The sequence below is a fragment of the Marinobacter salexigens genome (genome assembly GCF_018860765.1).
Lineage (GTDB): Bacteria > Pseudomonadota > Gammaproteobacteria > Pseudomonadales > Oleiphilaceae > Marinobacter > Marinobacter salexigens_A.
Map to the genome: position 1 here is coordinate 230,686 of NZ_JAHKPV010000019.1, position 85,211 is coordinate 315,896.

An 85,211-nucleotide genomic window follows, 5' to 3' on the forward strand; every position below is an offset into this window, starting at 1 on the left:
GAGCGGCTAGCGCATTCTCCGGTTCGTGCTCACCCTGAGCCGGTGACTTCCCAGCTTAAACCCTTTCTGTTCGAACCGGCTCAGGTGGAAGACATCCTGACGTTGGCGTCACAGCTTCCGGACAATTCCCGGGCACCCTGTCGTGGCATAGTCTACCGAACAATCTTCAGGCTGATGTACGGTCTGGGCCTGCGTGTCGGCGAGATTGTGCATCTTCGGTATCGCGACGTCGATTGCCAGCGCAGCCTTCTGGCGATCGACAAGAGCAAGTTTGGCAAGACGCGTTTGGTCCCCTTCGGCCCGCGCATGGCGCAACAGATCGCTGTCTATCTACAGTTTGGCGTTGATCGGTATGCGCCATGGCAGCCGGATAATCCGGTATTTTCTTTTAGCTTATTCCCAGAGCGCAAGCCAATGCGTACTGAGACGGTCAGTCGGACATTTCACCACTTGATACTGAAGATGGATCCGTACGTGCCATCTGGCGTACGCCAACCTCATCTGCACTGCCTGCGCCATTCCTTCGCGGTCGCAACTCTGCTCCGCTGGTATCGCACCGGCGTGGATCCCAATCAACGACCCTTTCATCTATCAACCTTCATGGGCCATGCCGACCCGGCATCGACTGCCTGGTATCTGACCATCACCGAAGCACTGCTCCGGGAGGCGAGCCAACGGTTCGATCAGTTCGCCGATCCCCGCAAAGAGGAGGAACTATCATGACTGATCAATTGGAGCCTCTCGTCTTTGCCTTCTTAGAAGATCACCTTAAATGCCAACGGGGGCTGCGCCCGGCCAGCATCCGAAGTTATAAGGAGAGCCTGCGCCTGTTCTTGCAATTCGCTACAAAGGATAAGCATTGCCGGATCACCTGCTTGAAACTGGCCGATCTCACTGGTGAGCGAGTGCGCCATTTTCTGCAAAACCTTGAACAGGAACGTGGTAATGGGGTTAGAACCCGAAACCAGCGCCTGGCGGCGCTGCATACCTTTTTCGAGTATCTTGCCGGCGTGAGCCCTGCGTGCTCGGGGAAGCACAGCAAATGGCCTCCATTCCCGTCAAACGCCGGCAACCGGGCGAGACTCTGTATCTCGAACGCAACGAGATTAATGCTCTGTTCGCTGCCTTGCCCACCCTCAGGCTCTGCGCGACCAAGCCTTGCTTCGCTTCCTTTATAACACCGGAGCACGCGTACAGGAGGTAGCGGATCTGCACGCAATGCATTTGGAACTTGGTTCTGAGCCTCGAGTACTGCTGCATGGTAAAGGTGACAAATGGCGTACCTGTCCTTTGTGGATGCGAACGGCGGGTCTGATGCAGGACTTACTGGAGAAAAATCGGCAACGACGCCACTCCAATGACGCCGTCTTCCTGGTCCACAACAGTACGCCGCTGACCAGATTTGGTATCTACAAGATCGTGCGGCGTCATACCGTCAAGGTGGTGAAGAAAAGCGCAGATGGCACAGTGCGGCACATCTCACCCCATGTCTTACGCCACACGACGGCCGTGCATTTGCTTGAAGCAGGTGTCGAGGTCAACGTCATCCGCGCCTGGCTTGGACGCGTCAGTTTGGAGACCACCAACCGATACGCCGAGATCACCCTCCGAGTGAAAGTGGACGCGCTACGCACCTGTGAGTCTGTGAGTCTGTGAGTCTGTGAGTCTGTGAGTCTGTGAGTCTGTTCGGGATTCTCCGGCGGAGTCCCACCGAAAGCTAGTATGGCGATCCAATTCTGAGCTGCTGCAATGGTTAGAATCCCTGTGATCGTCATGTGCCTCAGTGCAAGGGGACCTCCCTATGTTTTCAAGGTCTTCCAAAGTCAACGGAACATAATGGGATTGGGAACATAAGCCGGATAACCTGCGCAGTGGTGTCAGCATGGCCTGTCGGTATGATCCGGAGCTGAATCCCAGCTACCAACAACTGGCCAAGCATTATCAGGTAGCCATCCTCCCGGCCAGCCCCTACAAGCCCAAGGATAAATCCAAGGCAGAAGTGGGCGTACAGATCGTTGAAGGCTGGAACCTGGCACGATTGTGCCACCACACCTTCTTCACCCTCGCCGAAGCCAATCAATGCTCTCGACCGTTGCTTGAAGAACTCAATAGCCGCCCGTTCCGGCGGCTGCCGGGTAACCGGCAGATAGCCTTCGAGACATTAGATTAGCCAGCTCTGCGCCCCTTGCCGAAACAACCTTATGAGTACGTCGAGATCCGGCGTTGCCGGGTCAATATCGATTACCACATCGAGTTCGACCAGCACCATTACTCGGTACCGCACCAGTACGAGGGCGAGCAGGTAGAAGTCCAGACCAGCGATCACTTTGCAGATCCACTTCCGGCAACGCCAGGTGGCGAGTCATCCACGGCGTTACCGGCCGGGCACCACCACCGAAGCTGATCACATGCCTGCCCGGCATCGCAAACATCAACAATGGACCCCGGGGCGTCTCAAAAACTGGGCCCGGGAGTACCCCAGCCAACGTCTGAACGTCGGCTGCCGCATCGCCAATCGAGAAGGCCTGAACCGCCTAAAGCACATCAAGGCCATTCTCCAGAGCAACCGGGACAAGCTGTCGGAACAGCTTCCCCTGAACGCCGAACTCCCCCAGTACCACGAGAACATCCGTGGCCCGAAGAGCTTCCACTAGGACATCACCCATAAGCACAACACAGACCCTGGCACGACTGAAAGACCTGAAGCTGGGCGGCATGGCTGCCGCCCTGAAACACCAACAAAACCAGCCGAGCACTTACGACGAGCTGCCGTTCGCCGAGCGTCTGGAACTGCTGCTGGACTGGGAGTTCCAGGCCCGCTTCAAACTCCGGGCCTCGATCCAGGACATCGACTACCAGCACCCCCGCAATCTGAAGAAAGCTCAGGTGGCCCAGCTGGCTCAGACCGACTGGCTGGAGCGTGGCCAGAACCTGTTGATCACCGGCCCCTGCGGCAGCGGGAAAACCTACCTGGGCTGCGCACTGGGATATCAGGCCTGCCTGAACGGCCTCAGCACCCGGTACTACCGGATCTCCCGGTTACTGCTGGAACTGACCCAGACCAAAGCAGATGGCACCTACCAGAAGACGCTGAACCAACTGGTCAAAGTGAAACTGCTGATTCTGGATGACTGGGGGCTGGAAGCCCTGAAACCGGCACACCGGAACGACCTGATGGAGATCATGGATGACCGCCACGGCACACACTCAACCATGATCATCAGCCAACTGCCTACCGATCAGTGGTATGCCACCATCGGCGATAACACTCTGGCTGACGCCATCTTGGACCGGCTCATGCACAACGCCCATCGCTGGGCGCTGAAAGGAGAATCAATGAGAAAACGACTTTAGGAAATTGACTGAACGTGAACACCCGGAGTAAAACCTCCGGTGGGTGATGCGTTAAGAAATGAGGTGTTCACGTTCGCCGGAATACGCAATTTACTTTATTCAATAATCGAAAAAAACCCGACCCTGTGGGTCGGGTGAAGCACAATACGGGCTTCTCAGATACAACAAACCAATTCGAACACCAGCACCACTAGAAGCTGTACATCAGCTGGGCTTGCAGGCGCACCGCGTCACCCTTTTCTCCAGCCTGAGTCTCACGGCTATGCAGTCCAGTTTCAATGCCATAACGGATACCCTGCACTGGCGACCACATATAGTTAAGATAAATACTTTCAAAGGTATCGTTTGCATCTCCAACCAGAGCACCCGCCCTTACAGCGTCATCCAAGTCGGCCGTTGAAAGACCATAACCAAGGTTAAGAGTGCCCACACCAGCCTTCGCAGATAACCCCAGGGTTCCACCAATCGACTCAATAGTCTCTACATCACCGGATAAGTCCACATAAGCTGGAGAGGCAGGATTAAGATACTGATACCCACCCATTCCATCACCAGCGGTCAGCGAACCTCGCACGGTGAGAATGTCTGTGACTGGAGCTGATGCCTCTAGATTAACACCCCACCCGAAAGCACTTTCCTCTTCATTAGTTACTTGGTCAAAGTACTCTAATTGACGAACTACAGCAGACGCACCAATCTGGGCACCGCTGAGAACTGCCTGATAGCGCAGCGTGAGATCTGGGAGGCTCTCTTTTGCAACTGGCTGAATTGCAACATTGGCACTCCCAGCAACACCTCCTCGCCATGCACCTCCCTGCTCCAAAGCCACGGACAAGCCACCAGTGGTGTACCTCAGTTGTGGCTGGCGTAACATAGCGCCCTGACCCGGCTGCCCCAGATGATCCAAAGTAGGAGTATTACCTACAAATGTACCAAAATTAGTCCAATTTTGGCCTGCCATAATACCGTTGAATTGTAGATAAGCATGGCGGAGGCGAAATGGACCAGCCCCGCCAGGCGTATTGAAGTCACCCTCTATAACAGACGTAACATTGCCATGCTTAGTTTCCGTGTCAGTCCGCACGCCAAGACGGCTGTGAGAAGCATCAAACTGAGTATGACCGGTCACACTATCGACGCTATCTAAATCAATAGCACCCAGGGTCGCATAAGTGCCCAAACGATTATCAACGTCGTGAATCATGTTGAGCTTGGCAAAGCCATAAATATTGACCTTGGAATCTCCCGCACTGAAGCCGACAGCCGGCACTTGGGATGCACTCAAAGCACTGATGGCGAATACCAACGCAGCCCTGCAGAATTTTTTATTAGACATGAACTCCCCCTGAAATATCACTTTTTGTTATAAAATGTGTTTAGTTTCTCTAAACTGATAGTGACTTACTGCTATCCAGCCCCTCTTAGTTAACGCAACCCTCTATCCCTGACAGATCTGAAATGATCATCTCCTGCGAAAATCATTCTGTTGCAGGAGATTGACGTCCCCCGAGCGCCTCGCATCCTAAAACGCTGAGACCCCTGAGGCTATCTGTCGGTCCAGCGATTCGACTGAAGGCGAACTCAGTACATCACACGGTTTAATGTGTGTCAATTATTTCTAGGACAACCAATCTTCCTCACGGAGAGTATCGCTGCGATACAAGAAGAAGTTTTTTCTGAGGTATAATATTCCCTTTTGTTATATTGAATAATGAAAATCGCACCATAGAATTACAAGTTACGCTGTTTTTATTAGTTTTTTTAAGGCTACTCCGAGGCCATATATTCCTTTTTGGCATGCATTGGTATTTTCTGAGGAATGCTTTTAGTCTTTCTTTCACCCCCTCCAGCTCCACAGACTTTGCACTTAAATCAATCAAATTTTTATCCGAAATAATGAATTTTCATGGAATTCAATTATTGTTTGCAGAGAAGACTTAGCCCAAAAAGCATGCCTAGACCCACTGAAGAGCGGATTCCCGTCGTCTTGAAGCCGTCGCGGAGGAAAGCCAGAGACTGAAGCGAGTGGTGGATATCCCCAAGCCAGGACAAATCAGGCTCCAAGACGTGCTGTTTGCTCGCCTAGCAATCGTCATTTTATCGGTGGTCTCCGAAAGCGATTCGAGGGAGGAGAAGTTGGTTTTATTTTACGAATCCGTTGCTCCGAATTCATCGTCTTTGCACATGCTATACCGGGAAGAGGGCCTGTCACTGAAGCTCAAACGGGCCAAGGAAGATGAATGCAAAGAGTCGCAGCGAGTTTGTCAATCACAGCTGGGAGATGGACTTCCTATCGAATGCGCTGTTTGACGGCAATCGACTTCGATTTGCTGACAACCATTGATCCGTTCACGCCGGAGAGCCTTGGCTTCATCGCAGAACGGAGCTTGAAAGGTACAGACGTCGAAGAAGCATTAACGGGAGCGATTATCTTAGAAACCATCCTCAAATGTTGAGGTCGCGGTAGGAATGCTGATGACTCCGCACCCCTCGCACGGATCCCAGCAAGCACAGGGCTCCTCCCTCGGGTTCTAGCGTCAAAACGATGCAACGGCTGTGGAGTAAGCGCCAATAAACCAGCACCTACATTCAGCTCTTAAGATTGCCCACACTGATTTCCTCGTCAACCTCAGGAGGAATCAGCATGACGCAGGCCGAACGAAAACGCGCTTGGCAGCGGCATATCACGGACTGGCAGGCGTCTGGCTTGTCCGGAATGGCGTACTGCAAGCAGCAGTCACTGACCTATTGCCAGTTTGTCTATTGGCGCAAGAAACTGATCAATCCGGAGCCGGTTTCGGATGAGCCAGCGATGTCCGGGTTTGCCAGAGCTGCCCCCATTCCGGGCGCGGACTCACCAGAAGGGTTAACCGTTTCATTGCCGGGCGGTGTCTCGATCACCGGCCTGCACGCTGGTAATGTCGAATTGCTGAGCGCCGTTCTGAGGCAACTGTGATGCGCCATCGGTATCTTCGTCCCTCTTGGGATTTGCCGGAGATTTACCTGTATCGAAAACCCGTCGACTTCCGGAAGCAGGCCAACGGTCTGGCTCTGATTGTGGAACAGGAGTTGGGGCACAGTCCCTTCTCCGGAGCGCTTTATGCCTTCACCAACCGGCAACGCAACAAGATCAAGTGTCTGATGTGGGAAGACAACGGCTTCGTGCTTTACTACAAAGCTCTGGCGGAAGAACGATTCAAGTGGCCGGGCCCGTCCGATGAGCTGATGTCGCTGACTGGCGAGCAGATCAACTGGTTGCTGGACGGCTACGACATCACGCTGTTACGAGGCCATAAAACCCTGCATTATGACAGTGTTGGGTAGCACTTTTAGTGGCACTTTTTCTGTGATTTAGGGCGTTGTTTTTGCTATAATTTCGCCATGAAAACAATGCCTGATAACGCCTCCGGAACACCCGATCTCAGCGGTCTCTCCAGCGCTGAAATGATGGCCGTTATCCGTGATATGCAAGGCCAGCTGGCTGCAAAAGAAGCCGAACTTCAGCAGCGTGATCAAGCGGTCAAAGTGCGCGAAAACTACATCGCCATTCTCGAAGAGTTACTACGCTACAAAAAAATCCAGCAGTTCGCTGCCAGCAGCGAAAAGCAGCCCAACCAGATCACCCTGTTCGATGAGGCTGAACTGGAAGTCGGGATTGACGAGTTGCGCGATGAGTTGCCTGAGGGGATCGAAGAGGCTGATGCACCTCCTCGTTCACGCAAGCGCCGTCAACGTGGCTTCTCCGATAAGCTGCTACGTGAGCGCATCGAACTAACGCTTAGCGAGGAAGAGAAAGCCGGGGCCAGCAAGACCTTCCTCACCAAGGTGAAAGAAGAGCTGGAATACATCCCGGCCCAACTGAAAGTGCTGGAATACTGGCAGGAAAAAGCCGTCTTCGAACAGAATGGCGAAGAACGCATTGTGGTAGCGTCTCGTTCAGTCCATCCGCTGGGCAAGTGCATTGCCACACCGTCACTGCTAGCCTACCTCATCACCTCCAAATACGCCGACGGCTTACCGCTGTACCGGCAGGAGCAGATGCTCAAGCGTCTGGGTCACGAAGTCAGTCGTACCAGTATGGCGCATTGGATTATCCGTCTGAACGATGTATTCAAACCGTTGATCAACCTGATGCGGGAAACCCAGAACAGCAGTAATTATCTTCAAGCTGATGAGAGCCGGATTCAGGTGCTCAAGGAAGACGGTAAATCGGTTCACTCCGATAAATGGATGTGGGTCACCCGGGGTGGCCCACCCGGCAAGCCCACGGTTCTGTTCGAATACGACCCCTCTCGTGGCGGCAAAGTACCCGTGCGCCTGCTGGATGACTTCCGGGGCATCCTGCAAGCCGATGGCTATTCCGGCTATGGGCAGGTGTGCCGCGAAAATAAGCTGACCCGGATAGGCTGTTGGGATCAGGCTCGGCGTAAGTTCGTGGAAGCGTCCCGTGCTGCGCTGGCCAAAGGCAAACCCTCGAAAGCCGATGTGGCCTTGAGCCACATCCGGAAACTGTACGCGGTTGAAAAAGCCGCTCAGGATCTGAGCGATGCCGAGCGTTACCGGGTTCGTCAGGAAAAGAGCCTGCCTCTGCTGAAAGCCTTCAAAGTCTGGCTGGAGAAACATGCGCCAAAGGTGATGAAAGGCATGCTCACCCGTAAGGCAATGGACTATACCCTGAACCAGTGGGACACCCTGACAGGCTATTGTGAACGTGGCGACCTACAGATCAGTAACGTGCTGGCTGAAAATGCCATCCGGCCCTTCGCCGTTGGCCGCAAGGCCTGGCTGTTTGCCGATACCACACAAGGCGCGAACGCCAGTGCCACCTGCTATTCTCTGATCGAAACGGCCAAGGCAAACAATCTGGAGCCCTCCGCTTACATCCACCATGTGCTGAAGCACATTGCCGAAGCGGATACCCTTGAAAAACTGGAAACACTGTTGCCCTGGAATGCTGAGTTGGCGGGTTCAAAAAAAGTGGCTCAGTACGATTAGGGCAAGTGGGTCGATTTAACGGCGCTTACGCTACAACGAGCAGCGGCAACGGCTTTGTGCGCCATCTCGCGACGGAGAGATGGCTTTACCACTTTCCCTCAAGAGCTTCCTTGCGCAACTCAGACTTGAGCCGTTCTTCGGCATACATCTTCTTCAGCCGCCGGTTCTCATCCTCAAGCTCTTTCATACGCTTGATCATGGAGGTATCCATGCCGCCAAATTTGGCTCGCCATTTATAAAAGCTGGCACTGCTCATGCCGTGCTCGCGGCATAACTCAGGAACGGGCACGCCGTTTTCAGCTTGCTTCAAGATCGCCATGATTTGGCTATCGGAAAAACGTGACTTCTTTTGAGCACCTCGGTTTTGCGGGGGGATTACCCCCGGCACTAACTTCAGTCTCCTAACAGTCAATCAACGCGCTCAGGCAGAGGAGGATAGTACTCACCGTTTATGAAAGATTGTTCCGGGAAGTAGCCCCTAAGAAAAATAGCAAAATGGCCATTTGGGGCAGGCAACCAATTATTAAGACGATTTTCACCGGGTTCATCATGCGAGATCCAAATGTCTAGCGAACCATCGTCGTTCCAGATGAGACCCTGTGTCCTGTCACCTATCGAGTGTCTATTGAGTTTATTTTTCGTGAAGAAATAGCGCCCTTCTCCATCAGGCTCATACAGGCTGATTGACCAGAAGGATTTAACAGGAGGAAGCTGGTCAGCCGGGAAGTGCAGACGCCATAGGTGGGTGCCGTCTAACACCAAGTTGTCTTGCCCTTCCATAAAGCGCGCATAGATAGCTTCATCAATGGTCAATGCGCCAAGACCACTCATAGAAACCCTCGCACGATAATGGAAATGCTGCCCAAAATTACCAATGTAAGGCTTTGGAAATACCCACCTACTCGCTTTGCCATTAGGTAATTTAGTTGAAGCTAGATGATCATGAGCCTCCCTAATTCCCTCAGAAATTGCCTGAAGCATACGCTCATCCTGGCTATTACTCGCCCGATCCAGCCCCATCCGCCGGAAGTTATCAATAAACACCTCATCCTGCTTCGATGGTGGATTTTCTTCAATCAGCTTCCAAATAGTTTCGAGCCATTCCAAGGGCTTGTCTGGCGACTCCGGAGGCATAACAGGAGGGCCTGCAGGTGCTGGCGCATCAATCTGAATATTGTCTTGAACGGCATGAGCCTGCGGGAGATCCTCCTCACCATTCACCAGCGTTCTCCCGAGCACCCATAACCACGGTGTAGATGCCCTAGTAACCCCTTGCGTTTCAACTTCGTCAGAATCAGGGGCAATAAATTTCCTGGTCTCGGATTTACCGTCAGTCTGGCTGGTCCCCATGTACACAATGTTATTGGTGTACATGTCCAGGAAGGCCAGCGAAAAATACCGATCTCCGGTATCAGGAGTTGTAATTATGATTGGCCCGTTTCTCAAATCAAGCCACGCCATTGAATACAGTGTGTCGTTATTCGGAGTTGTCACAACTCGCTCTCCATGACTGAATAGCGCCCTGGAGTGGTGAAATTCATTTACATCGGTTTGACTTAGCTCTTTTTTTCTCGACAGGGCCATTTCAATAAGTGGACATGAAAAAGCATAGAGATCTTTGACAGACTCCTTAATATCATCATAATTATTTTTATCTAAATTGAAGTCAAAAAGCGGATACCAGACTGTCATTGAAAACTCCTTAAAGATAACATTAGATATATAAAATAAAACTATAGGGCTTATTACCGTTGTACTTTTTCGATACGTGGAAGAAAATAAACCCCAGATATCATCTCTGGTTTAGCCAGATAGGCACGAAATAAAAGGACAAACGGGCCCGAAGGTCCCGGCAACCAATTAGATCTTTTGGATACGCCAGGATCCTGATTCCCGATATAAAGATCGAGAGAACCATCCTGGTTATAACTCAACTCCTTCGTTCGATCCCCGATTGCATAACGATTTTCACTGTTCTCATAGAAAAAAAACAAACCTTCCCCGGTTGGCTCGTAGAGTGTCAGTGACCAGAATGCTTCTACCGGAGGTAATTTATCTGCTGAAAAATGAAGCCTCCAGTTTTGCCTACCATCCAGATATTCTCCACCTTGCTCATTGTATGAACGCATATAAGTTGCTTCTTCTGGAACAAGAGCAGCAAGAGAGTGAATAGCTACAGCAGCCCGCAACGAATATTTATTTCGGAAATCTCCAATGGCTCCTGAAAAATAACTCCAACCATCTGACCTCATTTCGTATTGAGCCTGAATGGAGTCGAGAGCATCTCTTGCTTTCTTGACGCCCTTGGCAATAGCCTCCCTTTCCTCGTCACCGAAAGACAATGGATCAAACCCACTACCATCACCCAGCCCCGCAACGGCAAGACGACTAATGATTCCGCGATCTGACGCCCTCGGATAATTGCACCTAATCAATAAGTTTGAAGCTTCAAAATACTCGTTCCACTCTGATAATCTGTTGCTTTCAATCGACTCGGGGTGGTGCCCCGTTTCTTTTGCCGAAATTTCAAATTGGTCCTGTAATGCTCGAACCTCATCCAGATCCTCATCCCCATCAATGAGGATCCTTACAAGCGCCCATACATAAGGTGTTGGAGATCGAATAGCGCTATTATCACCATCAGGTATATCGCTTAACGGTGGATAGATATTAAACTCCCCACCAAGAGCACCAATAGTTCGCGAACTGATAATTTCAAAATTGTTCGTGTAATAGTCCATTAGCGCAAGCGAATAATATCGATCTATGATAGCCGGAACCTTAATAGTCACCGGCCCTGATGTGAGATCAAGCCATGCGTCCGAATACAAGGTATCGTTGTTCGGCATGGTCACAACCCGACTATTGGCATTAAGCAGCTTTTTGGAATGCAGCCACTCATTCATACCTTTCTTTTTTATTCGCTTTTGACGTATATCCTCCATCACCACCAGAGGAAGACTAAAAAGGTAGCCATCGCGGGCCGTGTCCTCCAAAAACTTCAACCAATCCTTTCTGCGTCTATTAGCAAGAGAGCTATGAGCGGTCATAATCTTGCCCTCATTACCGGCCAATCATTAAGGCATCAATCGCTACAACACCTTTCCCTTTTTCTTTAACAAGGAGAGGATTAATATCAAGCGAGTCAAGAGTTTCACCGGCGCTTATCGAGAAATTGGAAACCCTGACTATGGTTTTAGCCAATGCATCAACATCTACAGTGGGACGCCCGCGCACTCCATCAAACAGAGCTGCGGCACGAAGCTCGAAAATCATTTTTTTTGCATCGACAAAGGTAACAGGAGCGGTCCGAAAACTGACATCTTTAAGTACTTCAACGAAGATACCGCCGACACCAAGCATTACGACTGGTCCAAACACGAGATCCCGGTTGACCCCAATAATACATTCAAGTTCGCCTGACTCCATTGGTGCTAGCATCACGCCATGGATATCAGCATCTGGTTGATTAGACGAGACTGACGATAGTATCTCATTAAAGGCTTGGCGCACTTCTTCCTGATTGGCCAAATTGAGTTTAACCCCTCCAATATCGGACTTATGTAAGATATCTGGGGAAACAACCTTGGCTACACATGTCACGCCTTCTAAAGAATTGAATGCTTTTACTGCTTCATCGGCGGACTTGGCAAGAATTGCCTTACTTGTCGGGACACCTGCTCTGGCAAGCAAGCTGAACGCCTCAGGTTCGGTATATATCTTGCTTTCAAGCTTGAAAACGTCCATCGGACTCTCTAGCTCTGAGTCGATTGAAGTAGAACAATCTCCGCTCAAATTGGCTAACTGTGCCAGCGCCGCTAATGCTCGTATAGCCCTTGTCGGATCTTCAAACACCAGGCATCCATGTTGCTCCAGTATGCTTCTGGTTTCGGCCGAACATACGGTCACGACTGTAAGTGGATAGTTTTTGAACTCCTGTTTCACTTCAATAATCTGATCAACCATTCCTTTGGCGAGAGGCCCCATGCCTCCTGCTGCAAGAAAACAGATCAATGAATCGTATTGACCTGAATCCAACATCAGCTTCATCGTTTTGCTCATCAGTGCCAAGTCGTTAGTAATCTGACCGGTGATGTCGACTGGGTTACGTGGGGCTGAGAAAGGAACAAGCTCCAGTATTTTTTCCTGTTCCGGCTTCGGTAACTCTGGCAGCGCCAAGCCATACTCATCGGCTGCATCCGCCATCAGGACGCCAGCGCCTCCAGATACCGTAAATATGCCTGTTCTGTTACTTTGCGGAAGTCCCGCGACCGAAAAGGCATAAGCAACATCGAAAAACTCTTCAATAGAATGAGCCCTATAAGCACCATGCTTTCTGAATACAGCATCAAAAATCGCGTCCTCGCCTGCCAGCGCCGCTGTATGAGAAGCCACAGCCTGAGCCCCAAGCTCGGTTTTTCCAACTTTAGTAACGATGACAGGTTTACCAGCCTTTCGAGCAGCTTCTAAAGCACGCTCAAGCTTACGACCGTCTTTGCAGCCTTCCATATAACCCAAAATCACATCCGTATCAGGATCATTAGCTAACCATTCAACACATTCAGAAAAGTCGACCCCGCCTTCATTCCCGGTAGCAACCCAATAGCTCAGCCCCATATCCCGCTCCCGGGCAAGCGCAAAGACATACGCGCCGTATGCACCACTCTGGCTAACCACTCCAATACGTCCCGGTTTGGTAATTCCCTGACGGATGACCGGTGTAAAAGTTGAGAAGACTTTGTTCTGGAGGTTCATGAAGCCCAGACAATTGGGACCGAGTACCTTGATACCAGCTTCCTCCAGACGGGCAACGAACTTCTCCTGGACTCTGGCACCCTCTTCGCCGATTTCGGAAAATCCAGACGAGAATACGACTACGCCCTTTACTTTTGCGGCAATAACGTCGTCGACTACTTCCAGAATATACTTACCAGGAGCTGCTATAATCGCAAGATCAATGGATCCTTTAATATCCCGAATTGATTTGTAAGCCTTTAGTCCCTGAATCTCTTCTGACTTAGAGTTAACCGGATAAATCTGACCTTCATAACCATGCTCTTTTAAAGAGGCTATTGGCAAGCCACCAATTTTAGCCGGTGAGGAAGATGCACCGATAACAGCTATAGATTCAGGTTTAAACAGCGCATCGAGAGTATTCATTGTCATAATTGTTTCCTTATGCATCGTCACTAAAGAGCGAAAGCGTTATGTGCTAGATGTTTTTGCCGCTGAAGCCAACAAGAGGTCACATTCCGTAGTGATATACTGTTTTTTGCCAGAAGAGGCCCGCACACAACACCTCCCGCTGGGTGAACCATCTCGTTACTGAACAGCAGAGCTGCTGCGATCAATAACCTTTTCGGAACGCCAAAATTCCTGGTCGATCAGCTGCAAAGTCAACCAAAGTTGTTAGCAGCAGCCACATGCAGCCACTAAATCACAAACAATTAATTGATGTCAATTAGTTTTGGGAAAAGGCACCGATGTAGCTTTTCCTTGACCACCAAGAGAGACAGCGCCCCCCCTGCCATGGAGGTATCGTTCCACCCCACAACTAGACCAACCTTGAACGACCAAGATTTATTCAACATATTGTTTTTTATGAATTATTATAATATTTTATGGAGAGCCTGCCGCTCAGAACTCCTGAATGACACCCCTCTCGATCACGATAAACTCAAACAAAAAGACACTTAGGGGATTTTGGCAGAGCAAGGACCATAAAGCCCAAATAATGTAGGTACATTACTTGCTTGTCGCCGGCCAGTCCGGGCTTATTCCTTGAATCCCAGGCGACTCGGTTTGAAGATGTAAGTGGGTCGATCTAGGGGCGCGGTAATGCCCCCGAAAAACCGAGGTGCTCAAAAGTAGAATTTTCCGTAAGCTAAACGCAGGGAGATTCTGCATGAAGAAATCACGTTTTTCCGATAGCCAAATCATGGCGATCTTGAAGCAAGCTGAAAACGGCGTGCCCGTTCCTGAGTTATGCCGCGAGCACGGCATGAGCAGTGCCAGCTTTTATAAATGGCGAGCCAAATTTGGCGGCATGGATACCTCCATGATCAAGCGTATGAAAGAGCTTGAGGATGAGAACCGGCGGCTGAAGAAGATGTATGCCGAAGAACGGCTCAAGTCTGAGTTGCGCAAGGAAGCTCTTGAGGGAAAGTGGTAAAGCCATCTCTCCGTCGCGAGATGGCGCACAAAGCCGTTGCCGCTGCTCGTTGTAGCATTCGCCAAGCCTGCGAGGTCTTCAGTGTCAGTGAGTTCTGCTATCGCTACCGGGCTAAGCTCAGTAGTGAAAATGTCGAGATCGCGGATCTGTTGGTGCGCTTAACCTATAACCAGAGAAACTGGGGGTTCGGTCTGTGTTTTCTGTACCTGCGCAACGTGAAGGGGTATCACTGGAACCACAAACGCGTTTACCGAATCTATCGGGAACTGGAGCTGAACCTGCGTATCAAGCCTCGTAAGCGGCTGGTACGTGAGAAACCCGAGCCATTGTCGGTGCCCACGACCATCAACACCAACTGGTCCATGGACTTCATGCACGACCAGTTAGAGGATGGCCGAAGTTACCGGCTGTTCAATGTGATTGACGATTACAACCGGGAAGGTCTTGGGATTGAGGTAGACCTATCACTGCCCTCTGAGCGTGTGATCCGAGCTTTAGACCAGATTATCGAGTGGCGGGGAAAGCCCATGCAAATTCGCTGCGACAATGGTCCAGAATACATCAGTGCTACCTTGGCCGCGTGAGCTAAGAGGCACGATATTACACTGGTCTTTATCCACCCCGGCAACCCACAGCAGAATGCGTACATCGAGCGTTACAACCGCACTGTGCGTTATGGCTGGCTGGCCCAATACCTGTTCCACTCGGTTGAAGAGATTCAGGAATATGCAACACAGTGGCTATGGACCTACAATAATGAACGGCCCAACATGGCTCTCGGAGGTATTACCCCACAACAGAAATTGGCCATGGTGGCCTGAACTCTACTTTTGATGCCCTCTTAAAATGGGGGGATTACCGCGCTTACAAAGAGGATAGCCAGCGACCGAAGAAGCTTGTGCGCGAAGATTTTGGCAGCTCCAACTGTCTGAGCTGAGCAGTATTAATTACTGTGTGGATCCATTAACCATTACATAAGACCATCAGATCTTCCCCGAGCCGAGCAGATGCTGGCTCACTGCCATATCGATGGCCTCTTCTCTGGTTGTGACATTCAATTTTTTAAAAATGCTGTTAATGTGTGTTTTAACCGTACTCACTCCCACAAAGAGTGAGCCAGCAATCTCATGATTGCTCCGCCCGTCCGCAATCAGCCTGAGGACATCCAACTCTCTTTTGGTCAGCCCCTCTATCGAAGCACCACCAGGCTTTACGTTCGAAGCATAATGCCCAGACGGCGCTACCAGCAGGGATTCAACGAATTCCCTATAAGTCAGTAAAGCAACACCACGCTCGTCTGGCTGGGAGGAGGTTACCCCCTCACGGAAAAGCTCCAACAAATCACGCCCTTCCTGATGGAACAGCGTCAGCAAGTCATATTCAGCGGCCAGCCTGACCGCATCATCTATGGCCGTGATAGCACGATCAATACGGTCTCTGTCCCGATATAGAGCCGCCAGAAGGATGTGTGCCTCAATCAACAAAACACGATTACTTTGAGCACCACATTCCGAGATCAGGCGCTTGCAGGTGCGGAAGGATTCCCGCCAACCACCTGCCCGCATTTGCAACCAACCATAGGTCAGGCGCTCCTCAGGAAGGGTGTTGACTCCCATCTGTCCGTGAATACCATCCCACTCCAACTCCCAAGTTCGGACAGCGGGATCGTCCGTCGCTTTTCTCAGGCCAAGCCGAGCCCGGTGGGATGAGCACAGTCGGTATATACCGTTCAGTTCATATTTGTCAGCAATAGTTCTCGCATCGTCCCAGGTTCTCGCGGCGATTTCGATATCGTTTCGGGCGCAACACACTAACGCTATTCGGTGTAAGACCCAAGGAAGAGCCGCTGTTGGCGGATATTTCTGGGCGATTGCGAGCGCGGTTTCCAATAGCTTTTCTGCCTCCTCAAGTCTGTTCTGGACAGTGCGCAGCGCCCCCAACCCGAGAAAATAGAAAATATCGTAGAAGTTATAGCTGGCCGAAGGGGAAGTCTCCGAAGGTTTCAGCCCTAGGAATCGCTGCTCGGCCAGCTCCAGATTCCCCTTGGCGAGATCAATCTGCCCGAGAATGTAAGCAGGCGTGTTCGTGTATCCAACCAAACCAAATTGCTTTAACTCAGCCAATGCCTGCTCTGCATCTTCCCTTGCTTGTGGCAAGATACCCAATGCCAGATAGCAGTCGGCCCGGTGATGTCTCATAACAGCAGTTGCTGCGTTATCTGGACGGCCCTCATGCAGCACATCGTCGGCTAACCGTATACCCTCACAGAAATTACCTCTGAGATGAGCCAGATGTGCCGCAAGATAGGCGCGAGTTTGATAAAGCCTTTCCCTGCTCGCGTATGCCGGGGGGCTTTCGATCAACCGCTTAAGCCGATCCATACAGATTTGAATTCGATCCACATCATGTATGACATGCACAACGGCTGATTCCATGACCGTAACTGCAAAAAAATCGTCCCCAAGATCATCCGGCAAATTGTCCAACCCTTTTACGAGGTCACTGACATCTCCTTCCCGTATCAGGTCAAACGTATGTTTTTTCAGTATATTCAGAAAGGCTTCAACATCCCGGCTTCGACCATATTGGTGCAAGGCTTCAGCATAATGTTCATGTTTATGGAACCAATCCGCAGCCCTATGATGAAGGAACTGGGCCTCAGTAAGCGCAGTGCGGCTGTATCGTCGATATAGCGCCTGCTGCAATATGGGATGGAATCGATACCAACCTTTGGTACTGGATTTAACCTGGAGAAAACAATTTTCTCGGATCAAACGTTTGATGGGAACGCTTTGTGCGGGGAGTTTTGACAACAACTGCGCCAGCTCGATACCGAAACTTTCCACGACCGACATATGAAGCATAAATTGCTGAGCAGACACAGGCAGCTTTACCATCACCTCTTCATAGAAATAGTCATCAAGGTATTGCTCTGCCAGCGCACGCACACGTTTTATGTCGGGAAACGAATCATTTCGTCGGCGCATTTCGAGGTAGGCGACTGACCACAATTGAATACCAGTCGGCCACCCTTCCAGGATGTTGTTTAACTCATAAACATCCTCGGATGATATGTTCACCCCTGACATTTTGAACATGCTGACTGCTTCCTCGGCCCTGAAGGCGAGTTCCTCCTCAGTAATATCAAAAACCCGGCCCGACGCCCGCAATTTCGCCGTGGCAAACAGCGGTTGGCGCCGGGATCCCATGAGAAATTTGACGTTCGCAGGTGCGTGTTTAAGTATCTGTTCTATAACCCGGATTGCTTGGGGAGATTTAATGAAATGGCAATCATCCAACGCAAGCAGAACTGGACGTTTGTATCTCTGAATCAAATTTAACAGTCTAGATAATACGGCTTCGGAATCAGCTTCGTTGTTCAAACCAACTTTATTGGACTTATCCTTGGTGTCTGAAACCATTTCAGCTCGAGCGAGTGCCTCGGCCAGGTGCTCTACCAATCGAGTGGGGTCATTATCTTTCGCATCAAGGCTCAGCCACAGAGAGCGTCCTTCAAACTGGCGGCAATACTGGATCATGGATACGGTTTTCCCGTACCCCGCCGGGGCGCAGATGAGTGCCACTGCGGACCCACCCAGTTGCCGGTACTGATCTATTAACCTTTTGCGTTTTATTTCAGTGGACAGAAAACAGGGAGGCTGGAGTTTTCCATCAAAAACAGGAACGTTAGTCATATCCGACATACCTAAACCGAACGGCAATACTGGTAGTGTATCGTCCATGATGCACGGTGCGAATGGTACCTGAAGCTCTAAAGAAGTCTAATCCCCATAATTGGTCCCAGATGCTCACCTACTGAAATCTCAACCCGTCCACCCTAAATTCCAACCCGGTTTCCACCTTCAGGTGGAAGCCGATATCACGTTTGACTGCTAAAAATGAGAACCTTCCAATGACAAAATCAGGAACTTCCGATGATCGAACAACTACTGGATGAACGGGATATCACCTTTCAGCTTTATGAGGTGCTGGACTCAGAAAAGTTGTTGAAGCGTCCGCGATACAGCGAACACAACCTTGAAGCATTCAAGGCCACATTGGATACCGCGCAAAAAATTGCAAAGAAGTATTTTGCAAATCACAACCACAAAGGCGACGCAGAAGAGCCGGAGTTTGATGGTGAAAAGGTAAAACTCATTCCAGAGACCCTAGAGGCCTGGAATGCATTTGCGGAATCCGGCTTTCTGGCAGCACACCACGAGTTTGAGCTTGGCGGCATGCAACTGCCTGAAGTCATTCTTAGGGCCAGTATGGCCTATTTTAATGCTGCCAACATAGCCACAACGGGGTACCCATTCCTGAGCATTGGGGCCGCAAACCTAATCAAGTCATTTGCCAGCGAGTCTTTACGGGCACGCTTCCTGCCCCCAATGCTCGAAGGACGCTTCAGCGGCACCATGGCTCTGACAGAACCCAACCAAGGGTCTGCTCTTGCCGACATCAAAACCAAGGCCACGCCCCAAGCCGACGGCACCTACCTCATCCGTGGCCAAAAGATGTACATATCTGGTGGTGACCATGAGCTAACAGAAAACATCGTTCACATGGTACTGGCCAAAATTGAGGGCGCTCCTGCAGGAGTGAAGGGTATTTCATTGTTTATAGTACCCAAGTTCCAGGTTGACGATGATGGTCAGAAAGGCGTTCGGAACGATGTGGCGCTGGCCGGTTTGTTACACAAGATGGGCTATCGGAACACGACCTCAACCGTGCTGAATTTTGGTGAGAAGAAGGGTGCGTTGGGCTATCTGGTGGGAGAACCCCACAAGGGGCTTCAGTACATGTTCCAAATGATGAACGAGGCCCGTATTGGCGTAGCTCTCGGCGCTGCAGCATTAGGGTACCAAGGTTACATTACATCGCTGGCTTATGCCCGTCAGCGGCCACAGGGCCGACTCCCGTCAAACAAGAATCCCGAAAGTAAACAGGTAAACATCATTGACCATGCGGATGTCCGGCGCATGCTTCTTGCCCAGAAGAGCTATGCCGAGGGCGCTTTTTCCCTTTGTCTCTTCGCCAGCTCCCTGTTTGAGGATCAGCACACAGCCGAGACTGAAGAACAGCGGAATCGAGCTGCCGGACTTCTCGATCTTCTGACGCCAGTAGTGAAATCATGGCCATCAAAGTACTGCCTGCAAGCCAACGATCTGGCAATCCAGGTACTTGGAGGAGCCGGTTACACCCGGGAATACCCAGTCGAGCAGTACTACCGTGACAATCGTCTTAACCCCATACACGAAGGTACGGAAGCAATCCATGGCCTTGACCTGCTTGGCAGGAAAATCTGGCTCAATCAAATGGCTGCCTACAAGGATTTCAAGTCAGAAGTCAGGGCCTCTATTGCCGATGCATACAACGGTATCGATACGGTGGAAATGGCCAAGTGTCTCGACAGGGGGTTGCAGCTTCTCGACGAGGTGACAGACAGCCTTGGTAAACAGATCGGCGGGCAAGTCGACAGAGGTCTCGCCAATGCCACCGTATACCTGGATCTTTTTGGACGCGTAGTTGGAGCCTGGATTTGGCTACGTCAGGCTATCAAGGCTACCGAAGGACTACGGAAACCCGGTCTCACAGACAAAGACGCGGCTTTTTATCGAGGAAAGCTTCAGGCTGCCCGATACTACCTGACGTGGGAACTACCCATGATTAACCCACAGGCGGATCTCCTAAAACAAGGCAATAGCGTCTGCTTCGAGACCGAAGATCAGTGGTTCTGAGTCCGGGGCGCTCACCGGAAACGTTTCAATATTTCAGCTAAGGCAACTAAAAATGACGCAGAAAGTAGAGTACACAGCATACGGTCAGATCGCTGTAATTAAGCTTAACAACCCGCCAGTCAACGCACTTGACCACGAGACGCGCCTGAACCTGCAACAAGCATATCATCAGGCTCTGCAAGATGACGCGGTTAAGGCTATCGTCTTGGGATCCACCGGTAAGCTTTTTTGTGGTGGTGCCGATATCCGTGAATTTGGCACCAAGATCGCCTGGGCGGCACCATCACTGCCGGACCTGTGTAATGAACTGGAAGCTTCCAGCAAACCGCTGATTGTCGCGATTAACGGAACGGCAGTTGGGGGTGGTCTGGAGATCGCCTTGTCCTGTGACTACCGAGTAAGTACTAGGGATGCCAAGTTAGGCCTCCCAGAAGTCAATATTGGCCTCATTCCAGGTGCTGGCGGAACTCAACGCCTGCCGCGCCTGGCCAATGTAAAACTTTCCGTGGAAATGATTACCTCCGGGGGCCCAATAACCGCGACCAAAGCTCACGAAGCAGGCCTAGTTGACCAGATTGCTGAGGATGGCCTACTGGAAGCCGCCATCAACTTTGCGCATCAGGTTTTAAAACAGGAAGCACCGTTGCGCACTTGCGCAGAGATTGATGTCGAAACGACAGGCTTACCCCAGGGTTTTTTCTCCGAGTTTCGCGCATCGATTGCTCGAAAAACGCGCGGCTTTCTGGCCCCTGAGTACTGCATTCAGGCCGTTGAGGCCGCTTGTGAGTTACCTCTCGAAAAAGGTCTGGAGAAAGAACGCGAGTTGTTCAACCAGTGCCTGGAGTCCTCCGAGGCACGAGCACAACAACACCTCTTCTTTGCCGAACGGAATGCCACCAAAGTTCCCGACGTAGATCCCGCAACAAGCCCAAGGACTGTCAACAAGGTTGCCATTATTGGTGCGGGCACTATGGGCGGCGGAATCGCCATGAATTTTATCAATGCGGGTATTCCAGTTAGGTTGCTGGAGCTGAAGGAGGAAGCGCTGCAAAAAGGATTGGCAGTTATTCGCAAGAACTACGAAATATCTGCCCAAAAAGGACGCCTTTCGGCGGAGGATGTAGAACAAAGAATGTCACTGATCAGTGGCACCCTCGATTATAGCGACCTTGCGGATACAGACCTGGTGATTGAGGCCGCGTTCGAAAGCATGGAGGTGAAGCGCGCGGTATTTACACAGCTGGATACCTACTGCAAGTCGGGCGCCATTCTCGCCTCCAACACATCAACACTGGATATCGATCAAATCGCATCCTTTACATCCCGCCCCAGGGATGTCATCGGCTTACACTTCTTCAGTCCGGCCAACGTTATGCGTCTGCTTGAGATTGTTAGAGGTGCAAAAACCGCTGACGACGTTGTCGTAACGGCACTGAATATCGCAAAAAAGATCCGGAAAACGCCTGTCGTAGTCGGAGTCTGCTTCGGATTTGTCGGCAACCGAATGCTTGAACCTTACGCTCGTGAAGCTCATCGACTCGTACTTGAGGGCGCCAACCCCGCTCAAATTGATGGGGTACTCACCGACTTCGGAATGGCGATGGGCCCACTGTCTATGTACGATCTGGCAGGTATCGATATCGGCTATCTAGTCAGGGAATCCCGCCGTGACGCCATAAGTCATGACCCCAGCTATGCTCTCATTGGCGACCGTTTGTATGCACTGGGCCGATATGGCCAGAAAACCGGCCGAGGCTTTTATATCTATGAAGGTCGCGAAAAGCATGAGGATCCGGAGGTTCTGGAGTTGGCCAAAGAAATTGCCGATGAGTTGGGAATTCAACAGCGAGAAATTTCCGATCAGGAAATCCTGGAGCGCTGCATTTACATGTTGATTAATGAAGGTGCCGACATTGTTGAAGAAGGTATAGCTTCTCGCTCCAGCGACTGCGATATCGTCTGGATAAATGGCTACGGTTTTCCGGCATGGAGAGGGGGCCCCATGCAATACGCTGATGAGATCGGCCCCGAAACAGTCCTGAAGGCAATCCAGCATTACCGGCAATCGCTAGGTAGCTATGGTGACATGTGGTTCCAGCCATCTGAATTGCTGAAAAACACCGTTGAAAAAGGCCAGAATTTCAGCTTGATCAATAAGTAACCAAAACTTTCCAACACACTGATTCAGGAGAACCAAGTTATGAGAGAAGCAGTTATTGTATCTACTGCCCGCACACCTATAGGCAAAGCCTTCAAGGGCGCTCTGAACAACATCAAGTCACCGACGCTGGCAGCCTCAGCCATCAAAGCGGCGGTTGAGCGCTCCGGCGTTGATCCAGCTGAGATTGAAGATGTGGTGATGGGAAGTGCTCTGCAGGCCGGGACCTCCGGATGGAACCTCGGGCGCATGAGCGCACTGGCGGCCGGGTTGCCGTTAACAGTCAGCGGCCAGACATTGGATCGGCAGTGCGCCTCAGGCCTTATGGCCGTGGCAACGGCTGCGAAACAGGTTATGGTCGACGGCATGAACGTAGTTGTAGGTGGTGGCCAAGAGAACATCAGTGCCGTCCAGAAACAGGCTCTGAGCTGGGCGTTCGATTCAAAAGACGAAACAGTAATCAAGCATGCTGAACACGCTTACATGCCCATGCTGCAAACTGCTGAAATAGTTGTCCGCAAGTACGGCATAAGCCGCGAGGCTCAAGACGAATACTCCCTGTTATCTCAGCAGCGGACTCATGCCGCTCAGAGTGCCGGAAAATTTGATAATGAGATCATCCCGGTCACCGCAACCCAGGCTGTCGTAAACAAGGAGACCAAAGAGGTTTCCTACAAGGAAGTAACGCTGAGTCAGGACGAGGGGAATCGCCCCCAGACTACACTCGATAGCCTCGCCAGCCTCTCACCCGTTATTGAAGGCGGCACCATTACCGCAGGTAACGCCAGCCAACTATCAGATGGCGCCTCCGCCTGTGTAGTAATGGAGCGCAAACTTGCCGAAAAAAGAGGGCTCACACCGCTTGGCATCTACAGGGGCATGACCGTTGCCGGCCTGGAGCCTGAAGAAATGGGAATTGGCCCAGTATACGCTGTACCAAAGCTTCTGAAGCAGCATGGCCTGAGCATTAACGATATTGGCCTGTGGGAGCTAAACGAGGCCTTTGCATGTCAGGTTCTCTACTCGCGGGATAGTCTGGGCATCGATAATGATCTGCTTAACGTTAATGGTGGTAGCATCTCCATTGGCCATCCTTATGGTATGAGTGGTGCCCGGATGATTGGTCATGCATTGCTTGAGGGTAAACGACGTGGAGCCAGGTACGTAGTAGTGACTATGTGTGTTGGCGGAGGAATGGGAGCCGCAGGTCTATTTGAGATCTGCTAGGTTCTTGTCATAGTCTCGGAGAATCCAAAGCTCTCGAATACGAACTGAGGGCTTTGGACCGCTCGCTTCATCGGTCTATAGAGAGATCCCTTTTCGAATACTTCTATAAAATAATGTATGGAGATTCAAACTTTTCTTTGCTATCGCAAAACTCCCTGACTCGAATGTTCGCTTTTTTTTTAAGAGCAGACAGCGGGAACAAACCGCGGGTACCGTTCCACTCTGGCGTATTGCCCGATAAACGCACACGGATGTGAATATACGCCACTACCCCATCTTCCTCCCACATCATCGGGCATAAACATCACCCGTCATAGCGATTCACTTTAATCATCCAGCCATCACCCCTGTCAGGCCTAGCTGACTAAGACGAAGTGCCCCGTGGACAACCAGTCGAAACGGACCTTTCTATAACGCCCAAGAAACTGACAGCGTCCCAAAGCTGAAGTTGTCTTTATGACGCTCGTTTTCGCTGGTCGTGGCACGCAGTGTGACGGAGGCCAGCAGGTGATCCCACTGCCCGGTAGCGCCCAGACCGAGCTGACCAATCAGCGGCCCTTCGTCAAAACGATAAGCCCCGGCATTATCGTCAATATAGGAATAGCCTACATACTCCACGCCCAGCCCCACATACACAGACCAGCTACTGCCTGAATCTTTGAAAGAGCCCGGCAGGGCGATGGTTGAAGAGGTGCCTGCGTAATCCGGCACAAAATTTATTGGAAGGTGCCTACCAAGCTGCCAGACCAACCCGGTCTTTGCAGAAGTTCGAAAACTGGACAATAGCGCAGTTCCAATCACCGACACACGCTGTTCAATGTTGCCGCCTTGCCCTAGTTGCAGCAGCTTTCGGCCATGCGCACCCTGAATGCCACCCACCACATCGGTTCCAAGTTGGTTGCCCCATCCTTGCGGCTTATCGCTTCCAGTGGCTTTATGCACCCATTTCTGAACCGACTCGGCACCGCTTTCGGGCCCAATAACACCGATATGAGCGCCAAAACCGGTAATTGTATCGGCGTCCCAGCTCCAGAGCGTGCCACTGAGCGACAGGTGGCCGGCATAGGGAATGTCGTCGAATTGCGGATTTTCAACCGTGATATCTTCAGGCGTAACCATGAATTGCCGCAAACTCAGTGTGGCCGCATGCTCTGAATCGGAAGCACCTATACCGGGCAGAAAGCGCAGCCCATCACGCAGAGTTCGGACAAATCTTGCAGACTTTCCATCGTTCTCGTCAGCGGTGCCCGTCAGATACGACACGCGTACCCCGTTTGTATATCCGCGGTCGGTTCCAGTAAGCAGGTCGTTATCCCAGGACAGGTTCACGACTTCTGCCTTCAGGCTGGTTGGCAAAACACTAATAAAGAAAAACAGCAGGAGGGTACATTCGCAGCGATGACTCAAATCCAGTCCCTCCAGTTGGTATTAAAAGAGTAACGAGCATGGCCTAATGTTCGGTCTCAGAACAACACTGGTTCCGGCAACCAACCCGCCAGCCCCATGAAATGGAAAAAGATGGTCAGCCCGCCGAAAATCAGAACCAGCGCAATGCCCAACTGGCCGCCCGGGGCCATAAAGCCACGACGCCCACCCTTCAGTGTTCGGGATTTTCGGGCCAGCAGCGCCGGAACAATACAGGCCCAGACCGCCGCAGCCGCACCGGCATAGCCAATGGCAAGAACGAAGCCGAACGGAAAAAACAACGACAACAGCAGTGGCGGAATAAAAGTAATTGCCCAGGTTTTGGAGCGCCCTTTGCGGTCGTTATCGCAGCCCAACAGGTCGGCCATGTAATCAAAGGTGCCCAGACCAACGCCGACAAAAGACGACAAAATGGCTGCCGTTGAGAAAGCACTGATGGTGGTCGCCACCCGCTCGGAATTGATGGCAAAACCAAGGGCGGCGAGCAGAGCATCCACGTCACCGCCCTGAGCGACCACCGGGCCGAAATCCGCTCTCGGCAGATTGCCGAATATAGTGATCAGCCACACGAGATAGAACATCAAAGCCACCAGTGTACCGCCCAGAATGGCTTTCTGCGCCTTACCCTCCTCGCCATAATAGGCGCGCATTGATGCCACCGAATGATGATAGCCAAAAGATGTTAGCGCCACTGGTAACATTGCCATCGCATAGGGCGCGTATTGGCCGCTGGCATTCGCGGAATCAAGCAGTATAGCCGGGTCAATTCTTACCGCCAGGCCAGAGACCCCGAGTACAAAACTCACCAGCATGAAAATGATGAGCACCACCGAAAGTCGGTCCACTGCACGGGTTGAGTGCCACACTACCAGAGAGGACACCAGGACAAAAACAACCGAAGCCAGCTTACTGTCGACCCCGGTCATGCTCTGCAGGATCAGGCCAGATGACGTGATGTAGGCATACAGGAGAATGCCGCCAACAAAGTACACCGTCAGATTGCTGAATGCGTTCACCCGGGAGCCGAGCAGAGATTTGGTAACGGTATTGAACGATGCCCGCAAACCGAAGTGCTTGAAGGCTTCCAGCAGCATCCAGCCGGACAGTGTCATCACGACCATGGTAAGCACCAGAGCCAGACTGGACCAGATCGCCCAGGCACCAGCACCGGAACTGGGCAAGCCCAGCATGCCAGCACCGACGCAAACACTGGCAATAATACTCGCCCCGCCAATCAGGGAAGGCCTGAATCTGGATTCTGGGCGTTCGGTCAATGGGCCTCCGTCGTCGCGTATCAGCTTTTGGATTTAACAGCGGCTGCATGATACCGCTTTGAATTTGCCGACACTACGGGCAGAAACAAGGACAGAAAGAATGGATTTCCTGAGTTTAAGCCGGAAATGTTAGCTGATGCTTAATACTTTCCTCGACAGGGCACCTCAGATAATCGCCGCCTCTAAGCTGGCTGCTATCGACAATCCAAGCTCCTCACACTGGTCAACAAACTTCGCCTGAAACTCCCCCCGACAGATAAGAGGCTCTTGAACTAAGCGCCATTTTAAGCCGGTAGTAATGCTCTCTATTGCTCTGCGAGTCCCGGTGCCATCGTGGCCGGCGCGTATGTAGTAAGCAAATGGGAGAGCTTGGGTTTTCTCTAGGCATGGGTAGTAACTGCGATCAAAAAAATCCTTCAAAGCACCGCTCATATACCCTAGATTTTCGGTGGTGCCGAGGATAATGGCATCACAGGCAAGAACATCATCCGGGCCAGCATCTAATGGCGCCAGCACCGTTACTTCTACGTTTTCGATATCTTTGTGCCCTGCACCCTGCGCGACTGCATCGCGCAGGGTGCGAGTATTCGGGGAAGGAGCATGGGAAACGATAAGTAATTTCTTTTTTCGGCCCATATGCACCTCAAGCTGCCTTAGAGCAGTTCACCGTTCGCTTCAGCCGGAACTTCCGCGGCAGCGTCTTTGGCGACCGGCTTCGGCATCAAGCTCTCGCGCACTTTGGCTTCGATTTCCTTGGCGATCTCAATATTCTCTTCAAGGAACTTGCACGCATTGGCTTTGCCTTGACCGATTTTATCACCGTTATAGGCGTACCAAGCGCCAGACTTGTCCACAAAGCCTTCTTTAACACCCATATCAAGCACCTCAGCCATGTGGTAAATGCCCTTGCCATAAAGAATTTGGAACTCGGCCTGACGGAAAGGCGGGGCTACCTTGTTTTTGACCACTTTAACCCGAGTCTCGTTACCCACAACCTCATCGCCATCTTTCACAGCACCGATGCGGCGGATATCCAAACGCACAGATGAGTAGAACTTCAGGGCGTTACCACCGGTTGTGGTTTCCGGGCTACCAAACATCACACCAATCTTCATACGGATCTGGTTAATAAACACCATCAAGCAGTTGGCATGCTTAACGTTACCCGTGAGCTTCCGTAAAGCTTGCGACATTAGGCGAGCCTGCAGACCAACGTGGCTATCGCCCATCTCGCCTTCGATTTCCGCCTTTGGCGTAAGTGCAGCAACAGAGTCAACAATGATGACGTCAACTGCGTTGGAGCGCACCAGCATGTCTGCGATCTCTAGCGCCTGCTCACCGGTATCCGGCTGGGAAACCAACAGGTCGTCTACATTAACGCCGAGTTTTTCTGCGTAGATGGGGTCTAGCGCGTGCTCAGCATCGATGAACGCACAGGTTTTACCAGCTTTTTGTGCTTCGGCAATGACTTGAAGAGTCAGCGTGGTTTTACCGGAGCTTTCAGGGCCGTAAATCTCCACGATTCGACCATAAGGCAGGCCACCTATACCCAAAGCAACGTCCAAACCAAGGGACCCGGTAGAGACCGCAGGAATGGCTTCGCGGGGCTGATCACCCATTTTCATCACGGCGCCTTTACCAAACTGCCGTTCAATCTGGCCTAATGCTGCGCTCAATGCTTTTTTGCGGTTGTCTTCCATCAGTGTAAACCCTCTGTTGCCTTGGCCAACGGCACTATAGTCAAGCCGGTGGAGATATAGTTAAACGGGAAGCCGTACAGTGGTTACAGCATATTCCCTGTATATTTGAACAGTATTAAAACATACCCCGAAGAAGAGGCCAACCCCTGTTATTGTGAAAGCCTTCGGGTTTGTCTCAAAAACTGCCTGACACCTCGCAGGACATAGATAACCGCCTGTCGACGCACCTGATCACGGTCACCACTGAAATGCTGAACAACCGCTTCGGTACTCTCGGTACCCGTCCCCCATGCAAACCAAACCGTTCCGACCGGCTTTTCCTCGGAGCCACCACCCGGCCCTGCTACACCGCTAATCGCAACTGCAACATCCGCCCCGGTTGTTGCCAGTGCACCGGCAACCATTTCCCGAACCACCGCTTCGCTTACGGCTCCGTGGTTGTCCAGCGACCTACCGGTAACACTCAGAAGCTTTTGCTTCGCCTCATTGCTGTAGGTAACCAGACCACCTATCACGTAGGCGGAAGATCCCGCTTTATCGGTCAACACCTTAGCCACCCAGCCACCAGTGCAGCTTTCGGCAGTAACTACAGTGAGCCCGGCTTTTAGCAATTCATCAGCCAATTGGTTTCCTGCTTGTTCGAGTTCGTGGTCAGTGGCAGGCATAATGGTCTCCCTCGTTTCATCACGGGCGTTATTTTCTTACAATCCGTGGCTTCATCCAAAGCAAGATTATCCGGACTCGTCCATGTCAGCAGCTCAAAACAGCAAACCCCAGCACACACCTATGATGCAGCAATACCTCAAAATCAAGGGCCAGCACCCCGATGAGTTAGTGTTCTACCGCATGGGTGACTTTTACGAGCTGTTTTACGACGACGCCAAGAAAGCCGCAGAGCTAATGGATATTACCCTCACCGCAAGGGGACAATCCGGCGGTAACCCGATCCCCATGGCGGGTATACCGTTTCATTCATCTGAAGGCTACATTGCCCGTCTGGTCCGTGCCGGTCAATCCATTGCCATTGTTGAGCAAATTGGCGACCCGGCAACCAGCAAAGGCCCGGTAGATCGTCAGGTGGTCAGGATTGTTACGCCGGGCACTCTAAGCGACGACGCTTACTTGGAAGACCGCCGCGACAACTTGCTAGCTGCAATCTACCACCAGCGCGAGCATTTCGGTTTTGCCTCACTGGATATCTCCAGCGGTCGCTTTGTTGTTTCTGAACTGGATAGTCTGGAAGCCCTACAAGGCGAACTGCAACGGCTACGTCCAGCGGAAATTCTTATCAGCGAAGATTTCCCCTATCAGGACGTTGTCGCCGGGCTTACCGGCGTTCGGCGTCAAGGCCCTTGGCTTTTTGAATCGGATACTGCGCGCCGGGTGCTCACCCAGCAACTGCAAGTTCGCGACCTCACCGGCTTCGGCTGCGAAGATCTAAGCTTGGCTATTTGTGCAGCCGGTTGCCTGTTGCAATATGCGAAAGAAACTCAGCGCACGGCCCTACCCCACATTCGCAAACTCACCCGGGAACGCCGGGATGAAGCGGTGGTTCTCGATGCTACCAGCCGCCGCAACCTAGAAATCGACATTAATCTAATGGGCGGCCACCAGCACACACTGGCCTGGGTAATGGATAAAACCGCTACTTCTATGGGCGGCCGCGAGCTGCGGCGTTGGCTAAACCGCCCTCTTCGGGATGTAAACGTGGTTCAGCAACGCCAGCAAGCCGTATCAGCCCTGCTTGAAGGCTTCCATTACGAACCTGTACACGACCTACTCAAAACCGTAGGCGATATTGAACGCGTGCTCGCCCGTGTGGCCCTGCGTTCGGCCCGTCCGAGAGACCTTGCACGCCTGCGGGATGCATTTCATGCACTTCCAGAATTACAGGAAGCCCTAAAGCCGGTTACCTCCCACCACATTGTTAAGCTCGCGACGGTAATAGGCGAATACCCCGAGCTCGCCGATATGTTGGAGCGCGCGATTATCGACAACCCTCCCGTCGTAATTCGCGAAGGCGGGGTGATTCGAGAGGGCTTTGATGAAGAACTGGACGAGCTGCGTAACATCAGCGAGAACGCGGGTCAGTACCTGTTGGATGTCGAAACCCGTGAACGGCAGCGCACCGGTATAAGTACCTTGAAGGTTGGCTACAACCGGGTACACGGCTACTACATCGAAATCAGCCGGGCTCAGTCTGCTCAAGCTCCGGTGGATTACATCCGCCGTCAGACTCTGAAGAACGCAGAACGTTTTATTACACCGGAGCTGAAAGAGTTCGAAGACAAAGCTTTGAGTGCCAAGAGCCGTGCGTTGGCTAGAGAAAAAGCACTCTATGACGAAGTGTTAGAAACCGTTGCCGAACAACTCGCCCCCCTGCAGGATGCCGCACAGGCCCTGTCAGAGTTGGATGTAATCAGCAACTTCGCTGAACGCGCCACCACCTTACGCTTTGTTGCACCGGAGTTTCGTGATGCCCCGGGGTTTGATGTTGAGGATGGCCGCCACCCGGTGGTTGAACAGCTTCTGGATGAACCTTTCGTACCCAACAACCTGCTAATGGATACGCAGCGCCGCATGCTGGTTATTACCGGCCCCAACATGGGCGGTAAGTCCACCTACATGCGCCAAGCGGCGCTGATCGCTTTGTTGGCTTACACCGGGAGTTTTGTACCCGCCAATCGCGCCGTATTGGGGCCAGTTGATCGAATCTTTACTCGGATGGGGTCATCGGATGATATCGCTGGCGGACGTTCGACCTTTATGGTGGAAATGACCGAAACCGCGAACATTCTGCATAATGCCACTGAACTCAGCCTTGTACTGATGGACGAAGTCGGCCGGGGCACGAGCACCTTTGATGGTTTGTCTCTGGCTTGGGCGACTGCAGAACATTTGGCAAAAGAAATTCGCTGTTACACCCTGTTTGCTACGCACTACTTTGAACTTACACAGCTTGCAGACGATCTTGAGCTCGCAGTGAACGTGCACCTTACAGCAACAGAGCACGACGACAGCATCGTATTCCTGCACAATGTACACGAAGGCCCCGCCAGCCAGAGCTATGGCCTGCAAGTAGCGAAGCTGGCAGGCGTGCCCCAGAGCGTTATAGGCAACGCCAAGGCGCAGTTAAAATTGCTAGAGGGCAGCGCTGTACCTGCGGCCATTGCACCTAAATCCGTCGCAGAGTCACCCAAAAGACAGCCAGCAATACCCACCCAAACCGTATACCAAGGTGATATGTTTGCCAGTGCAGAGCCCAGCGCTGTTGAAGACGCTTTAAAAAGCCTTGATCTGGACGACTTATCCCCCAGAGAAGCCATGAACCGGCTCTATGAATTGAAAAAATTATTGAAAAACTGAGGGGAAATTGACCTGAGTAATAAGGTTATAGCAGCCAGACGCTTGCGGCAGTGCGGGCTGCTCCCTACAATATCGCCCATTAAATATAACCATGGAGCCTGACAACATGCTCCGGATGAGATTGACCACTGGACCAGGGATCTGATTATGGCGTTTATCGTTACCGATAACTGCATCAAGTGCAAATACACAGACTGTGTGGAAGTATGCCCGGTAGATTGCTTCTACGAGGGGCCAAACTTTCTGGTAATCGATCCCGACGAGTGCATCGACTGTGCGCTGTGTGAGCCTGAGTGCCCGGCCGAGGCGATATTCTCTGAGGACGAACTGCCAGCAGATCAGCAGCCGTTTGTGGAAATTAACGCCGATCTGGCAGGCAAATGGCCCAACATCACCGAGAAGAAAGATCCGCTGCCGGACGCCGAGGAGTGGGATGGCAAGCCCGACAAACTCCAATATCTGGAGAAGTAATTCCAGTGCGGTTTACTACAACCGCCTGAATCAAAAAAGGGAAGCCGGCTCCGGTTTCCCTTTTTTTATATACCCGGTCAATTGCTTGCCAGCTTTGCACCCATCAAAATGAAAAAGCTCCCTGTCAGCCCATTTAGCATCCGCTTTACCCCCTTACCAACACCCACACCCCGGAAACACACCACCATCCAGGCCAACCCGCACTGCCAGAACATCGCCAACAGAAAATGCACGCCCGCCAGCACCAGTGATTGTTGAAAGGCACTTCCCGAGGGATCTACAAATTGCGGCAACAGAGCCATATAAAACAGAGCGGTTTTCGGGTTGAGCACATTTGAAAGCAGGCCCTCACGAAACGACATCTGCAGCGGAAGATTGCGGCGGGTAACGGCGGGTGACTCTGCATCAGCAACAGGCTCGCCCTTTACTGCGTTCCTGAGCGAACCCAGGCCAAGCCAGATCAGATAGCATGCGCCGGCCCATTTAAGCGCAGAGAATGCCCAAGCCGTTTCCAGCAAAAGAAGGGAAATACCCAGTGCAGAGAGAGTGGCGTGAATAAACAAGCCACTGCAGATACCCACACTGGTTACGCAGCCATCCCGGAAGCCTCCGCGACCGGCATTTCGCATAACCAGCAGCGTATCCACACCCGGCGTTACGGTAAGCAGACTTATGGCAATCAGATAAGCCCAGAGCAACTCGGAAACCAGACACACCTCCACATCGCTTGTTGCGGAAGACTGAATGTGTCAGGCCTCCCGCTCTAGAATTTTGCGTGCCGCTGCAGAGCTATAGAACGCTGTCAGTCGCCGACGCACAAGGGACTCAACATAACCCTCTTCCCGGAGGACGTCTAAAACTGGAATGGCCCAGGCGTCCACCTCGGCCATAATCACCTCACGGGTAACCCCCAGATCGCCGAGCAGATCCGTCAGTGGGCGATCACCATACTTTACGAACAGGTGTGCAACCACAGCCCGGGCGCAGCCTTCGAAGTACTCAGTCTTGCGGAATTGTAACCAGAACTCATAGCCCAGCACCACAAATGCTTGAAGCTCAACGTCGCCAAGGCCTTCACGAAGCTCATCAACCGTGCGGTCCTCTACGGCAACCCAGGCTGCCATAACCGTATCCCGCACCTCATCATCGGATAATGCACGCTGCAGGAACTGCTCGCTGCGACTAATTAGTCCTGGCAAGCTATCGGAAAGCCAGGCTTTTAGCCTGCGTTCAAAGGTTTCATCCAATCCGGGCACGGCTTTGTTAGCCATGCGCTTGCCAAACTTCATCATGGAGCCAACACCGGGTACCGATTTTGTGATCAGGTTGTCTTCATAGAGATAGTTAACAATGCCCTGATAGACCACATTCGAAACTAGCTCCTGATAGACTGGGTGAGCCATGATTTCGCTGATTACCCGTTCGCGCTGCTGGCGCAACTCAAGCATTTCTTCTACAAAGCCCGTCGCTTGCTCACGGGTGATAATGTCACTCAATACCGTGCTTGCCTGAACGGGTGCATTGAGTACCTCGGTGGCCATCTCACCCGCCAGCTCAGGGATGCCAGCATCCAATTCCATGTCCACAACAACCCGTTGAATGGTCTCCATCACCTGCTCTTTCGAGGCTATGCGATTCAACGTTATAGCGCCTGCGTGGTCCAGAATCTCACTAACCTCCTGATTGAGAAATTTGCGGAGTTTAGCGCCTTTTAGTGAGGCAACTTCGTGCTTTACATGCAATTCCAGAAGTTGACTGGCTGGATCGATTTTGTCCTTGCTCATGGTATTCACGGCCCTGTTGTAATGATGAAACTCAGCTTAATTTGAACTGGGTACCGGGAGGCTAACACGAAGATCTTAAAGACGGGTTCGCCGTAAATACGGTCGAATTGCTGCGGCCGGGCCAGTACCTGTCGCAGTAGAGGCTATTATTGAAAATCGCTGAAATTATGCGGTTCTGCCGCCAAGGCCAAGCAAAGACTGCCGGGGCCAACATAAATACTGCTGGTGATGCCCATTTGTGAAAGCAACAACTCAACACCGTTTTTCTCACAAACATTTCTAAGCTGATTCAGGCCTGGCAAATCTTCGATCTCAGGCCAGGTTAAACCACAGGACAAGCTTACGTATGGTGTTAGCAACCCAGCCTCAACTCTGGCGGTGGCATAGTTCATAACCTTCTCCACAGCCATATCGAAACTTCGGGTTTTTGCAACTGGTTGGCCTTCAGGGCCCTGACCAAAGATAACCGGCGTAATGTTCAGAGCCTTACCTAAAAACGCCACGACACCCGATATACTTTTGTCACCGCGGCGCCTGGCACGGTCGCGGATATAATGGAGGTCACGGGGTATAACGCAGGTAAATATTTTGTCTGAGAACCGCTCTACCTCATTCCGCAGAGCGTTCTTGGAGAGCTTTTGATCAATCAGTTTGAGCGTATGGGCCGCCAGTAGTCCCTGCCCGGCAAAGATCTGCTTGCTATCGATTACCCGCATAGAGAATTTACCTTCACGGCCTGAAGCTGAGCGCGCCTGCTCGTAATTGGCCATTACGCCGTTCATGGCTTCGGAAGCATTTTGAAAAATAAGGCTTCTACTGCGAGCCACCGTCTCACAGATAGCCACATCAAACTGGGGCACAATCTTTTCCATGAATAAATCATGGATCTGCTCTGCCGAAAAAGCATGGGTTTCAGCATGATGGCCTTTTTGCAGCAGCCCGCTCTGATAAAACTCTTGGGTTCTTACGGGATCATGCTCGTCAATATATGTCTCACCATCGATAACGGCCGTCACAGGGAGAATAAATAAGTCATGCTTGCGGCTGAATTCGTAAGGCAAATCACAAGCGGAATCGATGATCAGTCCTACTTTCATGCCAAGCCTCCCGCATCCAACTCTTTCAGGTTTTTCTCCAAAAGCGCTCTGTTGTCCTGCTGCCAAGGATGGAAACCTTTGCGAAAGTAAGCCAGAAACTCAGGTAAACACTTGCGCAAAATACCAGGCTTCCCCCACAGAAAGTTAAATCCGCCAACCCAAGTACGAATGCTCCAAAACTTGCCGTCTGTTTTTAGCAAGCTGCAGGTATTCAAAAAGGTGTATTTAAAGAAATTCCAAGTCACAAATAGAAAAATAATCCGCCTTAAGTGCTCATTTCCTACACATTCGCAGTAAACATCAAACGCCACCGACTTATGCTCGGTTTCTTCGATCGCATGCCAGCGCCAAAGTTGCGCCATAGCCGGTGTTGCACCCTCTAGCCATTCAGGGTGGCTGAGAATGGCATTCGCCAGCACTGCCGTGTAATGCTCGGCACCGCAGGTGCCTGCTAGCTGCCGACTGGGTGGAAGCTTTCCAACCCATTCCATGTGCTTGCGAAAACGGCGGTCGAGCCTATCAACATCATAACCGCGCGCTTTCAAAGCCTCGTTGTATGCTTTGTGTTCCCGGCTATGCAAGGCTTCTTGACCAATAAACCCACGAATCTCGGCCCTGAGTTTCGGGTCCTCGATTTTGTCCCGATATAGCCTAACCGCATTAATAAACTGCTGCTCGCCATCGGGAAACTGGAGCGACAGGGCATTGAAGAACGCTGTACGGAACGCATCATCGCCATGCCAGTGGTTTTTTAGATCTTCGCTGACATCAAAGTGCAGGTGCCGTGGTTTAACGGACACGCCATCGGGGGTGGAGCTTATTGTCATGACTGCCTCCTTTTTATTATGTCTTTTGAGCAGTGGGCAAAAAATCATCAATATGGGCAGTTTAGTACCCGGAGCAAGGCAGAAGGAAGGGGCAAGCCAGAAAAACGGACAAGTTGTCACAAAATGACACATCGTCATTCAAAAGTTATAGGTAAAAAAAGGGGAGGCATTTCGCCTCCCAAAGACACACGGACTCTAAACTGCCTCCAACTGAAGCCGGAGGCCAAAACTTCAATCCTTGCTTGACTCTTCCACACCCGGCGCTTCGGGATCTGGAGTAAAGCCAATCAGTTTGGTTCGCTCTATCAGCAAGTAGAGCACCACTCCGGTCCCAAGGCCCCAGCCTGCTCCATAGACAGCCAATACCACGCCCATGGTGCCCGCAATACCCCGCTCGGTATTATTTTCCAACTGCTCCAAACCCACCATCAAACAGATGTAGCCGGTCAACAAGAGCGTCAGAGACAAGGCTATGGGCAATACCGGCTGGAAAAAGCTCACCAAAGGTAGGATAAACAGGGCAATAAAGCCGGTGATCCAGAAGGTGCCGCCGCCACTATAGATGGAGTCCATAGCGTTGCGTCCGTATTTGTAACGCTCGGCCATGGTGGCGGTTACGGCGGTCCAAATTGGGCCAGCCAGACCAGGATATGGCGCAAAGAACGCGTGACCGCCGTTACGGATGGCCGTTACCAAATGCACGCGATCTATGCTGTTGTCGATATCCTCGTCTTTACGCAGATGGTCCACACGGTTCATAAGGGATTGGCCCACTACAATATCCCCGAAGGCAATAATGTAAGCGATGACCGCGGTCGGAACGGCGTACAGGAAGACTTTGGGGTCGGGGAATCCGACAGTAAACGGCAGATAGTTCCACAACTCGTCAAAGGCGGGTTTGGTAATGCCCCACTCAACATTCGGTACATCGTATTCGCCTGTGGCAAAACCCACGAGAATAGCCACAACCATACCCGGCACCATGCCGTAGTTGGCGATTTTGCGGGCAAAGGAATTGCTCTCAACAAAGCCCTTGAACGACACAGAAAACATGAGGTACAAACAAACCAAGCCGCCAACAATCAGCGATATAGGCGTATTGGCCACGCGACCGCCTACTTCAATTTCGCCCATCAGAGCTGCGATGCCGGCGCCGATAATAATGCCGCCCTTCATGGACCGAGGAATAAGATCCACCAACTTGCTCCCCAACCGGGTGACACCCAGAAATAGGAAGATAATAAACACTAAAAACTGCAAGGCGAACATCGCCTGTATAGCCTCGGGGCCCGGCTCGAAATCACTCAGAAAAAGCAGCACAACGGGAATACCCGGCGTAATCCAGCCCGGAACCAGTGGTACCCCCAGCAAGGCCGGTAGCATAAAGCCAATACCGCAAATAACCGCATAGGCAAGTGCTACGTCATAAGGCACTCCAAGGTATTTTTGCAGCAGAGGGATCATGGCCAAGCTAACCACAAACATGATCAGTGCTTGGACCATTTCCGCAAATTCCCAGCGATAATGCACAAAAGGAAGGCGGATTTTGAAAGGGCCTGCAGGCCAGAACGGCTGCTCTTCCCCGTTTTTTCGATGGAACATTTGCATAGCAGAGTCTCCCGGCACAGTCGCTCAGAGCGTGCCTGATTAGGTTATTGTGATTTGGTATCCGGCAGCGCCAGAGTTGGCGCTGCCCTTTGGGAGGTCAGTGAAGCTCTTTGGCTTGATCCCTTAATACGAACTTCTGGATCTTGCCCGTGGACGTTTTGGGCAGTTCTGAGAAGATAATAGTTTTTGGCACTTTAAAGCGAGCCAAGTGTTCGCGGCAGAAGTTGATAATCTCTTCTTCGCTCACATCCCCGGCCTCCGGTTTTAAAGTCACAAAGGCGCAAGGCGTCTCGCCCCACTTCTCATCTGGACGCGCGACAACAGCGGCCTCCAGAACAGCAGGGTGTCGATATAACGTATCTTCAACCTCTATGGTGGATATGTTCTCACCGCCAGAAATGATGATGTCCTTCAAACGATCCTTGATTTCCATATAACCGTCTTCGTGCCATACAGCGAGGTCGCCGGTATGGAACCAGCCGCCACGGAAGGCTTCTTCAGTGGCTTTCGGGTTTTTCAGATAACCCTTCATAACACTATTACCGCGCAGGAATATCTCGCCAATGGTTTTGCCATCTTTGGGCACGGCTTCCATGGTATTCGGATCGCCCACCATGGTGCCCGCGAGGGTGTGATAGCGCACGCCTTGGCGGGCTTTTATCTTCGCTCTATCATGTAACGGCAGATCATCCCACTCAGACTTCCACGCGCACACAGTCACCGGGCCATAAACTTCCGTTAAACCGTAAACGTGAGTCACTTTGATGCCCATTTCCTCTACCGCACCGATCACTTGGGCAGGTGGCGCTGCGCCAGCTGTCATCGAACGCACTTCGTGATCAATGCCAGCTTTAGACTCTGCAGGTACATTCAGTAGAGCGTTCAGCACAATGGGTGCGCCGCACATGTGCGTAACCTGATGGTCGCGAATCAACTGTAGAATTTTTTCCGGATCAACCCTACGCAAGCAAACATGAGTTCCTGCCATAGCAGTGATCGTCCATGGAAAGCACCAGCCGTTGCAGTGGAACATTGGCAGGGTCCAGAGATATACCGGATGCATTCCCATCGACCACACAGCCTGATTACCCAAGGCGTTGATGTAAGCGCCACGGTGGTGATAAACCACCCCTTTCGGGTTGCCTGTGGTGCCGGAAGTATAGTTCAACGATATGGCGTCCCACTCGTTGTCCGGAAAGCTCCACTGGAAGTTTGGATCACCTTCCTGCAAAAACGCTTCGTAGTCCAAATCACTGACCTGAACACCCTCACCGTATTCAGGGTCGTCCACATCGATAACCAACGGTTTGTTTTCCAAGCGGCTGACGGCATCGCGCACCACATCACCAAACTCACGATCGGCAATAACAGCTTTTGCTTCGCCGTGCTCCAGCATAAATGCAATGGCCTCTGCATCCAGACGCACATTCAGAGTGTTTAAAACAGCGCCCATCATCGGCACACCGAAGTGGCACTCCACCATGGCTGGAATATTGGGCAACATGGCGGCCACAGTGTCTCCACGATCAATACCACGACCTTTCAGCGCCGAAGCAAGCCGCCGGGAGCGGTCGTAGGTTTGGGCCCAGTTATAGCGGATAGCCCCATGAATAATAGCGGGATAATCCGGGTAAACGCTGGCCGTGCGTTCGATAAAATCAATCGGCGATTGAACTGCGTAATTGGCATCAAGGGGCGTAAGGCCTTGATCGAAGATTGAGGTCATGGGGGTATTCCTCTCGGTAGGTCTGCCGTCTGTGAGGCTGTTGTTCTTGTGGCGTATTCCGCAAAATCGTTAGACTACTCATAGCCTTTTATGGCCGAAATAATATTAAACCAAACAAAAACTAGAAATTGCACCATTGTATTATAGTACAAACACTATATATTTCATTTTCGGAAAATGCGGTTATCACTATGAGTATTAGTTTGTCAGATGCAGACCCGCAACCCGGGCTGAGACTGGATAAGCTCGCCAGCGTCTTACAAAGCAATCTGGCAGCCAAGGAATTGGGGATAGAACATGACCTGACAAACGCCGCTGGTCTGCTGCCAACGAATGTTCAGGCTTTGGTAAAGGCCACATTGCAACAAACCCGGGCTATTGAAGATGTCGAAACCCGGATCAACAACACCATACTGAAATGGACGTTTATTCCCTGCGTGCAAACTGGCGAGGTGCTCGCCCGAGGTCGGGATGCCACAGCCGACGTTCTGACCCACGAGCAAGCCATCCGATCAAACCGTCTCTACCGAGTGATCACCGAAAACACTACCGATCTAATTTCACGGCATGCTCCGGATGGGCGCTTTATCGACGCAACTCAGGCGTCATGGCGCTTGCTTGGGTATTGGCCAGAAGAGCTTAGGGGCAAGTTACTAGAGGACATTTTTCAGAGTGACAGCGCCACCCGACAGCTAACGGAGACGCGCAACCGTTTGAGAGATGATGGCTATGCCACCATGACGTTGGACTTAACCCACCGTGATGGGAGTAAACGCTGGTTCGAAATCGCAAGCCGGGCTATTAGAGAAACCTATACCGGCGCTGTGGTTGAGGTCGTAAGCGTATCCCGGGACATCACGGCAAGGGTAGCGTCAGAAGACAACAACCGCCTTTTGGCCGACGAGCTTGCTCGCACCGCCCGGCTTGCTGCACTTGGGGAATTAGCGTCCAGCATTGCCCACGAGATGAACCAGCCTCTGGCAACCATCGTCAACTTTGCCAGCGCCAGTCAACGCTATCTGAAAAGTGCAGACACACATGCCGAACACCTTGAGCGTGTTAATGATGGGCTTGAGAAAATCATCCACCATGCCAATCGCGCTTCTGAAGTCATCAAACACTTACGCGCATTCCTGCGCAAAGGCCAGAAGCGCACAGCAGCTGTCCAGCTAAACGAAACCATCATGAATGTCGCCCGCCTTTGCCAATGGGAGGCTGACAAAAACAACGTCGATATTATCTGCACACCTGCTACCAGTGAACCGACGATTATCGCTGACCCGGTGTTGATGGAGCAGGTACTGATCAATTTGATCCGTAACGGTATGGAAGCAAATGCGGAGGCGCGCACCCATCGACGGGACAACGAAGGTTCCCACCTGATCATCTCAACATCTATAAACAGCGAAGGTGAAACACTGATCGATGTAACAGACGAAGGACCCGGCCTTGATGAACAGGGAATCAGGCAAATGTTCCAGCCCTTTTACACTAGTAAACCTCGGGGTCTTGGGCTAGGCCTTTCCATGAGCCGCTCGATTATTGAAGGCTTTGGCGGTTTTTTGGACGCCCAGACAGCTCCAACAGGCGGCCTTACTTTAACCTGTCGCTTCCCGGCTGCACCTGCAAACAAACGCATACAAAGCATGGAGACTGCTCCGAATGAGTAACCAACCTGCCCCGGCAACCCCCACTGTTTACGTTGTTGATGACGACGCTGGCATGCTGGAGTCAACCCAGTGGCTGCTAGAGTCTGTCGGTTTGAATGTAAGGGCTTATAGCGACGGGCGAAAGTTCCTTGATGCTCTTGACGATGAAAAAGGGGGCTGCGTAGTTCTGGATGTAAGAATGCCTGGCCTCGGAGGGCTCAACGTTCAAGAGGAGCTGCAAAAGCGTGGTATTAAGTTACCGATTATTTTTGTTTCTGGCCATGCCGATGTTCCCATAGTGGTCCGGGCCTTCAAGTCCGGCGCCTTCGATTTCATTGAAAAGCCATTCAATGAGCAGCTATTACTGGACAGCGTGCAACAGGCACTAGAGGCTCACCAGCACTCCAACAACCGCCAGTTGGGCGACGAGCAAACACACGCGCTCATCTCAACACTAACGCGCCGCGAACGGGATGTTTTTCTGCCTATGGCACAAGGCTATATCAGCAGGGAAATTGCCGAACAACTTGGGGTGAGTGTCAAAACGATTGATCTTTACCGGGCGCGCGTCATGAAGCGACTGGGCGTGGAACGACTGCCCGATGTTACAGGGGTAGCAGTGACCGCTGGATTGATTGACCCATTGCACCTGCGCCCTTAGCCTTTCAGCGCCTGCTCTTCATGGGTCAATGCACCAAGTCTCGCAATGGCTTGATCAATTCTCTCGCACCACGGATTACCACCGTTTAGCCGTAGGCATGATTCGAACTTGCCTGAAATCGAGAACATCAGGCCCGGTGCAACGTTGATATTCTCTGCACGCGCACGATGATAAACCCGTGTGCCGGAAACGCCTGCAGGCAATTGCACCCAGAGCACAAAGCCCCCCTGAGGCCTGCTGACTGCCGTACCCACTGGAAATGAGCGTGCCACAGCGGCTCTCATGCGCTCTATCGCCTCGCGGTAGTTCTGTCGGGCTGAGCGCAGATAGCGATCGTATCCGCCTTGTTCAAGAAAGTGCGCAACCGCCATTTGCGGAATAGACGATGTCGCCAGGTTGGAAAAGTATTTTTGCTGCCGGGCACCTGCCATGTGGCGACCGGGCAACATCCAACCCAGCCTAAGCCCGGGTGAAATGGTCTTTGAAAAAGAGTTGCAGTAGATGACGTTATCGGCGCGATCAAAGGCCTTGGCAGGTCTTGGCCGTTCTCCTGTGTGATAAAGGTCTCCGTAGATGTCGTCTTCAATCAAAGGCACATCAGCGGCGGCTAGCATGGACACAAGCTGCTTCTTGCGCTCGTCCGGCATTCTGGCTCCCATAGGGTTGCTGTGATTGCTCACCACCACACAGGCTTTCAGGGGCCACTGCTCCAAAGCGAGCTGCAAACCTTCAAGGCTAAGGCCATCGGATGGGTGAGTGGGTATTTCTATCGCTCGCAGCCCGACCACTTCAAGAGCCTGAAGAATACCCGGAAACGATGGCGACTCAACGGCGACAATGTCCCCGGGCTGGGTAACGGCACGCAAGCCCAGAATAATAGCTTCCTGAGCACCATTGGTGACAAGAACATCATCTGGCGTAACCGGAACACCCACAGAAGCCATACGCTGCGCAATCTGTCGGCGCAGTGACTCTTTGCCGGGGAACGCATAGTCCAGTGTCTCAAGGCCATGCCGTGCCGCCCACATCGTGCTCTGCTGAATCTGCCGCAACGGCAGAAAGTCAGCATGGGGAACGGCGGTCGCCAGCGGCACCATGCGCTTCTGCTCATCTGCACACAAGTCCAAAGTCATCTCGCGCGCACTAACAGGGACAGGCTTGCTCCGATGCTTACGCATAACCGGTTCTGGCACGTCAACGAGAGGTAAGCGCACAAAATACCCGCTGCGCTCCCGGGCTTGGAGGTAACCTCGGGCCTCTAGGGTTTGGTGCGCCTGCAGTACCGTTGAAATACTTACTTCCATCTGTTTGCTCAATATCCGTACACCCGGCAGGCGGTCGCCATCACGGTATACGCCGTCTTGTATCAGCGCCTGCAGCCTATCTGCTACTTGGTTATAGAGAACACCCATTCGATTTGCCTCGCTTAATCACTCATTCACTTGCCTGTAGCGGCACGCGAGCTGCCATTGCAGCAGATCGGCATCCAACGAGAAGAGTACAGATACCGGCAAAAATAACCGGTACAGATTGCGCAACAACCATTCTGTACCGGTTCAAAATCATACTATCTGAATCTGTTATGGCTGTATGCACAGGAGGACAATGACTTCATCGCAAACAGAAGAAGGAGTTTCATCGTGGGCATAGCAAATAATCACGCACAGGCGGCAACACGTAACAATCTTTTTGGGTTTCAGCCAAACGTTCCGTCATTATTTGAGGACGGAGGGAAAACTAGCCACCAATGGCTGGAACATTTAGGGTTTTCTGTTAATAAAGTGGATCAGGAACACTGGGTGGCAACACACCACACCGCCCTGCCCGAACTCCATTTTTACAGTGCCCGTGAACTTGCTCAGTTTGCCAGCTACAAAGCTCACCACTACGCTAAGCGTTTGCTTCCGGAGAATAGAACATGACTTACCCTATTTATCAGGTAGACGCGTTTACCAGCGACATTTTCAAGGGTAACCCCGCCGCCGTGATGCCTTTGGGAAGTTGGCTTCCGGACGAAACCTTGCAGGCACTGGCGGCCGAGAACAATCTGGCAGAAACGGCCTTTTTTGTGCCTGAGGCCAACCCTGAGGGCGCAAACTTTCAGATACGCTGGTTCACTCCGCGCGTAGAAGTACCGCTCTGCGGGCATGCCACTTTGGCCAGTGCTTGGGTCATTTTTAACAAACTGGGCTGGCCCGAAAACACCGTTCGCTTCCATTCCAAAAGCGGCCCTCTGGCGGTACACAAAAGATCTGGCGACTGGCTGGAGCTAGATTTCCCTAGCCTTTCGATAGAAGAGCGGCAGGCGCCCGCAATCGTCACCGAAGCCCTCGATCATGCGCCTGCGAGCGTTTTTCACGTGCCGGCAGATACAAATGACATGATCGTTCTGGAAAACGAAGCAGCGGTGAAAGCGGCGCAGCCGGACCTGAGAATATTAAAACAGCTGGGCAATATGGGCCTAATCATTACCGCACCCGGCGACGAGGTGGATTTTGTGAGCCGCTACTTCGCACCGGGCTCGGGCATTGATGAAGACCCAGTTACCGGCTCGATTCACAGCGCTTTAGTGCCCTACTGGGCCGAAAAGCTCGGCAAAACCAAACTGGAAGCTAGGCAATTGTCTGAAAGGGGCGGTGTACTGCGCTGCGAACTCAAGGGCGATCGAGTTGCAATCGCCGGGCAGGCTGCGTTTTATATGGAAGGCGCGGTTTATCTGGAATGAGCCGAATCGAGGCTTTGAGGCTGGTATACTGCGCGCCAAACAAACCAACCGGCGAGCAGCAATGGCGGCAAGTTCCAGCACCCAGTACGATGTGATCATTATCGGCGCAGGAGCCGCTGGCCTCATGTGCGCTGCCACAGCAGGTTATCGCGGGCGCAAGGTGTTGGTAATTGATCAAGCCAACAAGCCCGGGAAAAAAATCCTCATGTCTGGTGGTGGGCGCTGCAACTTCACCAACCTGAACAGTACACCCAGCAATTTTTTATCCGACAATCCGCACTTTTGTATTTCTGCCCTTAAGCGCTACACCCCACAGAATTTTCTGGACCTCGTTGAACGCCACGGCATTGAGCACGAAGAAAAGGCCGCTGGCCAACTGTTCTGCAAAGACAGCGCGAAAGAAATACTTGCCATGCTGCTGACGGAGTGCGAATGGGCCGGAGCTGAAATTCGCATGAAAACCAGCGTAAAGAGCATTACCCGGAGTGCTGGAGACTTCCGCGTTAACACCAGTTCAGGCACCCTCACCTGCGAATCTCTGGTTATCGCCTGTGGCGGTCTTTCCATCCCCACCATGGGCGCCACAGGTTTTGGCTACGAAGTCGCACGGCAATTCGGGCTTACTGTTCTGCCCACCCGAGCTGGGCTTGTGCCTTTCACTCTGCATCCCGAATTGAAACAACAACTGGCCCCGCTCTCTGGTGTTAGCTGCCCCGTGGAAGCGTCCTGCAACAACCACTATTTCCGAGAACCCATGCTGGTAACACATCGCGGGTTAAGCGGGCCATCAATGCTGCAAATCTCTAGTTTCTGGCAACCCGGTAACCCGCTAACCATCAATCTGCTGCCGGAGCGCAACATTCGGGAAGATTTAGAATCGCTGCGCAAACAAAAGCCGCAATCAACCATCGCACAATATCTTATCCAGCATTTGCCTAAGCGATTCGCACAGACCTTTAGCGAGCTACACCGCTGGGAAGGCCCTCTGCAGAACTATAAGAACAGCGATCTTGAAAGAGTCTCGGAAACGCTGGGCCAGTGGACGGTTAAGCCGGCAGGCACAGAGGGATACCGAACGGCCGAAGTTACCTTAGGCGGCGTAGATACCCGTCAGCTTTCGTCGAAAACGATGGCAGCACTGGAGCATCCGAACTTGTATTTTATCGGCGAGGTTGTGGATGTGACCGGGCACTTGGGTGGGCACAATTTTCAATGGGCTTGGGCTTCGGGGGTCGCGGCGGGGTTGGCAGTTTGACGACTGCACCATTGCCAGATCATCTATGTGCTGAATTGCGCCACCTGACTAGCCAGATTCTGAGCCAATTTCGACAAGCTCTGACTGGCCTGAGCAATCTGATTAGATGCAGCCGAGGTTTGATCAGCCACATCGGAGATTTGCTCCACATTCCTGCTCATTTCTTCTGAAACTGTCGATTGCTCTTCCGTTGCGCTGGCAATTTGAGCCCCCATATCGGAAATGCTATCGACACCCACCATAATTGCCTTAAGTGAAGCTTCCGTTTTATGAGACAGGTTAACGGATTCGGCGCTCGAATCATGGCATTTATTCATGCTCTGCATCGCAGTTTTTGCACCTTCCTGTAACCTGTAGATCGTGTCTCGAATCTGTTCAGTGGAGGACTGTGTTCGCCCGGCAAGCGACCTCACTTCATCAGCGACTACAGCAAAGCCTCGCCCACTATCACCCGCCCGAGCGGCCTCGATGGCCGCATTGAGCGCAAGTAGATTGGTTTGTTCGGCAATATCACTAATCACCTGCAAAACTGACCCGATTTCGTTGCTGTTGGCATTCAGTGCTACCACAACCTCAGTTGACTGGCTCAGGGCATTTGCCAGCCCAGAAATTTGCTCCGTCATCTGATGCAGTATAGCGTTTCCGTCCTTGGCTTGATCTTTAGCTGCCATCGCAGCATCAGCGGCGAGTTCAGCGTTTGCGGCGACTTCACGAACCGTAGTCGACATCTCGGTCATGGCAGAGGCAATCTGATCCGTCTCATGCTTTTGTTTATGGACGCTTTGGGCACTTTCTTCCGTTACTGCAGAGAGTTCTTCCGACGCCTGTGCCAGTTGCTCGGCAGATCCCGTAACCTGCTTGACGATATTCCGGAATTGATCTGCCATTACATTTAGCGACTCAGAGACTTCCGTTAACTCGTCATTTCCCAAGCGTTTCGCCTTGTAGGTAAGATCACCTTTTGCAAGCGCCTCCGTAGCCTGCATAAGATTGCTGATACTGGCGTTAACGCCGTTATAGAAAGAGGTAAACAGGTAACACATGGTCAGCAGGACCAGTGCCAGCAAACCAATAGTGGAGTGAAAGACGAAAGCCGCAGCAGCTTCTCTCTCTGCGAGAGCGCCATCAACCACAGGAATCATTCGGTCGAACTCGCTATAGACTTCATCGATCGCCTCAGTTGCTGTTTCACTGATCTGCACCGCAGACACGCTGATTTTTTCCGGCTTACGAAATTCTTTATGCAGCAATTCAATATACCGACTAACAACTCGCTGCATTTCTTGTTTAGCCTGATTCAGTTCCTTTTTGAGCTCAGGCTGGTGGTGCACAGATTGGGATAAATTAAACTGGATCAGCTTATAGTACTGGCTTATGCGATCCTGGCGATTGGCCAAAGCAATACGGCTATCACCCTGATGTGCACCTCTTGCCGCTATGCCCGAAGCTAAGCCGCGGGCCTGCCCCATGGCCTCAGCAATTTGTGGATAGGAAGTCGTTATGAGGGAAATGAGATAGTAAGTGTCAGCAGATGAATCGAGGCTAAGGCCGGATTTCTCACGAATGGTGTCGCCCATCGCAAACAGATCACTGATCAGATCCGTGTGCTGCCTGAAGCTTTTCCCCTGATCGAGATCTTTCAGGTTGTGCACCAGTTGCGCCCAAGTTGCAGGCAAATCCAGCCCCTTTTCGGTCAGAGTGAGTTGACTCAGGTGCTGCAAAGACTGCTGCACCCGCCCCTGAAGCGTCTTCATTCGTCCTACAAAATTCTCTGCACCGCCCAGATATGCGGCAGACAGCCCCCGATGCTCCTGCACCAACTCAATTGCAAATCGAACCTGCTTTATTTCTACTAAGCCAACCCTTTGATTAGCTGTAAAACTTACAACTCCAGCCTTCTCCTGCATCAGCAGGACACCAATGATCAGGAGAGGGAGAAGAAAGGCCACTCCGATCACCATAAACTTTTTCGAGTAGCGTAACTTTCCTAGAATATAAACACCGGGCTTAAAGAGCGACTTCAACATAAGATACAGATCCGTAAAGAGTTTTGTTTTTCTGATTAATTACCCTCAAGAGTCCAATGCCCTGACCAACACTATGTGTTCATTCCAGCGCTCCCAAGTGTAAAAATTCTTGAAGATCCGAGACGCTCATGGGTCTTCCGAAAAAATAGCCCTGCAATTGATCACAGCCACAATGATGTATAACACCTGCTTGAGCGGCTGTTTCCACCCCCTCACCAACAGCCGTTGCACCAAACGCATGCGCCATAGCTATGGTTGCCTTAACGATGGCCGCATCACCTTGGTCAGAAAGCATATCGCGTACAAACTCCCGATCGATTTTGACCTTGTCAAATCTGAACAGTTTTAAAAAGCTCAGACTCGAATACCCTGTACCAAAGTCATCCGCAACCAAACGCACCCCAAGCCCCTGAATTTCATCAAGTATCCGACGAGCTATGATCGTTCCCTGCAAAACACTCCCTTCAGTCAACTCCAACTCAAGCTTGTTTGGCAATAGGCCGCTAATCTCTAAAGCCTTCTGTACCGTCTGCGTCAATGCAGGCTCGCGCAACTGACGCGCAGACACATTAACAGCCACGAAACCAGTCATAAGCCCTAAGTCCTGCCACTTTCGCGCTTGCTGGCATGCTTGCTCCAGCACCCACTGCCCAATGTCGATAATGAGGTCACTTTCCTCGGCTATGGGAATAAACCGGTCTGGCTGCATAAAGCCATGCTTGGGATGCTGCCATCTCAACAGCGCCTCACAACCAACAATCATTTTGCTTTTAGCATCAACCACTGGCTGATAGTGCAACCTCAACTCATCGTGAGCTAGAGCATGTCGTAAGTCATTTTCAATATTCAGGCGCTCTGAAACCTCTATATTCATCTCAGGCACAAAGAAACAATGTCTGTTTCGCCCTGCTGATTTAGCCTGATACATTGCTGTATCGGCGTGCATCAGCAGCGTTTCAGGATCGTTACCATCAAAGGGATAAATGCTAACCCCAATGCTGGTAGTTACAGTAAACTCCCGCCCCATCAGTAAGATTGGCTGGCGCAGGGCTTCGCCTAGATTTCGCACAATTGTCATGGCATCTTCAGGTTTGGACAGGCGATCCAGAATAACTGTAAATTCATCTCCCCCCAGGCGTGCCTTTGTGTCATGTATGCGCAGGTGCGCCTCTAATCGGCGCCCAATCTCACGCAGCAAAATGTCACCAACTGCATGGCCCATCGTATCGTTAACCAGTTTGAAGTTATCGAGATCAATGAACACAACAGCGACCATCAGGTTATTCTGTTGCGACTGATGAATAGCTTGTTCAAGACGATCCTCAAACAGTGCTCGATTAGCCAGGCCGGTCAACTCATCATGGGTGGCTCGCTGTAACAGCTCCGCTTCAAACCGCTTACGCTCACTAATGTTTCTGGCAATTGCCGACAAGTGGCGCTCGTTTCCGTCACCGCTACTGTGGGCAATCAGTAGTAACAAAACAGGAATTTCTCCTGCCGACTCGCTCCATAGCTGAAGTTCCCCACTCCAAAGACCATCGGACAAAGCCTTGGGTAAAGCCTGTTCGCGTATCAGTCGCAGTGAGGCAGGGGTTAACAAATCATCCAGCTTTTGATTTGCGACGTCTTCGGTGTGAATTCCTCTAAGCAATCTTCGCCCTGCCGGGTTGAGGTATATCAGCTTACGATCTTTCGTAAACATGGCCGTGATGTCTGGCGTTGCATCAAGGATCGACAAAAGGCGCTGCCGGTCTGCCTCCATTTTCAACCGCTGGGTAGCATCCCGAACCACCGCGATCACTCGGTGCTGACTACTATCGCTTACCGGGCTGAGGCTAATCTCTACCGGTACCTCTTTGCCATCCTTGCGCAAAGCAGCAATGGTGCCCCCCATCGCTCGAGCTTTTGGCTGGCTGATATAGTGACTGTGATTGGCACGGTGAGCCTTTCGATAACGATGCGGAACCAGTTCATCAATATTTCGTCCCAACAGCTCTTCTCGCGGGTATCCGAAAATTCGCTCGGCCTCCCGATTCATTCGAACAATGTTTCCATCACCCGAACTGATGATTATCCCATCTGCAGCAGACTCCAAGATGCTGTCGGTTTCTATTTCAGCACACCGCGCAACCTCCGCTTCCTCCCGCAACTGATCGAGAAGATGCCGGGTTCGACGATTACTCTTGTTAAAGGCTTCAACCAGTTCGCCTATTTCATCACCAGCTTGATACTCAAGCTGCCACCCGTAATCGCCCAGTTCAAATTGGCGCGCTAGAAGCGCCAGATTACGCAAGGGGCGCACACCCTGCCGGTAACCTGTAAATGTAATCCCAATTAACAGAAGTAACCCTGAAAACTGCAATGCGTTTAATACCTTGTGCTGCAGACTCTGAGCACGACGCTGGCTTGCAACCAGCAGTTCGGTCAGAGTTTGAGCCCGGGCCAACAACCGCTCGTTATTTGATTCAAAATACTGCTTTTGATCAGAAAATCCGCCCGCGGGCAAGGGGTCGAGTACTAGCTCCGCAGCGGCGCGATACTTGACCCAAGCGGACTGTAACTCTTCAACGTTCGCTTTAATCTGCTGCCGGTCGCTTTTGAACAACACTGAGAAGGGGGCAGTCTTCAAGACTTGCAGGCTCGACTCATAGCCATCGATGCTCTGCTCGATAGCATCAACACAGGAAAGGCCAGAAGCACGCTCCCCTAAGTCACCACTCCCACAAATGATTGATAACAACGCAATACGCTGACTATGCATTCGCAGCTTACCGGCCTCGTTAACCAGCCCACTAAAAGAAGCGATCTGGCTCCTCCCAAAATAGCCAACACCGGCATGAGCACTCCATAGGACCAAAAAAGCCAGCGTTACCAGCGCCAGTTTGCGGACCAGAGTTAACCGAAACGCGCCTTGACTGCGCTGCTCAAAAGAAGGAGACGTAAAGGCTTGCCTCTTGAGTAGGTACTCTCGGTCCATTGCAAGCCCCGCTATCTGAATATTTTTATTCTTTATTTATTTATTTATGTACTTTTGATAGTCATATATACATATGGCTATCATTTTGACACACGTCAACTTTTTGAGGTTTTCCTAATATATCCTCCGCGTAGTACAGTCCGACCCGAACGCATCGTTTGCGTCGAATGGCACTCTCATGGCAAATGCGGCCTTTCCGAGTATTATTTGAGGGACTCTTAGGAGGGCGCTATTATTGCTCCATAATTTCGCGCGAGACACCCTATATGAGCACCGATTCTCCCTACGATAACCTGCCCGACGCAGAAGGCTTTTTTGGTGAATTTGGCGGGCAGTTTGTGCCGCCGGAAATGAAGCAGGTAATGGACGACATCAGTGCTGCCTATCAGGAAATCCGTCAACGTAAGGATTTTCAGGAAGAGTTGGCCTATCTGTTAGCAGATTACGTGGGCCGGCCGAGCCCGATTTTTTACGCACGGCGGCTATCCGAAAAACTCGGAGGCGCCCGCATCTATCTGAAACGTGAAGATCTGAACCACACTGGCGCCCATAAAATAAATCACTGTTTGGGTGAAGCCTTATTAGCGAAGTTCATGAACAAAACCAAGGTAATTGCAGAGACTGGCGCTGGCCAGCACGGCGTTGCCTTGGCAACTGCTTGCGCTCTAGTGGGCATTCCTTGTGAGATCCACATGGGCACAGTGGATATTGCCAAAGAACACCCCAACGTAACCAAGATGAAAATTCTTGGGGCAACGTTAATTCCTGTCACCCGTGGTACAGCGACCCTCAAAGACGCTGTCGATAGCGCATTTGATGAGTACCTTAAAGACCCACATAACTTTATTTATGCAATTGGCTCAGTCGTTGGGCCACACCCTTTCCCGGGTATGGTTCGTGATTTCCAATCCGTGGTGGGTCGCGAAGCCCGCGAGCAGTTTCTGGAGCGCTACAGCAAGCTACCGAATTACATAGCAGCCTGTGTAGGCGGCGGCTCTAACGCTATGGGCATTTTTACGGCTTTCTTGAACGATGAAAGCGTCAAACTGATAGGCGTCGAACCCGCCGGAGAAGGGCTCGACACAGAACGCCACGCAGCCACCATGACACTTGGTAAGCCGGGCCAAATACACGGCATGGCCTGTTATGTGCTCGAAGACGACGAAGGCAACCCGCTGCCAGTCCACTCCATCGCTTCCGGGCTAGACTACCCGGGGAGCGGTCCTCAACACAGCTACCTGAAAGATCTGGGCCGAGTGGAATACGCCAGCGCCGATGACACTGAGTGCTTGGACGCTTTCATGATGCTGTCACGAGTAGAAGGGATCATTCCTGCGTTGGAAAGCGCCCATGCTGTAGCTTGGGCTATACGTGAGGCGCCTAAACTGTCGCAGGAACAGTCGATACTGGTTAACCTTTCAGGCCGTGGGGACAAAGATGCCGACTACGTGGCGGAGAAGCTGGGGCTGAACTAAACCGGTCAACCGGGTAGTCCATCTGCACGCACACTAACTAAAAACCGTGCATAAGCGATCACGTACAGAAAGTACGCAATCAACCACAGCAAAAAAGGCAAGCCAACGCCAGCCAACAAATACATCTCTGGCCACCAGATCGGCACGAGGGTGCGCAGCAATGCGGTAAGAAAAAGCGCACCCAGTGCTGGCCAGATAAGCCTTGGCATAGTAAGCGAACGCCCCGTATGCCGTAGCCCGGCAATGCAGAATACAGCCAGAATAGCGGTGCCAGCCGCGCCAACAGAAAGTGCATGACGGCCAGCATAGCCCGGCAAGCTATCTACCAATGCGCTGATACCCACTAGAAACAAGCCAGCAATCATCCATAGGTAAGCCGTTGTCAGTAGTAACAAATATAATTTGCCCATGGCCTTACCCCATGGCCACTCGCTCAACCTGTCTGCCTGAGCGGCTGCGGCTGCCAGCGCAATCCAGCCGGTAACTGGGTGCCCCGGTGCAAGCATATCGGCCACTACGTAAACGATAAGGGCAACAATTGCTAGATACTCACGGGCAGGTGTCAGACGCACTGGGCCAGTTTCCCCGACCTCCGTTCTTGCGGCCATCGCGACCACCCGCACTATGCGTGACGCTGTCAGCGCGACCAAAACAAGCAATACATTTACCGCAGTGTTAAGAGCAGCTTGAGGCGATAACAACGCTAATTCTGGCCAAAGCCAGCCTAAATAGAACAGTCCCTGAATTAGGACAAATGCCAGCAATACAACACCTATACTTAGGTGTTTACGCCCTGTTGCAGATAGCAAAGCTAGCATTGCCCAGAAAATTACGGAAAGTGGAAAAGCAATATTTAATGCTGCAATCAAGACTCCCGGTAGGCTTGCTGACAACCAAAATGCCAGCCTGCCCAGAAGCCATAAAACAACCAGAGCAGCAAGCGCTTTACCTTGAACATGTGGTACGCTCGCCCAGGATGGAATAGAGGTTAATAAAAAGCCCACCAACGCAGCGCTGGCAAACCCGAACAGCATTTCATGGCCATGCCAAAGGATAGGCATCATCGCCATGGGCAAGGTAAATTGTTGAAGCAGCGTACCTACCCACGGAACCAATGCAAACGGAGCGTAAAGAGCCGCCAACAAAAAGAATGGCCGAAACCCATAGGCAAGCCAAGGGCTTTGAAAGCCTGCTATTCCAGTCTTCATGCTTTGCCTTCAGCTTTTGTAGCTGTCTCCGGAAGATAGAAATCATTGTCGGGCAGTTTGCCGCCGATAAATCCGCTGGAGAGGTCTGTAAGCGCAGAAAAGAACGACTCAAGCTGTGGTCGAGACTCTGCGGCAGAGGCCATCCTAATTTGAGTTCGAGGTATTGCTCCTTCAAACACCTTGGTAGATAAGGGAGAGTTTTGGCTCCCAACCACGGCCGCGTCATTAGGCTTAGCTGCCACCCAGTCCACTGCGCGTCTGATGGCACCTTGTATTACCGCAACCTGCTCAGGATATTGATCCAGAAGCTCTCGGCGACAAACAACTCCGGCTTGCGGCAGACCCTTTATTTCACCAGTAAGTCGCGCCCATTCTTCTTGTAAATCCAGCTCCGTCGGTAACTGGCCAAACTGTGCAGCTTGCAATCGAGTAGCTGTGCGCATGGGTTCAGGTAAAACGGCTGCATCGAGGCGTTGGGCAACAAACATTTGTACGGTTTCGAAAGGGCTCGACTGGTAGCTTACTTTAAGATCCCGACCTACTTCCAAACCCGCTTTCCCGAGAAGATACCGAAATACCAGATCTGGCATGTCGCCACGCCAAGGCACACCCACATGGCGACCGGCAAGATCCTTCACGGATTGCAAGGGGCCCTCCTCTTTCAACCCGAGCATACCGAGAGTACCCCATACATTTACATTCATTAGTACAAGGGGAACACCGCGGTTATAGAGGTTAGCGGCCACATTCGTGGGTGTCGCGGTAAGCATCACCTCTGCTCTGGCTAACCAGGCACGAAGTTGGTCGGGGTCCTTCCACGCCTTCAACTCCCGTTTTGGAATCAGCTCTTGCACGGAGGGGTCTTCCAGCGCTCTCGCCAGAATCACCTGTGGAATGCCGTAGGGTGTTGCTGCGACAAGCTGACCGGATGCCTGCGCAATGGCACGCTGGAAAGGCAAAGCCGTTAATAGCGTCGCGTTGGCTGCCAATTTCAGTAAATCACGACGACTTAACGGGTTCATGCTACCTCCGATTGGGGTTTATAAAGGAAACTCTCATTAACCACAGGCTGCCTCAACAAATGAGCTGCAGCTTCATAGAGCCAGGACTGAGTCCTGCTCGCAAATGGCTCATCTACCCGATGCTCGTAAACTATATGACCAGGGGAACCCGAAATAACGACAACACGGTGAGCCAATCGCAAGGCTTCGGTTAAATCATGCGTCACCAACAAACTGGCAATCCCACGATCAACCACAAGACGCTGTACCAACTCCTGAGCTTCATTTCGCAGCCCGACATCCAAAGCACTGAACGGCTCATCCAGCAGAAGCAGATCAGCCCCTACAGCCAGTGCCCGAGCTAAAGCCACCCTCTGCTGCATACCGCCGGAGAGTTCGTGAGGGAATAATGTGTATTTGTCTGCAAGGCCGACTGAATCTGCCAACTCCCGCGCTATCTCCAGACGCTCTTTTCGTGGGACGCTTCTGGCTTTCAGGCCCAGCGCGATATTGTCCAACATGCGCCGCCAGGGTAGCAGTCGCGGTTCCTGAAATACTGCCGCCGTGCAGGCAAAACGGTTTTCCACTGAGCCACCAGAAATATCGACTAGCCCGGCTGCCAGCCTTAATAAACTGGTTTTGCCGCACCCCGATGGGCCGACAAGACAAACTGACTCACCTGGCTGGACACTAAAGTTGATGGCCTCAAGGATTCTATTGGGCCCAAGCTGCAATGAAGCATTGCGAAGTTCCATCATGCTTTTGCCTGCGAGACGCTCTGGCGCCATGGTTCCATTTTCTTTTGTAGCGGTCGCAAAAAGCCATGCTCAGCAATCAACAAGAGTGCCACTACAACCAAAATCCAGCCCATGGCGCCAGCTGTATCGAGATTCACTCGGGCCATTGCCAGACCAGCGCCCACACCATTTTCTGTGGCAAACAATTCCGCCATGACTGTCACCTTCCAAGCCACACCCAGAGCCGTAATCAACGCCGGAAACACATACGAAACGATATGGGGCAGATAGAAATCCCACAAACGCATCCAAATCGAAGCACGGTAAACATCGCCCATTTCCTGCAGCCGTTTATCAAGCGTGCGCGCACCGATCTGTGCACCCGCAAACGTGACGGGTAAGGTTGTTGCGGCAACTGTGTAGATAGCCGCCATCGACCCACTCCCAAACCATAAAATAGCTAGCACAATCCAGGCGATCGGAGGAATGCCCAATAGAACGGTTGATACCGGCTCCAGCGCTCGCCCAAGCGTGTGAGACAGGCCGGCCAACAAGCCGAGTATCAAACCGGCCAAAGATGCCAAAGCAAACCCGGTCATTGCTCGCCAGGTTGTGGCCCAGACCGCAGTCAAAAGCTCTCCCTGTTGCCAAAAACCCTGTATGGAAAGAAGAGCATCTCTCGGCCCCGGCAGTAAAAAGCTACCGTAGTTCAAGCTCCCCCACTCCCATAAAGCCACAAACAACAACATACCGGTAAGGCTGCCACCCCAACTCAGACTGGTTCGGATCAGACGACTCATAGTTCAACGCTCTTTGATCAAGAGATTAGGGTAAACGTTACTTTCCCATGATTACTTGACAAAACTCAAATGATATTCATTTGCAATTAGATTATTATTGATAATGACTTTTATTTGCGTATCACACACATCATCCTCGGAGCTTTCATGACCCCCAGCCGATTGAGCATTGCTATTGCTTTAGTGTCTTCCACTACCACCTTCGCGGTACCAGCATTCTCGCAGCCAGCACAACTAAATGAACTCGTCGTCACGGCGAAAGGGTACGAGGCTGACACTCTCGAAACAGCCAGCGCTCTAGAAAAACTGGCAGCTGATCAAGTAGCCGCAGCGGAAACCGCTGGTGACTTGTTTAGAGGAAAGCCTGGCCTTGCCGTTCAGGGCGACGGTGGCGCCTGGGGCGGTAATCCGGTAATACGTGGGTTAAAAAAAGAAAGCGTTGTTATGCTAGTAGACGGCGTACGACTTAATTCAGCCCAACCTCAAGGTGCCATTGCGTCTCTTGCGGCCATGAGTCTGTTGGATAGTGTTGAGGTAGTTAAAGGGCCTGGCTCTGTTCAGCATGGTACAGGAGCCCTTGGTGGCGCTATAAACCTGCGTACTCCGGAAGCGACATTTTCAGAGACTGAAGAGGTTCACGGCCGACTCTCTGGTAGCACGGGAACGGTAGACAGCAGTCTTGCTGGCAGAGCCCTAGTTAAACTCTCAAGCAAAGATCATGGTCTGGTTCTCGGGGCAGCCGTTAAAGATGTAGACGACTACGAAACCCCGGCCGGTAATGTCGATAAAAGCGGTTACCGCTCGGAGTCCCTTCTCGCCAAGTACGCCTATAGGCTCAGCGATGATCAAAAGCTGACCCTGAACCTGCAAAAACATGAGGATCGCGATGTCTGGTACCCCGGCTCGGCAAAAACGGGTCCTGGCGGTAATGGCACACTCATAATTCACTCCCCCAAACAGACCAGAACCCTGACTGAGCTAGGCTACGAAGGCTCGATCGGGCCAGGAACACTGGAAGCCAGCATTTATCAACAGAATGTTGAACGGCAGATAAGAGCATTCTGGGACTTTAAAGATAGAAATCAGGTGTGGAACGACGTGAGCTTTGATACCGATGGTGCAAAAGCGCAATACAGAATGCCCCTTGGCAATGCCCATCTGGTTACTGTTGGGCTGGAGGCCTGGGAGATGACGGCAGACCCCGCACGTTTTACCTACAACCCACCGATGTCGAATACAGCCATGTCCAACTCTCCATTTCGAGATGGAGAAATACAAAGCCAAGGCGTGTTTGTTCAAGACGATATAGCAACAGGCAACTGGAATATTCAGTTCGGTGCCCGATATGACAAAGTTACAGGCGATGCCCGAGTAGTGGGCAACGGCCCGGGCGCGCGAACGACCGGCTTGGAAAGCAGTGCCGAAACCCTTTCCTGGTCAACCGGTGCTATCTACAACGTAAGCGCTATGGTCAACCCCTTCATCTCAGTAGGGACAGCCTACCGAGCCCCAGATATGCGGGAGCGTTTTGAAGATGCATCCCGTGGCGACGGCTATTTCCACAAAGGGAACCCTCAACTCGATCCGGAAAAATCCACCAGTGCAGAGATTGGCCTCAAGGGGCGCGGTCGCTTCGGTGAGTATCAGCTTGCGGCATTTTATACCCGAATTGATGACTACATCGCGGGCCGAGTAACGGGTGCCAACAACCCGGCCAACAACCTGCCGATAAAACAAACGGAAAACCTGGATGAAGTAACAATTTACGGGGCGGAAGTTGGTTTCATCACGCCTCTAGAAGCAATGAATGCCAAAGCTCCATCTATCGATATCGACGGCAGCCTCACCTGGCTTCGAGGTGAAAACAAACAGGACAATGAGCAGTTATACCAAATGCCAGCGCCAGAATTGACCCTTGGCGTAGGCCAGCAATCCCGTCCGGGATTCAATTGGCATGGTCAGGTTCGTGCGGTAGCAGAACAGGATAGAACTGCAGATACTTTCTCCAACAATACAGAAACCTCAACGCCCGGCTATGCGACCGTGGATATAACGCTAGGATGGAACTTTGACTCAATAGGCGATATGAACAAGCTGAAGGTCACCTTAGAAGGCAACAATCTGTTGGACAAGCAGTATCGAGCACACCTAACTGATGGCGAAGTCCTGTCACCGGGCAGGGGTCTTATTGCAAGGCTTGAGAGCAGTTTTTAACTCAAGCAAATTAAAGGGCTCCGAAAGTTGGAGCCCTGAATCACGCCCGCACGTCAAACCCCTCTGACTTAGCTGCCAACGAATTCCGGAGTTCTTCGATATCAGGTGTTGAGATATAACTTTCCCCTAACGTTGGATTTAGCATTTGTGCAGTACGGGCCACTTGTACTGAGAACCGCCTTACTCCCCTGTTTGCCAATTGTTCGCTGATTTCCAACACCTGCTCAAAACTGTGTAGAGCGCTGTGCCACGTCATTCGGCATTCAAAACTGACTCCTGAGCGCTTCAATTCATCAATGGCGGCCCAACTATCTTCACCCGAGCGGCTACAGGTAGTTACGGGTTGGTACCCTGAAGGCAACGCTTTGATATCCAGACCGACCCAATCTAGCCATGGTAATAACGGGCGGAGCGATTTTAGACTGGGCGCCCCCGTGTGAAGCCCGTTTCGAAACCCCATATCCCGGGTTTGCTGAAGAGCGGGTAACAGTGCTTTCTGAATCGTGGGCTCTCCCCCGCTGAATACCACGGCATCTAGCAACCCTTTGCGCCGCTTTAAGTGGCTACAAACCCTTTGCCATGTAGGTGCGCCATCCACCGGCTTTAACGGAATGAGGTGCGGGTTGTGGCAATAATGGCAACGCCAGGGACAACCCTGTAGAAACAGGGTTGTCGCCAGATGTTGCGGATAATCAACGGTAGAAAAGGCTGTCATACCGCCTATTACCAAGTTATCCGCAAGCATATCAACGCTCCCTAAAATGAATACGTTCGTGGTGCTCTGATTGCTTGCCTTTGTTAAAGGCAGAAACAGGGCGGTGGTAGCCCATAACCCGCGTCCATACTTCACAGCGTTGGCGTTGATTCTCGTTGGGTAGCTTCTGGTTTTCCATAACATCTCCTTTACATTTACTTCTCTGGGAAATTCGGTAGGTTGCTTTGCTCGTAGCGACCCACCGTCTATACCGGAGCGGTGCTCCGAAATTCAGGCAATAGCTGCAGCAGCCATTTGCGTATTCTGGCCCGCCATCAGCAACTCATCACATTTGGGACAGAACTCGTGCTCGCCGTTGAGATAGCCATGCACAGGGCAAATGGAGAATGTGGGCGTTACCGTGATATACGGCAGTCGATAATTTTCCAAGACACGCCGAACAAACCGGCCACAGGTGGCCGCATCACTGATACGTTCGCGCATATAGAGGTGTAAAACCGTGCCGCCGGTGTAGCGTGTTTGCAGCTCATCCTGCAGGTTCAGCGCTTCAAACGGGTCATCAGTAAAACCTACGGGCAGTTGACTGGAATTGGTGTAATAAGGTGCATCATGCGTTCCCGCCTGCAGAATGTTCGGAAAGCGTTTTTGGTCTTCCTTGGCAAAGCGATAGGTGGTGCCTTCTGCCGGGGTTGCTTCAAGGTTGTAAAGGTTGCCGGTCTGTTCTTGAAACTCCTTCATTCGATCCCGAACGTGATCCAACAATTCCAGCGCAAACTCTCTGCCCCACTCGGTAGCAATGTCCTCGCGGTCGCCTGAATAATTTCGAATCATTTCGTTTAGACCATTCACCCCAATGGTAGAAAAATGGTTTCGCAGGGTACCTAAATAACGTTGGCTATATGGCAGCAGTCCCTCGGACATGTGTTGGCTTATTGTCTCGCGCTTTGTTTCCAAACTCTCCCGAGCCAATGCCATCAGTTCATCTAGTCGGGCATATAACGCCTGCTTACGGCCTTTGTATAAATACCCCAGACGGGCACAATTAATCGTTACCACACCAAGAGAGCCGGTTTGTTCTGCAGAGCCGAACAAGCCATTGCCGCGTTTTAGCAGTTCTCTCAGGTCCAGTTGTAAACGGCAACACATGGATCGCACCATGCTGGGCTCCAGGTCTGAATTGAGGAAATTTTGAAAGTAAGGCAGGCCATACCGCGCTGTCATTTCAAACAGGCGCTGGGCATTTTCAGATTCCCAGTCAAATTCCCGGGTAATGTTGTAGGTAGGAATCGGGAAAGTGAATACCCGGTTTTTACTGTCTCCAGCAGCCATCACCTCAATGTAGGCTCGGTTGATCAGATCCATTTCTAACTGCAGATCACCGTAGCTAAAAGGCATCTCTTCACCGGCAATGACCGGTATCTGTTCTCGTAGATCCTCCGGGCAAACCCAATCAAAGGTGATGTTGGTAAAGGGCGTTTGGGTGCCCCAGCGTGAAGGCACGTTGAGGTTGTAAACAAACTCTTGGATGCACTGGCGTACTGTTTCGTAATCCAGATTATCCTTGCGGATAAAAGGTGCCAAGTAGGTATCGAAAGAGCTGAAGGCTTGAGCTCCGGCCCATTCGTTTTGCAGCGTACCCAAGAAGTTTACCATCTGGCCGATGGCGCTCGATAAGTGCTTCGGGGGTGCTGACTCCACCTTACCGGGCACGCCGTTAAGGCCTTCATGCAATAAGGTACGCAGCGACCAGCCAGCACAGTAGCCACTCAACATATCTAGATCGTGTATATGAAGGTCTGCCTCACGGTGCGCCTGTCCGATGGTTTGTGTATAGACATCATTAAGCCAATAGTTGGCGATGACTTTTCCGGCAGTGTTCAGAATCAGGCCACCCAGAGAGTAGCCCTGATTAGCATTGGCATTGACTCGCCAATCGCTTCGCTGAAGATATTCGCTGACGGTTGCCGAGATATCCAGTAACGAAGGTTCAACTGGCTCGGGAATTGCGGGGAAAGCTGGCATGTTACGACTCCTGGTATCGCGTCAGGTATATTCCCTTCGCATACACAGGAGGCCGTTCACATAGGGTTATCCAACGGATAGTTGCCCCGTGCAATTTGCCAACTGTTTACCCTGAGTCGCGAAGGTGCAGTGTTGAGTGTCTTGGCTGGTCTTCGGACTCAGGGGCGTGAACCTTTCGGCTCTGCCTTACGTGGCGACTTCCCGGTTCCCACCAGTGTCGTCATTGCTACGTTTGTTCCCCAATACCGCTGCGCGTCAGCTCCGGAGTCTCACCGGATTCCCCACTACAAAACACAACATATAGTGGAAAGCCAAGACAAAACCACTATATACGCCAAAACTATAAGTCGCAATAGAAATATATGATTAGCACCTTAAGATAGTTTTTGGGCTTGACCCAGCAACACAAATACACTGCCACAGGATCTCGCGAATTGAGGCTGTACAGGTAATGAATATTCTGATTTTGACGGTATTTTCGCTGATATCCTGCACGGCTTCCGCTGAAGTGGCCGACAAGATTCAGAGCTATCAAGGCATGTGGTTTTCGGCACTGCTTCTCGCAGCGCTTTTGGGCGGGCTTAGCTATCTTAGGCCACTGTTTCTAATACCAGCTGTCGCTACTTTCTTATTTTTCGCTTACGGCTATTACGACATAGCGTCGGATCATACTATTCGACAGCTGGTACTCGCTGAAATGGGGGCAAACTACTTCATTCTTGGTTATTTCTCTTCCTTCACCCTGTTGGCTACCGCAGTCTTTGGCGCTGTTTTTTCTAGACTCCGCAATAAGCACGCACCCAAAACGCAGAGTTCTAACGAAGAATAACCAGCGGCTTCTCCGCTGTTCTCAGCATGTTTGTAGTCGTGCTGCCAACAAAGAACTGGCGAATACGGGAGTGGCCGTAGGCACCCATAACGGTGATATCGATACCGTTCTTTTCCTGATAGCTGTGTAGAGCCTGCTCCACATCGCCGGCCAGAATGGTCAGGGTGATATCCGCATCAAGCGGCGCCAGCATCAGCTTAGCCTTCTCCAACTGGCCCCAATGCTCTTTCGTGTCTGATCCGACCATCACTAGGTGTAAGGGCATGCCTTTGAGTACTGGGCTGCCAGCCAACAGCTCTACGCCTCTAAACGCTGTGGCACTGCCATCGAACGCGAGCATGGCCGTGCGCGGTGTTGAAAACTCGTCTGGCACCAGCAGAATCGGCCTATGTACACTGCGGATTACGGTTTCGAGCTGGCTGCCAACGCGAGCCTCCCGATCCGAACTGCTTTCGCCGTGCAAGCCCATGACAACTAGCCGCGTTTCATCTTCAATGGCCAGCAAAGATTCGGTCAAGTCACCATGGCGTTGGCGCTTTTTGATCTCGCCAAGACCGGCACCCTGCAACCTGTGGACGGCTTCGTCCAACATGTGGTTACCGTGTTCCAACGCCAGTTTGGCCCGCTTACGATCCAGCTGCGCCAGCTCATCGAGCAGGTGCTCACGACTACCCAAGCCAATATTACCGGCAAGATCTGGCTCTGACGGATAACGCTCTTCGTCAAGTACATGCAGAAGCGTTAGCGGCGACCCCATATGCTTGCTGGCCCAAGCTGCATAGTCACATACGGCTGGCGCAGCGCGGGAACCGTCCACACAAGCCACAACCTGCAACGCATCCTGCTCGCTTGCTTGAGAATTTCCGTTTGTATCTTGCATATTAATGGCCCATCAGCTGATCAATGCCTTCCGGCTTATCGTGCACACCAAAACGGTCTACGATGGTAGCGCTGGCTTCGTTCATGCCAATCACTTCCACCTCGGCGCCGTCTCGACGGAACTTGATGACGACTTTGTCGAGCGCGCCCACAGAAGTAATGTCCCAGAAATGGGCCCGGCTCACATCAATGACCACTTTATCGACCACTTCGCGGAAATCAAAGGCTGCAAGAAATTTTTCCGATGAACTGAAAAATACCTGACCCATAACCTTATAGGTGCGAGTGCCCGATTCTTCATCCAGAGTGGACTGCACTTCCATAAAGTGCCCGATTTTGTTGGCGAAAAACAGAGCCGCGAGCAACACACCGGCAAACACGCCCAGCGCCAGATTGTGGGTGACAACCACTACGCACACGGTGACCAGCATGACAATATTTGTGGAGAGAGGGTGAGTCTTCAAGTTGCGAATGGACTCCCAGGAGAAGGTACCGATAGACACCATGATCATGACTGCAACCAAAGCAGCCATGGGAATTTGCACCAATATGTCGTCCAGCACCACAATCATCACCATCAGGAACACGCCCGCGGTAAACGTAGAAAGCCGACCTCGCCCCCCAGATTTTACGTTGATAACAGATTGCCCAATCATCGCGCAGCCAGCCATACCACCGAACAGACCGGAGCCTATGTTGGCAATGCCCTGCCCTCGGCATTCGCGGTTGCGGTCACTTTCCGTATCGGTTAGGTCATCCACAATGGTCGCAGTCATCATGGACTCCAGTAAGCCCACCACGGCCAGTGGAATAGAATACGGCAAGATAATCATCAGGGTTTCAAGGTTCAGCGGTACGTCAGGCCAGAGGAATATGGGCAGGGTATCGGGCAGCTCGCCCATGTCACCCACCGTGCGCACGTCTATATTGAACAACACCGCAACAATGGTCAGCGCCACAATGCAAATCAGTGGGGAGGGCAGCAGTTTTCCCAGCACCGGCACATAGGGAAACAGGTAAATAATACCCAGCCCTGCCGCTGTCATGGCGTACACATGCCAGGTTACATTTGTTAGTTCGGGCAACTGCGCCATAAAGATTAGGATAGCCAGAGCATTCACAAATCCGGTAACCACCGAGCGGGATACAAACCGCATTAGGCTGCCCAGCTTCAGCCAACCGGCCAGAATTTGGATTACACCGGTTAACAGGGTTGCCGCCATCAGGTATTCGAGGCCATGTTCCTTAACCAGCGTTACCATCAGCAACGCCATAGCACCGGTTGCCGCCGAGATCATGCCGGGGCGGCCACCCACAAAGGCAATGATCACGGCAATACAAAACGAGGCGTATAGCCCTACTTTGGGATCGACGCCTGCGATGATCGAAAAAGCAATTGCTTCCGGAATCAACGCAAGCGCAACCACGATCCCGGCGAGCAAATCGCCCTTAATATTGGAAAACCATTCGGTTTTCATTGTATTTAACATAGCTTTGAGTACCCGGGTGGCAGCGCTGTTTAATGAAGATAGGATTGCCGTTGCTTGAATTGCGGATTACGGCAAAATAAAGGGCGCGAATTCTATCAAAATACGGGTTCCGGCGTAAGGGCGCCTGTCCCCCAAGCCTTGCAGGCTGCTATTATCCCGGCAATACCTACACTCGGAAGGAGTTACATTCGTTCATGGACGATGTTGCATCCCAGTTTCTTATCGCAAACCAGACCACACTTAACCTTGCCGTAGCCCTTCTACTGGGCGCTATCATAGGTTTGGAACGAGGCTGGGGATCGCGCGAACAGAAATCCGGCGAGCGTATAGCTGGCATTCGCACGTTTTCCCTTATTGGTCTTTTGGGGGGCATTTCTGCAGTCCTTGCAGAGGAAATCACCGTCTGGGCGTTTCCAGTTCTTTTGCTGAGCGTTGTAGCAATGGCGATTGTGGCCTACAGCGAGCGGCTCGATCATATTCGTAACTTCAGCATCACCGGTATGGTAAGCATGGTGCTTACCTTCTGCTTTGGTGCCATTGCCGTCGCCGTCGACCCGGTGGTGGCAACCACCGCTGCAGTCATTACCGCTATTATTCTCGATAACAAACAGGAAATTCACGGCTGGGTGCAAAAGCTTCAAGCCCATGAACTGGACGCAGCGCTCAAGTTACTGGTGATTTCCGTGGTGATGCTGCCATTACTCCCCAACGAGCAAATGGGCCCCGGCGGCGTGCTAAACCCCCGAGAGATTTGGTGGATGGTGGTAATGATCGCATCCATATCCTTTGTGGGATATTTTGCCATGCGAATGGCAGGCACCAACAAAGGTATACTTTTTACCAGCCTGTTTGCGGGCTTGAGCTCATCCACCGCTCTCACTCTGCACTTTGCCCGTCAAGCTGACAGGCACCCAGAACTAAATGCCCAATTTGCTACAGGCATTCTGATTGCCTGCGGCACTATGTTCCCCCGCATTCTGGTTTACTGCTTCATTATCAACCGGGAATTGTTGTCAAGTCTGGTCGGGCCGGTATCGGTTATGACAATGCTGCTCTATATACCGGCAATTATTATATGGCGCAGGAACTCGGGCACAGCTCAGGTTAGCCAGCCCACGCTTAATCAGAACCCGTTAGATCTAAAATCCGCTTTGGTTTTCGGCATGTTGCTGACGGCTATCCTGTTACTTGGTAATTTCTTGCAAAACTGGCTTGGGGATACCGGTATCTATATGTTGGCGGCCACCTCCGGCATTGCAGATGTAGACGCCATCACCTTGTCGCTCACCCGCATGTCGAACAACGGTCTAGCCATGAATGCAGCTGTTTTCGGTATTGTTATTGCTGCGGCCACCAACAATCTGGTCAAGTCTGGCATGGCATGGGTGATTGGTAACCGAAAAATCGGGTTTTATGTGGCCGGGCCTATGCTGCTATCACTGGCCGCGGGGCTTTTGGTGGCAGGGTTTCAATGACCAAAGTTGCCAGAATCCCAAACGACTAACGGGCACAGCGGAACGTGAGATTGTATCGGCAAGAGCCGGTCAGCGGGTGCTCTCCGGCCTTGAGCGTAAGCACACCGTGATAACGTAACCGTGCCGGCCCACCCCAGACCACCACATCGCCGTGGTAGAGCGGAATATTTCTTGGCCGTTCGCCGCGCACCAACCCGCCAAATTGAAACACTTGAGACAAACCTAGCGACACAGACACAATCGGTTGGGTGAAATCCTGCTCGTTTTTGTCCTGATGCAGTCCCATTTTTGCACCGGCCTTATACCGATTGATAAGGCAGGAATCCGGGATAAAATCGGCGTAGCCCGCTGACTGAGCAGCTGACTGGGCCAAATCGGCAAAGGTAGTAGGCATTACAGGCCAAGGTTTGCCAGAACTGGGGTCTTCCCGCTGATAGCGATACCCTCGTGCATCGGTCACCCAACCATAGCGTCCACAACAAGTCATGGCCGCAGACATACTGTGCCCGCCGGGTGTTGTCATGTGCCGAAAAGGCGCTAAGGCGATTATCTGGCTAATTTCAGTAAGCAGATCATGCTCCTGTGTCGTGGCAAATTGCCTAAGCACAAGTGCGCCCTCCGAGACATGCTCAGTGAAGGCTTCAGTTGGCAGGTCTGCGAACAGGTCAAGTGTCATAAATGCTATGTTTATCACAAAAAATAGGCCCGCATACAAGCGCTAACAAAAACAGATGGCCTGAATGAAAGCCTGTTCATGAAGATCCTCAGAAAAACACGTATATTCTGTAGCCTTATCCATAATTCCTAAAGGACGCTTTAATGCTGTTTGCAATGATCATTGGTGGTTTGATTGGTTACGCCTTTGGCAAATTCCCCGGCTTTCTTGTGGGGGCAGCTCTTGGCGCATTTTTGCTTAGCCGGCTGAAAACCCGCCTTATTGGCAAACTCCAAAATATTCAATCCGGTTTTGTTGAATCTGTATTTGCGGTTATGGGCGCCCTGTGCAAGGCCGATGGCGTCGTCTCAAAAGACGAGATCCAGATGGCAGAAGCCATGTTCGTGCGCTTTCGCCTGAACGAAACCCAGCGGGCAACAGCGAAAGCCGCCTTCAGCCGTGGTAAAGCCGACGACTTTGATCTGGATGCCGAGCTGAGTCACTTTTTGAGCATCAGCGGAGGCCAGCCCGCCTTTCTCCAAATGTTCCTACAGGTACAAGTTTCCGCAGTTGCGGCCGACGGTGTTGTTCATCCAGCAGAGCACGAGATGCTTGTTCGTGTTGCTCGTGGCCTTGGTCTGCCTGAAAGCCAAGTAGATCAACTGGAGGCCATGTTACGCGGCGCCCACGCGGGGCAGGCCGGCGGCCAACGGTCTACCGCACAACAAACCGACGATGCCTATAAAGTGCTGGGGGTTTCTCCATCAATCAGCGATGCGGAGTTGAAAAAAGTGTACCGCAAGTTGATGAGCGAGAACCATCCGGACAAGCTTGCCGGGCGGGGTCTTCCGGAAAGCATGCGCGAAATGGCAGAAGAACGTACACAAGAAATCACCCATGCTTATGACGTTATTAAAGAATCCCGTGGAAGCCATACATGAGTCAATCTGTTGACGCGCCACGAACCGCACACACCTTCACCAACGATGCGCTAGGCAATGATGATGCAACAGCATTAGCAGAGCGCATTCGCAACCGCGAAGTATCCGTTACGGAAGTGACACAGGCTGCTATCAAAAGGCTTCAAAAGGCTGACCCCCTAGTGCACGGTGTTGTTGCGGAACGCTACGAACAGATGCTGGGAGCGGCAGCCACGCTGGACAAAGAAAAAAGTTTGTCAGATACGCCATTTTTCACAGGCGTGCCAACGTTTATAAAAGACAACACGAATGTGGCTGGAATGCCTACGCGCCATGGTTCGCAAGCTGTTCCTCCCGGGCACTGTGTAGAACACACTAGCCCTTTCGCGCAACAGATGCTGGCTCAGGGCTTTTTGTGTCTGGGCAAATCCACCATGCCTGAATTCGGATTTAACGCGTCTACCGAGCCGGTTCATGATGCACCTACCCGAAACCCATGGAATCTTGCGCACTCTAGTGGCGCTTCCTCAGGCGGTGCGGCCGCATTGGTGGCAAGTGGAGCGGTACCCATTGCCCATGCCAACGACGGGGGCGGCTCCATACGCATTCCTGCAGCTTGTTGTGGACTTGTGGGTTTGAAGCCGACACGCGGGCGCGTTATCGACAACGATGCCGCCAAATCTCTGCCTATCAACATTCTCAGCGACGGAGTGGTTACGCGGTCGGTGAGAGACACTGCCAATTTTATGTATCAGGCCGAACGGTATTTCCGAAACCCCAAACTACCAACCATTGGCAAAGTAGACGGCCCACCTACGAAGCAGTTAAGAATCGGCTTGGTTATCGATTCCATTAATGGTCACAAGACCGACGATATGACTCGCCAGACGGTTGAAGCCACCGCACAAAAACTAGAAGCTCAAGGCCACATTATCGAGCCTGTAGCAACACCAGCAAACTCACACTTCCCAGACGACTTTGCAATGTACTGGACGATGCTGGCCTTTGGCATGAAACTCAACGGTCGCAAGATAACCCACTCAGGTTTTGATAAGCGGAAGGTAGACGGTTTAACTGAAGGTTTGGACAAAATGTTCAAGCGAAGTTTCTGGAAGATGCCTGCAGTTCTGTGGCGCTTGCGTCGGGCCAGATCGGAATACGCCAATGCTCTGGTAGGCTTGGATGCGGTGCTGACACCCACTTTGGGACACACCACTCCGAAGTTGGGTCACCTCACCCCTAAAGTACCTTTCGCTGTACTGTTTGATCGACTAGCCCGATATGCGAACTTTACACCGCTAGCCAATGTTACCGGCTCGCCCGCGCTGTCGATTCCCACAGCCATGACGCCCGAGAACTTACCAATTTCAGTGCAGCTTATGGGCAAACACGGCGATGAGCGCACTCTGCTGGAGCTGGCGTTTGCTCTAGAGTCTGAGTACTCGCCTTGGGCTGCGCCGACGAGCACCAGAACAGCGAGTCTGGCCTGAAAGTTGGCTGAACTAGAGACATTTCTTTGCAGGCTGTAGTCGGCGAAATGTCTTGCGAACAGCCTGCCCCACCCGCTCACCCAGCACGAGCATCGCCGGTGTGAGCAACAGAGTCAGAATCGTGGCAAATGCCAGACCACCGGCGATAGCGCTGGAAAGCTGCGCCCACCATTGGGTTGATGGCGCTCCCAGACCAAGGGATGGGGTGAGCAGGTCCACATTGACACTTAGTACCATCGGCATCAGCCCAAGTACCGTGGTAACAGCTGTAAGCAATACGGGGCGCAAACGCAGGCAGCTGGTTTCAAGCGCCGCTTCATAGGCCTCCATACCGTCCTTCTTCATCTGATTGTAGGTGTCGATCAGAATGATGTTGTTGTTCACAACAATACCCGCCAGCGCAATAATACCCATACCCACCATTACGATTCCAAAAGACTGGCCATTCAGCAGTAACCCCAGAAGGACTCCCCCCGTTGAGAGAACGATCGCTGAAAGAATCAGAAAGCTTTGGTACAGCGAGTTGAACTGGGTCACCAGAATGAGCAGCATCATGGCAATCGCGATCAAAAACGCACTGATCAGGAAATTAGAAGCCTGTTGCTGGTCTTCGTTTTCACCAGCAAACTTTACCGACACACCCTCTGGTGTATCGGGGAGCTTGGCTTGCAACTGCTTCAACAAGCTGTCCACCTGCTCACCCGGCTGAATATCGGATTTGATGGTAATCGTTCGCTGGCCATCGACACGGGCAATGCTGCCGGTTTTGTGTCCCGGTTGCAGATCGAGAAATTGTGAGAGAGGCACCTGCCCCCGAGCTGTGTTAATCGTTTGACGTTGCAAATGATCCAACTCACGCCAGTTGTTGGGAACCCGCACAGCAATATCTACCTCGTCACGCACATCTTCCGGTCGGAAGGTAGCTATAACCAATCCATTGGTGACCAGACGAACCGCACTACCAATGCTAAGCACATCTGTTCCAAAACGGGCCGCGGCTTCGCGATCGACTTCCAGCCGCCATTCAATCCCTGGCAAGCTTCGGTCATCCTCAATATCCAAAAAGCCACCTTGGGTGCGCATCTGATTCTCGATCTGATCCACATAACCGTCGAGTTTGTTGCTATCCCGACTGCTTATTTGAAGTTCTATCGGTTTACCGCCAGCCGGTCCATTTTCCTGTTCGCGAAATTCCAATTCAATGCCCGGTACACCCCGCGTACGAGCCAGAAAATCATCCAGAATCACGCTGGCTGGGCGACGGGTAAACCAATCGGTAAATTGGAACTGGAGCACCCCAATTACATCTGGTGCCATTTGCGTGCTGGTGCTCAGCATGGAGCGCGCATAAACCGCTTTCACCTCCGGCATGCCCTGCAATCGCTCTTCAACCTTGCGCACAATGGCGTCCCGCTCTAACACCGAGAGATCACCTCTGGCGCGAACCTGCACCTGAGCAGAGTCGGGCTCTACGCTCGGGAAAAACTCGATGCCATGGTTGAACTTTCCATAGGCAACGTACACCAACACAACCACCCCCAAAACGCCCACCAGCGTAAAACCGGGATATGAGAGCAATGTGGAAAGCAACTTGCGGTAACTCTGCATCATCGGGCCGTTTTTGCTGACCGTGCGGGCACGACGTCCGCCGCTAACGCCGCCCAGTACCGGCAAAAACACCAGAGCCATGGCGAGAGAGGCAATCAAACAGATAATTACGGTGATAGGTAGGAATTTCATGAATTCACCCACCACGCCGGGCCAAAACAGAAGCGGCACAAACACCGCAAGGGTGGTCGCAGTAGACGCAATTATCGGCCAAGCCATTCGGCTTGCGGCTTCCGCCCAAGCGCCTTTCACGGCATGCCCTTCAGACAGATTTCGGTCTGCAAGTTCCGATACCACAATGGCTCCATCCACCAGCATCCCAGCAACAAGAATGAGGCTAAACAGCACCACTATGTTGAGGGTAAGCCCCATGGTCCAGATAACTAAAATGCCGGTTAGGAACGCGCCCGGAATGGTAAGCCCCACTAGCAAGGCAGAACGTGGCCCCATGGCGGCAATGATTACGATGATAACCAACACGATGGCGGTCAAGACGTTGTTGAGCAGGTCGCTCAGCATGTCGCGAACCTCATCGGATTGATCCATGATGTAACGCACATCCAAAGTATCCGGCAGTTGCGGCTGTGCTCGTGTGACCAACTCCCGCACCTTAGCCACAGTTTCAATGATGTTAGCCCCGCTACGCTTGGATACTTCCAGCACTACGGCGGGCTCACCATTAATGCGTGCAAACCCAGTCGGGTCTTTGAAGGTGCGCTGCAGCATGGCAACATCGCCGAAGGTGACCACGGTATCGCCATCAACTTTCACGGGCATAGACATAACGTCTTCGATATTCTCAATAACGCCGGGTACTTTGAGTGTCATACGACCGTTGCCGGTATCCAGTGACCCGGCTGCCACTAGCTGATTATTGCGGGTCACTAGGTTGCTGAGCTGGTCGAAATCTATCCCGTAGCCTTCCAATACCTGAGGGTCCACGATAATTTCCAGCAGATCTTCCCGGTCGCCACCGATCTCCACCTCCAGAACTTCGGGAATCGCTTCGATAGCATCCTGAAGCCCACGGGCAATAGTAATCAGTTCGCGTTCAGACAGCGGCCCTGAAAGGCCAATGGAAAGCACTGGAAACAGGGAAACGTTTATTTCATTAACCCGAGGTTCGTCGGCTTCCCGCGGCAGCTTGCTGCGGGCCGTGTCTACTTTTTCCCGAACATCTTGCAAGGCTGTGTCCGGATCGAAACCAGCATCGAATTCCAGCATCACAGAAGCATGTCCTTCAGATGCAGTGCCACGCATTTCTTTTACGCCCTCGAGGGAACGCAGCTCCTGCTCCATAGGGCGCACCAACAACCGCTCCGCATCCTCCGGGCTTATACCTTCCAGTGTCATGGAGATGTAAATCATGGGTATGGTAACGTCTGGGTTAGCCTCTCGCGGGATAGCCTGAAATGCCGCAATACCCCCAAGCGTTAGAAAAAACAGCGTCAGCAACGCAGTGCGGCTGCGGTCTATGGCCGCAAAAATAAGTGTGCGCATCGTGTTTAGCCCCGCTCTTCGGAGGCGTCTACAGCTTCAACTTGCTCGCCCTCACTAACAAAACCGGCACCCCGGGTAATCAGGCGGGTCTCTTCTGGCAAGCCTGTTACCCAGGCGCCTTCGGTAGATACACTCAGCAACTTCACGTTGCGGAAAACGACTCGGTTCTGCTCATCCACATACTTCACACCCGGGCGACCATCGTCCCCAAGCGAGAGATACGCTGGGGAAATAAACGTGGCTTGCACATCAGCCAGAGCAACCCGAAGGTTAACGCTACCACCAGCGATACGTTTCTGATCCGGGTTTTCCACGGCAATTTCAACCGCAAAACTCCGAGTTTCAGGATTTGCAGCACTGGCCACAAAGGTAACCACCCCATCGAGCGGCTCTCCATCCAGCGGTTGCACCCTCACGCTTTGACCCGGTGCAACTTGCGCAACAGACTGCTGAGGCACCTGCCCTCTAGCCTTGAGACGATCTGTACGCACCAACTCATACAAGGACGAGCCCACCTGAACCAGACTGCCGGAATCAACGTCTTTACGGTTGATTACACCATCAAAGGGTGCTGTGGGCCTAAGATGGGAAACGGCAAGCTGCGCGCTTTTCAATTCCGCGCGCGCAGCCGCCAATTCGCTTTCAACATTAAGAATTTCCGACTGCGAGGCCAAATTCCTAGAGCCAAGCTTTTGCGCTGCAGACAAATCCGCTTCCAGCTTTTTGACCCGCGCCTGCCAGCGCTGAACCCCAGCGCCTCGGCCATCTTCAGACAAGGTTAAAAGCACGTCTCCTGCGTTTACTGTATCGCCAAGTTCTGCCGCAATGGACTCCACCGTACCCGCAACCCGCGCGCTCAGGGTAACCGCACTCCAAGGTTCCAGTTGGCCCTGCAACAACAAGCCCGGCTCGTATAGCTGTGCGTTGAGCGTGGTCACCTGAACCCGTGTTCGCTCCTGCTCTGCAACTTCGGGTTCTGCAGGTGCTTCAGTACTGGCCTCTTTGATTTCGCCGGTTGCTATCCAGATAATCAATGCAATCACAACAACCACGGACAGACCCAGCGAACTCCACTTTACTTTGCTCATTAAGTACCTACACAGCCTGTAATTGGTGAACAACAGCTCGGAAAGCCGCGTTGTTTGAAAAATAAAATGATTAAACGGTTGCAACCGGTTTCAATCGTGGGGTAGATTCTACACAGAATCATTGATCAAATTCAGAGCAGATTGTTCTTTTTATGAACCTCAACTCAGTAATTATCCTTGCGGTGCTAGTCCTCGTGGTAGTGATACCTTCCGGGGGATTTTGCGTGGATAATCGGGTGAGATAGCGACAAACCTGACACAAACACCAGAAACCCCCGGCACCGAAAGGTCCCGGGGGTTTCTTTTTTGCGAAAGAAAAAAAGGGAACACGATAATGAACGGCGCACAGCACATTCTCGACGCATTCCATCGCCACAACATCCAAACGGTTTTCGGTTATCCGGGTGGCTGCATCATGCCATTGTACGATGCTCTGGTGGATGATGTGCGCGTGGAGCATGTGCTCTGCCGCCACGAGCAAGGCTGCGCTCTGGCTGCCGACGGCTACGCCCGGGCCAGCGGCAGGCTGGGGGTTTGTATTGCAACATCAGGCCCGGGTGCCACCAACCTGATTACCGGCGTGGCCAATGCGCATCGAGATTCTATCCCCATGCTGGTTATTACCGGTCAGGTTCCATCGGCACTTATTGGCACCGATGCCTTTCAGGAAACCGATGTTTTGGGTATGACGCTTGGCATCGTAAAGCACAGTTATTTGATTGAGAGCGCAGCCGAACTACCCGAAATTCTTGAAGAAGCCATGGACCTCGCACAAAACGGTCGGCCCGGGCCGGTTTGGATCGATATTCCTAAAGATCTACTATTGGACGACGTAACCGCTACACCGATGACCACACAAGCTCAACCAAATGCCACCTGCCCCGATCTCGAAAGCGCGATAGCTTTGCTGCGCGCAGCTCGTAAGCCGCTACTTTATAGCGGTGGCGGGATTAGCTTGGCCCACGCAGAGGAAAGCTTTCGGGCGTTTGCCGAGTGTTCTGCAATGCCTGCAGTAGTAACCCTCAAAGGTATAGGAAACTCTGGTAAAAACAGTGCCCACAACCTCGGCATGTTGGGTATGCACGGTTCCCGCGCTGCCAACAGAGCCGTAGACGAATGCGACCTTTTACTGGTCATTGGCGCTCGCTTGGATGACCGCGCTACCGGCAAGCTGGATGGCTTCGCACCCAACGCCCGAACAATTCACATCGATGCCGATGCAGCAGAATTCAATAAACTTCGAAGTGCTGAAGTTGCGCTTCGCGGGGATCTAAACACCATTCTTGGTGAACTGACCCACTCACTTAGGGAAACCCCTCTTGCGATCAACGATTGGCGCAAGCAGTGCCAAGCCTGGCGCACAACGGGTGGGTTTCAGGCAGCAGATAACGAAGAGCCCTTGGCGCCCATTACCGGCCCGGCTTTTATCAGCCAGCTTTCTCGCACCACTCCAGAAGACACTATCATCGCCTGTGATGTTGGCCAGCACCAGATGTGGGTTGCCCAGCATTATCAGTTTGATCACCCGCGGCACCATCTTACCAGCGGTGGCCTCGGCACTATGGGTTTTGGGTTGCCAGCGGCTATAGGCGCTCAGTTTGCGAATCGCGATAGCACGGTTATCAATGTTACCGGCGATGGTTCCTTCATGATGAACGCACAGGAGCTGGCCACTGTTCGCCGATATAACCTACCTGTGAAGCTGATCATTATGGATAACCAATGCTTAGGCATGGTTCGTCAACAACAGGAACTGTTCTACAACAATCGGGAAAGCCAAATTAACCTCGATGACAACCCAGATTTCGTTGCCATGGCCCGAGCATTCGATATTCCAGCGCTGAAAATTGATCGCACAGATCAGGTGCGGCGAGGAATTGAAACCATACTGGCATACAGCGGCCCTATGCTGCTGCACGTAGCTATTGCCCGTGAAGAAAACGTTTGGCCAATTGTTAAACCAGGCGGAAGCAACAAAGAGATGATTGATGAAACTCGCCGCACTGCAGCGGACAAAAAGGAGATGACCGCATGAAGGTTGAGAGCAGCCATAAGACATCAAACTACACTATTACCTGCCGCATGAATCACGAAGCCGCAGCACTTGAGCGCCTGTGCCAAGTGGTTCGCATTCGAGGATTTCGAATTGCAAAGATGGCGGTGGAGACAGCAGACGGGGCGCTGGATATCGCGCTAACCATTCAGGGCACGCGCCCTGTGGCTATGCTTCAGTCACAGCTTGAAAAGCTACACACCGTAGCGGAAGTTAAGCTTGCTGCGCCGGTGGTGGCTGCGGCAACTCGCATTGCGTGATTTAGCGTAAGCAGGGCAAGCTTTTCCCTTGCCCTGCTCGAAAGCATCAGACCAGCTCGATAGCAACCGCGGTCGCTTCGCCGCCTCCAATACACAGAGACGCAACGCCGCGCTTAAGGCCTTTCTGTTTTAAGGCGTTCATCAGCGTAACCAAAATACGCGAGCCGGAGGAGCCGATGGGATGCCCCAACGCACAGGCGCCGCCGTATACGTTCACTTTGTCTGCATCCAATCCCAACTCATTGATCGCCAATAAGGAAACGACGGCGAAGGCTTCGTTGATCTCAAACAGATCTACATCGTCCTTGGTCCATCCTGCCTTTTTCAACACTTTTTCGATGGCACCGATGGGGGCCAGAGTGAACTCTGCGGGTAACTGGGCGTGGGTGGCGTGGGCGACGATTTTTGCCTGAATTGCCAGACCACGCGCTTGCGCTTCCTCAGCCGAGGCCAACACCAAAGCCGAGGCACCATCACTGATGGAGCTGGCGTTGGCAGCCGTTACGGTACCGTCTTTTTTGAAGGCCGGTTTCAGATTGGGGATTTTCTCGGGGCGAGCATTACCGGGTTGTTCGTCAACGCTTACCTGAGTATCGCCACCACGGGCAGATACGGTTACCGGGCAAATCTCCGCCTCGAACCAGCCGTTGCTGATGGCTGCGTTGGCGCGCTCCAGAGACCGAATGGCAAAATTGTCCATCTGTTCACGGGTAATTTTGTAGTCGTCTGCGCTTTTTTGCGCGAACACACCCATCAGGCCGCCTTCATAAGCATCTTCGAGGCCATCGAGGAACATGCTGTCCATCACCTGCCCGTGACCCATGCGCATTCCGCCACGAGCTTTTGGTAGCAGGTAAGGTGCCTGGCTCATGTTCTCCATGCCACCGGCAATCATAATATTGTTGGTGCCAGCTTTAATCTGATCATGGGCCATGATCACTGCTTGCATGCCGGAACCGCACATTTTGTTCACAGTGGTGCATCCGGAGCTGTCAGGAATACCTGCACCACGGGAGGCCTGACGAGCAGGGGCCTGACCCAATCCGGCAGGCAACACGCAACCCATGATCACTTCCTGAACATCCACAGGCTGCAATCCGCTGCGCTCAATGGCTGCTTTGATAGAAGTAGCACCCAAATCCGGAGAGCGTACGGAACTTAGGGATCCCATCATTCCACCCATGGGGGTTCGGGCGGAGCCGGCTATTACTACATCGCGTTCTTTCATGGAAACTGTCCTCAGCATTGAATGGGAATTAACGACCTAAAATCGACCGTGCAATAATCTCCTTCATCACTTCCGACGCGCCGCCGTATATGCGCTGCACACGCGCATCCATAAAGGCGCGAGAAATGGGGTATTCCGTGGTGTAGCCATAACCACCAAACAACTGCAAGCAGCCATCTGCGACACGGCACTGCATTTCGGTGGCGCTGTATTTAGCCATGGAGGCGGTGGGTGCATCCAGCTCACCGGCTTCGTACTGACTTATGCACTGGGCCACAAACGCTTTGTTAACCTGATAATCGGTTTCCATGCGGGCGATTTCAAATCGGGTATTCTGCAGTTGAGCCAGCTTCTGACCGAACAACTCCCGCTCTTGGGCGTATGCAATGGTTAGATCTAGCGCACCTCTGGCCGCAGCTACGCCAAGCGCACCTATAACCAACCGCTCCCGCGGCAGTTCCTGCATCAGATAAACAAACCCCTTGCCCTCTTCGCCAACAAGCGCCGATGCTGGCACACGCATATCAGAGAAGAACAGTTCAGAGGTATCGCCACTGTGCTGGCCTATCTTGTCGAGATTCCGTCCTTTGCTGTATCCGGGCAGGCTCGTGTCCACCAAAAACAAGCTGATACCTTTGGCACCAGCAGCAGGGTCGGTTTTTGCAGCAACAATCACCATGTCCGCGTGCTGGCCGTTGGTGATGAAGGTTTTCGATCCGTTCAGAATATAGTCATCGCCATCCCGCACAGCACTCGTGCGCATGGCTTGCAGATCACTTCCGGCACCTGGCTCGGTCATAGCGATGGCGCCCACCACCTCTCCCGACACCATTTTCGGCAGCCATTGTTGCTTCTGGGCTTCATTCCCCAAATGGCTGATGTAGGGAGCAACGATATCCGAATGCACCATTACATTGGTGGAGAGCGCACCAAACCCCATGCGTGCGAGCTCTTCGCCAACAACCACAGAGTACTGGAAAGGCGCGCCACAGCCGCCGCAATTCTCGGGTATGTCGACACACAACATGCCTGCATCGCCAAGAGTGGTCCAAAGCTCACGGGGCACAAGGCCGGACTTTTCCCAAGCCTCGTAATGAGGCGCAACTTCTGTTTCCAAAGCTTTGATGACAGATGAACGGAACAGAGCCAACTCTTCTTGATCTACCGTGTTTGTCATTGCGCTCTCCTTTAAAGGGTATTGGATTTATTTAGGCGCCATGCGCAAAGCGCAGTCCAGCCGGATGGTTTCGCCGTTTAAAATGGGGTTACGCACCATCTGGTCTACCATCATGCCAAATTCAGCAGGCTCGCCCAGGCGTTTCGGGAACGGCAGAGTTGCCGCCAAGCTGTCCTGAACCTCTTGCGGCATGCCGGACATCATAGGAGTCATGAACAGGCCTGGTGCAATGGTGTTTACACGAATGCCTTCGCGGGCAAGTTCACGAGCCGACTGGATCGTTAAACCCACAACCCCACCTTTCGAAGCACTGTAGGCTGCTTGCCCTATTTGTCCCTCGTAAGCCGCCACTGATGCCGTGTTGATGATCACACCGCGTTCGCCGTCAGCATTTGGTTCGCGCTGGGCCATATCAGCAGCAGCAAGCCTTAGAATGTTGAAGGTGCCAATCAGGTTAATCTGTATAACCTTACTGAAGCTCTCTAGCGGCATAACACCATCGCGCCCCAGAATCTTGGCCGCGGGGCCAATGCCTGCGCAACTCACAGCAATGCCACAAAGGCCATGGGCTTCACGGGCAGCAGCTATTGCCGCTTCCGCGCTTTCAGCCGAGCTCACGTCGCAGTGCACAAAAATTCCGCCTATATCCGCTGCAACCTTCTCACCCTGCTCTTTTTGCAGATCAAAGATTGCTACTTTACAGCCAGCAGCAGCCAGCGCCCGGGCCGCGCCCTCGCCAAGTCCTGAGGCGCCACCTGTCACAATGGCTGGTACATTATTAAATTCCATCAACTTCTCCCTTCAAACTGGGTGTTATAGGCTGAACTGGCCCCATCAATGTTTACGTTAACGTAAACTGTAACCAATTCAGCTTTAAAAAGAAATCTGTGTGTTACATCAGTTAATGCGCTCAACGATCAACGCAATTCCCTGACCACCGCCGATGCACATGGTTATAAGGCCATAGCGTCCGCCGGTGCGCTCAAGTTCAGCAAGGGTTTTAATGATAAGAATGGAGCCGGTTGCGCCCACTGGATGGCCCATCGCAACGGCACCGCCGTTCGGGTTAACCTTATCCGCTGACAAGCCCAACTCCTTGCTTACAGCCAACGCTTGCGCTGCAAAAGCTTCGTTAGACTCGATCACATCCAGATCGGCCACGCTGAGTCCGGTTTTCTCCAGTACGGTCCGCACCGCAGGGATGGGTCCAAGCCCCATCACACTCGGGTCTACCCCGGCAAAGGCATAGCCCACAATGCGTGCACGGGCTTTGAGGCCGCGCTTTTCCGCTTCCGCTGCGCTGGTCAGCACCATGGCGGCGGCGCCATCATTAATGCCTGAAGCATTACCTGGAGTAACGATGCCGTCTTTTGTGAAGGCCGGTTTCAAACCTCCAAGGCTCTCTGCTGTGGTGCCCGCGCGCACATGCTCATCCTGTTCGAAAACAACCTCTTTTCGCCCCTGCTTTACGGTTACCGGTACGATTTGTTCTTCAAAGTATCCTTGTTCAATAGCTTGGCTGGCCCGACGGTGGCTTTCTGCGGAGAAGGCATCCAAATCTTCGCGGGTTAGGCCGTATTTTTCCGCAATACGCTCTGCCGTCATGCCCATGTGGCCACTGCCAAACGGGTCGGTGAGCGTTCCCAGAGTCATATCAACCGCTTTCCCGTCACCCATCCGCAAACCTTTGCGAACGTTGGGCAGAACATAGGCGCCCTGGCTCATGATTTCAGTGCCTCCAGCCAGAGCAATCTGACTGTCACCCATAATGATCATCTGTGCGGCACTGATAACCGACTGCACGCCGGAACCACAAAGGCGGTTTACGTTGAATGCAGCAGAGCCTTTCTGCAGGCCGGAGTTCAGGCCGATGTGGCGGGCTACGTAAGCATCGGCCGGGCCAGTTGGAATAATGTGACCAAACACCGAATGATCGATGTCTTCCGCAGGCACGCCAGAGCGGCTAATCGCCTCCTTAGCTGCGAATGTTCCAAGCTCAGCTGGGCTCAGGGAACTCAGGCTGCCGCCAAAACCACCAATGGCAGTACGGGCACCGTCGAGAATGACAACATCAGTAAGTTTCATTACTTTTTCCTCAATATCTGGATGACTGGAATTCCACAAAACGCATAATCTATTTACCCAACATGGAGCGGGCAATAACTTCTTTCATAATTTCGGATGTGCCGGCATAGATTGTCTGCACACGGGCGTCTACGAAGAATCGCGATACAGGGTACTCCAGGGTATACCCGTAGCCCCCAAATAGCTGCAAGCACTCATTGGCGATATCGCACTGCATTTCCGTAAGCATCAATTTGAGAATGGCGGCTTCCGTTGGCCCCATTTCGCCTTTAAGGTAGCTTCCGATGCATTGATTCAAATAGGCTTTCGCTACCTCAAGCCGTGCCTTGGCCTCAGCCAGTTTGAACCGGGTATTCTGGAAATCCGCAACCCGCTGACCAAAGGCGTGGCGTTGTTGCACATAATCCAGAGTCAGCGCCAGCACGCCCTCAGTTGCACCCACCGCTTGTGCGCCTACCCCCAAACGTTCCCGGGGTAACTCCTGCATGAGATAAGCAAAGCCCCTGCCCTCCTCACCAAGCAGTGCATCATGGGGTACCAAAAGATCAGAGAAAAAAAGCTCTGCCGTATCGCTGGCATGCTGACCAATTTTACGAATACCTTTCCCGCGGGAAAACCCGGGCAAGCTGGCATCCACAAGAAACAGGGAAACACCTTTCGCACCGGCTTGGGGATCGGTTTTGGCACACACAATCACCAATTCGGCGTGCAAACCATTGGTAATAAATACCTTGGCACCATTGAGCACATAACCTTTTTCCGTACGCTGCGCGGTGGTGCGCATAGCCGCCAGATCGCTACCGGCATTCGGCTCGGTCATAGCTATTGCACTGAGAATATCGCCGCGAATCATCGCTGGGAGATAGTGCTGTTTCTGGGCCTGCGTACCAAGGTGCAGAAGATAGGGCATAACTATATTGGCGTGAATGTTGTAGCCACCGGCCAGACCGCCAAAGCCCTTGCGAGCTATTTCTGAGATCGCCAGCTGTGAGATTTCGAAGCTGGCAGCCGCGCCTCCGTACTCTTCCGGCATATCAATACCGAGCATGCCGGCTTGCCCCAGTGTATTCCAAACCGAGCGCGGGATTGCAGATTGTTCCTCCCACTGTTCGTAGTGTGGCGCGATTTCCTTATCTAAGACCCGGTTGATCATTTCATGAAACAGCGCGGTATCTTCTTGGTGTCCGGACATAGATAACCTCTCAAGTAACTTTAATTAGCAAACCTATCAACAAACCCATTGGTCATCTGATTATTCAGGCAGCCAATCATTTAAAGGGTTATCCTGCTCGTCGGGAATGGCCGTACAAGCCGAAAAAATTGACACAATACGCACCTGATCATCCGTATATATGCCGAAACCGCAATCCGTACCCCACATCGCCAACCACTACCTGCAAGCTTCCATTCGCGGGGCCGAAAGACAAGGGTTGAGCAAAGACACCCTTCTGGGCAAGGCAGGGATTCCAGCCGACTGGATCAGCAAGCCCGAGCAACTCATTACAGAGCAACAGCTCACCCAGTTAATTAAGAGCGTGTGGCGAGCAACCCGCGATGAATTTATGGGGCTTTCAACAAGCCCCTGCAAAAACGGCACCTTCGCGTTGATGGCAGACTACTGCCTTGGCTCAGCGTCTCTAGGGGCCGTATTGCGCAAAAGCGCCCGGGTATACACCGTCGCCTGCAACAACGTCGATATCGGTCTGGGCGAAAGCGACAGCAACAAACTGGTGCTTTTCCGCCTTAGTCTCGAAGATGCCAGCCAGGATACAGACCACATGCTGCAGGAATTTCTGCTTCTTATGTGGCAACGGTTCGCCTGCTGGCTGGTAGACCAGCAGATCCCGTTCGCCACAACCTGCTTCAGTTACCCCGCGCCGAAACATGTTAACGAGTATCGCGCTATGTTCCCGGCGGAGTTGAAGTTTAACGAGCCGGTATGCGGATTTTCATTGCATGAAAAGTACCTGCAACTCCCCATAACCCGGAGCGAAGCAGAGCTGGAGGTGTTCCTGAAGGAAGCGCCAGCCTACATCCTGCACAGGCCCGATATCGACGACAGCCTACGCAACCGTGTTCGCGCCTTGCTGGCAAGCCAGAACCTGAACAACATGCCCAGCCTTGCTGAAATTGCAGAACTGCTGCACATGACGCCCAGAAGTATAGGCCGCAAGTTACAGGAAGAAGGCACCTCTCTGCGTCTGATCAAAAACAGTCTGCGCAGGGAGTATGCAATCAAACTCATGAGCACAGAAAACCTCAGCGTGGCAGACATCAGCGAGCGGGTTGGCTTCTCAGAAACCGCCTCATTCTGCCGCGCCTTCAAGCGCTGGACGGGCAAATCTCCCTCGCAATGGGCTGGCTGACAACCATGTGAAAAAAGCAATTACTTGGCCGATTGGGTCAATTTTTTCGACCTGACAGGTCATTCCCCGAGCCAGTGCTTGTCTGCGTTAATGCCAGCCATACCAGTATAAAAACACCAACAGAGGTACTTGAATGAATACCCATAGCACAACGGCCTCCAGCTCTCTGCCAGCGGGTATTGCCCGTGCACTGCGCAACACCATAGGTGATGCCCTAGCCCGCTCCGCCCGCACTCATGGCAAGCGCACAGCTCTGGCATTCGAAGATCGGATCTGGACCTACTCTGACATTCACACAGCCTCAAACCGTCTGGCCCACCGCCTTATTGGGCTTGGACTCACCAAAGGCGATCGTGTTGGCGCTTATGGTAAAAACTCTGATGCCTACCTGTTACTTTGGCTTGCCTGCACAAAAGCCGGGCTTATTCACGTGCCTGTTAACTACGCGCTCATTGGTAAAGAGCTGACCTATGTAGTGAACCAATCTGGCTGCAAAGCCTTGTTTTTCGATACGGATCTGCAACCTCAAGTAGATGAAGTTAAAAGCACTGTGGAGGTTGGCATCTACGGGTCTCTTCACGGAGGCCACAGTGAGAACAACCCGGACGCGCTAAAACTCGCACTTGCGGCGGGTGAAGACACGGCACCGGAGCTAGAGCTTTCAGACACAGATGTTGTGCAGATACTCTATACCTCCGGCACGACGTCCGACCCCAAAGGCGCCATGCACACGCACCGCTCGTTAATGAGCCACTACAGTGCCTGCCAGTACCATTTGAACATCCGTGTCAGCGACCGCTCTCTCGCAGCTTTGCCTCTTTACCACTCTGCGCAAATGCATGTGTTTTCCATGCCAATGCTGCTCAGCGGTGGCTACAGCCGACTGATCAACACGCCAACGCCTGACGCTATTCTCGGGCTATTGGCCCGTGAACAACTCAATACTTTCTTTGCGCCACCCACCGTATGGATTGCACTGCTGCAGAACCCGGGATTCAGTCAGGACAAACTCCAGCACATGGACAAACTCTACTATGGCGCATCTATCATGCCTGGACAGGTCGTGAAAGAACTGGGTGAAAAACTACCGGGCGCAGGTCTCTACAACTGTTACGGCCAAAGTGAAATTGCACCACTGGCAACCGTTTTACTCCCGGAAGAACATGTTGACCGGCCATCTTCTGCTGGCCGCCCCATGCAAACTGTAATGACCCGCATAGTCGACCCGGTGACGGGCAAAGACTGCAAGTCTGGCGAGCAAGGTGAACTGGTGCACCGGTCCCCTCAACTGATGGTCGGTTACTGGGCCAAACCCGAAGCAACCGAAGAAGCCTTCAACGACGGCTGGTTCCATTCTGGCGACCTGGGCTATCAGGATGAAGAGGGCTACATTTACATCGTTGACCGCATTAAAGACGTGGTGAATACCGGCGGTGTTCTGGTTGCCAGCCGTGACGTGGAAGAAGCGCTGTACCAACATGAGTCCGTGGCTGAAGTTGCTGTGATTGGCGTGCCCGATGAAAAGTGGATTGAAGCTATCTGCGCGGTTGTCGTGCTCAAAGACGGACACACTGAAGATTCAGGCGCCTTAATGAGCCATGCGCGCTCAAAACTCGCAAGCTTCAAGGTGCCGAAACATATTCATTTTGCAGATCAGCTACCCAAGAACACCGCGGGCAAGCTGTTAAAAAGGAAGCTAAGAGAAGACTTCTCGTAACGCTCATACTCCGAAGACGTCAGGCTCTCTTTCTTCTCGTGGAGAGCCTGACCAACTGCCTGCCGTCTGATATTCTCTCCGTCACTAGGGCCCTTTACTAAGTGCCCTCCATTACGCGCAATAACTTCGCCTAATTCCGTCAGGCCACATTAAGACCTCTTTCGCCCCACCAAATACTTTACGTTAACGTAAACTTACTCTAATCTAGACTAAAAGAAGGAAACCGCCATGATTCAAAAAAGAACATTCAGTATCGGCGAACTCTCCAGCGAGTTTGACGTAACAACGCGAAGCATCCGTTTTTATGAAGATCAGGGGCTGCTAAAACCGACACGGCGCGGGCAAACGCGCATATTCAGCACCAAAGACAAAGTGCGCCTAAAGCTGATCCTCCGGGGAAAGCGCATGGGCTTTTCACTTGCCGAAACCAGAGAACTTTTCGATCTGTGGGATGAAACCCCTACCGGAAACGAAAAACAGCTACTAAAAATGCTGACTATATTGGGCAACAAGCGCGCTCACATGGAACAGCAGAAAAGCGACATAGCCATGGCAGAAATGGAAATCGACACCGCCGAGGCCCGTTGTCGTGAAGCCCTCACCGAATTGCAGAAAAAGAAAAAACAACAAGCTCCGGCTAATGACGAGCCAGAGAATGTTGCTAAAAAAACGGACAACAATTGACCTCTGGCCACACAACCTATTTCTAACCACATATCTGGCAGAATAAAAGGCAACCAAGCATGAAATCACAATACTCAGAACTCAACTTCGGCCTTGGCGAAACACTCGACATGCTGCGCGAGCAAATCAACGGATTCGCTGCATCTGAAATCGCCCCCCGCGCCGAAGAAATCGACCGCACCAACGAGTTCCCCATGGATCTCTGGAAAAAATTCGGCGACATGGGCCTTCTGGGTATTACGGTGGACGAAGCTTATGGCGGCTCAGGCATGGGTTACCTCGCACACGTGATTGCCGTGGAAGAAATCAGCCGCGCATCAGCCTCCGTTGGCCTGTCTTACGGCGCCCACTCCAACCTATGCGTAAACCAGATACATAGAAACGGAACCGAAGAGCAAAAACAAAAATACCTACCCAAACTCGTCAGCGGCGACCACATTGGCGCATTGGCAATGTCTGAGCCCAACGCCGGCTCCGACGTTATCTCCATGAAACTCAACGCTAAAGACGCCGGCGACCACTACGTGCTGAACGGCAACAAAATGTGGATCACCAACGGCCCCGACGCCCACGTGTACGTCATCTACGCAAAAACCGACGTAAAAGCTGGCTCAAAGGGCGTCACCGCCTTCATCGTAGAACGCGACTACGAAGGCTTCAGTCGACACCAGAAACTCGACAAACTCGGCATGCGCGGCTCCAACACCTGCGAACTGGTCTTCCAAGACTGCAAAGTGCCCAAAGAGAACGTACTGGGCGAAGTAGGCAAAGGCGCAAAAGTACTCATGAGCGGCCTAGACTACGAACGCCTCGTACTAGCGGGTGGCCCGCTAGGCATTATGCAAGCCGCCATGGACGTTGTGATCCCCTACGTTCGCGAGCGCAAACAGTTCGAAAAAGCCATCGGCGAATTCCAACTGGTTCAGGGCAAAATTGCCGACATGTACACCTTCATGAACACCGCCAAGTCCTACGTTTACATGGTGGCCCAGTCTGCCGACCGCGGCGAAACCACCCGCAAAGACTCCGCTGGTGCAATTCTCTACTCAGCCGAAATGGCCACAAAACTGGCTCTGGACGCCATCCAGCTTCTGGGCGGCAACGGTTACATCAACGAATACCCCACGGGCCGATTGTTGCGGGATGCCAAGCTTTATGAAATCGGCGCGGGCACATCCGAAATTCGGCGCATGCTGATCGGTCGGGAACTGTTCCTGAACAACTAAACAGCAGGTTCGAGCCTTAGGCTTCCTCGGCCCACTTGTCCGGCGGAAGCCAGCACCCAAGTTTGACAAGGGACTGGCGGGGTGTCGTTC

At 52.2% G+C, this 85,211-nt stretch carries 65 protein-coding genes, 4 pseudogenes and 1 riboswitch (1 of these 70 running past the window's edge); of the genes and pseudogenes, 32 read left to right on the plus strand and 37 right to left on the minus strand.

The features are described 5' to 3' along the window. The 5 genes and pseudogenes from KO508_RS11695 to istB all read left to right on the plus strand — a co-directional run. Nucleotides 1-723: the 3' portion of a tyrosine-type recombinase/integrase gene (locus KO508_RS11695; RefSeq protein ID WP_216008486.1), read on the plus strand. Its footprint begins 36 nt before the window's first position; only the last 723 of its 759 coding nucleotides appear in the window; the start codon falls outside the window, past its left edge; its stop codon occupies nt 721-723. Beyond that, nucleotides 720-1,178 (plus strand): site-specific integrase, encoded by a 459-nt coding sequence (locus KO508_RS19075; protein ID WP_216008487.1) that lies wholly within the window; start codon nt 720-722, stop codon nt 1,176-1,178. Before KO508_RS11695 ends, KO508_RS19075 begins: the two co-directional genes overlap by 4 nt. After that, a complete protein-coding gene (locus KO508_RS11705) occupies nt 1,159-1,656 on the plus strand; it encodes a tyrosine-type recombinase/integrase (RefSeq protein ID WP_252738081.1) in 498 nt (165 codons plus the stop codon). Before KO508_RS19075 ends, KO508_RS11705 begins: the two co-directional genes overlap by 20 nt. A 199-nt stretch (nt 1,657-1,855) precedes the next feature. Continuing rightward, nucleotides 1,856-2,654, plus strand: a pseudogene (locus KO508_RS11710) (Mu transposase domain-containing protein); the annotation flags it as partial. Nucleotides 2,655-2,715: 61 nt separating this feature from the next. Further along, nucleotides 2,716-3,354, plus strand: a complete 639-nt coding sequence (istB, locus tag KO508_RS11715) for an IS21-like element helper ATPase IstB (protein ID WP_252738082.1) — start codon at nt 2,716-2,718, stop codon at nt 3,352-3,354. Between the two features lie 190 nt (nt 3,355-3,544). Here the strand turns inward: istB and KO508_RS11720 are convergent, their stop codons facing one another. Continuing rightward, a complete protein-coding gene (locus KO508_RS11720) occupies nt 3,545-4,690 on the minus strand; it encodes a DcaP family trimeric outer membrane transporter (RefSeq protein WP_216008488.1) in 1,146 nt (381 codons plus the stop codon). A gap of 961 nt (nt 4,691-5,651) precedes the next feature. On the opposite strand from KO508_RS11720, the gene KO508_RS11725 reads away from it, so the two are divergent. From KO508_RS11725 to tnpC, 4 genes are all read left to right on the plus strand, one after another. Continuing rightward, nucleotides 5,652-5,810, plus strand: coding sequence for a hypothetical protein (locus tag KO508_RS11725; protein WP_216008489.1), 159 nt, complete (start codon nt 5,652-5,654; stop codon nt 5,808-5,810). 188 nt (nt 5,811-5,998) lie between these two features. Next, a complete protein-coding gene (tnpA, locus tag KO508_RS11730; RefSeq protein ID WP_216008490.1) occupies nt 5,999-6,310 on the plus strand; it encodes an IS66 family insertion sequence element accessory protein TnpA in 312 nt (103 codons plus the stop codon). Beyond that, entirely contained in the window at nt 6,310-6,678 is a 369-nt protein-coding gene (gene tnpB, locus KO508_RS11735) for an IS66 family insertion sequence element accessory protein TnpB (RefSeq protein WP_216008491.1), read from the plus strand. The genes tnpA and tnpB overlap by 1 nt, the downstream gene beginning before the upstream one ends. Before the next feature lie 57 nt (nt 6,679-6,735). Next, nucleotides 6,736-8,349, plus strand: a complete 1,614-nt coding sequence (gene tnpC / locus KO508_RS11740; protein ID WP_216008492.1) for an IS66 family transposase — start codon at nt 6,736-6,738, stop codon at nt 8,347-8,349. A 26-nt stretch (nt 8,350-8,375) separates the two neighbouring features. Here tnpC and KO508_RS11745 read toward each other — a convergent pair. The 4 genes and pseudogenes from KO508_RS11745 to KO508_RS11760 form a co-directional block, all read right to left on the minus strand. Beyond that, nucleotides 8,376-8,668, minus strand: a pseudogene (locus KO508_RS11745) (transposase); the annotation flags it as partial. An 89-nt stretch (nt 8,669-8,757) separates the two neighbouring features. Continuing rightward, nucleotides 8,758-10,041 carry a DUF1254 domain-containing protein gene (locus tag KO508_RS11750; protein ID WP_216008493.1) on the minus strand — a complete coding sequence of 428 codons (1,284 nt, stop codon included), beginning with the start codon at nt 10,039-10,041 and terminating at the stop codon, nt 8,758-8,760. A 53-nt stretch (nt 10,042-10,094) separates the two neighbouring features. Then, nucleotides 10,095-11,399, minus strand: coding sequence for a DUF1254 domain-containing protein (locus KO508_RS11755; RefSeq protein ID WP_216008494.1), 1,305 nt, complete (start codon nt 11,397-11,399; stop codon nt 10,095-10,097). A 13-nt stretch (nt 11,400-11,412) separates the two neighbouring features. Next, complete coding sequence (locus tag KO508_RS11760) at nt 11,413-13,515, minus strand: acetate--CoA ligase family protein (RefSeq protein WP_216008495.1); 2,103 nt, start codon at nt 13,513-13,515, stop codon at nt 11,413-11,415. A gap of 739 nt (nt 13,516-14,254) precedes the next feature. Here KO508_RS11760 and KO508_RS11765 point away from each other — a divergent pair. Continuing rightward, nucleotides 14,255-15,342, plus strand: a pseudogene (locus KO508_RS11765) (IS3 family transposase). Nucleotides 15,343-15,504: 162 nt separating this feature from the next. Here the strand turns inward: KO508_RS11765 and KO508_RS11770 are convergent. Next, nucleotides 15,505-18,216: a LuxR C-terminal-related transcriptional regulator gene (locus tag KO508_RS11770; protein ID WP_216008496.1), complete on the minus strand. Its 2,712-nt coding sequence runs from the start codon at nt 18,214-18,216 to the stop codon at nt 15,505-15,507. Nucleotides 18,217-18,456: 240 nt separating this feature from the next. On the opposite strand from KO508_RS11770, the gene KO508_RS11775 reads away from it, so the two are divergent. From KO508_RS11775 to KO508_RS11785, 3 genes are read left to right on the plus strand one after another with little or no spacing between them, the layout of a single operon-like run. Then, the gene (locus tag KO508_RS11775) at nt 18,457-20,262 is read left to right on the plus strand and encodes an acyl-CoA dehydrogenase (RefSeq protein ID WP_216008497.1); all 1,806 of its coding nucleotides are present in this window, start codon (nt 18,457-18,459) and stop codon (nt 20,260-20,262) included. A 52-nt stretch (nt 20,263-20,314) separates the two neighbouring features. Continuing rightward, nucleotides 20,315-22,423: a 3-hydroxyacyl-CoA dehydrogenase NAD-binding domain-containing protein gene (locus KO508_RS11780; protein ID WP_216008498.1), complete on the plus strand. Its 2,109-nt coding sequence runs from the start codon at nt 20,315-20,317 to the stop codon at nt 22,421-22,423. 39 nt (nt 22,424-22,462) lie between these two features. Further along, nucleotides 22,463-23,647: an acetyl-CoA C-acyltransferase gene (locus KO508_RS11785; RefSeq protein ID WP_216008499.1), complete on the plus strand. Its 1,185-nt coding sequence runs from the start codon at nt 22,463-22,465 to the stop codon at nt 23,645-23,647. 408 nt (nt 23,648-24,055) lie between these two features. On the opposite strand, the gene KO508_RS11790 is transcribed toward KO508_RS11785, so the two are convergent. The 5 genes from KO508_RS11790 to KO508_RS11810 all read right to left on the minus strand — a co-directional run bounded on the left by KO508_RS11790 (nt 24,056) and on the right by KO508_RS11810 (nt 28,711). Then, complete coding sequence (locus KO508_RS11790; protein ID WP_216008500.1) at nt 24,056-25,054, minus strand: lipid A deacylase LpxR family protein; 999 nt, start codon at nt 25,052-25,054, stop codon at nt 24,056-24,058. Nucleotides 25,055-25,110: 56 nt separating this feature from the next. Beyond that, nucleotides 25,111-26,346 (minus strand): aromatic amino acid transporter, encoded by a 1,236-nt coding sequence (locus KO508_RS11795; protein ID WP_216008501.1) that lies wholly within the window; start codon nt 26,344-26,346, stop codon nt 25,111-25,113. A gap of 165 nt (nt 26,347-26,511) precedes the next feature. Next, complete coding sequence (locus tag KO508_RS11800; protein WP_216008502.1) at nt 26,512-26,982, minus strand: flavodoxin family protein; 471 nt, start codon at nt 26,980-26,982, stop codon at nt 26,512-26,514. A gap of 17 nt (nt 26,983-26,999) precedes the next feature. Then, nucleotides 27,000-28,046 carry a recombinase RecA gene (gene recA / locus KO508_RS11805; RefSeq protein ID WP_216008503.1) on the minus strand — a complete coding sequence of 349 codons (1,047 nt, stop codon included), beginning with the start codon at nt 28,044-28,046 and terminating at the stop codon, nt 27,000-27,002. A gap of 149 nt (nt 28,047-28,195) precedes the next feature. Next, nucleotides 28,196-28,711, minus strand: a complete 516-nt coding sequence (locus KO508_RS11810; protein WP_216008504.1) for a CinA family protein — start codon at nt 28,709-28,711, stop codon at nt 28,196-28,198. Nucleotides 28,712-28,793: 82 nt separating this feature from the next. Between KO508_RS11810 and mutS the strand changes: the two genes are divergently transcribed. Together mutS and fdxA are read left to right on the plus strand one after the other, a co-directional pair. Then, nucleotides 28,794-31,412 carry a DNA mismatch repair protein MutS gene (gene mutS, locus KO508_RS11815; protein WP_216008505.1) on the plus strand — a complete coding sequence of 873 codons (2,619 nt, stop codon included), beginning with the start codon at nt 28,794-28,796 and terminating at the stop codon, nt 31,410-31,412. A 147-nt stretch (nt 31,413-31,559) separates the two neighbouring features. Continuing rightward, complete coding sequence (fdxA, locus tag KO508_RS11820; protein WP_216008506.1) at nt 31,560-31,883, plus strand: ferredoxin FdxA; 324 nt, start codon at nt 31,560-31,562, stop codon at nt 31,881-31,883. A gap of 77 nt (nt 31,884-31,960) precedes the next feature. Here fdxA and KO508_RS11825 read toward each other — a convergent pair whose 3' ends face one another. The 6 genes from KO508_RS11825 to KO508_RS11850 all read right to left on the minus strand — a co-directional run bounded on the left by KO508_RS11825 (nt 31,961) and on the right by KO508_RS11850 (nt 38,925). Beyond that, the gene (locus tag KO508_RS11825) at nt 31,961-32,599 is read right to left on the minus strand and encodes a LysE family translocator (protein ID WP_216008507.1); all 639 of its coding nucleotides are present in this window, start codon (nt 32,597-32,599) and stop codon (nt 31,961-31,963) included. Nucleotides 32,600-32,632: 33 nt separating this feature from the next. Further along, nucleotides 32,633-33,667 carry a hypothetical protein gene (locus KO508_RS11830; RefSeq protein WP_216008508.1) on the minus strand — a complete coding sequence of 345 codons (1,035 nt, stop codon included), beginning with the start codon at nt 33,665-33,667 and terminating at the stop codon, nt 32,633-32,635. Between the two features lie 146 nt (nt 33,668-33,813). Next, complete coding sequence (locus KO508_RS11835; RefSeq protein ID WP_216008509.1) at nt 33,814-34,764, minus strand: DegV family protein; 951 nt, start codon at nt 34,762-34,764, stop codon at nt 33,814-33,816. After that, nucleotides 34,761-35,591: a metal-dependent hydrolase gene (locus KO508_RS11840; RefSeq protein WP_216008510.1), complete on the minus strand. Its 831-nt coding sequence runs from the start codon at nt 35,589-35,591 to the stop codon at nt 34,761-34,763. The genes KO508_RS11835 and KO508_RS11840 overlap by 4 nt, the downstream gene beginning before the upstream one ends. Nucleotides 35,592-35,822: 231 nt before the next feature. Further along, nucleotides 35,823-37,199, minus strand: a complete 1,377-nt coding sequence (locus KO508_RS11845; protein WP_216008511.1) for a solute carrier family 23 protein — start codon at nt 37,197-37,199, stop codon at nt 35,823-35,825. Nucleotides 37,200-37,296: 97 nt separating this feature from the next. Next, nucleotides 37,297-38,925 (minus strand): acyl-CoA synthetase, encoded by a 1,629-nt coding sequence (locus KO508_RS11850; protein WP_216008512.1) that lies wholly within the window; start codon nt 38,923-38,925, stop codon nt 37,297-37,299. 191 nt (nt 38,926-39,116) lie between these two features. On the opposite strand from KO508_RS11850, the gene KO508_RS11855 reads away from it, so the two are divergent. After that, nucleotides 39,117-40,595, plus strand: a complete 1,479-nt coding sequence (locus KO508_RS11855; RefSeq protein ID WP_216008513.1) for a sensor histidine kinase — start codon at nt 39,117-39,119, stop codon at nt 40,593-40,595. Beyond that, nucleotides 40,588-41,235, plus strand: a complete 648-nt coding sequence (locus tag KO508_RS11860; protein WP_216008514.1) for a response regulator transcription factor — start codon at nt 40,588-40,590, stop codon at nt 41,233-41,235. Before KO508_RS11855 ends, KO508_RS11860 begins: the two co-directional genes overlap by 8 nt. On the opposite strand, the gene KO508_RS11865 is transcribed toward KO508_RS11860, so the two are convergent. Beyond that, nucleotides 41,232-42,647 (minus strand): PLP-dependent aminotransferase family protein, encoded by a 1,416-nt coding sequence (locus KO508_RS11865; protein ID WP_216008515.1) that lies wholly within the window; start codon nt 42,645-42,647, stop codon nt 41,232-41,234. The two genes, KO508_RS11860 and KO508_RS11865, sit on opposite strands and share 4 nt — an antisense overlap. 228 nt (nt 42,648-42,875) lie before the next feature. Here KO508_RS11865 and KO508_RS11870 point away from each other — a divergent pair, with 228 nt between their 5' ends. The 3 genes from KO508_RS11870 (at nt 42,876) to KO508_RS11880 (ending at nt 45,215) form a co-directional block, all read left to right on the plus strand. Continuing rightward, on the plus strand, nt 42,876-43,157 hold the full coding sequence (locus KO508_RS11870; protein WP_216008516.1) for a hypothetical protein: 282 nt from the start codon (nt 42,876-42,878) through the stop codon (nt 43,155-43,157). Next, nucleotides 43,154-43,960, plus strand: a complete 807-nt coding sequence (locus KO508_RS11875) for a PhzF family phenazine biosynthesis protein (protein ID WP_216008517.1) — start codon at nt 43,154-43,156, stop codon at nt 43,958-43,960. The genes KO508_RS11870 and KO508_RS11875 overlap by 4 nt, the downstream gene beginning before the upstream one ends. Nucleotides 43,961-44,021: 61 nt before the next feature. Further along, nucleotides 44,022-45,215 carry an NAD(P)/FAD-dependent oxidoreductase gene (locus tag KO508_RS11880; RefSeq protein WP_216008518.1) on the plus strand — a complete coding sequence of 398 codons (1,194 nt, stop codon included), beginning with the start codon at nt 44,022-44,024 and terminating at the stop codon, nt 45,213-45,215. A gap of 23 nt (nt 45,216-45,238) precedes the next feature. On the opposite strand, the gene KO508_RS11885 is transcribed toward KO508_RS11880, so the two are convergent. Further along, nucleotides 45,239-47,242, minus strand: a complete 2,004-nt coding sequence (locus KO508_RS11885; protein ID WP_216008519.1) for a methyl-accepting chemotaxis protein — start codon at nt 47,240-47,242, stop codon at nt 45,239-45,241. A gap of 79 nt (nt 47,243-47,321) precedes the next feature. Then, nucleotides 47,322-50,219, minus strand: a complete 2,898-nt coding sequence (locus KO508_RS11890; RefSeq protein ID WP_216008520.1) for an EAL domain-containing protein — start codon at nt 50,217-50,219, stop codon at nt 47,322-47,324. A 266-nt stretch (nt 50,220-50,485) separates the two neighbouring features. On the opposite strand from KO508_RS11890, the gene trpB reads away from it, so the two are divergent. Then, complete coding sequence (gene trpB, locus KO508_RS11895; RefSeq protein WP_216008521.1) at nt 50,486-51,694, plus strand: tryptophan synthase subunit beta; 1,209 nt, start codon at nt 50,486-50,488, stop codon at nt 51,692-51,694. Nucleotides 51,695-51,699: 5 nt separating this feature from the next. Here trpB and KO508_RS11900 read toward each other — a convergent pair whose 3' ends face one another. Genes KO508_RS11900 through KO508_RS11915 form a run of 4 tightly spaced genes read right to left on the minus strand, consistent with a single transcriptional unit; the run spans nt 51,700 to nt 55,440 of the window. After that, the gene (locus KO508_RS11900; protein ID WP_216008522.1) at nt 51,700-52,902 is read right to left on the minus strand and encodes an NnrS family protein; all 1,203 of its coding nucleotides are present in this window, start codon (nt 52,900-52,902) and stop codon (nt 51,700-51,702) included. After that, entirely contained in the window at nt 52,899-53,924 is a 1,026-nt protein-coding gene (locus tag KO508_RS11905; RefSeq protein WP_216008523.1) for an ABC transporter substrate-binding protein, read from the minus strand. The genes KO508_RS11900 and KO508_RS11905 overlap by 4 nt, the downstream gene beginning before the upstream one ends. Continuing rightward, complete coding sequence (locus KO508_RS11910; protein ID WP_216008524.1) at nt 53,921-54,661, minus strand: ABC transporter ATP-binding protein; 741 nt, start codon at nt 54,659-54,661, stop codon at nt 53,921-53,923. Before KO508_RS11910 ends, KO508_RS11905 begins: the two co-directional genes overlap by 4 nt. Beyond that, nucleotides 54,658-55,440 carry an ABC transporter permease gene (locus tag KO508_RS11915; protein ID WP_216008525.1) on the minus strand — a complete coding sequence of 261 codons (783 nt, stop codon included), beginning with the start codon at nt 55,438-55,440 and terminating at the stop codon, nt 54,658-54,660. Before KO508_RS11915 ends, KO508_RS11910 begins: the two co-directional genes overlap by 4 nt. Before the next feature lie 147 nt (nt 55,441-55,587). On the opposite strand from KO508_RS11915, the gene KO508_RS11920 reads away from it, so the two are divergent. Further along, entirely contained in the window at nt 55,588-57,654 is a 2,067-nt protein-coding gene (locus KO508_RS11920) for a TonB-dependent receptor plug domain-containing protein (protein WP_216008526.1), read from the plus strand. A 40-nt stretch (nt 57,655-57,694) separates the two neighbouring features. Here the strand turns inward: KO508_RS11920 and KO508_RS11925 are convergent, their stop codons facing one another. The 3 genes and pseudogenes from KO508_RS11925 to KO508_RS11935 form a co-directional block, all read right to left on the minus strand. Then, nucleotides 57,695-58,399, minus strand: coding sequence for an anaerobic ribonucleoside-triphosphate reductase activating protein (locus KO508_RS11925; protein ID WP_216008527.1), 705 nt, complete (start codon nt 58,397-58,399; stop codon nt 57,695-57,697). Nucleotide 58,400: 1 nt separating this feature from the next. Continuing rightward, nucleotides 58,401-58,547 carry an anaerobic ribonucleoside-triphosphate reductase gene (gene nrdD / locus KO508_RS11930; RefSeq protein WP_216008528.1) on the minus strand — a complete coding sequence of 49 codons (147 nt, stop codon included), beginning with the start codon at nt 58,545-58,547 and terminating at the stop codon, nt 58,401-58,403. Nucleotides 58,548-58,639: 92 nt separating this feature from the next. After that, nucleotides 58,640-60,349, minus strand: a pseudogene (locus KO508_RS11935) (ribonucleoside triphosphate reductase); the annotation flags it as partial. Between the two features lie 168 nt (nt 60,350-60,517). Next, nucleotides 60,518-60,722: riboswitch (cobalamin riboswitch) on the minus strand. A gap of 120 nt (nt 60,723-60,842) precedes the next feature. Between KO508_RS11935 and KO508_RS11940 the strand changes: the two are divergent. Beyond that, complete coding sequence (locus tag KO508_RS11940) at nt 60,843-61,220, plus strand: hypothetical protein (protein WP_216008530.1); 378 nt, start codon at nt 60,843-60,845, stop codon at nt 61,218-61,220. Here the strand turns inward: KO508_RS11940 and KO508_RS11945 are convergent. Both KO508_RS11945 and KO508_RS11950 read right to left on the minus strand, forming a co-directional pair. Further along, complete coding sequence (locus tag KO508_RS11945) at nt 61,207-62,100, minus strand: universal stress protein (RefSeq protein WP_216008531.1); 894 nt, start codon at nt 62,098-62,100, stop codon at nt 61,207-61,209. The genes KO508_RS11940 and KO508_RS11945 overlap by 14 nt on opposite strands. A gap of 1 nt (nt 62,101) precedes the next feature. Next, a complete protein-coding gene (locus tag KO508_RS11950) occupies nt 62,102-63,589 on the minus strand; it encodes a SulP family inorganic anion transporter (RefSeq protein ID WP_216008532.1) in 1,488 nt (495 codons plus the stop codon). A 194-nt stretch (nt 63,590-63,783) separates the two neighbouring features. On the opposite strand from KO508_RS11950, the gene KO508_RS11955 reads away from it, so the two are divergent. Next, complete coding sequence (locus KO508_RS11955; protein WP_216008533.1) at nt 63,784-65,064, plus strand: MgtC/SapB family protein; 1,281 nt, start codon at nt 63,784-63,786, stop codon at nt 65,062-65,064. A 25-nt stretch (nt 65,065-65,089) separates the two neighbouring features. Here the strand turns inward: KO508_RS11955 and alkB are convergent, their stop codons facing one another. Beyond that, entirely contained in the window at nt 65,090-65,740 is a 651-nt protein-coding gene (alkB, locus tag KO508_RS11960) for a DNA oxidative demethylase AlkB (RefSeq protein ID WP_216008534.1), read from the minus strand. A gap of 143 nt (nt 65,741-65,883) precedes the next feature. On the opposite strand from alkB, the gene djlA reads away from it, so the two are divergent. After that, entirely contained in the window at nt 65,884-66,660 is a 777-nt protein-coding gene (gene djlA / locus KO508_RS11965; RefSeq protein WP_216008535.1) for a co-chaperone DjlA, read from the plus strand. Next, a complete protein-coding gene (locus tag KO508_RS11970) occupies nt 66,657-68,129 on the plus strand; it encodes an amidase (protein WP_216008536.1) in 1,473 nt (490 codons plus the stop codon). Before djlA ends, KO508_RS11970 begins: the two co-directional genes overlap by 4 nt. Before the next feature lie 12 nt (nt 68,130-68,141). Here KO508_RS11970 and KO508_RS11975 read toward each other — a convergent pair whose 3' ends face one another. Next, nucleotides 68,142-71,237 carry an efflux RND transporter permease subunit gene (locus KO508_RS11975; RefSeq protein WP_216008537.1) on the minus strand — a complete coding sequence of 1,032 codons (3,096 nt, stop codon included), beginning with the start codon at nt 71,235-71,237 and terminating at the stop codon, nt 68,142-68,144. Between the two features lie 5 nt (nt 71,238-71,242). After that, nucleotides 71,243-72,325 carry an efflux RND transporter periplasmic adaptor subunit gene (locus KO508_RS11980; protein ID WP_216008538.1) on the minus strand — a complete coding sequence of 361 codons (1,083 nt, stop codon included), beginning with the start codon at nt 72,323-72,325 and terminating at the stop codon, nt 71,243-71,245. 334 nt (nt 72,326-72,659) lie between these two features. Between KO508_RS11980 and ilvG the strand changes: the two genes are divergently transcribed. Both ilvG and KO508_RS11990 read left to right on the plus strand, forming a co-directional pair. After that, a complete protein-coding gene (gene ilvG / locus KO508_RS11985) occupies nt 72,660-74,360 on the plus strand; it encodes an acetolactate synthase 2 catalytic subunit (protein WP_216008539.1) in 1,701 nt (566 codons plus the stop codon). Beyond that, entirely contained in the window at nt 74,357-74,638 is a 282-nt protein-coding gene (locus KO508_RS11990) for an ACT domain-containing protein (protein ID WP_252738083.1), read from the plus strand. Before ilvG ends, KO508_RS11990 begins: the two co-directional genes overlap by 4 nt. Before the next feature lie 46 nt (nt 74,639-74,684). Here KO508_RS11990 and KO508_RS11995 read toward each other — a convergent pair whose 3' ends face one another. The 5 genes from KO508_RS11995 to KO508_RS12015 all read right to left on the minus strand — a co-directional run bounded on the left by KO508_RS11995 (nt 74,685) and on the right by KO508_RS12015 (nt 80,320). Further along, a complete protein-coding gene (locus KO508_RS11995; RefSeq protein WP_216008540.1) occupies nt 74,685-75,866 on the minus strand; it encodes a thiolase family protein in 1,182 nt (393 codons plus the stop codon). Nucleotides 75,867-75,894: 28 nt separating this feature from the next. Then, entirely contained in the window at nt 75,895-77,043 is a 1,149-nt protein-coding gene (locus KO508_RS12000) for an acyl-CoA dehydrogenase family protein (protein WP_216008541.1), read from the minus strand. 27 nt (nt 77,044-77,070) lie between these two features. Beyond that, nucleotides 77,071-77,832, minus strand: coding sequence for an SDR family NAD(P)-dependent oxidoreductase (locus KO508_RS12005; RefSeq protein WP_216008542.1), 762 nt, complete (start codon nt 77,830-77,832; stop codon nt 77,071-77,073). A 108-nt stretch (nt 77,833-77,940) separates the two neighbouring features. Next, the gene (bktB, locus tag KO508_RS12010; protein WP_216008543.1) at nt 77,941-79,128 is read right to left on the minus strand and encodes a beta-ketothiolase BktB; all 1,188 of its coding nucleotides are present in this window, start codon (nt 79,126-79,128) and stop codon (nt 77,941-77,943) included. A gap of 49 nt (nt 79,129-79,177) precedes the next feature. After that, nucleotides 79,178-80,320 (minus strand): acyl-CoA dehydrogenase family protein, encoded by a 1,143-nt coding sequence (locus tag KO508_RS12015; RefSeq protein ID WP_216008544.1) that lies wholly within the window; start codon nt 80,318-80,320, stop codon nt 79,178-79,180. Between the two features lie 160 nt (nt 80,321-80,480). On the opposite strand from KO508_RS12015, the gene KO508_RS12020 reads away from it, so the two are divergent. From KO508_RS12020 to KO508_RS12035, 4 genes are all read left to right on the plus strand, one after another. Continuing rightward, the gene (locus KO508_RS12020) at nt 80,481-81,494 is read left to right on the plus strand and encodes an AraC family transcriptional regulator (protein ID WP_216008545.1); all 1,014 of its coding nucleotides are present in this window, start codon (nt 80,481-80,483) and stop codon (nt 81,492-81,494) included. Nucleotides 81,495-81,627: 133 nt separating this feature from the next. After that, nucleotides 81,628-83,211: a fatty acyl-CoA synthetase gene (locus KO508_RS12025; protein ID WP_216008546.1), complete on the plus strand. Its 1,584-nt coding sequence runs from the start codon at nt 81,628-81,630 to the stop codon at nt 83,209-83,211. A gap of 228 nt (nt 83,212-83,439) precedes the next feature. Next, complete coding sequence (locus tag KO508_RS12030) at nt 83,440-83,895, plus strand: MerR family transcriptional regulator (protein ID WP_216008547.1); 456 nt, start codon at nt 83,440-83,442, stop codon at nt 83,893-83,895. Between the two features lie 59 nt (nt 83,896-83,954). After that, nucleotides 83,955-85,121 (plus strand): isovaleryl-CoA dehydrogenase, encoded by a 1,167-nt coding sequence (locus KO508_RS12035; RefSeq protein WP_216008548.1) that lies wholly within the window; start codon nt 83,955-83,957, stop codon nt 85,119-85,121. The last annotated feature ends 90 nt before the right edge of the window (nt 85,122-85,211 follow it).

Bases quoted from the DNA above. Each gene is read 5' to 3' on its own strand.
- KO508_RS11970 (WP_216008536.1), top strand. From the start codon at position 66,657: ATGAGTCAATCTGTTGACGCGCCACGAACCGCACACACCTTCACCAAC.
- KO508_RS12000 (WP_216008541.1), bottom strand. From the start codon at position 77,043: ATGACAAACACGGTAGATCAAGAAGAGTTGGCTCTGTTCCGTTCATCT.
- KO508_RS11785 (WP_216008499.1), top strand. From the start codon at position 22,463: ATGAGAGAAGCAGTTATTGTATCTACTGCCCGCACACCTATAGGCAAA.
- KO508_RS12015 (WP_216008544.1), bottom strand. From the start codon at position 80,320: ATGTCCGGACACCAAGAAGATACCGCGCTGTTTCATGAAATGATCAAC.
- tnpB (WP_216008491.1), top strand. From the start codon at position 6,310: ATGCGCCATCGGTATCTTCGTCCCTCTTGGGATTTGCCGGAGATTTAC.
- KO508_RS11775 (WP_216008497.1), top strand. From the start codon at position 18,457: ATGATCGAACAACTACTGGATGAACGGGATATCACCTTTCAGCTTTAT.
- KO508_RS12020 (WP_216008545.1), top strand. From the start codon at position 80,481: ATGCCGAAACCGCAATCCGTACCCCACATCGCCAACCACTACCTGCAA.
- KO508_RS11725 (WP_216008489.1), top strand. From the start codon at position 5,652: ATGCGCTGTTTGACGGCAATCGACTTCGATTTGCTGACAACCATTGAT.
- KO508_RS11885 (WP_216008519.1), bottom strand. From the start codon at position 47,242: ATGTTGAAGTCGCTCTTTAAGCCCGGTGTTTATATTCTAGGAAAGTTA.
- KO508_RS11855 (WP_216008513.1), top strand. From the start codon at position 39,117: ATGAGTATTAGTTTGTCAGATGCAGACCCGCAACCCGGGCTGAGACTG.
- istB (WP_252738082.1), top strand. From the start codon at position 2,716: ATGGCTGCCGCCCTGAAACACCAACAAAACCAGCCGAGCACTTACGAC.
- KO508_RS11925 (WP_216008527.1), bottom strand. From the start codon at position 58,399: ATGCTTGCGGATAACTTGGTAATAGGCGGTATGACAGCCTTTTCTACC.
- KO508_RS11780 (WP_216008498.1), top strand. From the start codon at position 20,315: ATGACGCAGAAAGTAGAGTACACAGCATACGGTCAGATCGCTGTAATT.
- alkB (WP_216008534.1), bottom strand. From the start codon at position 65,740: ATGACACTTGACCTGTTCGCAGACCTGCCAACTGAAGCCTTCACTGAG.
- KO508_RS11750 (WP_216008493.1), bottom strand. From the start codon at position 10,041: ATGACAGTCTGGTATCCGCTTTTTGACTTCAATTTAGATAAAAATAAT.
- tnpA (WP_216008490.1), top strand. From the start codon at position 5,999: ATGACGCAGGCCGAACGAAAACGCGCTTGGCAGCGGCATATCACGGAC.
- tnpC (WP_216008492.1), top strand. From the start codon at position 6,736: ATGAAAACAATGCCTGATAACGCCTCCGGAACACCCGATCTCAGCGGT.
- KO508_RS11720 (WP_216008488.1), bottom strand. From the start codon at position 4,690: ATGTCTAATAAAAAATTCTGCAGGGCTGCGTTGGTATTCGCCATCAGT.
- KO508_RS11910 (WP_216008524.1), bottom strand. From the start codon at position 54,661: ATGATGGAACTTCGCAATGCTTCATTGCAGCTTGGGCCCAATAGAATC.
- KO508_RS11845 (WP_216008511.1), bottom strand. From the start codon at position 37,199: ATGCAAATGTTCCATCGAAAAAACGGGGAAGAGCAGCCGTTCTGGCCT.
- KO508_RS11760 (WP_216008495.1), bottom strand. From the start codon at position 13,515: ATGACAATGAATACTCTCGATGCGCTGTTTAAACCTGAATCTATAGCT.
- KO508_RS11835 (WP_216008509.1), bottom strand. From the start codon at position 34,764: ATGAAAGTAGGACTGATCATCGATTCCGCTTGTGATTTGCCTTACGAA.
- KO508_RS11890 (WP_216008520.1), bottom strand. From the start codon at position 50,219: ATGGACCGAGAGTACCTACTCAAGAGGCAAGCCTTTACGTCTCCTTCT.
- KO508_RS11945 (WP_216008531.1), bottom strand. From the start codon at position 62,100: ATGCAAGATACAAACGGAAATTCTCAAGCAAGCGAGCAGGATGCGTTG.
- KO508_RS11940 (WP_216008530.1), top strand. From the start codon at position 60,843: ATGAATATTCTGATTTTGACGGTATTTTCGCTGATATCCTGCACGGCT.
- KO508_RS11950 (WP_216008532.1), bottom strand. From the start codon at position 63,589: ATGTTAAATACAATGAAAACCGAATGGTTTTCCAATATTAAGGGCGAT.
- bktB (WP_216008543.1), bottom strand. From the start codon at position 79,128: ATGAAACTTACTGATGTTGTCATTCTCGACGGTGCCCGTACTGCCATT.
- KO508_RS11810 (WP_216008504.1), bottom strand. From the start codon at position 28,711: ATGCCTGCCACTGACCACGAACTCGAACAAGCAGGAAACCAATTGGCT.
- trpB (WP_216008521.1), top strand. From the start codon at position 50,486: ATGAGCACCGATTCTCCCTACGATAACCTGCCCGACGCAGAAGGCTTT.
- KO508_RS11975 (WP_216008537.1), bottom strand. From the start codon at position 71,237: ATGCGCACACTTATTTTTGCGGCCATAGACCGCAGCCGCACTGCGTTG.
- ilvG (WP_216008539.1), top strand. From the start codon at position 72,660: ATGAACGGCGCACAGCACATTCTCGACGCATTCCATCGCCACAACATC.
- KO508_RS11880 (WP_216008518.1), top strand. From the start codon at position 44,022: ATGGCGGCAAGTTCCAGCACCCAGTACGATGTGATCATTATCGGCGCA.
- djlA (WP_216008535.1), top strand. From the start codon at position 65,884: ATGCTGTTTGCAATGATCATTGGTGGTTTGATTGGTTACGCCTTTGGC.
- KO508_RS11830 (WP_216008508.1), bottom strand. From the start codon at position 33,667: ATGAGCAAGGACAAAATCGATCCAGCCAGTCAACTTCTGGAATTGCAT.
- KO508_RS11905 (WP_216008523.1), bottom strand. From the start codon at position 53,924: ATGAACCCGTTAAGTCGTCGTGATTTACTGAAATTGGCAGCCAACGCG.
- KO508_RS11865 (WP_216008515.1), bottom strand. From the start codon at position 42,647: ATGGGTGTTCTCTATAACCAAGTAGCAGATAGGCTGCAGGCGCTGATA.
- KO508_RS12005 (WP_216008542.1), bottom strand. From the start codon at position 77,832: ATGGAATTTAATAATGTACCAGCCATTGTGACAGGTGGCGCCTCAGGA.
- KO508_RS11800 (WP_216008502.1), bottom strand. From the start codon at position 26,982: ATGGGCCGAAAAAAGAAATTACTTATCGTTTCCCATGCTCCTTCCCCG.
- KO508_RS11860 (WP_216008514.1), top strand. From the start codon at position 40,588: ATGAGTAACCAACCTGCCCCGGCAACCCCCACTGTTTACGTTGTTGAT.
- KO508_RS11995 (WP_216008540.1), bottom strand. From the start codon at position 75,866: ATGAAAGAACGCGATGTAGTAATAGCCGGCTCCGCCCGAACCCCCATG.
- mutS (WP_216008505.1), top strand. From the start codon at position 28,794: ATGTCAGCAGCTCAAAACAGCAAACCCCAGCACACACCTATGATGCAG.
- nrdD (WP_216008528.1), bottom strand. From the start codon at position 58,547: ATGGAAAACCAGAAGCTACCCAACGAGAATCAACGCCAACGCTGTGAA.
- KO508_RS12035 (WP_216008548.1), top strand. From the start codon at position 83,955: ATGAAATCACAATACTCAGAACTCAACTTCGGCCTTGGCGAAACACTC.
- KO508_RS19075 (WP_216008487.1), top strand. From the start codon at position 720: ATGACTGATCAATTGGAGCCTCTCGTCTTTGCCTTCTTAGAAGATCAC.
- KO508_RS11755 (WP_216008494.1), bottom strand. From the start codon at position 11,399: ATGACCGCTCATAGCTCTCTTGCTAATAGACGCAGAAAGGATTGGTTG.
- KO508_RS11840 (WP_216008510.1), bottom strand. From the start codon at position 35,591: ATGACAATAAGCTCCACCCCCGATGGCGTGTCCGTTAAACCACGGCAC.
- KO508_RS11875 (WP_216008517.1), top strand. From the start codon at position 43,154: ATGACTTACCCTATTTATCAGGTAGACGCGTTTACCAGCGACATTTTC.
- KO508_RS11770 (WP_216008496.1), bottom strand. From the start codon at position 18,216: ATGACTAACGTTCCTGTTTTTGATGGAAAACTCCAGCCTCCCTGTTTT.
- KO508_RS11920 (WP_216008526.1), top strand. From the start codon at position 55,588: ATGACCCCCAGCCGATTGAGCATTGCTATTGCTTTAGTGTCTTCCACT.
- KO508_RS11990 (WP_252738083.1), top strand. From the start codon at position 74,357: ATGAAGGTTGAGAGCAGCCATAAGACATCAAACTACACTATTACCTGC.
- fdxA (WP_216008506.1), top strand. From the start codon at position 31,560: ATGGCGTTTATCGTTACCGATAACTGCATCAAGTGCAAATACACAGAC.
- KO508_RS11900 (WP_216008522.1), bottom strand. From the start codon at position 52,902: ATGAAGACTGGAATAGCAGGCTTTCAAAGCCCTTGGCTTGCCTATGGG.
- KO508_RS11955 (WP_216008533.1), top strand. From the start codon at position 63,784: ATGGACGATGTTGCATCCCAGTTTCTTATCGCAAACCAGACCACACTT.
- KO508_RS12030 (WP_216008547.1), top strand. From the start codon at position 83,440: ATGATTCAAAAAAGAACATTCAGTATCGGCGAACTCTCCAGCGAGTTT.
- KO508_RS11980 (WP_216008538.1), bottom strand. From the start codon at position 72,325: ATGAGCAAAGTAAAGTGGAGTTCGCTGGGTCTGTCCGTGGTTGTTGTG.
- recA (WP_216008503.1), bottom strand. From the start codon at position 28,046: ATGGAAGACAACCGCAAAAAAGCATTGAGCGCAGCATTAGGCCAGATT.
- KO508_RS11850 (WP_216008512.1), bottom strand. From the start codon at position 38,925: ATGACCTCAATCTTCGATCAAGGCCTTACGCCCCTTGATGCCAATTAC.
- KO508_RS12025 (WP_216008546.1), top strand. From the start codon at position 81,628: ATGAATACCCATAGCACAACGGCCTCCAGCTCTCTGCCAGCGGGTATT.
- KO508_RS11915 (WP_216008525.1), bottom strand. From the start codon at position 55,440: ATGAGTCGTCTGATCCGAACCAGTCTGAGTTGGGGTGGCAGCCTTACC.